This is a genomic window from Pseudomonas sp. NBRC 111131 (assembly GCF_001320525.1).
In the GTDB taxonomy this organism is placed as follows: domain Bacteria; phylum Pseudomonadota; class Gammaproteobacteria; order Pseudomonadales; family Pseudomonadaceae; genus Aquipseudomonas; species Aquipseudomonas ceruminis.
This window is the reverse complement of sequence record NZ_BCBH01000024.1, coordinates 1-84,281: the sequence shown is the minus strand read 5'-3', so window position 1 is coordinate 84,281 and position 84,281 is coordinate 1. Positions and strand designations below refer to the sequence as shown.

The 84,281-nt window shown below is 61.1% G+C and carries 90 protein-coding genes, 5 tRNA genes and 2 pseudogenes; 68 read left to right on the top strand and 29 right to left on the bottom strand.

Annotated elements, in window-relative coordinates; translation table 11 throughout:
- Positions 1-47 precede the first annotated feature (47 nt).
- The gene (gene rimO / locus APH34_RS20230) at positions 48-1,379 is read right to left on the bottom strand and encodes a 30S ribosomal protein S12 methylthiotransferase RimO (RefSeq protein WP_054902655.1); all 1,332 of its coding nucleotides are present in this window, start codon (positions 1,377-1,379) and stop codon (positions 48-50) included.
- Between the two features lie 267 nt (positions 1,380-1,646).
- Here rimO and APH34_RS20225 point away from each other — a divergent pair, with 267 nt between their 5' ends.
- Complete coding sequence (locus APH34_RS20225; RefSeq protein ID WP_054902654.1) at positions 1,647-3,545, top strand: potassium transporter Kup; 1,899 nt, start codon at positions 1,647-1,649, stop codon at positions 3,543-3,545.
- A 35-nt stretch (positions 3,546-3,580) separates the two neighbouring features.
- On the opposite strand, the gene APH34_RS20220 is transcribed toward APH34_RS20225, so the two are convergent.
- The 5 genes from APH34_RS20220 to APH34_RS20200 form a co-directional block, all read right to left on the bottom strand.
- Positions 3,581-4,873: a virulence factor family protein gene (locus tag APH34_RS20220; protein WP_054902653.1), complete on the bottom strand. Its 1,293-nt coding sequence runs from the start codon at positions 4,871-4,873 to the stop codon at positions 3,581-3,583.
- The gene (gene mprF, locus APH34_RS20215; RefSeq protein ID WP_054902652.1) at positions 4,873-7,515 is read right to left on the bottom strand and encodes a bifunctional lysylphosphatidylglycerol flippase/synthetase MprF; all 2,643 of its coding nucleotides are present in this window, start codon (positions 7,513-7,515) and stop codon (positions 4,873-4,875) included. The genes APH34_RS20220 and mprF overlap by 1 nt, the downstream gene beginning before the upstream one ends.
- A gap of 258 nt (positions 7,516-7,773) precedes the next feature.
- Positions 7,774-7,850, bottom strand: a tRNA-Met gene (locus tag APH34_RS20210).
- Positions 7,851-7,983: 133 nt separating this feature from the next.
- A tRNA-Met gene (locus tag APH34_RS20205) sits at positions 7,984-8,060 on the bottom strand.
- Between the two features lie 136 nt (positions 8,061-8,196).
- Positions 8,197-8,273 (bottom strand) — tRNA-Met (locus APH34_RS20200).
- Between the two features lie 209 nt (positions 8,274-8,482).
- On the opposite strand from APH34_RS20200, the gene dinB reads away from it, so the two are divergent.
- On the top strand, positions 8,483-9,541 hold the full coding sequence (dinB, locus tag APH34_RS20195) for a DNA polymerase IV (protein ID WP_176515760.1): 1,059 nt from the start codon (positions 8,483-8,485) through the stop codon (positions 9,539-9,541).
- 28 nt (positions 9,542-9,569) lie between these two features.
- Here the strand turns inward: dinB and APH34_RS20190 are convergent, their stop codons facing one another.
- The 3 genes from APH34_RS20190 to APH34_RS20180 all read right to left on the bottom strand — a co-directional run bounded on the left by APH34_RS20190 (position 9,570) and on the right by APH34_RS20180 (position 13,687).
- Positions 9,570-10,523, bottom strand: a complete 954-nt coding sequence (locus APH34_RS20190; protein WP_054902650.1) for a hypothetical protein — start codon at positions 10,521-10,523, stop codon at positions 9,570-9,572.
- 20 nt (positions 10,524-10,543) lie between these two features.
- Positions 10,544-12,259, bottom strand: coding sequence for a proline--tRNA ligase (locus APH34_RS20185; protein WP_054902649.1), 1,716 nt, complete (start codon positions 12,257-12,259; stop codon positions 10,544-10,546).
- A gap of 159 nt (positions 12,260-12,418) precedes the next feature.
- A complete protein-coding gene (locus tag APH34_RS20180) occupies positions 12,419-13,687 on the bottom strand; it encodes an OprD family porin (RefSeq protein ID WP_054902648.1) in 1,269 nt (422 codons plus the stop codon).
- A gap of 753 nt (positions 13,688-14,440) precedes the next feature.
- On the opposite strand from APH34_RS20180, the gene APH34_RS20175 reads away from it, so the two are divergent.
- Entirely contained in the window at positions 14,441-14,860 is a 420-nt protein-coding gene (locus APH34_RS20175; RefSeq protein ID WP_054902647.1) for an HIT domain-containing protein, read from the top strand.
- 1 nt (position 14,861) lies between these two features.
- Complete coding sequence (locus APH34_RS20170) at positions 14,862-15,068, top strand: SlyX family protein (RefSeq protein ID WP_054902646.1); 207 nt, start codon at positions 14,862-14,864, stop codon at positions 15,066-15,068.
- A gap of 37 nt (positions 15,069-15,105) precedes the next feature.
- Here APH34_RS20170 and APH34_RS30215 read toward each other — a convergent pair whose 3' ends face one another.
- On the bottom strand, positions 15,106-15,699 hold the full coding sequence (locus APH34_RS30215; protein WP_054902645.1) for a cold-shock protein: 594 nt from the start codon (positions 15,697-15,699) through the stop codon (positions 15,106-15,108).
- Between the two features lie 278 nt (positions 15,700-15,977).
- Between APH34_RS30215 and APH34_RS20160 the strand changes: the two genes are divergently transcribed.
- The 23 genes from APH34_RS20160 to APH34_RS20050 all read left to right on the top strand — a co-directional run bounded on the left by APH34_RS20160 (position 15,978) and on the right by APH34_RS20050 (position 37,865).
- Positions 15,978-16,451, top strand: coding sequence for a Dps family protein (locus APH34_RS20160; protein ID WP_023381917.1), 474 nt, complete (start codon positions 15,978-15,980; stop codon positions 16,449-16,451).
- A 244-nt stretch (positions 16,452-16,695) separates the two neighbouring features.
- Complete coding sequence (locus APH34_RS20155) at positions 16,696-16,941, top strand: ribbon-helix-helix domain-containing protein (protein WP_256215769.1); 246 nt, start codon at positions 16,696-16,698, stop codon at positions 16,939-16,941.
- A gap of 92 nt (positions 16,942-17,033) precedes the next feature.
- Positions 17,034-17,255, top strand: coding sequence for an FmdB family zinc ribbon protein (locus tag APH34_RS20150; RefSeq protein WP_054902643.1), 222 nt, complete (start codon positions 17,034-17,036; stop codon positions 17,253-17,255).
- A gap of 96 nt (positions 17,256-17,351) precedes the next feature.
- Positions 17,352-19,127, top strand: coding sequence for an aspartate--tRNA ligase (gene aspS, locus APH34_RS20145; protein ID WP_054902660.1), 1,776 nt, complete (start codon positions 17,352-17,354; stop codon positions 19,125-19,127).
- Positions 19,128-19,240: 113 nt separating this feature from the next.
- The gene (locus tag APH34_RS20140; protein ID WP_054902642.1) at positions 19,241-19,987 is read left to right on the top strand and encodes a YebC/PmpR family DNA-binding transcriptional regulator; all 747 of its coding nucleotides are present in this window, start codon (positions 19,241-19,243) and stop codon (positions 19,985-19,987) included.
- 179 nt (positions 19,988-20,166) lie between these two features.
- On the top strand, positions 20,167-20,691 hold the full coding sequence (gene ruvC, locus APH34_RS20135; protein ID WP_054902641.1) for a crossover junction endodeoxyribonuclease RuvC: 525 nt from the start codon (positions 20,167-20,169) through the stop codon (positions 20,689-20,691).
- Positions 20,692-20,800: 109 nt separating this feature from the next.
- Positions 20,801-21,418 carry a Holliday junction branch migration protein RuvA gene (gene ruvA / locus APH34_RS20130; protein ID WP_054902640.1) on the top strand — a complete coding sequence of 206 codons (618 nt, stop codon included), beginning with the start codon at positions 20,801-20,803 and terminating at the stop codon, positions 21,416-21,418.
- Entirely contained in the window at positions 21,415-22,461 is a 1,047-nt protein-coding gene (gene ruvB / locus APH34_RS20125; RefSeq protein ID WP_054902639.1) for a Holliday junction branch migration DNA helicase RuvB, read from the top strand. The genes ruvA and ruvB overlap by 4 nt, the downstream gene beginning before the upstream one ends.
- Positions 22,462-22,586: 125 nt before the next feature.
- Positions 22,587-23,039, top strand: coding sequence for a tol-pal system-associated acyl-CoA thioesterase (ybgC, locus tag APH34_RS20120; protein ID WP_054902638.1), 453 nt, complete (start codon positions 22,587-22,589; stop codon positions 23,037-23,039).
- 2 nt (positions 23,040-23,041) lie between these two features.
- Positions 23,042-23,737 carry a protein TolQ gene (gene tolQ / locus APH34_RS20115; protein ID WP_054902637.1) on the top strand — a complete coding sequence of 232 codons (696 nt, stop codon included), beginning with the start codon at positions 23,042-23,044 and terminating at the stop codon, positions 23,735-23,737.
- Positions 23,738-23,751: 14 nt separating this feature from the next.
- Positions 23,752-24,204: a protein TolR gene (tolR, locus tag APH34_RS20110; RefSeq protein WP_054890995.1), complete on the top strand. Its 453-nt coding sequence runs from the start codon at positions 23,752-23,754 to the stop codon at positions 24,202-24,204.
- A complete protein-coding gene (gene tolA / locus APH34_RS20105; protein ID WP_054902636.1) occupies positions 24,204-25,280 on the top strand; it encodes a cell envelope integrity protein TolA in 1,077 nt (358 codons plus the stop codon). Before tolR ends, tolA begins: the two co-directional genes overlap by 1 nt.
- 26 nt (positions 25,281-25,306) lie before the next feature.
- Positions 25,307-26,578, top strand: coding sequence for a Tol-Pal system beta propeller repeat protein TolB (gene tolB / locus APH34_RS20100; RefSeq protein WP_054902635.1), 1,272 nt, complete (start codon positions 25,307-25,309; stop codon positions 26,576-26,578).
- Positions 26,579-26,631: 53 nt separating this feature from the next.
- A complete protein-coding gene (pal, locus tag APH34_RS20095; protein ID WP_023381906.1) occupies positions 26,632-27,129 on the top strand; it encodes a peptidoglycan-associated lipoprotein Pal in 498 nt (165 codons plus the stop codon).
- Positions 27,130-27,135: 6 nt separating this feature from the next.
- Entirely contained in the window at positions 27,136-27,951 is an 816-nt protein-coding gene (gene ybgF, locus APH34_RS20090; RefSeq protein WP_054902634.1) for a tol-pal system protein YbgF, read from the top strand.
- Positions 27,952-28,111: 160 nt separating this feature from the next.
- A complete protein-coding gene (gene queE / locus APH34_RS20085; RefSeq protein WP_054902659.1) occupies positions 28,112-28,759 on the top strand; it encodes a 7-carboxy-7-deazaguanine synthase QueE in 648 nt (215 codons plus the stop codon).
- A gap of 16 nt (positions 28,760-28,775) precedes the next feature.
- Positions 28,776-29,450 carry a 7-cyano-7-deazaguanine synthase QueC gene (gene queC, locus APH34_RS20080; RefSeq protein ID WP_054902633.1) on the top strand — a complete coding sequence of 225 codons (675 nt, stop codon included), beginning with the start codon at positions 28,776-28,778 and terminating at the stop codon, positions 29,448-29,450.
- 61 nt (positions 29,451-29,511) lie between these two features.
- Positions 29,512-29,587, top strand: a tRNA-Lys gene (locus tag APH34_RS20075).
- Between the two features lie 618 nt (positions 29,588-30,205).
- Positions 30,206-31,243, top strand: coding sequence for an AraC family transcriptional regulator (locus APH34_RS20070; protein WP_054902632.1), 1,038 nt, complete (start codon positions 30,206-30,208; stop codon positions 31,241-31,243).
- Positions 31,244-31,456: 213 nt separating this feature from the next.
- Complete coding sequence (locus APH34_RS20065) at positions 31,457-32,785, top strand: LLM class flavin-dependent oxidoreductase (RefSeq protein ID WP_054902631.1); 1,329 nt, start codon at positions 31,457-31,459, stop codon at positions 32,783-32,785.
- Positions 32,786-32,904: 119 nt separating this feature from the next.
- The gene (locus tag APH34_RS20060) at positions 32,905-34,032 is read left to right on the top strand and encodes a dipeptidase (protein ID WP_082422851.1); all 1,128 of its coding nucleotides are present in this window, start codon (positions 32,905-32,907) and stop codon (positions 34,030-34,032) included.
- A 69-nt stretch (positions 34,033-34,101) separates the two neighbouring features.
- Positions 34,102-35,442 (top strand): MFS transporter, encoded by a 1,341-nt coding sequence (locus APH34_RS20055; protein WP_082422850.1) that lies wholly within the window; start codon positions 34,102-34,104, stop codon positions 35,440-35,442.
- A gap of 236 nt (positions 35,443-35,678) precedes the next feature.
- Positions 35,679-37,865, top strand: coding sequence for a TonB-dependent receptor (locus APH34_RS20050; protein ID WP_082422849.1), 2,187 nt, complete (start codon positions 35,679-35,681; stop codon positions 37,863-37,865).
- Between the two features lie 170 nt (positions 37,866-38,035).
- Here APH34_RS20050 and APH34_RS20045 read toward each other — a convergent pair whose 3' ends face one another.
- Positions 38,036-39,043 (bottom strand): NAD(P)-dependent alcohol dehydrogenase, encoded by a 1,008-nt coding sequence (locus tag APH34_RS20045; protein WP_054902627.1) that lies wholly within the window; start codon positions 39,041-39,043, stop codon positions 38,036-38,038.
- A gap of 261 nt (positions 39,044-39,304) precedes the next feature.
- Here APH34_RS20045 and APH34_RS20040 point away from each other — a divergent pair, with 261 nt between their 5' ends.
- From APH34_RS20040 to APH34_RS20025, 5 genes are all read left to right on the top strand, one after another.
- On the top strand, positions 39,305-39,940 hold the full coding sequence (locus APH34_RS20040; protein WP_054902626.1) for an isochorismatase family cysteine hydrolase: 636 nt from the start codon (positions 39,305-39,307) through the stop codon (positions 39,938-39,940).
- An 18-nt stretch (positions 39,941-39,958) separates the two neighbouring features.
- Positions 39,959-41,536, top strand: coding sequence for an aldehyde dehydrogenase (NADP(+)) (locus APH34_RS20035; protein ID WP_054902625.1), 1,578 nt, complete (start codon positions 39,959-39,961; stop codon positions 41,534-41,536).
- 129 nt (positions 41,537-41,665) lie between these two features.
- Entirely contained in the window at positions 41,666-41,953 is a 288-nt protein-coding gene (locus APH34_RS20030) for a hypothetical protein (protein WP_054902624.1), read from the top strand.
- Positions 41,953-42,135: a hypothetical protein gene (locus APH34_RS29775; protein WP_218187074.1), complete on the top strand. Its 183-nt coding sequence runs from the start codon at positions 41,953-41,955 to the stop codon at positions 42,133-42,135. Before APH34_RS20030 ends, APH34_RS29775 begins: the two co-directional genes overlap by 1 nt.
- Positions 42,136-42,189: 54 nt before the next feature.
- Positions 42,190-42,879, top strand: coding sequence for a hypothetical protein (locus tag APH34_RS20025; protein WP_218187073.1), 690 nt, complete (start codon positions 42,190-42,192; stop codon positions 42,877-42,879).
- Positions 42,880-42,952: 73 nt separating this feature from the next.
- Here APH34_RS20025 and APH34_RS20020 read toward each other — a convergent pair whose 3' ends face one another.
- Positions 42,953-43,144: a hypothetical protein gene (locus tag APH34_RS20020; protein WP_054902623.1), complete on the bottom strand. Its 192-nt coding sequence runs from the start codon at positions 43,142-43,144 to the stop codon at positions 42,953-42,955.
- A 281-nt stretch (positions 43,145-43,425) separates the two neighbouring features.
- Between APH34_RS20020 and APH34_RS20015 the strand changes: the two genes are divergently transcribed.
- From APH34_RS20015 to APH34_RS20005, 3 genes are read left to right on the top strand one after another with little or no spacing between them, the layout of a single operon-like run.
- Positions 43,426-44,682, top strand: a complete 1,257-nt coding sequence (locus APH34_RS20015; protein WP_054902622.1) for an HlyD family secretion protein — start codon at positions 43,426-43,428, stop codon at positions 44,680-44,682.
- Entirely contained in the window at positions 44,679-46,805 is a 2,127-nt protein-coding gene (locus APH34_RS20010) for a peptidase domain-containing ABC transporter (RefSeq protein WP_054902621.1), read from the top strand. The genes APH34_RS20015 and APH34_RS20010 overlap by 4 nt, the downstream gene beginning before the upstream one ends.
- Complete coding sequence (locus APH34_RS20005) at positions 46,802-48,148, top strand: TolC family protein (protein ID WP_054902620.1); 1,347 nt, start codon at positions 46,802-46,804, stop codon at positions 48,146-48,148. Before APH34_RS20010 ends, APH34_RS20005 begins: the two co-directional genes overlap by 4 nt.
- A 1-nt stretch (position 48,149) precedes the next feature.
- Here the strand turns inward: APH34_RS20005 and APH34_RS20000 are convergent, their stop codons facing one another.
- The 4 genes and pseudogenes from APH34_RS20000 to APH34_RS19990 all read right to left on the bottom strand — a co-directional run bounded on the left by APH34_RS20000 (position 48,150) and on the right by APH34_RS19990 (position 52,669).
- On the bottom strand, positions 48,150-49,109 hold the full coding sequence (locus APH34_RS20000) for a cation diffusion facilitator family transporter (RefSeq protein WP_054902619.1): 960 nt from the start codon (positions 49,107-49,109) through the stop codon (positions 48,150-48,152).
- A 76-nt stretch (positions 49,110-49,185) separates the two neighbouring features.
- Entirely contained in the window at positions 49,186-49,941 is a 756-nt protein-coding gene (locus APH34_RS30395) for a methyl-accepting chemotaxis protein (protein WP_371263316.1), read from the bottom strand.
- Positions 49,942-50,043: 102 nt separating this feature from the next.
- Positions 50,044-51,108 (bottom strand): annotated as a pseudogene (locus APH34_RS30390) (HAMP domain-containing protein); the annotation flags it as partial.
- Positions 51,109-51,316: 208 nt separating this feature from the next.
- Positions 51,317-52,669: an APC family permease gene (locus APH34_RS19990; RefSeq protein ID WP_054902617.1), complete on the bottom strand. Its 1,353-nt coding sequence runs from the start codon at positions 52,667-52,669 to the stop codon at positions 51,317-51,319.
- Between the two features lie 545 nt (positions 52,670-53,214).
- Here APH34_RS19990 and APH34_RS19985 point away from each other — a divergent pair.
- Complete coding sequence (locus APH34_RS19985) at positions 53,215-54,723, top strand: YdgA family protein (protein ID WP_054902616.1); 1,509 nt, start codon at positions 53,215-53,217, stop codon at positions 54,721-54,723.
- A 258-nt stretch (positions 54,724-54,981) separates the two neighbouring features.
- Positions 54,982-56,040, top strand: coding sequence for a quinolinate synthase NadA (gene nadA, locus APH34_RS19980; protein WP_054902615.1), 1,059 nt, complete (start codon positions 54,982-54,984; stop codon positions 56,038-56,040).
- Positions 56,041-56,149: 109 nt separating this feature from the next.
- Here the strand turns inward: nadA and APH34_RS19975 are convergent, their stop codons facing one another.
- Positions 56,150-57,586 carry a M48 family metalloprotease gene (locus APH34_RS19975; RefSeq protein ID WP_054902614.1) on the bottom strand — a complete coding sequence of 479 codons (1,437 nt, stop codon included), beginning with the start codon at positions 57,584-57,586 and terminating at the stop codon, positions 56,150-56,152.
- A gap of 109 nt (positions 57,587-57,695) precedes the next feature.
- On the opposite strand from APH34_RS19975, the gene APH34_RS19970 reads away from it, so the two are divergent.
- The gene (locus tag APH34_RS19970) at positions 57,696-57,935 is read left to right on the top strand and encodes a sulfurtransferase TusA family protein (protein ID WP_054902613.1); all 240 of its coding nucleotides are present in this window, start codon (positions 57,696-57,698) and stop codon (positions 57,933-57,935) included.
- A 20-nt stretch (positions 57,936-57,955) separates the two neighbouring features.
- Positions 57,956-59,026: an AI-2E family transporter gene (locus APH34_RS19965; RefSeq protein ID WP_054902612.1), complete on the top strand. Its 1,071-nt coding sequence runs from the start codon at positions 57,956-57,958 to the stop codon at positions 59,024-59,026.
- 103 nt (positions 59,027-59,129) lie between these two features.
- Here APH34_RS19965 and APH34_RS19960 read toward each other — a convergent pair whose 3' ends face one another.
- Together APH34_RS19960 and APH34_RS19955 are read right to left on the bottom strand one after the other, a co-directional pair.
- Positions 59,130-59,603 carry a peroxiredoxin gene (locus tag APH34_RS19960; protein ID WP_054902611.1) on the bottom strand — a complete coding sequence of 158 codons (474 nt, stop codon included), beginning with the start codon at positions 59,601-59,603 and terminating at the stop codon, positions 59,130-59,132.
- Between the two features lie 11 nt (positions 59,604-59,614).
- On the bottom strand, positions 59,615-60,175 hold the full coding sequence (locus tag APH34_RS19955) for a glycine cleavage system protein R (protein WP_003254741.1): 561 nt from the start codon (positions 60,173-60,175) through the stop codon (positions 59,615-59,617).
- A 260-nt stretch (positions 60,176-60,435) separates the two neighbouring features.
- On the opposite strand from APH34_RS19955, the gene dapA reads away from it, so the two are divergent.
- The 6 genes from dapA (at position 60,436) to APH34_RS19925 (ending at position 65,228) form a co-directional block, all read left to right on the top strand.
- A complete protein-coding gene (dapA, locus tag APH34_RS19950; RefSeq protein ID WP_054902610.1) occupies positions 60,436-61,323 on the top strand; it encodes a 4-hydroxy-tetrahydrodipicolinate synthase in 888 nt (295 codons plus the stop codon).
- A 17-nt stretch (positions 61,324-61,340) separates the two neighbouring features.
- The gene (gene bamC / locus APH34_RS19945) at positions 61,341-62,459 is read left to right on the top strand and encodes an outer membrane protein assembly factor BamC (RefSeq protein WP_054902609.1); all 1,119 of its coding nucleotides are present in this window, start codon (positions 61,341-61,343) and stop codon (positions 62,457-62,459) included.
- Positions 62,460-63,218 (top strand): MBL fold metallo-hydrolase, encoded by a 759-nt coding sequence (locus tag APH34_RS19940; RefSeq protein ID WP_054902608.1) that lies wholly within the window; start codon positions 62,460-62,462, stop codon positions 63,216-63,218. It abuts the gene before it with no gap.
- Positions 63,219-63,248: 30 nt separating this feature from the next.
- Complete coding sequence (gene purC, locus APH34_RS19935) at positions 63,249-63,959, top strand: phosphoribosylaminoimidazolesuccinocarboxamide synthase (protein WP_003254733.1); 711 nt, start codon at positions 63,249-63,251, stop codon at positions 63,957-63,959.
- Positions 63,960-64,051: 92 nt separating this feature from the next.
- Positions 64,052-64,141 (top strand) — tRNA-Ser (locus APH34_RS19930).
- A 109-nt stretch (positions 64,142-64,250) separates the two neighbouring features.
- Entirely contained in the window at positions 64,251-65,228 is a 978-nt protein-coding gene (locus tag APH34_RS19925; protein WP_054902607.1) for a site-specific integrase, read from the top strand.
- A gap of 2 nt (positions 65,229-65,230) precedes the next feature.
- Here the strand turns inward: APH34_RS19925 and APH34_RS19920 are convergent, their stop codons facing one another.
- From APH34_RS19920 to APH34_RS19875, 10 genes are all read right to left on the bottom strand, one after another.
- Positions 65,231-65,479 (bottom strand): AlpA family transcriptional regulator, encoded by a 249-nt coding sequence (locus APH34_RS19920; protein ID WP_054902606.1) that lies wholly within the window; start codon positions 65,477-65,479, stop codon positions 65,231-65,233.
- Positions 65,479-65,847 carry a hypothetical protein gene (locus tag APH34_RS19915; RefSeq protein WP_256215764.1) on the bottom strand — a complete coding sequence of 123 codons (369 nt, stop codon included), beginning with the start codon at positions 65,845-65,847 and terminating at the stop codon, positions 65,479-65,481. Before APH34_RS19915 ends, APH34_RS19920 begins: the two co-directional genes overlap by 1 nt.
- Positions 65,844-66,164, bottom strand: coding sequence for a hypothetical protein (locus tag APH34_RS19910; RefSeq protein WP_054902605.1), 321 nt, complete (start codon positions 66,162-66,164; stop codon positions 65,844-65,846). The genes APH34_RS19915 and APH34_RS19910 overlap by 4 nt, the downstream gene beginning before the upstream one ends.
- Positions 66,161-66,895 carry a hypothetical protein gene (locus tag APH34_RS19905; RefSeq protein WP_054902604.1) on the bottom strand — a complete coding sequence of 245 codons (735 nt, stop codon included), beginning with the start codon at positions 66,893-66,895 and terminating at the stop codon, positions 66,161-66,163. The genes APH34_RS19910 and APH34_RS19905 overlap by 4 nt, the downstream gene beginning before the upstream one ends.
- The gene (locus tag APH34_RS19900) at positions 66,892-67,086 is read right to left on the bottom strand and encodes a hypothetical protein (RefSeq protein ID WP_054902603.1); all 195 of its coding nucleotides are present in this window, start codon (positions 67,084-67,086) and stop codon (positions 66,892-66,894) included. The genes APH34_RS19905 and APH34_RS19900 overlap by 4 nt, the downstream gene beginning before the upstream one ends.
- Complete coding sequence (locus tag APH34_RS30040; RefSeq protein ID WP_256215763.1) at positions 67,083-67,646, bottom strand: hypothetical protein; 564 nt, start codon at positions 67,644-67,646, stop codon at positions 67,083-67,085. Before APH34_RS30040 ends, APH34_RS19900 begins: the two co-directional genes overlap by 4 nt.
- Complete coding sequence (locus tag APH34_RS19890) at positions 67,633-67,854, bottom strand: Arc family DNA-binding protein (RefSeq protein ID WP_054902602.1); 222 nt, start codon at positions 67,852-67,854, stop codon at positions 67,633-67,635. Before APH34_RS19890 ends, APH34_RS30040 begins: the two co-directional genes overlap by 14 nt.
- A gap of 72 nt (positions 67,855-67,926) precedes the next feature.
- Positions 67,927-68,511: a DUF1566 domain-containing protein gene (locus tag APH34_RS19885; protein ID WP_256215762.1), complete on the bottom strand. Its 585-nt coding sequence runs from the start codon at positions 68,509-68,511 to the stop codon at positions 67,927-67,929.
- Positions 68,512-68,602: 91 nt separating this feature from the next.
- Positions 68,603-69,004, bottom strand: a complete 402-nt coding sequence (locus tag APH34_RS19880) for a LuxR C-terminal-related transcriptional regulator (protein ID WP_054902601.1) — start codon at positions 69,002-69,004, stop codon at positions 68,603-68,605.
- 157 nt (positions 69,005-69,161) lie between these two features.
- On the bottom strand, positions 69,162-69,905 hold the full coding sequence (locus APH34_RS19875) for a helix-turn-helix transcriptional regulator (protein ID WP_082422848.1): 744 nt from the start codon (positions 69,903-69,905) through the stop codon (positions 69,162-69,164).
- A gap of 88 nt (positions 69,906-69,993) precedes the next feature.
- Here APH34_RS19875 and APH34_RS28830 point away from each other — a divergent pair, with 88 nt between their 5' ends.
- The 23 genes and pseudogenes from APH34_RS28830 to APH34_RS30005 form a co-directional block, all read left to right on the top strand.
- Positions 69,994-70,290 (top strand): Cro/CI family transcriptional regulator, encoded by a 297-nt coding sequence (locus tag APH34_RS28830; RefSeq protein WP_082422847.1) that lies wholly within the window; start codon positions 69,994-69,996, stop codon positions 70,288-70,290.
- Positions 70,287-70,892, top strand: coding sequence for a KilA-N domain-containing protein (locus APH34_RS19870; protein WP_054902599.1), 606 nt, complete (start codon positions 70,287-70,289; stop codon positions 70,890-70,892). The genes APH34_RS28830 and APH34_RS19870 overlap by 4 nt, the downstream gene beginning before the upstream one ends.
- Positions 70,893-71,020: 128 nt before the next feature.
- Positions 71,021-71,299 (top strand): hypothetical protein, encoded by a 279-nt coding sequence (locus APH34_RS19865; RefSeq protein WP_054902598.1) that lies wholly within the window; start codon positions 71,021-71,023, stop codon positions 71,297-71,299.
- Positions 71,296-71,601 (top strand): hypothetical protein, encoded by a 306-nt coding sequence (locus APH34_RS19860; RefSeq protein ID WP_054902597.1) that lies wholly within the window; start codon positions 71,296-71,298, stop codon positions 71,599-71,601. Before APH34_RS19865 ends, APH34_RS19860 begins: the two co-directional genes overlap by 4 nt.
- Positions 71,598-71,843 carry a hypothetical protein gene (locus tag APH34_RS19855; protein ID WP_054902596.1) on the top strand — a complete coding sequence of 82 codons (246 nt, stop codon included), beginning with the start codon at positions 71,598-71,600 and terminating at the stop codon, positions 71,841-71,843. Before APH34_RS19860 ends, APH34_RS19855 begins: the two co-directional genes overlap by 4 nt.
- Positions 71,840-72,130 carry a hypothetical protein gene (locus APH34_RS19850; RefSeq protein WP_054902595.1) on the top strand — a complete coding sequence of 97 codons (291 nt, stop codon included), beginning with the start codon at positions 71,840-71,842 and terminating at the stop codon, positions 72,128-72,130. The genes APH34_RS19855 and APH34_RS19850 overlap by 4 nt, the downstream gene beginning before the upstream one ends.
- Positions 72,120-72,344: a hypothetical protein gene (locus APH34_RS19845; RefSeq protein ID WP_054902594.1), complete on the top strand. Its 225-nt coding sequence runs from the start codon at positions 72,120-72,122 to the stop codon at positions 72,342-72,344. Before APH34_RS19850 ends, APH34_RS19845 begins: the two co-directional genes overlap by 11 nt.
- Positions 72,341-72,571, top strand: coding sequence for a hypothetical protein (locus APH34_RS19840; RefSeq protein WP_054902593.1), 231 nt, complete (start codon positions 72,341-72,343; stop codon positions 72,569-72,571). The genes APH34_RS19845 and APH34_RS19840 overlap by 4 nt, the downstream gene beginning before the upstream one ends.
- A complete protein-coding gene (locus APH34_RS30035; RefSeq protein WP_256215761.1) occupies positions 72,568-72,852 on the top strand; it encodes a helix-turn-helix domain-containing protein in 285 nt (94 codons plus the stop codon). The genes APH34_RS19840 and APH34_RS30035 overlap by 4 nt, the downstream gene beginning before the upstream one ends.
- 166 nt (positions 72,853-73,018) lie before the next feature.
- Positions 73,019-73,366: a hypothetical protein gene (locus APH34_RS30030; RefSeq protein ID WP_256215760.1), complete on the top strand. Its 348-nt coding sequence runs from the start codon at positions 73,019-73,021 to the stop codon at positions 73,364-73,366.
- Positions 73,363-74,136 (top strand): ATP-binding protein, encoded by a 774-nt coding sequence (locus APH34_RS19830; protein ID WP_054902592.1) that lies wholly within the window; start codon positions 73,363-73,365, stop codon positions 74,134-74,136. The genes APH34_RS30030 and APH34_RS19830 overlap by 4 nt, the downstream gene beginning before the upstream one ends.
- A pseudogene (locus APH34_RS30025) lies at positions 74,133-74,450 on the top strand (DnaB-like helicase N-terminal domain-containing protein); the annotation flags it as partial. The gene APH34_RS19830 and the pseudogene APH34_RS30025, both read left to right, overlap by 4 nt.
- The gene (locus APH34_RS30020) at positions 74,436-75,563 is read left to right on the top strand and encodes an HK97 family phage prohead protease (protein WP_371263315.1); all 1,128 of its coding nucleotides are present in this window, start codon (positions 74,436-74,438) and stop codon (positions 75,561-75,563) included. The pseudogene APH34_RS30025 and the gene APH34_RS30020, both read left to right, overlap by 15 nt.
- On the top strand, positions 75,560-76,759 hold the full coding sequence (locus tag APH34_RS19815; protein WP_054902591.1) for a phage major capsid protein: 1,200 nt from the start codon (positions 75,560-75,562) through the stop codon (positions 76,757-76,759). The genes APH34_RS30020 and APH34_RS19815 overlap by 4 nt, the downstream gene beginning before the upstream one ends.
- 49 nt (positions 76,760-76,808) lie before the next feature.
- Positions 76,809-77,150: a hypothetical protein gene (locus tag APH34_RS19810; RefSeq protein ID WP_054902590.1), complete on the top strand. Its 342-nt coding sequence runs from the start codon at positions 76,809-76,811 to the stop codon at positions 77,148-77,150.
- Complete coding sequence (locus APH34_RS19805) at positions 77,151-77,450, top strand: head-tail connector protein (protein ID WP_054902589.1); 300 nt, start codon at positions 77,151-77,153, stop codon at positions 77,448-77,450.
- Positions 77,450-77,980, top strand: a complete 531-nt coding sequence (locus tag APH34_RS30015) for a head-tail adaptor protein (RefSeq protein WP_082422845.1) — start codon at positions 77,450-77,452, stop codon at positions 77,978-77,980. The genes APH34_RS19805 and APH34_RS30015 overlap by 1 nt, the downstream gene beginning before the upstream one ends.
- Positions 77,981-77,992: 12 nt before the next feature.
- On the top strand, positions 77,993-78,331 hold the full coding sequence (locus APH34_RS19795) for a hypothetical protein (protein ID WP_054902588.1): 339 nt from the start codon (positions 77,993-77,995) through the stop codon (positions 78,329-78,331).
- Positions 78,332-78,354: 23 nt separating this feature from the next.
- The gene (locus APH34_RS19790) at positions 78,355-79,509 is read left to right on the top strand and encodes a phage tail tape measure protein (RefSeq protein ID WP_082422844.1); all 1,155 of its coding nucleotides are present in this window, start codon (positions 78,355-78,357) and stop codon (positions 79,507-79,509) included.
- Positions 79,510-79,564: 55 nt separating this feature from the next.
- A complete protein-coding gene (locus APH34_RS19785) occupies positions 79,565-80,149 on the top strand; it encodes a hypothetical protein (protein WP_054902586.1) in 585 nt (194 codons plus the stop codon).
- Entirely contained in the window at positions 80,149-80,751 is a 603-nt protein-coding gene (locus APH34_RS19780) for a hypothetical protein (protein WP_054902585.1), read from the top strand. The genes APH34_RS19785 and APH34_RS19780 overlap by 1 nt, the downstream gene beginning before the upstream one ends.
- 2 nt (positions 80,752-80,753) lie before the next feature.
- Positions 80,754-81,152, top strand: a complete 399-nt coding sequence (locus APH34_RS30010) for a hypothetical protein (protein WP_054902584.1) — start codon at positions 80,754-80,756, stop codon at positions 81,150-81,152.
- Positions 81,153-84,281, top strand: a 3,129-nt coding sequence (locus APH34_RS30005) for a hypothetical protein (RefSeq protein WP_054902583.1), incomplete at its 3' end; no start/stop codon positions are given. It abuts the gene before it with no gap.

The following is an 84,281-nucleotide window of genomic DNA, read 5'->3' as shown; positions in this document are numbered from 1 at the left end:
ACAAAAAAAAAGCCCCGCCAGTGGCGGGGCTACATCGTGCGCAAGCCTCAGACAGGCTCTGCCCACATGTCGTACTCGTCGGCATCGACCACTCGGCAACGGACCTTGTCGCCTGGCTTGAAACCATGGTCGCCATCGATGAACACGCTGCCATCGATCTCTGGAGCATCGAAGAAGCTGCGGCCCACCGAGCCTTGCTCCTCGACTTCGTCGATGAGCACTTCGATTTCCTTGCCGATGCGCAATTGCAGGCGTGCCGCGCTGATGGCCTGCTGATGGGCCATGAAGCGGTCCCAGCGCGCCTGCTTGACGTCGTCTGGTACCTCCTCCAGGCCCAGATCATTGGCTGGGGCGCCTTCGACAGGGGAGTACTGGAAGCAGCCGACGCGGTCGAGCTGGGCTTCGGTCAGCCAGTCCAGCAGGTACTGGAAGTCCTCTTCGGTCTCGCCAGGGAAGCCGACGATGAAGGTGGAGCGAATCACCAATTCAGGGCACTGCTCGCGCCAGTGCTTGATGCGCGCCAGGGTGCGGTCTTCGAAAGCGGGGCGTTTCATCGACTTGAGCACTTTGGGGCTGGCGTGCTGGAACGGGATGTCCAGGTACGGCAGGATCTTGCCAGCGGCCATCAGTGGGATCACATCGTCGACGTTCGGGTAGGGGTAGACGTAGTGCAGACGTACCCAGGCGCCCAGGCTGCTGAGCGCCTCGCACAACTCGAGCATGCGCGTCTTGACCGGACGGCCGTTCCAGAAGTCGGTCTTGTACTTGACGTCGACACCATAGGCGCTGGTGTCCTGGGAGATCACCAGGATCTCCTTGACGCCCGCCTTGACCAGGCGCTCGGCCTCGCTCAGTACTTCGCCCACCGGGCGACTGACCAGCTTGCCACGCATGGAGGGGATGATGCAGAAGCTGCAGCTGTGGTTACAGCCTTCGGAAATCTTCAGGTACGCGTAATGGCGTGGGGTCAGCTTCACGCCCTGCGGTGGCACCAGGTCGATCAGCGGGTTGTGGTCCTGGCGCGGCGGCACCACCTCGTGCACGGCGTTGACCACCTGTTCGTACTGCTGCGGGCCGCTGACCGACAGCACGCTGGGGTGTACGTCACGGATATTGCCTTCTTCGACACCCATGCAACCGGTGACGATGACCTTGCCGTTTTCCTTGATCGCTTCACCGATCACTTCCAGCGACTCTGCCTTGGCACTGTCGATGAAGCCGCAGGTGTTGACCACCACCACGTCGGCGTCTTCGTACGTGGGCACGACTTCGTAGCCTTCCATGCGCAGCTGGGTCAGGATGCGCTCGGAATCGACCAAAGCCTTAGGGCAGCCCAGGCTGACGAATCCGACCTTCGGGGTGGCGGGGGTGGTGGACATGACTAACCTCGGTATTGAATGCAGCTCGTCCGGCCGGTAACGGCGACGATCCTGGCGGGCGCTTTCGGCGCCTCTGATCAAAAAGTGCGCAATTCTAGCGAGCACGCGGTCACTTGACCAGCAGAAATACGACGAACGCTGCGCTATGCTTCGCCGCGTTGCATCTGTGTGTTTAGCTGATCCGTTTTATGAAGGCGATGCGTACGTTCAGCTACGTGTTCGATGCGAACTTTTTGGGTCCAGAGAGGCCGTTTGCGGGAGTGGTCGATGGTTCAGGCAAGCAGTCACGCCGAAGGCGGGCAAGGGGCGGCAAAGTCGCTGAGCCTGCTGGTGGCAGCTGTTGGGGTGGTTTATGGCGACATCGGTACCAGCCCGTTGTACACCCTCAAGGAAGTCTTTACCGGCGGTTATGGGGTGCCGGTCAATCATGATGGCGTACTGGGAATCCTGTCACTGATTCTCTGGTCGCTGTTGTGGGTGGTGTCGTTCAAGTACGTGATGTTCATTCTGCGTGCCGACAACCAGGGCGAGGGCGGCACCATGGCGCTCACGGCGTTGGCGCGACGGGCTACGGCAGCTTATCCGCGGTTGCGCACGCTGATGGTCATCTGCGGCCTGATCGGCGCCTCGCTGTTCTACGGCGACAGCATGATTACCCCTGCGGTGTCGGTGCTGTCGGCGGTGGAAGGCATGGGCCTGGCGTTCGACGGCATCGACCACTGGGTAGTGCCGATTTCGCTGGTTGTGCTGGTGGCGCTGTTTCTGGTGCAAAAGCACGGTACGGAAAAGATCGGCAAGTTGTTCGGGCCGATCATGGTCACCTGGTTCCTAGTGCTGGCGGCGCTGGGGGTGCACGGCATCTCGCAGAGTCCAGAGGTGCTCAAGGCCTTCAACCCGGGCTGGGCGGTGAACTTCTTCGTGGTTCACCCCGGCATGGGGGTCGCCATTCTGGGGGCTGTGGTACTGGCATTGACCGGTGCCGAGGCGCTGTACGCCGACATGGGGCACTTTGGGCGCAAGCCGATTGCCCGCGCCTGGTTCGCCCTGGTGCTGCCGGCGCTGGTGCTCAACTACTTCGGCCAGGGCGCAATCCTGCTGCAAAACCCTGACGCTGCGCGCAACCCGTTCTATCTGCTGGCGCCGAGCTGGGCGCTGTTGCCGCTGGTCGGCCTGGCGACCATGGCCACGGTGATTGCTTCACAGGCGGTGATTTCGGGGGCGTTTTCCCTTACCCGCCAGGCCATCCAGCTTGGTTACATTCCCCGCATGCAGATCCAGCACACGTCCAGCGACGAGCAGGGGCAGATCTATATCGCCGCGGTGAATTGGACGCTGATGGTCGGTGTCGTGCTGCTGGTAATCGGTTTCGAGTCGTCCGGTGCTCTGGCGGCGGCCTACGGCGTGGCGGTGACCGGTACCATGCTGATGACCACCATCCTGGTGTCGGCGGTCATGCTGCTGTTGTGGAAGTGGCCGCCGGTATTGGCGGTACCGATCCTGCTGGGCTTTCTGTTTGTCGACGGGCTGTTCTTTGCCGCCAACGTGCCGAAGATCGTCCAGGGCGGTGCGTTCCCGGTCCTGGCCGGTGGTGTGCTGTTCCTGCTGATGAGCACGTGGAAGCGCGGTAAACAGATCCTGGTGGAGCGGATCGATGAAGGCGGGCTGCCGTTGCCGGTGTTCATCAGCAGCATTCGTGTGCAGCCGCCGCACAGGGTCGAAGGCACTGCAGTGTTCCTCACCGCGCGGCCGGATGCGGTGCCCCATGCGTTGTTGCACAACATGCTGCACAACCAGGTGTTGCACAGCCAGGTGGTGTTGTTGACGGTAGTCAGTGAAGATCGTCCGCGGGTGCCGGAAACAGAACGCTTCGAGGTGGAGGCTTACGGTGACGGGTTCTTCCGGGTGCTGCTGCACTTTGGCTTCATGGATGAGCCGGACGTGCCTGCGGCGTTGAAGCTGTGCCACTTGCAAGAGCTGGATTTCAGCCCGATGCGCACGACCTACTTCCTGAGCCGTGAAACGGTGATTGCATCGCGTCTGGAAGGGATGTCGCGCTGGCGCGGGAACCTGTTTGCGTTCTTGCTGAAGAACGCAAACGGTAACCTGCGCTTCTTCAACCTGCCGCTCAACCGAGTGATCGAGCTGGGGACGCAGGTCGAGATCTGAGTGTTTCGGGGCCGCAATGCGGCCCCTGATGCTGCTTAGTTCTGCTCCGCCACGTTGGACTTGCCCTGGCGCGTTTCAATCTCGCCAATCAGGCGTTTGGCCAGCGCCGGGTAGTTCTCGTCGAAGTGGTGGCCGCCTGGCAGTTTCAGGCGCTCGCCCACTGCCGTCTTGTCGGTGCACCCGCTCTCGTCGGTCTCTTCCACGCCGTAGACGCATACCACCTTGGATGCCGGCAGTTTGGCCATTTCCGGCCCGGTAGGTGCTTCCTGGCCTTCCTTGCCCAACCAACCCTCGACTTCGATCTCGAAGCTGCCGCTGCGGGCGAAGGCCAGCAGCATCACGGCGTCGATACGCTGCTGGTCTTCGACCGGCAGGCGGTTGTAGATGGCGGGCAGCACGTCGGCACCGAACGAATAGCCAGTGAGCACGAAACGCTTGGTGCCCCACTTCTGACGGTAATGTTGCATCAGCTCCGACAGGTCGGCAGCACTTTGCTCCGGGGTCTTGTGTTGCCAGTAGTAACGCAGGGTGTCGATGCCGACCACGGGGTAACCCAGCTTGGCCATCTCGCCGGCAACGTCACGGTCCAGGTCACGCCAGCCGCCGTCCCCAGAGAGGAACAGGGTGACGGTATCGGTGGTCTGCCCAGCCGGTACTTCAACGACCGGAATGGCCAGGGCGTTGCCGTCGCGGCCTACCAGGGCCTGGGTCAGCTGCGCCTTGAGCACCTGTGGCAGATGGATGTCGTAGTCGCTGATGCTGGTTTCGGCATTGCTCTGGTCGCGCACGAAGGCGGCGCTTGCGTCATCCGGGTTGTCGTTCCAGGCCACGTTCCAGTGGCCATGTGCGGCGGATTTCGGCAGTGCAGCAGTGCAGCCGGGCTGTTCCACGTTGAAATCCACGGAGATGGCCCGGGCCTTGTCATCGGTCTGTGCAGCCAGCCAGCGCCAGGCCTGGGCGGCGCCTGGGCCGATACCCGCCACCAGGGTAGGCTTGTCCGACAGTTGGGTCAGCGCCTGGTCGAGCGCTTGCTGCTGCTTGCTGCAGTCGCCCGGAGGCAGGATCACCTGCACCAGTTGCGCTTCCCCTGCCTGGCTCAGGTCCAGCAATTGCTTGTCGGTAAGGGCCTGGTCCTGAGGCACGCCAATCGCGACTCTGGCCTTGGCATGCACACCGGGTGTGACGCGGGTGATGCTGGTGTCATTGAGGGTCAACTGTTCAAGGCGCGCTTCGGGGGCAGGGCGAGTCCACAGCCAGAAAGCGCCAGCGCCGGCCAGTGCAGCCAGAAGCACGGGTATCAGTATGTACAGCCAATAGCGTCGGATCATCAACGTTTCACCAATCCAGTCAGGCCGCCAGCGATGAGGGCGGCAGTGTCAGCCAGTGCAACCAGCGGGTCCAGCCCGGCGGGCACGGCCATGTAACGAGGTTCCCAGTCCGGCTGGAACTTGTCCTTGAAGCGTCGCAAGCCCTGGAAGTTGTAAAGCTGCTCGCCGCGGCGGAACACCATCGAGCCCAGGCGTTGGGTCAACGGTGCACCGCGTCGTGGCTGCAGGCCGGACAGCGGCACCATCCCTAAGCTGAACCGGCCGTAGTCATGGTTTTTGTAATGCAGTATCAGGCCGATCATCATGAATTCCATGGTCAGCTTCGGCGCCTCGGGGTGAGCGCGCATCAGGTCCAGGCTGGCCAATTCGTTGCTGTGGGTTTCCAACAGGTTCGCAAATGCCACCGGCCTGCCCTGGAAGCGGATCAGGGCAATACGAAAATGCTTCAGGTAGTCGGCGCTGAAGCGTCCCAGCGAGAAGCCCTTCTCGCGCACATTCTTGCCGCCGAGCCATGCGTCGGAGATTTCCTTCAGCTCGGCCAGCGGTGCCTGGCCAGGCTCGTGAATTTCCAGGCTCAGGCCATCGCGCGCACCACGGTTCCAGGTGTAGCGCAGGTCCTTCATCTCTTTGCCCTTGGCTTCGATGTCGAAGCGGCGCAGGTCGACCCGCGCTTCCTCGCCGAGCTTGAGGGCCGTAAGACCTATGTCCATGTAGAAGGGCAGGTTCTCCGCACGTACCTGGTAGAACACCGGACGGGCATGGTGCAAGTCGCACAGGTCGCGGAATTGCCAGATCATCTCGGCCCGTTCCTGGGCAGGCCCGATCGGATCGTACAGGGCGACCAGGCTGCGGCCACGGCGGGCATACATAAGGAATGCATTGTCGCTTGGGTGGAACAACAAGGCCTTGTCGCCGGTCAGCGCCAGGCCGCCATCGGGTTGATCGGATGCCAGCAGGATACGGTTGGCGCGCTGCAATTCGCCGTCGTCGGGTAGATGGATGACCGGGCGGGCGGTGCGCAGCAGCCAGGTCAGGGCCACGATCACCAGCAGCACGGCACTGCCCATGGCTGCGCGCAGGCCGCGGGGGGCGTCGGCGTCAAGGGTGAACTGCCACCACAACTGATGGCTATACGGTACATCCTGATAGGCGAACAGCAGCAACCATACCGAGGCGCCTACCACGCAGGCGCTGGCCACCAGGTACACCGGCGAGAAGGGCAGTTCCAGCAGGCGGCTGGGGCGGTAGAACGAACGACGGAACAGGGCAAGCAGGGCAGCGGTGAGGGTCAGCAGGCAAGCCTCTTCCCAGTCGAAGCCCTTGAGCAGCGACAGCAGTGCGCCGACCAGCAGCAGTACGGTGGTCAGCAGCCACGCTGCGGACAGGCGACGGCGCAACCCCTGGGCGAGCAACAGGCAGAGCACCCCGATCAGGCTGGCGCCGAAGTGCGAGGCATCAATCAGACGATGGGGTACCAGAAAGCCCATGTGCTCAAGGCGGGTGTCGATTTCCGGGGTGGCGCCCGAGAACAGCAGCACCACGCCTGAGAGAAACACCAGTATTGCCAGAATCGGCGCGGCCAGCCCGGACGCAGCCTTGATTGCCTGTTGGGCGAACAGCAGGCGGCGCGCCTCGTTGGCCAGCAGCAGTACGCAAGCCAGCAGCAATGGCAGCACGACATAGATGAGGCGGTACAGCAGCAGAGCGGCAGCCAAGGGTGCGGCACCCAGCTGGTCGGCGAAGGCCGCAAGCAGGATCGCTTCGAAAACCCCTACGCCACCTGGTACATGGCTGAGCACGCCTGCGGCCAATGCCAGCAGGTAGACCAGCACGAACGCACCGAATGGTGGAGCGTCCGGCAATAGCAGGTAGAGCACGGTGGCGGCAGCTGCAACGTCAAGGGCGGTAATCAGCAGTTGCAGCACTGCCAGGCGCGCACCCGGCAGCCGCAACGTGCGCCGCCCGACTTGCACCAGCAGGCTGTCGGCCAGCGGCTGTTCGGCGAGGCGTCGACGGTAGAGCCCAACCACCAGAACGGCAGTCAGGGCCAGCACGGCTATGGCGATGCCTGCCAGCAGGCTGGCCGGCAGGCGCAAGGCGGCGGCCGCGGCTGGCAGGTTGCTCAAGGTCGCCAGTGCGGCGAGTGGCGGTAGCGCGCAGCCCAGGGAGAGGCTGGCAAACACGGTCATCCGCGCTACTTCAGCGGCACCCAGGCCTTGGCGCGCATACAGGCGATAACGTACCGAACCACCCGAGAGCATCGACAGGCCGATGGCGTTACCGATAGCGAAGGCGCTGAAACCGCCCATCAGCAAGGTGCGCGCAGGCAGTTGCACGGCCGCATAGCGGCTGGCCGACCACTCGTACCCCAGCAGGATCACAAATCCGACCACCGTCGCGAGCAACGCCCCCAGCAGAGACTGTGCCGGCACGCTGAGCATGGCATCGTGCAACGCATAGATATCCAGTTCGCTCAGCAGGTGCCGGCAGGCAATCAATGCCATGGCAAACAACAGCAAGGTGACGCCAAGGCCAATGGGCTGGCGATAGCGGCTCAACCGTTCGAGCCAGGGAAGGCGCTGGGCAGCGACAGGCAATGCCGAAGCAAGTGGTGCTTGCGGATCTGGGGTGTGGGAGGTCATGAGTTGCCTCGTGCAAACCGCGCGAGGAGGGGAGAAGGTACGGCCAAGTGAAAGTCCCTTAGGAATACGTGTCCAGATATTACTCCGGGCAACGTTACTTTCAGTCGTCCGGCACGGTTAAAGATAGTTCATCCAGAAGGTGATATCTCAAAACAGCGGGTTTGCCGATAGCAAAAAAGCAGGGGTGAAGATTTCAGGCGACGAAACGCAACAAACCCCGCGCTGCTGTATCACAGGCGGGGTCTGTTCTGACGAATATGGTTGCGGGAGCCGGATTTGAACCGACGACCTTCGGGTTATGAGCCCGACGAGCTACCAGGCTGCTCCATCCCGCGTCAGAGGGGCGCATTCTACAGCTTTGGTCATTGGGGTCAAGCACTATCTACAGGTTCAGCACAACTTTTCAGTCTTGCTTTTCCGTGGGCAAAGAAAAAGGCCACTGTGTAAACAGTGGCCTTATCTTGAATATGGTTGCGGGAGCCGGATTTGAACCGACGACCTTCGGGTTATGAGCCCGACGAGCTACCAGACTGCTCCATCCCGCGTCAGTGGGGCGGATTCTACAGTCTTGGCGTTGGTTGTCAAGCGCTAACCATTGATTTCACTTCATTTTTTTGCCTTCGCCCGATTTTCAGGCAAAGAAAAAGGCCACTGCTATTAACAGTGGCCTTTTCTCGAATCTGGTTGCGGGAGCCGGATTTGAACCGACGACCTTCGGGTTATGAGCCCGACGAGCTACCAGGCTGCTCCATCCCGCGCCTGTGAGATCGAATTCTACGGATTTCTTTGCGTGTGTCAAGCATTTCTCTGAAAAAACCTTGTTTGTTCAAACCCTTAGCGTGCCGATATGGCATGCGGCTCAGCGGGGGCGGGGTTTGCAGGCCAATTATCGTGCCGAACTGTTGTGGGTCTAAGGGACTACGGTAATATCTGTATGAATTTACAGTGCTGACGGTCATCCATGTCCTTGCGCAAGATCATCCACATCGACTGCGATTGCTTCTACGCCGCGATCGAGATGCGTGACGACCCGCGCCTGGCCGGCCGCCCCATGGCGGTGGGGGGCTCGCCCGACCATCGTGGGGTGATCGCGACCTGTAATTATGAAGCGCGGGCCTACGGTGTGCGTTCGGCCATGTCGTCGCGGCATGCGCTCAAGCTCTGTCCCGACCTGCTGATCGTCAAGCCACGCTTTGAGGCCTACCGCGAGGCCTCACGGGAAATCCACGCGATCTTTCGGGACTACACCGAGCTGATTGAGCCTCTGTCGCTGGATGAGGCCTACCTGGACGTCAGCGACAGCCAATGGTTCGCCGGCAGCGCCACGCGCATCGCCGAGGATATTCGCCGGCGCGTTGCCCGCACCTTGCATATCACCGTCTCCGCCGGAGTGGCGCCAAATAAGTTTCTGGCAAAGATTGCCAGTGACTGGCGCAAGCCAAACGGGATTTTCGTGGTGACCCCAGACCAGGTGGAGGCCTTTGTTGCGGCCTTGCCTGTTGCAAGGCTCCATGGCGTGGGCAAGGTGACAGCAGACAAGCTTGCTCGGCTGGGTATCGATACCTGCCTGGACCTGCGCGAGTGGACGCGGTTGGCGCTGGTGCGCGAATTTGGCAGTTTTGGCGAGCGCCTGTGGGGGCTGGCGCGGGGCATCGACGAACGGGCCGTGCACAACGATAGCCGCAGGCAGTCGGTCAGTGTTGAAAACACCTATGACACAGACCTGCCTGATCTGGCCAGTTGCCTGGAGCGCTTGCCGGAGCTGCTGGCCAGCCTTGATCAGCGCATTGCGCGCATGGACAGCAGCTATCGGCCGGAGAAGCCCTTCGTTAAGGTCAAGTTCCATGACTTCAGCCAGACTACTCTGGAGCAGGCAGGGGCCGGCAGAGACCTGGAAAGCTACCGGCAGCTGTTGCGGCAGGCGTTTGCCCGCGGCGGCAAGCCGGTGCGGCTGTTAGGGGTGGGGGTGAGGTTGCGGGATTTGCGCGGGGCGCATGAGCAACTGGAGCTGTTCTCGGATAAATGAAAAGGGGCCGCTGTGCGGCCCCTTTTCATTATTGTGCGCCTGGATCGGCTACCAGCCGCCCCGTAGCCTTGGTCAGGGCCTTCAAAAACTCCTGCTGCAGCTCCGGGTCATTGCGGGTCAGCTCGATCAGGCTCTGCTCCATCTCGCTGGCTTCTTCTTCCAGCCCCAGCTCCGACAGGCGCTGGACCCGGTGCACCCATTGGCCGACATCGTCATCCTCGAGGTCATCGAAGATCAGCTCATGGGCTTCGAGCAGCTTGTTGCGCAGGCTGGCGCTGACCAGCAGGCTGGCATCGCCGCGCACCGCATTGTCCTCGTCGACCACCTGCAAGTGCAGGGTGCCCACATGGTTGAGGTTCTGCTCCGAGAACGGGCTGTCGAGCAGGTTCAGGCGCAATACGCCGTTCCTGTCAGTGGTCAGCTCGTGGCTCATCTTGCCAGCCTTGACCTCGACCAGACGCTCGCTCCAGGGCAGGCTGGTATATTCCTCGCGCTTGTCCTTTTGCACTTCGCTGATCCCGGCCAGGTTCTGCTGGGCGCGACCGTTGGATTGCACGTTCATGAACGGGTTCAGCCCGGCCACGCCATAGCTGAGCCAATCGTGGGTCACGCTTTCTGGCAGGTTGCCCAGCGCGAAAATGTTCACCACGTTGGCGCCGACCCCTGCCACCACGGCCACAGCACCCAGCGGGATCTCATAGATCTCCCGCCAGGGCTGGTACGGGGTATAGCGATCGTAGCGACGGGTCACTTCGTACTCGGTGACTTCGAAGCGTTTCTGTTCATGAACGCGCACACGCCGCTGCGGAAGCTCCATCACCTTCGGCTCGCCGACATCGATCTGCAGGGTGTGCTCGAGCAGCTTGCGCTCGACGCGCTCCTCATGCTCGCTGCGCTGGGACATCTGGTTGGCGCAGCCGCTGACGAGCAGGGCGCCGCACAATGCGGCGCCCCCCAGGGTAAAGGTACTTCGCTTGGACATGATCACTCGTGCATTGATTATCAGCGGCGAACGCGGGCCTGCAGGAAGGTCAGCACTTCATTGAGTGGCAGCGCTTGAGCATCCTGTTCGGTGCGGTGCTTGTATTCCAGGTTGCCTTCGGCCAGGCCGCGATCGCTGACGACGATACGGTGCGGGATGCCGATCAGTTCCATGTCGGCAAACTTGATGCCTGGGCTGGTCTTCTTGTCGCGGTCGTCCAGCAGCACTTCGAAGCCGGCCGCGGTCAGTTCGGCGTACAGCTTGTCGGTGGCGTCGCGTACTACGTCGGTTTCGTAGCGCAGCGGTACCAGGGCGATCTGGAAAGGCGCCAGGGCGTCGTTCCAGATAATGCCCTTGTCGTCATGGCTCTGCTCGATGGCGGCGGCCACCACGCGGGACACGCCGATACCATAGCAGCCCATGGACAGGGTCACCGGCTTGCCGTTCTCGCCCAGCACCTGGCACTTGAGGGCTTCGCTGTACTTGGTGCCGAGCTGGAAGATGTGGCCCACTTCGATGCCGCGCTTGATCACCAGGGTGCCCTGGCCGTCCGGGCTTGGGTCGCCCTCGACAACGTTGCGCAGGTCGGCAACTTGTGGCACAGGCAAATCGCGCTCCCAGTTGACGCCGAAGTAGTGTTTGTCGTCGATGTTGGCACCGATGCCAAAGTCGCTCATCAGGGCGACCGAGCGGTCGATCACGCACTCCAACGGCAGGTTCAGCGGGCCGAGCGAGCCGGCACCGGCACCGATGGCCTCGCGCAGTTCAGCGTCGGTGGCCATGACCAGTGGGTCGGCAACCTGCTCCAGTTTGGCAGCCTTGACTTCATTGAGTTCGTGGTCGCCACGGACCACCAGCGCCACCAGCTTCCCTTCTTCGGCGCCACGCACGATCAGCGTCTTGACGGTCTTCTCGATTGGCAGGCCGAAGTTCTCGACCAGTTGGGCAATGGTCTTGGCATCCGGGGTGTCGACCAGGCGCAGCTCTTCGGTAGGAGCAGGGCGCACGGTTTCACGCGGGATGGCCTCGGCCTTCTCGATGTTGGCTGCGTAATCGGAGCTGTCGCTGAAGATCACGTCGTCCTCACCGGAGTCGGCCAGCACGTGGAATTCATGCGAGTAGCTGCCGCCGATGGAACCGGTGTCGGCCTGCACCGGACGGAAGTCCAGGCCCAGGCGGGTAAAGACATTGGAGTACGCCTGGTGCATGCGATCGTAGGTTTCCTGCAGGGAAGCCTGGTCGGCATGGAAGGAGTAGGCATCCTTCATGATGAACTCGCGACCGCGCATCAGACCGAAGCGTGGGCGGATCTCGTCACGGAACTTGGTCTGGATCTGGTACAGGTTGAGCGGCAACTGCTTGTAGCTGGACAGCTCGTTGCGCGCCATGTCTGTGATGACCTCTTCGTGGGTCGGCCCGACGCAGAAGTCGCGCTGATGGCGGTCCTTCAGGCGCAGCAGCTCGGGGCCGTACTGCTCCCAGCGGCCAGATTCCTGCCACAGTTCGGCGGGCTGGATGCTTGGCATCAGCACTTCCAGGGCGCCGGCGGCGTTCATTTCCTCGCGGACCACAGCTTCGACCTTGCGCATTACCCGCAGGCCCATCGGCAGCCAGGTGTAAAGGCCGGAGGCCAGCTTGCGGATCATGCCGGCACGTAGCATGAGCTGATGGCTGATGACCACTGCGTCAGCAGGGGTTTCTTTCTGGGTGGCGAGCAAATATTGACTGGTGCGCATGGTTAGCCGTGTCGATTGCCTAAGACATTGAAATGACCCGCATTGTACGGGGGCGAAACGAAGGCGTACAGAATGCCCCAGGGCGTGACGCTTGTCAGCCAAGAAAAAGCCCGGCGGTTGGGCCGGGCTTTTTCAGGTGCGGAGCACTATAAGCCAGGCTTACAGGATGCTCAGCGGGTACTCGACGATCAGACGCAGTTCGTCCAGCGATGGGGAGCCGTAGTAGACGCCATCGGCGGAGCGATAGGTGGCTTGGCGCACGCGGAAGCTGAGGTCCTTGGCCGGGCCTTCCTGCAGCACGTACTTGATGTCGATGTCGCGTTCCCATTCCTTGCCGTTGCTGGTGCCAGCGACGTTGGCGTCGGTACCGCGCACGTAACGGGTCATGAAGGTCAGGCCTGGTACGCCGAATTCGGCGAAGTTCAGGTCGTAGCGTGCCTGCCAGGACTTCTCGTCTTCGGCGTTGAAGTCGGAACGGGCCACGGAGTTGCCAAGGAAGACGGTACCACCGCCATCGACGCCGTAAGCGTAGTCGCCGTCACCGTGTACACGCTGGTGCACGATGGTGAAGGTGTGGGCGCCGATGTTCCATGCTGCCGACAGGCTGAACGCGGTGTTGTCCAGGGAAGCGCCGTCATACGCCTTGACGAACTCGGCGCCGTCGCCCTTGGTGTTATAGATGTTGAAGTCGAACACCAGGCCTTGTTTGTCGGAGATCGGCACTGCCCAGTTGATGTTGCCGTAGTACTTGCGCCAGTAGTCTTCGACCTTGGAGTAGTACAGGCTGGTGCTCAGGCTGTCGGTAAAGGCATAGGTACCACCGACGATGTTGGCTTCGGTCAGGTGCAGGCTGTCGCGGAACGTCTGAGCCTGGGCATTCATCGCGGTAAAGTGACCGGCGTGCAGGGTCAGGCCTTTGATCTCGTTGCTGGTGATCAGGGCACCTTCGGCAACTTCCGGCAGCAGTCGGCTGTCGTCGGTGGCGAAGACCGGCAGGGCGGTGAACTGGTTACCGAACTTCAGCACGGTGTTGGAGATGCGCAGTTTTACCGCTGCGCCGCCTTCGGAGTAGTCGTCCTGCGAGCGGCCGTCGGAGCCTTCGGGGAACAGGCCGGTGCCGGCACGGCCGCGGCCGCTGTCCAGTTTCAGGCCAAGCATGCCGATGGCGTCTACGCCAAAGCCTACGGTGCCTTGGGTGAAGCCCGATTCGTAAGTGCCCAGGAAGCCGAGGCCGGTTTCCTCGACGCGGCTCTGAGTGCCGGCAGGGTTGTTACGGAAGTCGCGGCTGAAGTACAGCATGCGAGTTTTGACATTCAGCTGGCTGTCTTCAATGAAACCCTTGGATTCGTCCTGGGCAGAAGCCAGGGCCAATTGCGAGGTCCCTGCCGAAACGGCCAGGGCGATCATGCTCCACTTCATCACGCGCATCGTGATTTGCTCCTTTGGTTTTTTTGGAAGAGTACTGCTGCGCCCTTTTTTAGTTATATGGGGCAGCTCTTTCTTGTTATGTCGGCGGAAATGTATAGCACGCTGACTGTTGTTGGCGATATGGGCATAAACAACCTTTCGGTAAGTTTATGGCTATGTCGCTTGTAGGTATTTCCATGTCGCAAATCACGTCCTGGTATTCCGGGGCGTACAACGCCAGCGCTGTTTCTGTCGCCGTCAAGAATCTGTAATAACAGACGCCGGTTCGGAAACTCCCTGGTGTAACCCATGCCGCTGTTGTTATTGGGTGCGTACATCGCCTGATGCAGATGTCGTGCCGACTTGGCGTGAAGGGAATGCAACAAGCGTGCTCAAAATTTACAACGCTTCATGAAATTTTCACAAATGCCCCTGCCGAAGGTCGGAAAGTGCCGAAAATACGGGCTGGGCGGGCACTGGAGGGAGGGGCGGGGAAATGCCTGTTGAAAACGTAAAAGCTGCCATAAAAGTCAAGGTGTTACCGGCAACTGTTCATCCTCAGTCGTCAATGTGAGTAAAAGCGTAGTGGTGCGCTCGTTTGCGGCCTCATTTTGGTGCGAAAAGTAGCGGTGTGTTACCGCCCCTGTGCATGCCTGGTATTCAGCAACTTAAGTGTGAGACTGGGCAGCGGTTGATGCCGGCACTGACGAAGAACGGTATCCTTGGGCAATGTTTCCGCGTGCGGCGGGACCGTTTTGATGTTGGAGGTTTGCATTGTTTGAGATGGATTCGCGTTTGCAGCAGGATTGCCAGGTCCTTGGGGATTTTCCGCTGTGCCGCCTGTTGTTGAGCAAGGATGCCAATTACCCGTGGTTCATCCTGGTGCCCAAGCGTGCAGGTGTGAGCGAGGTATTCGACTTGAGCCCCCAAGACCAGGCGCAACTGTGGAAGGAAACCACTAGCCTGGCCGAAGCGCTCAAAGATGAGTTTGCAGCAGACAAGATGAACATTGCCACGCTGGGTAATGTGGTCAGCCAACTGCACATGCATGTCATCGTTCGTCGGCGTGATGATGCCGCGTGGCCGGCGCCGGTCTGGGGCAAGGTGGCTGCACTCGAATATACGCAGGAACAGGTCGAGGCTATTGGCCGGCGTTTGCGTGCGCTAGGCCTCGATGGTTATCAGGAGGTCTGAGATGTCTGCCGAGTCGCGCATTGTCGAGTTGGAAACCCGCCAGGCATTCCAGGATGACGCCCTGCAGGCGCTGAATGATGTGGTGGTCGAGCAGGGGCGGGTCATCGAGCGTCTGCAGCTGCAGATGGCTGAATTGATCAAGCGTTATGAAGAGATGGTCGGCCAATATGGCAGCGAGGGGGAGGAGGCGCCGCCGCCTCATTACTGAGCAGAAGCAGCCCCGGGGTGCCCCGGGGCCGGGTGGATCAACGGCGGGTGACCGCGACCACGTCTTCGGCCTGCAGGCCTTTGTCACGATGCATTACCGAGAACTCCACACGCTGGCCTTCGACGAGGATGCGGTGGCCTTCGCCGCGTATGGCACGGAAATGGACAAAGATATCGTCGCCCGAATCACGGGAGATGAAACCAAAGCCCTTGGACGTATTGAACCACTTGACGGTACCGGTATCCCGCTTGCCGGCGTCCAGGGATGCGCTCTGGTTGGCTCGGGCTTTACGGCCGGTGCGGGCAAAGCCGACGGCCAGGTGCAGGACCACAGCGAGCGCTGCGCAGACCAGCGCAGCCAGGTTGCCCATTTCTGGGCGGGCCAGCAGGGTCAGCGTTTGCAGGACCACCGCCACCACCAGTAGCGCGCAGGCCAGGTGTTGTAGCTGTTGGCGGGTGCCTCTGTAATACAGTGGCACAACCGGGGCGAGCAGCAGGTTGAGCAGGCCGAGCAGGGCCAGGTAGACCGCGTCGGGTTGCTGCAGGAAGGGTGTTGCATCGGTTTTCAGGCTGGGTATGAGCGATAGCAGCAATGCCGCAGCGCCCGTCACCAGGTGGACGATCTTGAACATGGGTTGGCTCACAGTTGATAAGGCCGGTCACAGGAAGAGCTGGCAGCACGGTGCGCATGAGGTGTAAAGCGCGAACACGTGTGGGCCAGCCTATGCACCCGGCAATAACAGTCCGCACGGGTGGCACGGTGCCTATTTAACAGCAAAGGCGGGGCCTTCTCAAACCGAAGGCGCTTGGCGGTGATGTGTTGCCTTGGGTCATAGGCGCGTTGCACAAAGAGTTGATACAGTGTGTCAGGCCCGCTTGATCATCAAGCCATATGGAAAAGGGGAACTTCATGGCAATCGATATCGGTATCAGTGAGGAAGATCGCAAGTCCATCGTCGAAGGGCTTTCCCGCCTGTTGTCGGATACCTACGTGCTGTATCTGAAAACCCACAACTTTCATTGGAACGTGACCGGCCCGTCGTTCCGTACCCTGCACCTGATGTTCGAGGAGCAGTACAACGAGCTGGCGCTCGCGGTCGACTCGATTGCCGAGCGAATTCGCGCGCTGGGCTTTCCTGCACCGGGCTCCTACGCCTTTTATGCGCGCCACTCTTCGATCAAGGAGGAGGAGGGTGTGCCTGCAGCGGACGAAATGATTCGCCAGTTGGTGCAGGGGCAGGAGGCGGTGGTGCGGACTGCGCGCAGCATTTTCCCGGTAGTGGACAAAGTCAGTGACGAGCCGACTGCCGACCTGCTGACCCAGCGCATGCAGGTGCATGAAAAGACCGCCTGGATGTTGCGCGTGCTGTTGGACGGCAAATAGCGGCCTGTTGTGTCAGATCGTTGCAAAAGCCCGGTCGCGTCCAGCGCGACCGGGCTTTTTGGTTTCTGCGGGAAGGCTTTGCCGCTGTTGCGCGCCGCCATGCACAGGCTTTATGGGGGCATCGGGAGGCCCTTGGCGGTGGAGGCGACGGGTGGAAGGCAAGGTGCAGGCGAACAAGCGAGAGTGCGGTCACGGGCGCTGGCCGGGCAAACAATGGATCGATCCGTTCAAGGCGGATTTCGACATGCTGCAGATTCAGCCAGTGTCGCGTTCGGTCCGGCTCAACGGTTTTTCCACCTGTCTGCGCCTGGAGGCAGTGTATTGGGGTATCCTCGAGCGCATCGCTCGGGCCAACCAGTGCTCAGTGAGTGCAGTGCTGTCCTATGTGGACCGTGAAGTGCATCTGCGCCAGGGCGGTGTACGCAACTTTAGCGGGCTGATTCGGGTAATCTGTGTGGCCTGGCTGCTTGATCCGCCAAGTATACGCTGATCGCCGGGCGGGCTGCGCAGTGCTTGTTAACCATATATAATCCCGCTTTTTGCTGCCCTGGCAGCCAGCGTTGTGGTTGACGAGAGACGTCCATGCCCCTTTATGACTATCAATGTGCTTCCTGCAATCATCAGATGGAGGTGCTGCAAAAGATCAGCGCCGCCCCACTGACCGACTGTCCGGCTTGCCAAGCGCCGGCATTGAAGAAACTGCTGTCGGTGCCCGGCTTTCGCTTGAGCGGCAACGGCTGGTACGAAACCGACTTCAAGACCGGGGCGAAAAAGAATCTGGCCGGCGGCGACAAGGCCGACTGAGTTGAATTGCAGTAGCCGGGTCTTGCAGTATTAACCCCTCCCGGGGTGGCCAAGGCCTCCACCGAATACACGAATCACGAGAAGCGAACCACCATCATGATGCGCAGCCATTATTGCGGCCAACTGAACGAGAGCCTGGACGGCCAGGAAGTCACCCTTTGCGGCTGGGTCCATCGTCGCCGCGACCACGGCGGGGTGATCTTCCTCGACATCCGTGACCGCGAAGGCATGGCCCAGGTCGTGTTCGACCCGGATCGCGCCGAAACTTTCGCCGCTGCCGACCGCGTGCGCAGCGAATACGTTGTGCAGATTACCGGCAAGGTGCGCAAGCGCCCTGATGGCGCTGTAAATGCCAACATGGCCTCCGGTGCCATCGAAATCCTCGGTTACCAGCTGAACGTGCTTAACGAAGCTGAAACCCCACCGTTCCCCCTGAACGAATACTCCGACGTGGGCGAAGAAACGCGCCTGCGTTATCGCTTCATCGACCTGCGTCGCCCGGAAATGGCCGACAAGCTGCGCCTGCGTTCGCGCATCACCAGCAGCATCCGTCGCTTCCTGGACGAGAACGGCTTCCTCGACGTCGAAACGCCGATCCTCACCCGTGCCACCCCGGAGGGCGCACGCGACTACCTGGTGCCTAGCCGCACCCACGCAGGCAGCTTCTTCGCCCTGCCGCAGTCGCCCCAGTTGTTCAAGCAGCTGCTGATGGTGGCCGGCTTCGATCGCTACTACCAGATCGCCAAGTGCTTCCGTGACGAAGACCTGCGTGCCGACCGCCAGCCGGAATTCACCCAGATCGACATCGAGACCAGTTTCCTCGATGAATCAGAGATCATGGGCCTGACCGAAAGCATGATCCGCAAGCTGTTCAAGGAAGTGCTGGACCTGGAGTTCGGCGAATTCCCGCACATGACCTTCGAAGAGGCCATGCGCCGTTACGGTTCCGACAAGCCAGACCTGCGTATCCCGCTGGAACTGGTCGACGTGGCCGATCAGCTCAAGGATGTCGATTTCAAGGTCTTCGCCGGCCCGGCCAACGACCCGAAATGCCGTGTCACCGCACTGCGTTTGCCAGGCGGCGCTAGCATGCCGCGCAGCAAGATTGACGAGTACACCAAGTTCGTCGGCATCTACGGTGCCAAGGGCCTGGCGTACATCAAGGTCAATGAGCGCGCCAAGGGCGTCGAGGGCCTGCAGTCGCCGATCGTCAAGAACATCCCGGAGGCCAACCTCAATGTGATCCTTGATCGCGTGGGTGCGGTCGACGGTGACATCGTGTTCTTCGGTGCCGACAAAGCCAAGATCGTCAGTGAAGCCCTGGGCGCGCTGCGTATTCGCCTGGGCCACGACTTCGAGCTGCTGACCTGCGAGTGGGCACCGATGTGGGTCGTCGACTTCCCGATGTTCGAAGAAAACGACGACGGCAGCTTCACGGCGCTGCACCACCCGTTCACCGCACCGAAGTGCACCCCGGAAGAACTCGAGGCCAACCCGGCGGGTGCGTTGTCGCGCGCCTACGACATGGTCCTGAACGGCACCGAGCTGGGTGGCGGTTCGATCCGTATCCACCGCAAGGAGATGCAACAGGCGGTGTTCCGCCTGTTGGGTATCGAGGCGGCGGAACAGGAAGAGAAGTTCGGCTTCCTGCTGGATGCCTTGAAGTTCGGCGCACCACCCCACGGTGGCCTGGCCTTCGGCCTGGACCGTCTGGTCATGCTGATGACCGGCGCCCAGTCGATTCGTGAAGTTATCGCCTTCCCGAAAACCCAGAGTGCCGCGTGCGTCATGACCCAGGCCCCAGGCCTGGTCGATGCCAAGGCCCTGCGCGAGCTGCACATCCGTCTGCGCGAACAGACCAAGGTCGAGTAAGCGGACCCCGGGCGCATCCACATGGATGCGCCTTCGCGTTTCGGCGCAGGATTTTTTGTCGTTGCGCCCCGTTTGGGGCGTAACTGTTTGTGTTTCAAGGATTTGGAGTCGTTATGGCTGGTCATTCCAAGTGGGCGAACATCAAGCACCGCAAAGAGCGCCAGGATGCCAAGAGAGGCAAGATCTTCACCAAGTGGATCCGTGAGCTGACGGTTGCCGCCAAGCAAGGGGGTGGCGATCCGGCCTCCAACCCGCGCTTGCGCCTGGCACTGGACAAGGCCCTGGGTGCCAACATGAGCCGCGATATCATCGATCGCGCCGTGGCCCGGGGGGCCGGCACCAATGAAAGCGACAACGTCGAAGAGCTCAGCTATGAGGGTTACGGCCCAGGCGGCGTGGCGATCATGGTCGAGGCCATGACCGATAACCGTAACCGTACAGCCGCTGCCGTGCGTCATGCCTTCACCAAGTGTGGTGGCAACCTCGGTACCGATGGCTCAGTGGCCTACCTGTTCGAGCGCAAGGGGCAGATCAGTTTCGCCCCGGGTGTCGATGAAGATGCGTTGATGGAAGCCGCCATGGAGGCCGATGCCGATGACGTGGTGAGCAATGACGACGGCTCGTTCGACGTCTTCACTTCGTTCAACAGCTTCTATGCCGTGCGTAATGCGCTGGAAGAGGCAGGCTTCAAGGCCGATGACGCGGAAATCGTCATGCAGCCCACCACCAGCGCCGAGCTGGACCAGGAGGGCGCAGAGAAGGTGCTCAAGCTGATTGACATGCTCGAGGACCTGGATGACGTGCAGAACGTCTATTCCAATGCGCAGATTTCCGACGAGATCATGGAAAAACTCGGCTAAGGTGTTCTGGCGGTTCCAGCCAGGCCTGTGAGTTGTTCAGCGTCTGTACCGGCCCTTTCGCGGGACAAGCCCGCTCCCGCCGCTCTCCTGCCAATGTCAGGGAGCTTGTGGGGGCGGGCTTGTCCCACGAAGGGGCCGGTACAGTTTGCAATCACGCATCCCTTTATACGACAGGCGTTATGACTCTGATTCTTGGTATCGACCCCGGCTCGCGAATCACCGGTTACGGTGTGGTTCGCCAGACCGCCCGTGGTTGCGAGTATGTGGCGTCGGGTTGTATCCGTACCGGCAGTGGCGAGTTGCATGAGCGCCTGCAGATTGTTTTTCGCGGTGTCAGTGAAGTCATTGCCCAGCATGGCCCCGTCACCATGGGCATCGAACGCGTGTTCATGGCGCGAAATGCCGATTCTGCGCTAAAGCTCGGCCAGGCCCGCGGCGCGGCGATCGTCGCTGCCGCCGAGGCTGGTCTGGAAATCGCCGAATACAGTGCCAGCCAGGTCAAGCAAGCGGTGGCTGGTACGGGTGGGGCCAACAAGGAGCAGGTGATGCTGATGGTCATGCACCTGCTCAAATTGACCCAGAAGCCGCAGATCGACGCCTCCGATGCCCTGGCCATCGCCCTGTGCCATGCCCATACCCGCTCCAGCCTGGTGCCCCATGGCCTGTCTACGGCACGGCGGCGCGGCGGGCGCTTGCGTCTGTAGGCGCTTCATGCGCTGATACACATTTTGTCCGGGTGAATCGTTCACCCGTTGCATTTGCTGATAGGGTTGAGCGGTCTTTGATCGGCTCCCCGAGAGGAAGGAACGGAACGTGATTGGACGTTTGCGCGGCACCCTGGCGGAAAAACAGCCGCCGCACCTGGTTATTGACGTCAACGGCGTAGGCTATGAGCTTGAAGTGCCCATGACGACCCTGTATCGCCTGCCCAAGGTCGGCGAAACGGTTACCGTGCATACCCACCTTGTGGTGCGCGAAGACGCCCACCTGCTTTACGGTTTCCATGAAAAGCGCGAGCGCGAGCTGTTCCGCGAGCTCATTCGTCTCAATGGCGTCGGGCCCAAGCTGGCGCTGGCCTTGATGTCGGGCCTGGAGGCCGACGAGCTGGTGCGTTGCGTGCAGGCCCAGGACACCTCGGCCCTGGTGCGCGTGCCGGGAGTTGGCAAGAAGACCGCCGAACGCTTGCTGGTCGAGCTCAAGGACCGCTTCAAGGCCTGGGAAACCTCGCCTGCGATGTTCACCTTGGTCTCCGACGGACCTGTACCGGTCAGCAGTACCTCCACGGCCGAAGCCGATGCCGTCAGCGCCCTGGTGTCCCTGGGCTACAAGCCGCAGGAGGCAAGCAAGGCGGTGTCCGCTATCAAGGACAAGGCCGGCTTGAGCAGTGAAGAGCTGATCCGCCGCAGCCTCAAAGGGATGATTACCAAGTGATCGAAGCCGACCGCCTGATCGCCGCCAGTGGCCGCGACCGTGAAGAAGTCCAGGACCGTGCGATCCGCCCGCTGCGCCTGGACGAATACATCGGCCAGCCGGTGGTGCGCGAGCAGATGGCGCTGTTCATTCAGGCCGCCCGCGGTCGCAACGAGTCGCTCGACCACACACTGATCTTTGGCCCACCTGGCTTGGGCAAGACCACCCTGGCCAACATCATCGCCCAGGAAATGGGCGTGTCGGTCAAGAGCACCTCGGGGCCTATCCTCGAGCGGCCGGGCGATCTGGCCGCCATGCTGACCAACCTTGAACCGCATGACGTGTTGTTCATCGACGAAATCCACCGGCTTTCCCCGGTCGTCGAAGAGGTGCTGTACCCAGCCATGGAGGACTTTCAGCTCGATATCATGATCGGCGAGGGGCCTGCAGCCCGTTCCATCAAGCTCGATCTGCCTCCTTTCACCCTGGTGGGGGCGACCACCCGCGCAGGCATGCTGACCAATCCGCTGCGTGACCGTTTCGGTATTGTCCAGCGCCTGGAGTTCTACAGCGACAAGGACCTGGCGACCATCGTCAGCCGTTCCGCTCATATTCTGGGGCTGGTCATCGAGGACCAGGGTGCCTACGAGATCGCCCGCCGTGCCCGTGGCACCCCGCGTATCGCCAATCGCCTGTTGCGGCGGGTACGTGACTACGCCGAGGTGCGTGGCAAGGGGCAGATCACCAAGGCTGTCGCCGACATGGCGCTCAACTTGCTGGACGTCGATGAGCGCGGTTTCGACCACTCTGACCGCCGCCTGCTGCTGACCATGATCGAGAAATTCGATGGCGGCCCGGTGGGGGTGGACAACCTGGCGGCGGCCATCAGCGAGGAACGTCACACCATCGAGGACGTGCTGGAACCCTACCTGATCCAGCAGGGCTACATCATGCGTACGCCACGTGGCCGAGTGGTAACCCGCCACGCCTACCTGCACTTTGGCCTGAATGTGCCAGGGCGCCTGGGCGAGGGGGCAGATTTTTCCGAGGCAGGCGATGAATGACAGATCGAAACCCGCTTTTCGTGGTCCTACCGCTGGCATGCCCCTGGTGCGCTGGCAATACGACATTAATGATTGAAAAACAGTTGCCGCCCCGGATTGGCAAGCTGAGGAGTAAGCACTAGAGTATGCGCGCGCAAAATGGCCTGGAACCGTTCGCACACCGTTGTCGCGTCTATTACGAAGATACCGATGCCGGTGGCGTGGTGTATTACGTCAATTACCTGAAATTCATGGAGCGTGCGCGTACCGAGCGCCTGCGGCACCTGGGGTTTTCCCAGCAGCAGTTGGCGGGGGAGAACCTGTTGTTCGTGGTCCACTCCAGCGAAGCGCGTTATCACGCGCCGGCGCGGCTGGACGATGAACTGCGGGTGACCGCGCAAGTACTTGAACTCAATCGCGCCAGCCTGCGTTTCGTACAGCAGGTCTGGCGGGAAAAGGATGAAACGCTGCTCTGCGAAGGGCAGTTCCTGGTGGCCGCCGTGCGCGCCGACACTTTCAAACCCCGAGCCATACCCCCGGAGCTGCGCGACGCCTTTGTGGCGGACGGCTCGGGTACTCAATCGAATGCAGGAGAATAAGCGTGGAAGCTAACGTCGTCGACCATACCTCCATGTGGAGTCTGGTCAGTAATGCCAGCGTGGTGGTACAGCTGGTAATGCTGACCCTGGTGGCCGCCTCGGTCACTTCATGGATCATGATCTTCCAGCGCAGCACCATGCTGCGCGCCGGTCGTCGTGCGCTGGATGCCTTCGAGGAGCGTTTCTGGTCGGGTATCGACCTGTCCAAACTGTATCGCCAGGCTGGCAGCAACCCTGATCCGGATTCCGGCGTGGAGCAGGTCTTCCGTGCCGGCTTCAAGGAATTCTCGCGCCTGCGCCAGCAGCCGGGGGTGGACCCGGATGCGGTCATGGAAGGCGTAGGCCGTGCCATGCGCGTAGCCATCTCGCGCGAAGAAGAAAAGCTCGAGCAGAGTCTGCCGTTCCTTGCCACCGTCGGTTCGACCAGCCCGTACATCGGCCTGTTCGGTACCGTCTGGGGCATCATGAACTCCTTCCGCGGCCTGGCCAGCGCTCAGCAGGCCACCTTGGCCACTGTGGCGCCGGGCATCGCCGAGGCACTGGTCGCCACTGCAATCGGCCTGTTCGCGGCAATCCCTGCGGTGATCGCCTACAACCGTTTCGCTGCGCGCAGCGAAGTGCTGATCGGTCGTTACTACACCTTCGCCGACGAGTTCCAGGCGATCCTGCACCGCAAAGTGCACACCAGCGAAGAGTAATCAGGTAGAAGCCCATGGCCCGAGTTCGCCACAAACGCAAGCCGGTCGCCGAGATGAACGTGGTGCCCTACATCGACGTGATGCTGGTGCTGCTGGTCATCTTCATGGTGACGGCCCCCATGCTCAACCAGGGCGTGAAGGTCGACCTGCCCAAGGTTTCCAGCGAGGCCTTGCCGCAGGACAACAACGTCCAGATCCTCACCATCTCCATCAAGGCCGACAAGACCTACTACTGGAACCTCGGCAGCGAAGTCGATACCGACAAGCAAATGGACAAGGCCATGACCTTGCCCGAGATGACCAACGCGGTGACCAAGATCATTGCCGCCGGTCGGGACCAGGGCAAGCAGACCCAGGTCTTCATTCGTGGCGACAAGGCCGTCGACTACGGCGCGGTCATGGGTGCCATGGGCGGGTTGCAGAAGGCCGGTGTCGGTAACGTTGGCCTGATTACCGAGGCGCCCTGATGCAACAGCGAGAGCCATCCGCCTCGGAAAGCTACTTCTGGCCCAGTGTCTGGGCCATCGGCCTGCATGTGCTGGTGTTCGCGCTGCTGTTCGTCAGTTTTGCCATGACGCCAGAGCTGCCGCCTTCCAAGCCGATCGTTCAGGCTACGCTGTATCAGCTCAAGTCCAAGAGCCAGGCGACTACCCAGACCAATCAGAAGATTGCCGGGGAAGCGAAGAAAACCGCCTCGCGCCAGACTGAAGTCGAGCAGCTGGAACAGAAGAAGGTCGAGCAGGAAGCCATCAAGGCCGCGGAACAAAAGAAAGCCGACGCCGCTCAAAAGGCCGAGGAAGCTCGCGAAGCCGCCGAGGCCAAGAAAGCCGAGGACGCCGCGAAGGCCGCCGAAGCCAAGAAAGCCGCTGAGGCCAAGAAGGCCGATGAGGCGAAGAAGGCCGCCGAGAAGCAGCAGGCCGACATCGCCAAGAAGAAGGCTGAGGAAGAGGCCAAGAAGCAGGCCGAGGAAGAAGCCAAGAAACAAGCCGCCGAGGACGCCAAGAAAAAGGCAGCCGAAGAGGCGAAGAAGAAAGCAGCCGAGGACGCCAAGAAGAAAGCGGCAGCCGAGGATGCGAAGAAGAAGGCAGCTGAAGAGGCCAAGAAAAAGGCTGCGGCAGACGCCCAGAAGAAGAAGGCACAGGAAGCGGCCCGCAAGTCGGCGGAAGACAAGAAAGCTCAGGCCCTGGCCGAGCTGCTGTCCGACACCACCGAGCGGCAGCAGGCCCTGGCCGACGAGCAGGGTGACCAGGTGGCCGGCGATTTCGACGACCTGATCCGTATGCGCGCGGCCGAAGGCTGGGCACGACCGCCTTCCGCGCGCAAGGGCATGACGGTAGTCCTGCAGATCAACATGCTGCCGGATGGCACCATTACCAACGTCAGTGTGTCGCGCTCCAGTGGCGACGGCCCGTTCGACAGTTCGGCGGTGGCAGCGGTGAAGAACATTGGTCGATTGACCGAAATGCAGGGCTTGAAGCCGAACGAGTTCAATCCGTACCGTTCGTTCAAGATGACATTTACACCTGAGGATCTAGCGTTGTGATTAAACTCCTTCGAGGACTGCTGGTCATGCTGTGCTGCGTGGCAGGCATGGCCATGGCAGAGGAAAAGAACATCCTGGTCACCAGCGGCAGCGATCGGGCCACACCCATCGCGGTAGTGCCGTTCGGTCTGCAGGGTGGCAGTGTGCTGCCGGAAGACATGGCCGACATCATCGGCAACGACCTGCGCAACTCCGGCTATTACTCGCCCATCCCACGGCAGAACATGATCAGCCAGCCAACCCAGGCCAGCGAAGTGATCTTCCGTGACTGGAAAGCCCTGGGCGCCCAGTACGTGATGGTAGGCAGCATCGTGCCTTCCGGCGGCCGCCTGCAGGTGCAGTACGCGCTGTTCAACGTCGCCACCGAGCAGCAAGTGCTGACCGGCAGCGTTGCCGGCAGCGTCGATCAACTGCGCGACATGTCGCACTACATCGCCGACCAATCGTTCGAGAAACTCACCGGCATCAAGGGGGCGTTTTCCACGCGCATGCTGTACGTGACCGCCGAGCGCTTCTCGACCAACAATACCCGTTACACCCTGCAGCGCTCGGACTACGACGGTGCGCGTGCAGTGACCCTGCTGCAATCGCGTGAGCCGATCCTGTCGCCACGCTTCGCGCCGGATGGCAAGCGTATCGCCTATGTATCGTTCGAGCAGAAGCGTCCACGCATCTTCATCCAGCACATCGACACCGGTCGCCGCGAGCAGGTCACCAACTTCGAGGGCCTGAACGGCGCACCAGCCTGGTCGCCGGACGGTTCGCGCCTGGCGTTCGTGTTGTCCAAAGACGGTAACCCGGACATTTACGTGATGAACGTGGCCTCGCGCCAGATCAGCCGCGTCACTGCCGGCCCCGGCATCAACACCGAGCCGTTCTGGGGCAAGGATGGCAACACCCTGTACTTCACCTCCGACCGTGGCGGCAAGCCGCAGATCTACAAACAGTCGGTCAGTGGTGGCAGTGCCGAGCGTGTAACGTTCGTGGGTAACTACAACGCCAACCCTAAACTGTCGGCTGACGAAAAGACGTTGGTGATGATTCATCGCCAGCAGGGCTTCACCAACTTCAAGGTGGCCGCTCAGGACTTGCAACGCGGAAGTGTAAAGATTCTCACGGAAACAAGTCTTGATGAGTCTCCCACTGTTGCGCCAAACGGCACCATGCTAATCTACGCCACCCGCCAGCAGGGCCGGGGAGTCTTGATGCTCGTGTCGCTTAATGGCCGCGTGAGGCTCCCACTTCCTACCGCTCAAGGCGAAGTCAGAGAACCGTCCTGGTCCCCTTACCTGAACTGATTGCGGCGTAATACTTTTGCTTAACACACTGGGGTTTCATTAGGAGTTTCACGATGGAAATGCTGAAGTTTGGTAAATTTGCTGCGCTGGCTCTGGCCATGGCCGTAGCTGTAGGTTGCTCCTCCAAGGGCGGTGACAACGCTGGTGAAGGCGCTGTTGATCCTAACGCTGGCTACGGTGCCAACACGGGTGCTGTCGACGGCTCCCTGAGCGAAGAAGCCGCCCTGCGCGCAATCACCACCTTCTACTTCGAATACGACAGCTCGGACCTGAAGCCAGAAGCCATGCGCGCTCTGGACGTTCACGCCAAGGACCTGAAAGCCAACGGCAACCGCGTTGTTCTGGAAGGTAACACCGACGAGCGCGGCACCCGCGAGTACAACATGGCTCTGGGTGAGCGTCGTGCCAAGGCTGTTCAACGTTACCTGGTTCTGCAGGGCGTTTCCCCTGCTCAGCTGGAACTGGTCTCCTACGGCGAAGAGCGTCCAGTTGCCACCGGCAACGACGAGCAGTCCTGGGCTCAGAACCGTCGCGTAGAACTGCGTAAGTAAGTTCTCATGCGTATGTGCCGTCGTGCTGTAACCGTCCTCGCACTCAGCCTTCCGCTTTCGGCGTGGGCTGCGGTTCCTGTAGTAGATGACAACGCAGGTGCTTACCCACCTTCGGGTTATGGCACGAGCGGCGCCTATGCCGGGGCAGGGGCTTCGGCCCCTGCCTCTGCACAGGGTCAGTTGTTCATGCAGTTGCAACAGATGCAGGACCAGATCTCCCGCCAGCAAGGCATCATCGAAGAGTTGCAGAACGATGTCGCCCGCATGAAGCAGGAAAACCTGGAGCGTTACCAGGATCTGGACCGTCGCATCAACAGTGGTGGCGCGCCCGCCGCGACCCCCGACAATTCCTCCACCGGTGGCGCACCCAGTGCCCCCGCCGGTGCAGCAGCAGGCGCCGCTGGCGCTGCTGCGCAACAACCCGCCGCCAACAGCGAGCCGGGTGATCCGGCGAAAGAGAAGCTCTATTACGATGCCGCTTTCGACCTGATCAAGCAGAAGGACTTCGACAAGGCCAGCCAGGCGTTCAACGCCTTCCTGCGCAAGTACCCCAACAGCCAGTACGCCGGCAACGCCCAGTACTGGCTGGGCGAGGTGAACCTGGCCAAGGGTGACCTGCAAGGCGCCAGCCAGGCCTTCGCACAGGTCAGCCAGAAGTACCCGAAACACAGCAAGGTGCCAGATTCGCTGTACAAGCTGGCTGACGTCGAGCGCCGCATGGGCCATACCGACAAGGTCAAGGGCATCCTGCAGCAGGTGATCACCCAGTATCCCGGCACCTCTGCCGCGCAACTGGCGCAACGCGACCTGCAGAAGCTCTAACGTACACCGTTCGAAAGAAACCCGCGCCAGTCGCGGGTTTTTTCGTTAGAATCACTGCCCTTTTTTCGTAAACACGCTGCTGCGGATAACGCCATGTCGAGTCCGCGACAGTGCCTGACGGAGGCGGACAGCCTGTTTAGCTGTCACGCCCGTGGCGATCATGCAAGACACATTACGCATCACCGAAGTCTTTTACTCGTTGCAGGGTGAAACGCGAACGGCTGGGCTGCCCACGGTATTCGTGCGCCTCACCGGTTGTCCCTTGCGCTGCCAGTACTGTGACAGTGCCTACGCCTTCAGTGGCGGCACCGTCCGTACCCTCGATTCGATCATGGAGCAGGTTGCCAGCTTCAAGCCGCGTTATGTCTGCGTCACCGGCGGCGAGCCGTTGGCCCAGCCTAATGCCTTGCCGCTGTTGCAGCGCCTGTGCGACGCCGGCTATGAGGTGTCGCTGGAAACCAGTGGCGCCCTGGACATTTCAGGCACGGATGTCCGCGTCAGCCGTGTGGTAGACCTCAAGACCCCTGGGTCCGAAGAGTCCCATCGTAATCTTTACGCAAACATCGAGCACCTGACTCGCAACGACCAGGTCAAGTTCGTCATCTGCTCTCGCGAAGACTATGACTGGGCAGTGTCCAAGCTGATCCAGTACAACCTGGCCGAGCGTGCCGGTGAGGTGTTGTTCTCGCCAAGCCACCACCAGGTGAGTGCCAGCGAGCTGGCCGACTGGATCGTTGCCGACAACCTGCCTGTGCGTTTCCAGTTGCAGCTACACAAGCTGCTATGGAACGACGAACCCGGACGATGATTGAGAGTGAAAGCACATGACTGAAAAACGCGCGGTAATCCTGCTGTCTGGCGGCCTTGACTCAGCCACCGTGGTAGCCATGGCCAAGGCCGAAGGCTACAGCTGCTACACCATGAGCTTCGACTACGGCCAGCGCCATCGGGCCGAGTTGAACGCAGCGGCGCGTGTCGCCCGCGACCTCGGTGCGGTTGAGCACAAGGTGATCGGCCTTAACCTCGATGGCATTGGCGGCTCTGCCCTGACCGACAGCAGCATCGATGTACCGCAAACCCCGGGCGAGGGCATCCCGGTGACCTATGTGCCCGCCCGCAATACCGTGTTCCTGTCCTTGGCCCTGGGCTGGGCAGAAGTGTTGGAAGCACGTGACATCTTTATTGGTGTCAACGCCGTGGACTATTCCGGCTACCCGGATTGCCGCCCTGAGTTCGTCGAAGCCTTCGAGCGTATGGCCAACCTGGCGACCAAGGCGGGTGTCGAAGGGCAGGGCTTTCGCATCCAGGCGCCATTGCAGAACATGAGCAAGGCGCAGATCGTGCAGGCGGGTATGGCCCGCGGCGTGGATTACAGCCTGACTGTTTCTTGCTACCAGGCCGATGATCAAGGCCGTGCCTGCGGCAAATGCGACAGCTGCCGCTTGCGCGCGGACGGCTTCAAAGCCGCCGGGGTCGATGACCCAACACGTTATTTTTGAAAAAAGTGTTGATGGGGTGTTGATTTCTCGTTAGAAATCAGTATTATACGCGCCATCCAACGGGTCGTTAGCTCAGTTGGTAGAGCAGTTGGCTTTTAACCAATTGGTCGTAGGTTCGAATCCTACACGACCCACCATACGCAGTAAGGCAAAGCCCGCAACCGGCAACGGTTGCGGGCTTTGTCGTTTATGCGCTTCCAGCAGCTATGAGCGGTCCATGTGCCCAGCGCACGTTGCCGTTGGGCATCATCGAAGGTGTCCGATTATGACTCTTTCTTATCCTCTGAAGACCTCGAATCCACCCCAGAAGCTTCGTAATAATCTGCGCAATGGGTTACCACAGCGCAGCTCAATGGCAGCCGATATCCAGGTTGGCCAGCCATGAAAATATTATTATCCCGATAAACTACACGGTAATTCCACGTTGCGCCAAAGTTAACGGGGCTCTTCCGTTCGAAAACAGCAGCCTGTCTACCGTGTAGTATTAATGCGTTAACTGCAGGCCCACACGGAAATAATAATATAAAACATCGATATAACCAGGTGACTGAAAAATCTTGAGTGCGCTTCGGGTCCCCGTTACTATCACTTTCCTACTAGCAAGTTCACGTAACGGTCCCTTTGAATAGTTAGTAGTCCCCGTGTCTCAAGCGCAAGCGTTTTCTATAACGACCACAACAAGGACTTATTCTCCGGCTTGCAATATTTATTGGGCAGTTTCAGTCCGTACGGGCTGCTCACAAGAGTAATTGGCAATGCCTCCAAAAATTCAAGTCTTCTGGAAGCAAAAATTATTTGCGCCCTATAAAATTGCAGCCCTGGTCGAGGCGGCCGCAGGACAAGGTATCACCCAGGATACCGTTTTGTTGGGCACGCAGCTTGATGCCAGTCAGATGCATGATTCGAGTACATTGACGTCCCTCAGTCAGTACATCGAGGCCTGCGATAATGTGCTTGGCGCCTGCGCACATATCTCAACCGCCTTCCAGATGGGCGGGCATCTGCCGCTGTCAGCTTACGGCGTCTATGGGCACGGCTTGATGTGCAGCGCAACACTGCGCGACTTTTTCAATTTCGCCGTGAAGTATCAAGCATTGGCAACGCCCGCCGTGCGGTTCTATTGGCGGGAAGAGGCGGAGGTGGCCGTTTGGGTATTTTTCGACACCTACGGCCACATGATCACCCAGCGGACGCGAGAGTTTCTGATTCGCCAGCAAATGGCTCAGCAGATGGCCCACCTCACGGAGACAGCGGGCGAAGGCTGTCGGCCGATCAAGGCCCTGTTCGCATTTTCTGACGCGGGTGATAAAGCCACGTATGAACAATGCTTAGGTTGCGAGTGTGTATTCGATTGCCCTGCCACCGAGCTTCATTACCCGCAATCGGTGCTGTCCCATGCCCCTCAGTTCGCGAATGGGCTCACGCACGTCTTATTACAGGAGGCGTGTGATCGTTTGATCCGTCAAACCAAGGCTTACTCGGGTGTAACAGGGGAGGTGCATCACATGCTCATGTTGACCCCCGGACACTTTCCGACCATGGAGCAGATTGCTTCCAGTATGCAAATTACCACGCGGACCCTTCGCAGAAAGTTGGAGGCCGAAGGTACGGACTACGGAACGATACTGGATAATGTTCGCGGGAGTCTGGCAATGGAATACCTGCAAACGACGAGGATGAGCACAGAGGATATTGCAGTAAAAGTAGGCTTCAGTGATGGCTCCAACTTCCGGCGGGCCTTCAAGCGCTGGACGGGCAAGACAACACGCCAAGTGCGCTATAGCGGGCTGTAGCTGAGCGATTGGCAAATGTCCGCTTATGACTCGTTTTATTCCATTGTGGATCTCGTGGGGGCGGCGGCGGGTTCGTACTATTGGCTAAAGCGTGCCGTGTATTTTAAAAAATAGTTTGGCCGGTTGAGCTTATATAGGTTTGTCATTGACGGAGGGGTGCATGCATTTCTCAGCGTTTCCATGTGGTCGGTTTAACGAAAGGAATCAGGCACTATGATGCATATCATGACGTTACTTACCAATGTGGGTATGCATCTTAATGGCTGGCGACACCCCGAGGCCTGGGATAATACGGTGCTTAACTTCGATCAACTGGTCGAGTGCGCACAAATGGCGGAACAGGCCAAGATCGACATGGTCTTTCTGCCCGATGGCAGTGGCGTCCGCGAGATGCAGAACCGTGAACTCTTCGAGGCCATGACGCCCAGTTCCAGGCCGGCCGTGTTCGAACCGGTCACATTGCTGTCTGCCCTGTCGTCGGTCACGACTCGCATAGGGTTGGTGGCGACGGCCTCCACTACCTACGATGCGCCGTTTCATGTCGCACGTCGCTACGCCTCGCTGGACCATCTGAGTAAAGGGCGGGCCGGCTGGAACGTCGTTACCGGCTCGAATGAAGGGGACGCCCCCAACTTTGGCAACGAACAGCACCTTGCCAAGAGCCTGCGGTATGAGAGGGCCCGCGAATTCGTCGACGTGGTGCTGGGGCTGTGGGATAGCTGGGCAGACGACGCCTTTGTGCATGACAAACAAAGTGGTCGTTATCTCAACGCTGACCGGGTACGCCCGCTCGACCATACCGGTGACTATTTCCAGGTGAAGGGGCCGCTGAACGTCGCCCGTTCGCCGCAGGGGCGACCGGTGGTGTTCCATGCCGGGCAGTCGGAGGCCGGGCTTGAACTGGCTGCGCACGCTGCAGATTGTGTCTTCGCCGTGGCCGGTACCCTGCAACAGGCACAGCGCATTACGGCCGATCTGAAGGCCCGTGCGGTTCGTAATGGCCGCTCGGCAGACAGCCTCAAGGTGCTGATGTCGGCGTCTATCTACCCAGGGGCGACGCCTGAGCAGGCGCAGCAGTTGTGCGACACCCTCGATGCGCTGACGTCTCCAGCGGTTGCACTGGGTAATCTGTCCAAACTGGTCTGCGCCGATCTTACCGGGTATGACGTCGACGGCCCGATGCCGGAGCTGCCGGAGGAAATGGAGGGCGCCAGTGCGCCACGGAAGATCATCAACGAATGGGTCCGCACCGGCCATCCAAGTATTCGTGATGTCTACCTGCGCTACTCACGCACCCTCGGCAGCCCGATCTTCCAAGGGTCTGCGCTGCAGATCGCTGACCAGATGCAGGCGTGGTACAGCGCAGGGGCTTGCGACGGTTTTCTGATCGGTCCGGCCGTCATGCCCACCAGCCTTCAATTGTTCACGAGCCAGGTAATTCCAGAACTCCAACGCCGCGGCCTGTTCCGTACCGAATACCCGGGAAGTACCTTGCGCGACATTATCGATCTACCGGCCCCCGCTAATAAGTTCTTCAGCTGAGCCCTGTACAACCCGCCATCGCAAACGGCCGCTTTTTAGCGGTGCCCTGTTGTAGGCGGGTGACCAGCGAACGGTCCAGGGACGCTCAGCCACACGCGTGTTCGCAATAAAGGCAGCGAATGAATATGACTCTTGGTAACTATCGCGACACTTCTCTATTCATCATCGATGGACACGCTGATGTACCCAACCCGCTGGTGGTCGATACGCAAGGAAGCATCGATGAAGGGACTGCAATAGACGTGGACTTGCTTCGCGCGGGCACTGTTGCCGCGGTGATACTCGCTGCGAACGTGGTGCCCGGGGAAGGCGGCGCAGGCGTGGCGTCCGACCTGGCAATAATTGATGCGAAAATCGGCGCAATCAAACAGATCTGTGCCACCAAGCCCGACAAAGTAGCGTTGGCCCTGTCCTCTGACGAACTTGTCCGGATCGCAGGCGAAGGCAAGACGGCGATCATGATCGAGCTGCTGGGCACACATGCCCTCGGCACGGATCTGGCCGCGATCGAGCGGTTCTACCGCGACGGCGTTCGCGTGCTGGGCCTCGCCCACCTTGGCAACAATGCGTTCGCCGACTCGTCCCGGCCGCTTTTCAGCCAGCGCTCCAATCAGCATGGCGGTTTGTCGCCGCTGGGCCAGGCCGCGGTTGCGCAGGCCAATGACCTGGGCTTGTTGCTCGATGTATCGCACCTGTCCAGTGACGCGCTTTTTCAGGTGCTCAAGGCCAGCCGCGTACCGGTGATAGCGTCCCACTCCGGGGTGCGCGCGCTGGTTGATAACCCACGCAACCTGTCGGACGAGGAGCTGACTGCCATTGCCCAAGCGGGGGGCGTCGTCGGCATGGTTGCGTTCGGCCCCTATCTGCGCAACCTGAGCCCGGATGAGGTACGGGCCCGCGAGGCTATCACGCAGGCCTACGGAGGGCTGAAGGAAGGTTATACGGGGCTGACCACGGAACAACGCAACGCCTACTACCGGGAGATTCTCGCCGTCACCCAACCTGCCACGTTGGAGGATCTCATCCGGGCAGTCGATCATGCGGTGCGGCTCATCGGCATCGACCACGTGAGCCTGGCCTCGGATTTCAACCAGGGCGGAGGCATCGAAGGCTGGGCGCGTGCAGACCAGGCGCCGCAAGTCAGCGTGGCGCTGCGTGAGCACGGCTACAGCGAAGCGGACATCGCCAAGCTGTGGGGTGCGAACGTCCTGCGTGTGTTGCGCACTGCCGAAGCCGGTGCGCGATGAAAGCACCGGCCACCATCCTTGATCTTCCCTTCTGCGATCACCAGTAAGGATCGCCTTGCGAGCGCACTCATGACCACAGTTCCCCTAGATCCGGGAAGCTCCGCTTCCAATGCCCCTCTTTCAGTGATCGACCGTGCGCCAGTCAATAGCCGTCATCGGTTGTTCGTGATGCTGATCGCGTTGGCAGTCTTTTTCGATTTCTTCGATCTCATGCTTTCTGGAAGCGTGACGGCAGCGTTGTTATCCAGCGGTTGGTCGACGCGCGAACTCAACGTTGTGTTTTTATCGGCCACCGGGCTTGGCGGCGTCATCAGTAATCTGGTTGCAGGCGCGCTCGCCGATCGATTCGGGCGCCTCAGGGTCTTGCGCGGCGCGTTGCTCTTGTTGGGGCTTGGTACGCTGGCGTGCGCCGCAGCGCCGACGATGGAGCTGCTGATCGTCGCCCGCTTCGTCGCCAGCCTGGGGATGGCGGCAGTTCCGGCGGTCGGCTTGACGCTGATGGTCGAGCTGCTGCCGGTGGCAGTGCGTGGACGCTGGACGGGTATCAGCGGCGTGATCAGCACGTCCTCTCTGTTCGCCGCGGCGCTGGCCGGTTACCTGTTGCTGCCGTGGGGAGGTTGGCATTGGATGTTTATCATTCCCGGTACTGGCTGCATCGTTTTGTACTTCTTGACGGCAGTGCTGCCGGAATCACCCCGATGGCTGGCTACCCGTGGCCGGCATGAGGCCGCTCGGCAGGCGCTATCACAGATGCGCGTCGAACAGGATGGACCGATTCTGGCATCGGACACGTCTGCGCGGCCCAGTGGTGCTCCGGTCGAACGCTTGTTCACCCGCGCCTTGGCCAGGCCCCTCGTGCTGGGGGTGCTGTTAGCGGTTTGTTTCAATGTCGCGACAACGGGCTTCCTCACCTGGTTGCCAACACTGTTACTTGAGCGTCATCTCTCGATCTCGAACACCTTGGCCTACAACCTGATGATGTCCTTGGGTATTCCTATAGGCGGGTTGGCCCGCACACTCTTTGCCGATCGCATAAGCAGGAAGGCAGGCATCATCGGGGCTGCCATTGTTGCCTTGCTGCTGGCGGCAGTATTTCCCTTTACCGATGGCCATACCTTGATCGGCGTCGGGTTCCTGCTTCAGGTAGCCCTGGGTGTACTGAGCAGCATGATCATGGGGCTCTACCTGCCAGAGTTGTACCCGACGAACGTCAGAGCGCGTGCCACGGCGCTTTCGATGGCAACCGTTCGCCTATTGCTGGTGTTTCTGCCGTTCCTGCTACTGACGCTACTCAACGCCGCCGGGGTGGTCGGCGTGATGGCGGTGGTTGGCATCTGCTTGTTGGTGATTGTGTTCGCCATGCTCACGCTGGGTATCGAGACGTCGGGGAAATCCCTTGACCGTTCGTAATCGCTGAGCGCACTGCCCAGAACCTCTCGAGAAGGCGGGTGTGGAGTGCCATGCCAATGGCCTGTCTACGCCAGTTCACGACTGGCGATACGCCCTACCTCTCTCGCAGCTTCGGCTCTATCGACGGATCGCTCCAGACGCCCTTGGTGGCGCCTGGCGTCTGTTGGCCTTTGCCCAGCACAGGCTGGATCGAGGGCATGTATTTCAAAAACAGTTAAGGCATTTTTGGGGGCATCATGAGTTATTCAGTTGATCGAGGTATTTTGCTCTGTAGCTTGCTCACGGCGTTGTCCGTCGTGTCATCACACACGCTGGCAGCCGACGCCAAGGACCATGACGAGCAGCCAGACCGCGCGAAAAAAGCAGCACAGTCGGCAGGGGCGCTTGAGACGGTGACGGTGACTGCCCAACGGCGTAGTGAGGATTTGCAGAAGGTTCCAATCACTGTGCAATCCTTTGATGCCGAGCGGCTGCAAAATGCGGGTGTTTCCAGCACGGTTGACCTTGGCCGCCTGACGCCAGGGCTGGTCTACGGGCGCGGGGTGGGGTTGGGCTCACCATTCTTGCGGGGGGTGGGAACGTCCAGTAATGGTCCAGGGGTAGAGAACTCGGTGGCTGTTTATGTGGACGGCGTCTATCAAGCCACCAAGTCATCGGCGATCTCTGATATCACCGATGTGGAAAGAGTCGAGGTACTCAAAGGACCTCAGGGCACGCTCTTCGGGCGCAATGCTTCCGGTGGCCTGATTCATATCATGACCAAGGACCCGACCTATGAACCTGAAGGCAGGATCAAGGTGGGTTACGCCAATTACGATACCCGCACCACAAGCGGTTATGGCAGCCTGGGCCTGAGCGAGAATGTCGCCGCCAATCTGTCTTTTTCGGTGTCCGATCAAGGCAAAGGGTGGGGCAAGAACGAATTTAACGGCAAGGACGTCAACGCTACCGACAAAGGTAATGTGCGCAGCAAACTCCTGTGGGATATCAATGATTCCACCAGCTTGCTGCTATCGGCGGATTACGCCAAGTTCGACAGTTCGGTGGGCCTGTCTATCCGGCCATTCAAAGGGCTTAAACCGAGGTGGGGCAGTGTCTACACCGGTGGCGATTACGACATCAACTCAGACGCCCAGCCCTCGCTCAAGTCAAACGCAGGCGGCGTGAGTGCGAAGCTCCAGCACTATTTTGATTCCGCGGTTCTCACCAGCACCACGGCCTGGCGCGACAGCAACTATGAGTTCGTGGCGGAAGGTGACGTTACGCCGACCCCTTTCCTCGAAACGAACATCAAGGTGAACGAGAAACAGTTCTCTCAGGAGTTTCAGCTCAGTGGGGGGGATGCCACATCGTTGCAGTGGACGACTGGGGTGTACTACTTCAATTACAAAGGGGACCAATTATCTGTAAGGAGCGGGCTGAATTTCCCGACGCTTCGTAGCAGTGTCACTCATGGCTGGCAAGATGCAGAGTCATTCGCCGTTTACGGCCAGGCGACGCAAGCTCTTTCCAGTCGCGACCGGCTCACCTTCGGCACGCGTTACACATGGGAATGGCGGGACCTTTCTGGTTATAACCAGAGCAACTTCCCTGATGGGCGGGCAATCCGGTCTCGTGTACCCGGCCAAGAGGAAACCTTCAAAGAACCCAGCTGGCGTGTCGCCTACGAACACGACTTCTCTGACGATGTGCTTGGCTATATCAGTTATAACAGGGGGTTCAAGAGCGGTACCTTCAACGTACTGAGCCTCACCGCTGCAGCAGTAGAGCCGGAAATTGTCGACGCTTACGAAACGGGTCTCAAGACGCAATGGGCTGACAATAAGGTCAGGCTCAACGCCTCGATGTTCTATTACGATTTCAAGGACATCCAACTGAGCTCATTCACCCCAAGTGGGCAGACGCTGCGCAACGCTGCCGCTGCGGACATCTATGGCGTCGACGTCGATCTTGAGGTTGCGCCAACGCCGCAACTGCGCCTGACGCTGTCCGGTGAATGGCTGCATGCGCGCTACACGTCGTTCCCCGATGCGCCGGGGGCTCGGCCGCTGCCCGGCGGTGGCAACGCAGTGACACCCACCGATGCGTCCGGTAACGATATGGTCCGCGCTCCGCGCTGGAGTGCCAATGCCGGGGTTCATTACAGCATCCCAGTGGCGCTCGGTGTGGTCGATCTGAGTGCAAACTACAGTTACACCGCCAAGGTCTATCACGAAGCGGATAACTACCTGTATCAACCTTCGCTGGGTTTGGTGGGCGCGGATATTTCATGGTCGCCGGACGACAAGTTCAAGGTTTCGCTGTGGGGGCAGAACCTGACGAACGAACTCTACTATAACCTCATCTCCGCCAACCCATCGGCCTCGCTCGCTGCGGTGGGCGAACCCAGGACCTTTGGCGTTTCTGTGGAGCAAAAATTCTAGAGGATGGCGCAATCTTCTGGTCAGGTTGCCGGCCACCATCAGGGTAATCAAGCCGCCTTGCTCCATAGCGATGGGCAACGGGTAAGTTGTTGTAGCTATGGAGCCTGAGCGCTCGGCAGGCACCCATTCTGATTTGAGGGGCACCGAACAAGCGCTCTGTACAGGCCTGGTCAGATAGACAAACACACCTTGCCGAAGTGCTTGCCGGCTGCCTGGTGGCGGAATGCGTCGGCAATCTCGTCAAGTGCAAACGTGCGATCGATTACAGGCTTGATGCCGTTTGCGTCGATCGCACGAATCATGTCGATCTGGTGCCTGCGGCTGCCAACGATCAGCCCTTGCAGTGTCTGCTGACGGCGCATCAGTTCAGCCGTCGGCACCTGCCCGGCGAAGCCGGTCAATACGCCGATCAGTGCGATGTGACCACCAATGCGGCACGCGCGGATCGACTGGCCAAGCGTGTCCGGGCCGCCCACTTCGATAATGTTGTCGACACCCCGACCACTGGTGATCTCGAGTACCTTTGCGGCCCAGTCGGCATCGCGTTTGTAGTTGATGAGGTGATCGGCACCGAGCGCCCGGGCCTTTTCCAGTTTCTCGTCGGAAGATGACGTGGCGATCACCTTTGCCCCCATCTGCTTTGCAAACTGCAGTGCAAAGATCGAGACGCCACCTGTGCCTTGAACGAGCACGGTGTCGCCTGCTTTCAGCGAGTAGTCGACAGCCAGCCCACGCCACGCGGTCAGCCCGGCAGTGGTCAACGTCGCAGCCTCTGCATGGCTGTAGCCTTGCGGCGCATGCGTGAACCACTGCGCGGGCCGAACGACGATTTCGCGAGCGTATCCGTCGGCACCATCACCCGGTGTCGTCGAAAAATCCGCCAGCGTCGGGCCACCGTCGAGCCAAGTCGGAAAGAAGGTCGATACAACGGCATCACCAACTGCGAACGCTGTTACGCCCTCACCAATGGCTTCGACGATACCCGCGCCATCCGACATCGGGATGCGGCCTTCGGCGGTGCGCAAGCGGCCAGTGACAACCCCCAGGTCATGGGCGTTTAGCGAACTTGCGTGGATGCGCACGCGGATTTCACCCGCGGCCGGGGCGCCGGGATCGGCAAGATTCGTCAGTATGAGATTGGCCAGGCCGGCGGGCTGGCGCAAGGTAATGGCTTTCATGAAAACAAACTCCTGACGGTCGATTGATGTGATCGCATGTGCAGGGGGCGATCCCCGCCGCTCACGATGGCTAGACTTAAATCGGTGCAAGCGGCGGTGTATCGGGAAATCCCCGCATCTGTTGACTCTATGATTTTCATAGTGATAGATTTTGCTCGCTGCATTCGATTTGTGCAATACCACGAGCGCCCGTCCAAAGCGGTCCCGGGTCGAATGTCTAACACGCCACTGTTCGCAACTATCGCCTGACTGGAGAACGAGATGACCAACCCCGTATATCGCGCGGAACGTACTGGTCTGCTGCTGGTTGACCCGTACAACGATTTTCTCTCGGACGGCGGCAAGCTGTTCCCGATGCTCAAGGACGTCGCTGATGAGGTCCGTTTGCTGGAGAACCTGCGCAACATCGTCGCAACCGCCCGAGCGAGCGATATCCAGGTGTTCTACGTGCCGCATCGTCGCTGGCAGCCGGGCGATTACGACAACTGGGACCATCCAAACCCCACCCAGCGTCTCGTGCAGCAACGCCACACCTTTGCCAAGGGCACGTGGGGTGGTGAATGGCACCCCGATTTCGTTCCGCAGGACGGCGACATCATCGTTCAGGAACACTGGGGCCAAAGCGGCTTCGCCAATACCGATCTCGACTTCCAGTTGAAGCAGCAAGGCATCACGCACGTGATCGTCATCGGCCTGCTTGCCAACACCTGCATTGAGTCGACGAGCCGCTTTGCGATGGAACTCGGCTACCACGTCACGCTGGTGCGCGACGCAACCGCCGCGTTCAAGAAGGAAATGATGCATGCCGCACATGAACTGAACGGCCCCACCTTCGCTCACGAAATCCTGACGACAGCCAATCTCATCGCTGCCCTCAACACTGGCACCGACGCCTGACTTTTGAAGAGAACCACTATGAAGCTCACTGGCAACCTGCTCATTGGCGCCCAGGAAGTGTCCGCAACCGCCGGCACGATGAAGGCGCTGAACCCTGCAACCAACACCGAGATTGAACCGACGTTCGCGTTTGGCGGCAGGGCGCAAGTCGAGCGTGCCGCTCAACTCGCCGACGACGCCTTCGACAGCTACAACGCTACGACTCTGGCCGCACGCGCCGCCTTCCTGGAGCGCATCGCCGACGGCCTTGATGCGATCGCGCCTGAACTGGCGCAACGCATCTCACTTGAAAGCGGCCTGCCGGTTGCGCAACTCGAGGGCGAAGCGGCGAAATCTGCGCTTCAGTTTCGCCAGTTCGCGACGGTCGTCCGCCAAGGACGCTTTCGCCAGGCGACCGTGGATCCCGCTCAACCCGACCGTCAACCGCGCGCACGGATGGACCATCGCTTACAGAAGATTGCGTTGGGCCCGGTTGCCATCTTCGGCGCGAGCAACTTCCCTATCTCCTATTCGGTGGCAGGCGGTGATACAGCTTCGGCGCTGGCGGCTGGCTGCCCGGTCATCCTCAAGGCACACAATGCTCATCCTGGTGGCTCGGAAATGATGGGGCGCGTGATCCAGCAGGCTGTCAAAGATTCAGGTTTGCACGAGGGCGTGTTCTCGCTCGTTCGCGGTGGTGGTAATGCAATCGGCGAGGCGCTGGTTGATCACCCGCTCATCAAGGGGGTGACCTTCACAGGGTCTGAAATTGGCGGTATGGCGTTGTACCGGCGCGCCCAACTGCGCCCTGATCCAATTCCCGTTTTCACCGAAATGACCAGCGTTAACCCGACATTCGTGCTGCCATCGGCGCTGGCTGCACGCGGTGCTGTGATTGGCGACGGGTTCGCCGAGCGCATGTTGGTCACCGTTGGCCAGGCGTGCCTGAAGCCTGCGATTCTGCTGGCTATCGATGGCCCCGGCTATGTCGAACTGAAGAACGCCATGATTGCCCGCGTCGAAGCCATGCAAGCGCGCACCATGCTGACGCCCGGCATCAATAGCGCGTACCGCAAGAACGTCGAGCGGCAGGCCGCAGCAGGTGCCCAGCGCATCGCGGCGGGCGGTGAATCGCAAGGGGCGTGGGATGGGCAATCGGTGCTCTTTGAGGTTGACGGTGCACACATGCTCGATGATGCAACGCTGTCGGAAGAGGTGTTCGGTCCGGCTGCGTTGCTGGTGCGTGTGAAGGATGTCGAGCAATTGGTCGCGATCGCCAAGCAGTTCCGTGGGCAGCTGTCTGCGACGATGCAGATCGACCAACCCGACCATGCGCTTGCTGTGCGCCTGTTGCCAATTCTTGAGCGGCGCACCGGCCGCATTGTCGTCAATGCGTTTGCCCATCCGCAGGAAGTGTCCTATGCGTCGATCCACGGCGGGCCGTTTCCGGCAACGTCCGACAGCCGCTTCACCTCAGTCGGCATGAGTGCAATCGAGCGCTTCCTGCGGCCCGTTTGCTATCAGGGCTTTCCAGACGACCTGCTGCCAGAAGCATTGAAGCACGACAACCCGTGCGATCTCTGGCGTGTCGTCGATGGCGAGTTGTCGAAGGATTGACTCGAACCCCATAAAAACAAGCAACCCACGCATTGTGCAGGTCGCAAATCCGTGGGCTGCTTGGGTAATGCAGGCTGGATGACCAATGTCGGTGCGATGTAGGTCAGCAACCAGGTTAAAGGAGTTGTGATGCAGTTTCTGTTTGCCATGCGAGTCAAAGAAAACGCCGCGCCCGTCACCACCGATCAGCTTGAAACGGAGGTTGGGTATGTCCGGACGATTTACGCGAGCGATACGCTTCGACAGATCTGGTCTCGCACAGACGTGGCAGGTGCATGCCTGCTGATCGAGGCGGAAAACGAAAGCACGGCACGCGCTGCGATCGAAGCGTTACCGCTGATGAAGGCCGATAAACTCGAAATCCAGACGTTCATCCCGTTGCGTCCTTATCGTGGTTTTGCGCAGGGTAGTCGATGATGAACCCGGCGTATCAGGAAAACCACGGCGAGCCGGTAAGCGCATTGGATAATGTGCGTCTGTACTTCCTCGACCATGGCGGCAATCGCGTGCTTTCGGCCATGAGCGACGGCAGCAACATCAAGGTAGTGGTCGAGGAGGGCTGTTCAGGCCCCGACGGAATAGCCATTGATTCCGATTGAGGCCACCTCTACTGGACCAACATGGGAGAGCCCTCTCGCAACGACGGCTTCATCATGCGTTGCGACCTCGATGGCGGCAATGTCACGACCATCGTACCGCCCGGCAAGACGCACACGCCGAAGCAACTTGTCATCGAACCGAGTGGTTCGCATCTGTACTGGTGCGACCGCGAAGGTATGCGCGTGATGCGTTGCAGACTGGACGGATCATCGCTGGAAACGCTCGTGCAGGCGGGCTATGGCGCTCATGATCAGGCCGATGCACGAAACTGGTGTGTCGGAATTGCGCTTGACCTCGAGCGCCAGCACTTATACTGGACGCAAAAAGGCGCTGCGAAGTCAAACACCGGGCGGATCCTCCGTGCGCCACTGAATCCGATTCACAAAGGTGTATTGAGCGCCTCTCGCGATGATATCGAGACGTTGTTCAACGGCTTGCCCGAGCCGGTTGATCTCGAGCTGGACATGACGACCATGACCCTTTACTGGACCGATCGAGGTGCACTGCCTTTCGGCAATACACTGAATCGAAGTCGATTGCAGGAGTGTGGCGTGACTAAGTTGCACTCCGAGGTGCTCGCTGCGGGGTTCAACGAGGCCATCGGTCTGTCGGTGCATGCTGCTCAGAATGTCGCTTATGTAAGCGACCTGGGCGGAGCAATCCATCGGGTCGCGCTCGACGGGTCCCGTTCTTCAGTCATCCTGCGCAATGCGGGCAAACTGACAGGGATCGCTGCGATGTGAGCGTTGTACTGAAAGTTGGGCCACGTAGGTGGCCCTGGCTACACGCCCTACGAGGTGTGTCGTGCGTTGCCGTTCAGCAGCCCACGTCCACCTCTACGTAGTCGTGATAGCCCCCTTCTTTGCCCCAGCTCAGATGCGCTTTTTCACCCTGGCCGTAATCGACGAAGTCGAGATTTACATAGTATCCAAATGCCCCAAGCCCACCGCTGACTTGATCCAGTTCCTGCTCATTCAGCGTACGGACTACGTTCGATGCACTGTTCATGGCCTGCGTCCTCGTTTCAGTTTGTGTTGTTCCGTCATCGGCAAACCCGGTCGATCGGGTTTGTGGAATGATGAGAACTGAACGCGCGAGCGGGCAATAGAACGGGTGGCCTAATGTCCAGTTGCCACTTTGTGATCCCGTTCACGCCGCGCGGATGCCGTGCGGTGCCTTAGTGCATCTGTACTAGTGTGGGGCGGTGCTGGCCCGTATAGGCTGGCGAAGCCTCGCGGCCGGACCCGCGGCGGGGGTACTTCGCAACTGCCAGCAGCGTAGGCCAGGGAATGCTATTTCGTAAGGAAGCTCTGCAATCAGGCACGCAAAAAGACCTGGGCAGCGTGATCGTGGTGTCGCCGCCTTCGTTGCGCGTGGCCAGCGCCTGTGCATTGCTGTTCTGCATCGTGCTGGTGCTGTTCATGACCTTCGCCAGCTATACCCGCCGCGAAGCCGTGACCGGCGTGCTGGTGCCCGAGGGCGGGCTGATCAAGGTATTCGCACCTCAGGTGGGTGTGGTTCAGGACTTGTTGGTCACCGAGGGCCAGCAGGTACAGGCCGGGGCGACCTTGCTGACGTTGTTCAGCGATACCCAGAATGGCGAGGCCGGTGCAAACCAGGATGCCATCAGCCGCTTGATTGCCCGGCGCAATAACAGCCTCGCCGATGAGATGGCCGAAACCCGCGTGCTCCACCAGCAGGAGCGCGAGGGCAAGCAGCGCCGCCTAGCGATGCTGGAGGGCGAGCAGGAGAAGGTCGCCGCGCAAATAGCGCTGACCCGCCAGCGCCTGACACTGGCGCAGGGCATCGCCGAACGGTACGCCGACTTGCAACGCCAGGACTTCGTCTCACGCGATCTGCTGCAGGCCAAGCAGGACGCAGTGCTGGAGGTGCGCCTGCGGGCTGAAGAACTGAACCGTTCGCTATTGGCCCTGCGTAACGACAGCGCTGGCCTGCGCGCCGAGCTGGCGGAACTGCCTTTCAATCAGACCAAGCAACTGGCAGACCTACAGCGCCGCCTGCTGGAAAGCCAGAGCAGCCTGCTCGAAAGCGAGGTCAAGCGCCAGGTGATGATTACCGCACCCGCTGCCGGCGAGGTAACGGCCATGGGCGTGGTCAATGGCGCCCGCGCCGATGTCAGCCGGCCCTTGTTCAGCCTGGTGCCGCAAGACAGCCCACTGTATGCCGAGCTGTACGTCCCCAGCCGGTCGGCCGGCTTCGTACGCCCGGGGCATGAAGTCATGCTGCGGTACCAGGCCTACCCTTACCAGCATTTCGGCCTTGCTCGGGGCACCGTAGCTTCGGTGTCGCGCAGTGCCTTGCCGGCAGACGAGATCATGACCGTGGGCGCGGCCTCCGAAGCGCTGCGCGAGCAAGGGCCGCTGTACCGGGTCAAGGTCGCCCTCGATCGGCAAAGCCTGTTCGCCAGGGGCAGGGAAGAGCGCCTGCGTTCCGGCATGCAGCTCGACGCCGACATCATGCTGGAAAACCTGCCGCTTTATGAATGGCTACTTGAACCCCTGCGCGGTATAGGAAAGCGCCTTTGACCCTCTCCCAGTCCCTGAGCTTCGGCATCGGCCGCAAGCTCCCTGTGATGCTTCAGGTCGAGGCGGCCGAGTGTGGCCAGGCCTGCCTGGCAATGATTGCCGCCTACCATGGCCAGGTGCACGACATGCACTCCCTGCGGCAAAAACTGTCCCCGTCGATGAAAGGCGTAACGCTCAAGCAACTGATAGCCATGGCCGGTCAGTTGGGGCTGGCCACGCGCCCGCTGCGCCTGGAGCTCGAAGCGCTGGAGCAGCTTCGCTTGCCGTGCATCCTGCACTGGGAGTTCAACCACTTTGTGGTGCTTAAGGAGGTTGGCCCGCGGGGTGTGGTGCTGCATGACCCGGCCCGCGGTGTGCGCAAACTGAGCCTGGACGAGGTGTCCGCCGCATTTACCGGGATTGCCCTGGAACTGTGGCCGCAAAGCGATTTTCAGCCGGGCGAGGCGAAAAGTCAGGTTTCCTTGCGCCGCCTGCTGGGCAGGGTGCAGGGCTTTGGCGGGGTGCTAGGCCATGTGCTGGCCCTGGGCCTTGCGCTGGAACTGTGCATGATTCTTACGCCGTTCTTTTTACAGACGGTGATCGACAAGGTGCTGGTCAGCGCCGACCTGGACCTGCTGGCGGTGCTGGCGCTGGGCTTCGGGCTGTTGCTCGTGGCGCAGCAGGTGCTGTCGCTGGGCCGCTCATGGGCGCTGATGTACCTGGGCACACTGCTGGGCAGCCAGTGGCAGATCAATGTCTTCAACCACCTGGTGCGTTTGCCGGTGGCGTATTTCGAGCGGCGTCACCTGGGCGATATCATTTCCCGTTTCGGCTCTCTGAAGGCCATCCAGCGCACCCTCACCACCTCGTTCATCGAAGCGTTGCTCGACGGGCTGATGACCGTGGTCACGCTGGCCCTGATGTTCATCTACAGCCCCCCGTTGGCCATGATCGCGGTGCTGGCCATGCTGTTGTACGCCCTGGCGCGCTGGGCCTGGTTCGGCCCTCTGCGGCGGGCCAGCGAGGACGAACTGGTGCGCGCCGCCAAGCAGCAGAGCTACTTCCTGGAAACCATGCGCGGGGTGCGTACCCTGAAGCTGTTTGCCCACCAGGAGCAGCGCGCCACCGCCTGGAGCGGCCTGCTGGTGGATGAAATCAATGCCGGCCTGCAGCCGCAGAAGCTGCAGCTGTTGTATCGCGCCTTCAACGGCCTGCTGTTTGGCAGCGTGACCTTGCTGGTGATCTGGCTGGGGGCCAAGCAGGTGATCGACGGGGTGTTCAGTGCAGGCATGCTGATCGCGTTCAATGCCTATAAGGACCAGTTCAACAGCCGCGTGGCCGGGCTGATCGACAAGCTGGTCGATGTGATCATGTTGCGCCTGCACGGTGAGCGGCTGGCAGACATCGTGCTGGAAACGCCAGAGCCACGGCCTGCCGCGATACTGGCACCTGCGCCTGATCGCGTGCCACGCCTTGAAGTGCGGCACCTGAAGTTTCGCTATTCGGATCACGAGCCCTGGGTGCTCGATGGGGTTTCGCTGGTGATCGAGCCGGGCGAGTCGGTGGCCATTGTCGGGCCTTCGGGGTGCGGCAAGACCACGCTGCTCAATGTCATGCTCGGGATCCTGCCGCCGGTCGAGGGGCAGGTGTTGCTGGACAACGAGCCTATCGATGCCAGCACGGTCGACCGCTTGCGGCAGATCAGCGCAACGGTGTTGCAGGATGATGTGCTGTTCGCGGGCTCGATCGGCGAGAACATCAGCTTCTTTGCCAGCGAACCCGATCAGGGCTGGATCGAGCAATGCGCGCGGCTGGCGGCGGTGCATGACGATATCGCGCGGATGCCGATGGGGTACAACACCCTGGTGGGCGACATGGGCACCGTGCTGTCGGGCGGGCAGAAGCAGCGCATTCTGCTGGCCCGGGCCCTGTACCGGCGGCCACGCCTGCTGTTTCTCGACGAAGCCACCAGCCACCTGGACATTCAGCGCGAAGCAGCGGTAAACCAGGCCCTGCAAACGCTGAACATCACCCGTGTGATTGTCGCCCATCGGCCAGACACTATTCGCACGGCGCAACGGGTGCTGGTGCTGGTTGACGGGCGCATCGCGAGTGACCGCCGCGAGCCGGGCATTGCACCATGATCATGCGTTGGGCACTGGCCGCAGGGCTGGTCCTGCTCAGCCTGCACTGTCCAGCTGAGGAACCGTTACAGGCCTGCCCGGGGCCATTGCACCCGAACGAGGCCTTGGCATTGTCCAAGGCCGTGGCCATGGCCCTGTGCGCCGACCCGGAGGTGGCGGCGGCCTGGCGTACGCAATTGAGCAGCCAGGCCAGCATGGAGGCCGAGCGCTCCGCGTACCTGCCCACCGTGCAGGGGCTCGCCAACAGCGGCAGGGCCAACCGCAAGACCCGTTACGATGGCTTTCCTGAAGCCAACTCCAGCCTCGATGCGCGCACCAGCGGGTACGGCCTGAGCCTCAACTGGGTGCTGTACGACTTCGGTTTGCGTGAGGCCCGGGTGGAAAGCGCGCGACAACTGCTGAACGCGGCCAGCAGCAGCCGGGTGGAGAAGATTCAGGCGGTGGTGCTCAATACCAGTAAAGCGTTCTACCAGGTGCAGGCCAGCCGCGCCTTGCTGCAGGCTCGCCGCAGCATCGAAGCGCTCGCCGCCGACAGCCTGCGGGGGACCACGGCCAAGCACCAGGCCGGTGCCGGGGAGCAGGCCGACCGGCTGCAGGCGCAGACCACGTATGAACAGGCTCAGCTCGAACGCGTGTTGGCCGAAGGGGACCTGGCTAGCGCCGAAGGCGCGTTGGCCAGCGCCTTGAACCTGTCGCCTTCGGCCCCGCTGCGCCTGGCGGCGCTAGATGAGCCAGACGGTCAGGAACAGGGCTTCATGGCCAGCGTGGATGCCCTGATGGAGCAGGCCCGGCAAACCCATCCCTCGGTTGAAACGGCCCGCGCCCAGTGGTCATCCAGCCTGGCCCGGGCAGACGCGGAAAGGGCCCAGGGCCGCCCGACGATATCGCTGTACAGCAACTATCGGCACGATGACACGCCGGTCGAACAGGTTGCCTCGCGCCAGCAGATCGAAACCTGGACTGTGGGTGTGCAGGTGAGCGTGCCGATCTTCGATGGCTTTCTCGCCCGGCGCCGGGCACGCGCGGCAGACGAAGAAGCTGGGGCGCGCGAGCAGGACCTGTACAACGCCCAGCGCACCATTGCCTTGAGCGTGTGGCGCAGCCGTCAGGCCCTTGAGGCGCGGACCCAGGCACTGGCGATCAGCCGCCGCCTGGTGGCCAGCGCCAGCCAGTCCCACCGGGTGGCACTGGGGCGCTACAAGGCGGGGGTCGGCAGCATCATCGAGTTGCTGAACGCGCAGAATGACCTGGCCGCCGCGCAGCAGCGGCGGGTGGGTTCGGTGGTCGAGTGGTACACCGCGCGGTTGCAGTTGGCCGCCGACCTTGGGCAGTTGGGCAGGTAACCTACTGCGCCCAGGCTGGGTCGCCGGTGAAGACCACGGTGATCCAGCGATCCGGCCCTTCGCCACCCACCGCATCGCCCACTTCGTCGCGCAGGGCGTCCCATTGGGCAATGGTGCGCGCCGGCATGTCGGTCGGCACGATGAAATACAGCTCGATTTCCCGTGAACGCCCGACCTTGGCTACGTAAGCCCGGTACGACTGCAGCCCGTGCTTGGCGACGAACTGCTGGGCGACGTTGTCGACATGCTGCTTGAGGTCGTTGGGCGTCACCAGGAAGATCTCCGACATCGCTTGGCGTACCACCGACAGCGGCAGGGGGATGATCACCAGGCACACCAGCGCCAGCACTGCCGGGTCGATGTAGGGGGACACCCATTCCCACTGTGTGCCCTGTACCGCGTAGCCAAAGCAGAAGGCAATCAGCAAGGCGGCAGTGATGCTGGCCGACATCACCCAGCCTTTGACGTCCATGCGCACGAAGTCCGAGTTCAGCTTGCGGTTGGCGCGGGCCTCGACCAGGGCAATGGTGGCGCAGGCAATTACCGTCAGCACCGCATAGACCATGGCTATGCCGAACTCCAGGTGACGCCCGCCTTCGAGCAGGCTGCTGACGGCGTTGATCAGTGCGTACAGGGCAACGCCGCTGAGCAGTATGCCGTTGAGCGCCAGCACCATCGGCTCCAGGTGCCAGAAACCCATGGTGAAGCGTTCACGCAGCTTGCGCGACATGTGCAGGCTGGTGGCGTGCGAGGTGATCAGCTTGACCACCACCAGCGACAGCCCGCTCATGCTGGCGTCGACCAGCGAATAGACGCCATCGAAGACGATCGAGAACGAACCGGAGGCCAGGCCAAAGGCGATACCGATGGTGGCGATGAACAGGGTGACGGCGATCGAGGTGCGCAGCAGGCCCTGTTCGCTGGTGATGTCGAAGAAGGGCGATCGGGTTGGTGTTTCCATGGGTAGAACTCATTCAAAAGGTGGGTTGCCTGTGCCGGCCTTTTCGCAAGCGATCCCGCGAAAAGGCCGGCACAGGCTAGACGCGAAACTGCTCCATCAGCGCTTGCTGCTGGTTGGCCAAGCGGTTCAATGCCTGGCTGATTCGCGCCGATTCGTCTGCTTGGCCAGACAGGGATTCTGTTACATCGCGGATGCCCGCCACGTTACGGTTCACTTCCTCGGCCACCGCGCTCTGTTCTTCGGCGGCCGAGGCGATCTGCAGGTTCATGTCACTGATCACCGCCACGGCTTCGCCAATACGCTGCAAGGCTGGCAGCGCCTGTTCCATTCGCGTGGCGCTGGCCTGCGCCTGACGGTGGCCTTCATGCATGGCGCCCACCACATCCTGGGTGCCTTGTTGCAGGCCTTCGATCACCTGACGGATCTCTTCCACCGAGACCTGGGTGCGTTGGGCCAGGCTGCGCACCTCGTCGGCCACCACGGCAAAGCCACGGCCGGCTTCACCGGCGCGGGCCGCTTCGATGGCGGCATTGAGTGCCAGTAGGTTGGTCTGCTCGGCAATCGCGCGGATTACGTCCAGTACCGAACCGATCTGCTCACTGCGGTCCTCGAGGGCGCGGGCCTCGTCCATGGCGGAATTCATCCCGGCGGCCAACTGGTCGATTGCCTGACGGGTGCTGGCAATCAACTGCAAACCTTCGCGGCTGGCCTGATCGGCGCCACGGGCGGCCTGGGCGGCCTGTGCCGCGTTGTGCGCGACATCCTGGGCCGTCGCGCTCATTTCGTTGGCGGCCGTGGCCACCTGTTCGATCTCGCGCTGTTGCTGCTGCATACCGTTGCTGGTCTGGCTGGCGATGGCCGCCGATTGGTCCGCCGTGCCGCGGGCCTCGAGCAGTGAACCCTTGACCTGGGCAATCACCGGTTGCAGCTTGTCAAGGAAGCGGTTGAACCAACCGCTGAGCTGGCCTAGCTCATCCTGGCGGGCGTAGTCCAGGCGGCGGGTGAGGTCGCCTTCACCGCTGGCGATGTCTTCCAGGCGTGCGGCCACGGCGAGAATCGGACGGGTGACCCCGCGCGCGGTCAGCCAGACCAGCAGCAGGCCGACAACTGCGGCCGCCAGGCCAATCAGCAGGCTGGTGAGGTTGGCGCGCTGGTTGTGCTCGTCCAGGCGCTGGTTGAGCGCTACGGCCGGTGCCTGCAGCACCGCTTCAGGCAACTCAAGCAGCACCTGCCAGGGCGCAGCGTTGGGGATGGGGGCGAACGGCCTGGCAACACGCAGGATGCCGGGGGCCACGTCCTTCTCCAGCGGTTGGCCCAGCTTGCCGGCGTCGCGGCTGTGCCCGGCCAGCAAGCCAGCATTGCTGACGATGCTCACCTGGCCTTGGCCGTCGAACAGCTCCTGACGGCCATCCAGCGCCAGTTGCTGCAGGTTGTCCAGGCCGATGTCCAGGCCGACCACACCGACCACCTTGCCGTTCTCCAGCAGCGGCAGGGCGATGCTGGTCATCAGTACCTGGCGGCCGTTGACCTCGTCGAGGTACGGTTCGAGCATGCAGGCCTTGGCGGTTTCTTGCGGGCAGGTGAGCCAGCGGTTTTTCGGGGCACCATTGGTGCCGATGCTGCTGTCGTCCAGCATCGATTCAGGCATGGCCTCCCGTTCCAGGGTGCCGGGGCGCGGTTGTGACCAGTACAGGGAGAAGCGTCCACGTTCGTTGCTACCAACGGCATCCTGGGCGATGAACTGGCTGTCCTGCTGGTCCAGTGCGTCAGGCTGGAATACCACATAAAGGCCGATCACGTCCGGGTTGCCAGCCAGGGCGGTACGGGCCTGGTGGGTCAGCTCAGCACGCAGGTCGCTGGCACCGTGGGCCTTGAGTACCTGGACCAGGCGAGCAAACCCGTTGCCATATTGGTAGGCATCCACGAAGTAGCGCTGGATGCGCAGGGTTTGGGTTTCGGCATGAGCCTGCAGGCGCAGACGCGCACTGTGTTCGAGCATTTCGCTGTTGGCCTGGCTGACCAGGCCTGCGCTGCGCCGTGCCTGGGTCAGCGAGGTGACCACCAGCAAGGCAACGATTGCCAGCAGGCAGAGGCCGGCGAGCAAGGTGATCTTCCATTGGATGGAGAGGCGACGCAGCGACATGAGGGCTTTCCTTTTCAATCAAGTACAACGCCCGCGTTCGGGCGCGGGCGTTGTTGGCGGCGGGTTATTCAGCAACGTAGTTCGGCGGGGCGGCGGTGAACGCCTTGGTCAACCAGGCCAGGTACAGCAACCCCAATAGCGCCCAGATGCCACCGAACATCAGCGAGTGTTCGTTCAGGTCAAGCCACAGCGAGACGATGATGCAGAAGCCGATGGTTGGCAACACCAGGTACATGAGCTTGTTTACCACACCCTGGCGATTGCCTTCGCGCAGGTAACAGTGGTTGATCACCGACAGGTTGACGAAGCTGAACGCCACCAGCGCGCCGAAGTTGATGATCGAGGTGGCCGTGACCAGGTCGAAGAAGATCGCCGACAGCGAAATGAGCCCGACCACCGCAATGTTCAACACCGGGGTTTTGTAGCGCGCATGCAGGCGGGCAAAAATGCCGGCAGGGATCACGTTGTCGCGGCCCATCACATACAGCAGGCGCGACACGCTGGTTTGCGATGCCAGGCCCGAGGCGATGGTGTTGATCACCGTGCAGGCGATGAAGATCGACTGGAACAGCTTGCCACCCACGTACAGGGCGATTTCCGGCAGCGCGGCTTCTTGGTCGTGAAAGCGTGCCATGGTCGGGAAGTAGGCCTGGATGAAGTACGACACGGTGATGAACACCAGGCCGCCGATCAGCGCAGTCAGGAAGATCGCCCGCGGGATGGTCTTGGCCGGGTCACGGGTTTCTTCCGACAGGCAGGTCACCGCATCGAAGCCCAGGAACGAGAAGCACAGGATGGTCGCACCGGCGGCCAGGGCGCTGAACTGGGTCTGGCTGTCGGCAAACGGCAGCAGGCTCCACGCCGTGCCCAGGCCCTCACCCTGGTCCAGGCCACGCACGCAGAGGTAGATGAACACGGCGATGATCGCCACCTGCACGGCCACGAACAGCAGGTTGAAGTGCGCCACCAGGTTGACGCTGCGCATGTTGATCAGGCTGATCAATGTGACGAAGCCAACCACCCACAGCCACGCCGGTACCTCGGGGAACATGGCCGACAGGTAGAGCTTTGCCAGCAGGGCGTTGACCATTGGCAGCAGCAGGTAGTCCAGCAGCGACGACCAGCCGACCAGGAAGCCCACGTGCGGGTTGATCGCGCGCTGGGTGTAGGTATAGGCCGAGCCCGATTGCGGGAAGCGGCGCACCAGGGTGCCGTAGCTCACCGCAGTGAACAAAATCCCGGCCAGTGCCAGGATGTAGGCGCTGGGCACGTGACCGGCAGTAATGCCGGAGACGATGCCGAAGGTATCGAACACGGTCATCGGCGTCAGGTAGGCCAGGCCGATGATGATCACGTGCCAGAGGCGCAGGGTTTTACGGAGTTGGCCGTTGCCGGTGGCGCTGTGATCAGGCTGCATGCTGATGTGGCTCCTGCTGGGCGTGGACGGCGGACGAGCTGTACTGCGCATGCGGCAAGGGCGAGCGGGTGGGCTCCATGTTGTTCACCTTTATTGTTGGAGCAGAGGTAGGCGCGGGCGATGCGCCGGTGTCGAGCTGGCAGTGCCGGTGCTAGGAAGGTGGAGCGTGCGGGCAGGGGCGGTGAGGCATCATGACGGCGCGGCTATTCTTCTTCGTGGAGGGGCGCTGGGCAAGGTGGTGAAAATAAAAAACGATGGGTTAAGAGGTGTCAAGTTAAACATGACAAGATGTTGCCGAATTGAAATATTTATCGCCTAATAAGCGGCAATGTTCGGTTTTTGCGCGGTTTTTTGCGGTTTTGATCGATATAACTGTTCGTAAAATTTAACGAATAAGGTGTTTCCCAAGGCGGTGTCAGGCGCTTCTCAAATTCGCGATTTTGTCCAGGTGGCGGTCACCTGCTCAAGGTTCGGGTGATATCCTTTGCCACCTTCGCGGCCGCTTGGCCGAAAACACGCCATATGGACATCAATCGGTTTTATTCATGAAGAAATCAGTAGGCATCCTTTCCGGCCTGGCCATTGCCATCGCCGTCGTAACCACTGCTGGCGCCTGGTACACGGGCCAGCAATTGCCTGGGGTACTGGAGCAGTCCGTCGCCCGTGGCAACGCCCAGCTGGAGAAGGCTCTGACAGGGATTGGCGGCAGCATGACCCTCGAGGTGGTGTCGGTGGAGCGGCACTTCTTCAGCAGCACCGCGCACTATCGTCTCAAGGCCAGCGACATCCACTTGTCTGACGGCCAGACTGCCAGCTTCGAAGTGGGCGTCACCGATCAGATCGAGCATGGTCCGTTCCCCTGGTCGCGGGTCAAGGCATTCAAGCTGATGCCGGTGATGGCGGCCAGCAACAGCGCACTGGACAAGGACGCGTTCACCGCGCCTTGGTTCGCCGCTGCGGGCGACAAGGCGCCCATTACCTCGCAGACCAGCCTGGGCTATGGCGGCAGCATCGATGGCACCATCGACATCGCACCGGTCAAGCTGACCGAAGACAACGGCAGCACGCTCGACTTCTCGGGCATGCAGCTGGCGATCCGTGGCGACAACGAAGGCAAGGCATCGACCTTCCATGGCGCTGCGGACCGCTTTGAAATGAAGCTGGTAGCCGATGATCATCCGCCGGCCACGTTCGAGCTCAAGGGCCTGAAAATCGGCGGCAATTTGGCGGCCACCCAGCACGAGGCAATCTATGTCGGCAACGTCGATCTGTTGTTGGCCGAGGCCAAGGCAACCGTAGGGCCCAAGCAGCAGGTACTGCTGCTCAAAGGGCTGGAGCAGAACGTGTTGCAAACGCTTGACGGCCCCGACACCGTGGGTGGGCGCGTGGATTACAAGGTGGCGGACATCTCCTGGGACGGCCGTGCGGTCGGCAGCGGTCAGATGGCGGTGAGCATCAAGGCGATCAACGCACCGGCCTTGCAGTCGCTGTCCCAGTGGTACCAGGCGCACCTGCCAGAGTTTCAGGAGGCTGCCGCTGCCGGCCAGCCGTTGCCGCAAATCCAGATGGGCGAGGCAGAAAAGGCCAAGTTTCAGGGTGACCTGAAACAGCTTCTAGCGTCCAAGCCGCAGGTGGCCGTGGAAAACCTGTCGTTCAAGACGGCCAATGGCGAAAGCCGCTTCAACCTGACGATGGACTTTGCCAGCCCGACTTCCTTCGACCTGCCACCTGACCAGCTGAGCAAGCAGTTGATTACCCAGGTCAATAGCAAGCTCTCGCTGTCCAAGCCGATGATCGGTGACCTGGCGACCTTGCAGGCACTGCTGGAAGGCCAGACCGATGCTCAGGCGATTGCCATGCAGTCCAGCCAGGCCGGTGAAATGGTCGGTTTGATGGCGCTGCAGAGTGGCATGGCCACGGTGCAGGGTAATGATGTGGTATCGAGCCTGCACTACGCCGACGGCATGGTTGACTTCAACGGCAAGAAGATGACCGTCGACGCGTTCGCGATGATGTTGGCAGCACACTTCGCGGCGTTGCAGCCTCAGGATTGACAGCAGCCCCATCGCCGGCAAGCCTCATGGCCCGTGCGATACCCGTGGCAGCCGGCTTGCCGGCGATGGGGCCCGTGCAGCCACACAAAAACCGCTTTAGAAATCCCTTGATTGTCTGTAGCCTTCGGCGTCCGATAATAATCCGCGCCCGCAGAGGGCCGTGGCGGCTCGCCTGCCGTCCGGCGCCGTTAGCCGATCTGCCAGGGCCGGGTGATACACTCGATTTGACGCGCACACGCGCCTGCAGGTCCAGCGATCATGACCCAGATTTCCGAACGCCTGTTGGTTCAGGCTCACCTCGACGCCAAGCAGCCCAACCCGCTGACAGCCGAGCAGGAGGCCGAATACCGTGCGGCCATCGCTGCCGAGCTCAAGGCGCAGAACGCCGTGCTGGTCGCCCACTATTACTGCGACCCGGTCATCCAGGCGCTTGCCGAAGAGACCGGCGGCTGCGTGTCCGACTCGCTGGAAATGGCCCGCTTTGGCAAGAACCACCCCGCCGAGACCGTGATTGTCGCCGGTGTGCGCTTCATGGGCGAAACGGCCAAGATTCTCACGCCGGAAAAGCGCGTGCTCATGCCAACCCTGGAGGCCACCTGCTCACTCGACCTGGGGTGCCCGGTCGAAGCGTTCTCGGCCTTCTGCGATCAGCATCCCGAGCGTACCGTGGTGGTCTATGCCAACACGTCTGCGGCCGTAAAGGCGCGGGCCGATTGGGTGGTGACGTCGAGCTGCGCGCTGGAGATCGTCGAAAGCCTGATGGACAACGGCGAAACCATCATCTGGGGGCCGGACCAGCACCTGGGCCGTTATATTCAGAAGCAGACCGGTGCAGACATGTTGCTGTGGGACGGTGCCTGCATCGTTCACGAAGAATTCAAGTCGCGCCAGTTGGCAGACATGAAAGCGCTGTACCCGGATGCCGCGATTCTGGTCCACCCCGAGTCGCCCGAGTCGGTGATCGATCTGGCCGATGCAGTGGGCTCCACCAGCCAGTTGATCAAGGCTGCGCAAACGCTGCCGAACAAGACCTTCATCGTCGCCACTGACCGCGGCATCTTCTACAAGATGCAGCAGCTGTGCCCGGACAAGGAATTCGTCGAAGCGCCTACAGCCGGCAACGGCGCGGCATGCCGCAGCTGTGCCCATTGTCCGTGGATGGCGATGAATACCCTGGAGCGGGTGCTGGATTGCTTGCGTAAAGGCACCAACGAAATTTTCGTTGATCCGGCCCTGGTGCCCAAGGCGATCAAGCCCTTGAACCGTATGCTGGACTTTACCCAGGCTGCTCGGCTGAAGCTGTCGGGTAACGCCTGATCTGAAACCGCAGCGACGTGTTCGCGGGCGCGGGCTTGCCCCGCGAACACCGGCGAAGCCGGTGCCACAGCGCATTGGCTGACCCACGCTTGTACGCAAGGCCGCCTTTCTAGCGCCCCATCATTTCCCTGACCATCCGCCGCTGCTCCATGATCTCGCGCTGGCGCTGGTCGATCTGCGACGCCAGCGGGAAGTTGCCGCCTGCGCGGCGCTTGGCGTAATCCAGCTGCTGGATCGCCTGGTCGAAATCCCCCACCAGGGTGAAATACTCGGCACGTGCCCGGTGCAGCCCAATGGTGTTGCCCGACAAGCCCCGCACTTCGGCCATGTCGTACCAGACATCGGGATCATCCGGGCGGCTCTTGAGCAGGTCGTTCAACACCTTCTCGGCCTCGGCCGGCTTGTTCTGCTTGACCAGCAGGTCGGCACGCACCTGTTTCAGCGGATAGTTGCCCGGATACAAACCTTGCATGCGCTCGGCACGCTGCTGGGCATCGACCAGGCGGTTGTTGGTGATGTCCAGGTCGATCTGCGCCAGGTTGTAGGTGATGTCATTGGGTGCCTTGGCCAGCAACGGCTTGAGGTTTTCACGCGCTTCGTTGAGCTGCCCGCCTTTGATCTGCGCCAGGGCCAGGCCATAGCGGGCGGCATCCAATGTGGGGTCTTCGTCGAGCTGGGCACGGAAGCGTTTGGCTGCAAGGCCCGGTGTGCCTTCGTAAGTCAGGGCAACGCGTGCGCGGATCAGCTGGTAGCGCTGGCTGTCCTCGACGCCGCCCTTGGGGGCCTGCTCGGCGCGGTTGCGGGTATCGGCGATACGCGATTCGGTCACCGGGTGAGTCAAGAGAAATTCGGGTGGTTTGGCGTCGTAGCGGTACTGGCGCGCCAGGCGTTCGAACATGGTCGGCATGTTGCGCGGGTCATAACCGGCCTTTTCCAGGTTCTGAATGCCGATCCGGTCGGCTTCCTGTTCGTTCTGCCGCGAGAAGCGCCGTTGTTCCTGCAGGGCGGCGGCCTGGGTGCCGGCAATCACGCCGATACCGGCATCACCACCGCCACCTGCGGCCAGCACGATACCGGCCAGCAGCGCCGCCATCATCGGCAACTGCATGCGCTGCTGGGCCTCGACCCCACGAGCGAAGTGGCGTTGCGACAAGTGCGCCAGTTCGTGAGCCAGTACCGAGGCATACTCGCCTTCGGTCTGGGCATTGAGGAACAGGCCGCCGTTGACCCCGACGATGCCGCCCGGGGCGGCGAAGGCGTTGAGCTCACGGCTGTCGATGAGGATGAATTCCAGGCGCCGGTCCTGCAACTGGCTGGTTTCGGCCAGGCGGTACACCGTGGTTTCGACGTAATCCTTGAGCTGCGGGTCGTTGAGCTGGTTGACCTGGCCGCGCAACAGGCTGAGCCAGGCGCGGCCGAGCTGGTGTTCCTGCTGTGGCGAAACGATCGCAGAACTGGCGTCGCCCAGTGATGGCAGGTCGTCAGCATGGCCGGGAAGGGCCATCAGGCAGGCCAGCGACAACAGGGTAGGGCGCAGTAGGTTCATGCACGAAGCTCGCGTCGGATCAAAGCACCTACTGTAGCCCGCTCGCACGTTGGCGACCAGTGGCGGTATTCTAGCCAGCCTGTCTGCCCCGCCTGTGGAGAAACTGCTGATGAGTGACACCCCGACCTGCGACGCCGAGCTCGACGCCAGCGGGCTGAACTGCCCCCTGCCGTTGCTCAAGGCGAAGATGGCGCTCAATGGCCTGGCCAGTGGCGCAGTGCTCAAGGTGATCGCCACCGACGCCGGCTCCCAGCGCGACTTCCGCACTTTTGCCCAGCTGGCCGGTCATACGCTGCTGCGTGAAACGGCCGAAGCCGGCGTTTATACCTACTGGCTGCGCAAGGCCTGAGTCTCAATCAAGGAACGTCAATGTTCAAAGTGCTTCGCGACTGGATGCATCGCTACTTCTCCGACGAGGAGGCGGTGGTGCTGGCGGTCCTGCTGTTCCTGGCATTTACTGCAGTACTTACCCTCGGCGGCATGCTCGCGCCGGTGCTGGCGGGGATGGTGCTGGCATTTCTGATGCAAGGGCTGGTCAATGCCCTGGAGCGTATCCGGGTGCCGACGCGGGTGGCGGTCATGCTGGTGTTCGCCTTGTTCATGAGTGCACTGGCGGTGGTGCTGCTGGTGCTGGTGCCGTTGCTCTGGCATCAGTTGATCACCTTGTTCAACGAGCTGCCGGGCATGCTGGGCAAATGGCAGTCGTTGTTGCTGCTGTTGCCTGAGCGCTACCCGCACCTGGTATCAGATGAGCAGGTATTGCATGCCATCGAATCGGTGCGTGGCGAGATCGGCAAGTTCGGCCAGTGGGCACTGACCTTCTCGTTGTCGAGCCTGCCCCTGCTGGTCAACGCCATGATCTACCTGGTGCTGGTGCCAATCCTGGTATTTTTCTTCCTCAAGGACCGTGAACTGATCGGTCGCTGGGTCAGCGGTTACCTGCCACGCCAACGCAGTCTGCTCAACCGTGTGGGTAGCGAGATGAACCGGCAGATCGCCAACTATATCCGCGGCAAGGGTATCGAAATTCTGATCTGCGGGATTGCCACCTACATTGCCTTCATCAGCCTGGGGCTCAACTACGCCGCGTTGCTGGCACTGCTGGTAGGGTTGTCGGTGGTGGTGCCCTACGTGGGGGCGGTGGTGGTGACTGTGCCGGTCACGCTGATTGCGCTGTTCCAATGGGGCTGGGGTGACCAGTTCATTTACCTGATGACGGTGTACGCGATCATTCAGGCGCTCGATGGCAACGTGCTGGTGCCGCTGCTGTTCTCCGAGGCGGTGAGCTTGCACCCGGTGGCGATCATCTGCGCGGTGCTGTTGTTTGGCGGGCTGTGGGGCTTCTGGGGGATCTTCTTCGCGATCCCGCTGGCGACACTGATCAAGGCGGTGCTCGATGCCTGGCCGCGGCAGGAGCCAGCGGTGGCGCCGATACTCTAGCGCTCTGCTGTCTTCTTCGCGGGTAAGCCCGCCTCCCCAGGTACTGCACCACGTGCAGGTCGTGTGGGAGCGGGTCTACCGGCAAAGAAGCGTCAAGCCGATCTCAAGCCTTGTTCAGCGCCTGGGCTGCGGCAAGCACGGCATCCACATGGCCTGGCACCTTCACCCCGCGCCATTCCTGACGCAGCACACCCTCCTTGTCGATCAGGAAGGTGCTGCGGTCCACGCCCATGTACTCCTTGCCGTAGAGCTTCTTCAGCTTGATCACGTCGAACTGCTGGCACAGCGCTTCGTCCTTGTCGCTGATCAGCTCGAACGGAAAGCCCTGCTTGGCCTTGAAGTTCTCGTGCGACTTGATGCCGTCGCGCGACACGCCGAACACCACGGTGTTGGCCGCTTCGAACGCTGCATGCTGGTCACGGAAACCCTGGCCTTGGGTCGTGCAGCCGGGGGTGCTGTCCTTGGGGTAGAAGTACACCACCACCTGGCGGCCCTTGAGCTCGGCCAGGCTGACAGTCTGGCCGCTGGTGGCCTGGGCCTGGAAGTCGGCGACGGGTTGGTCGAGTGCTACTGCCATGGGTGCTTTCCTTACATGGGGTTCTGTGGGCGCCAGGGTTCGATCAGCGCGTCCAGGTTCAAGGCGTCGGCAAAGTCCAGGAACTGGTCGCGCAACCAGCTGATCTGGGTGCCGGCCGGCAGGATCACGGTGAACTGGGCGTTGAGCATGCTGCTACCGGTCTGCGGCGCCAGGTAGGTGTCGCAGGTCATGGCTTCGAGCTCGACGCGGTGGTCGAGGAAGAACTGGCACAGCTCGTTGATGATGTCCGGGCGGTAGGCGGCGCTGACATAGGCGACATACGGCAAGGCCTGCGGGCGTACCTCCTGGTCGGCACTGCGCACCACATCGAGGGTCAGGCCGTGCTTCTTGCCCAGGCCCGGCAGGGTGGACTCCAGGCGCGCCAGGGCGTCCCAGCTACCGCCTACCTGCAATACCAGGGCGCTGGTCTCGCCATGGCGGCTCAGGCGCGAGGTGACGACCGCGCAGCGGTTTTCGAAGGCAGCGCGGCTGAGGACGTTGGCCAGCTCCATGGGGTTGGGGCCCAGGGCACTGATGACAAGGAATTGTTCGCGGACGGTGGGGGTGGACATGCAGCATTCCTAAAGCGATGAGCGGTCGGCACAGGACGGGCGAAAGCCTCCTGTCGGCAGGGCCCGGGGCTCGCATGCGAGGACGTGGACGCTGGCCGGGGAGCAAGGTCGACGGCCCGGCGGGCCGCGCTGCACCGATCAAAGGATCAAGGGTAGCGAAATAAGGCGCCGAGGGGAATGCTCCGCCCGCCTGCTTCGCTTGTGCAAGGCCGATGCCCCCAGTACCATTACCGCTCTCTTTTTCCGGCAGGAGCAGTTACATGATTGCGGGCAGTATGGTGGCATTGGTCACACCCATGGATGCACAAGGGCGTCTTGATTGGGACAGCCTCGACAAACTTGTAGACTTCCACCTGGAAAATGGCACCCACGCGATCGTCGCTGTCGGCACCACCGGTGAGTCCGCCACGCTGGATGTCGAAGAACACATCCTGGTCATCAAGCACGTGGTCGAGCGCGTCAAGCGCAGCAACCACCGCGTGCCGGTGATCGCCGGTACCGGTGCAAACTCCACTGCCGAAGCCGTGCACCTGACCCAGAACGCCAAGAACGCTGGCGCCGATGCCTGCCTGCTGGTAGTGCCGTACTACAACAAGCCGACTCAGGAAGGCCTGTACCAGCATTTCAAGCACATTGCCGAAGCCGTCGATATCCCGCAGATCCTTTACAACGTACCCGGCCGCACCTCCTGCGACATGCAGGCCGAGACCGTCATCCGCCTGTCGAGCGTGCCTAACATCATCGGCATCAAGGAAGCCACCGGCGACCTGGCCCGTGCCAAGGCCATCCTCGACGGCGTGAGCAAGGACTTCATCGTCCTCTCCGGCGACGATCCGACGGCGGTCGAGCTGATCCTGTTGGGCGGCAAGGGCAACATCTCCGTCACCGCCAACGTCGCCCCGCGCGAAATGGCCGATCTGTGCGAGGCCGCCCTTGAGGGCAATGCCGAGAAGGCCCGCGCGATCAACGAAAAACTCATGCCCCTGCACAAAGACCTGTTCTGCGAAGCCAACCCGATCCCGGTGAAGTGGGCTCTGGTGGAAATGGGCCTGATGCATAAGGGTATTCGCCTGCCGCTGACCTGGCTGAGCGAAGGCTGTCACGAAAAAGTCCGTACTGCCCTGCGCACGTCCGGCGTACTGGTTTAATCGAGGAAGTACACCGCATGAAGCGACTGGCTGGTCTTTCCGCGCTCGCCCTGATCATCTCCAGCACCAGTGGGTGTGGCTGGCTGTGGGGCGAGGATGGCTATTTCCGCGACCGCGGCAGCGATTACCTGCAGGCGCATCCCACCGCGCCGATGCAGCTGCCGCCGGACGCCAGCAACGTCAAGCGCCTTGACCCGCTGCTGCCAATCCCCCGTAACGTCGCCGACGACCACGCCACCGGCGAATTCGAAGTGCCGCGCCCACAATCGCTGGCTTCTGGTGCGCAAGTCAGCGACTTCAGCCTGCAACGCAGCGGCAACAGCCGTTGGGTGCTGGCCCAGCGTTCGCCGGCCGAAGTCTGGCCGGTGGCCCGTCAGTTCTTCGAGGACAACGGCTTCCGCATCGCTGAAGAACGCCCGCAGACCGGCGAATTCAATACCTCCTGGCAGCGTTTCGATGAGCTGTCGGCATCGCTCGGCCAGCGCCTGGCCAGCACCTCCAGCAGCGGCGAGAGCGAAGTGCGTGTACGTGTGCGCATGGAGCCTGGCGTGCAGCGCAACACCTCCGAGGTGTACATCGTCAGCGTCGAACGCCCGGCTGGCAGCACAGCCGACCCGGCATTCCCGTCCACCTCCAGCAATACCGGGGCCGACGCGTTGCTGGTTGACGAGCTGCTCGCCAGCATGAACCGCAGCGCCGAGAAGGGCGGTTCGGTATCGTTGCTGGCCGCGCGTGACTTCGATGCTCCAAGCCGTGTCAGCCTGAGCGAGGACGGCAGCGGCAACCCGGTGCTGTTCCTCGGCGCCGACCTGGACCGTGCCTGGTCCAGCGTGGGCCGCGCCCTCGAGCAGGGCGGCGAATGGCGCGTCGAGGACATCAACCGCAGCCTGGGCCTGTACTACATCAACCTGTCGGAAAAGCCTGAAGACAAGCAGAACGAGCCTGGCTTCTTCAGCCGCCTGTTCGGCAGCGCACCGACCAAGGAAGAGCGTGAAGCCCGCGCCGAGCGTTATCAGGTGCGCCTGAGCAAGGTCGGCGAAAGCGTGCAGGTCACCGTCGAGAAGAACATCAACACCGTGGCCCCGGCCGATGTCGCTCGCCGCGTGCTGAGCGCCATTCAGGACCACCTGGGCTAAGTGCGCTTCGCGGTACTCGGAAGCGGCAGCCAGGGAAATGGCACGCTGATCGCCAGTGATGACACCTTCATCCTGGTCGACTGCGGTTTTTCCCTGCGTGAAACCGAGCGGCGCCTGGCGCTGCTCGGTGTGTCGGCGGCTCAACTGAGCGCGGTGCTGGTCACCCATGAACATGCCGACCATGTGCATGGGGTGGGCCTGTTGTCGCGGCGCTACAATGTACCGGTCTACCTCAGCCAAGGCACGTTGCGCGGTATGCGCAAGCCGGTGGAAGCGGCCGGTTTTCTCGCTTGTGGCGACAGCCTGCACATTGGCAGCCTGCAAGTGCATGCAGCACGGGTCGAGCACGATGCCTACGAGCCGCTGCAGTATGTGATCAGCGATGGTCGCCGACGGTTTGGCATGCTCACCGACCTGGGCTCTTACGACACCTTGTTGCTGGAGCGCTACCAGGGCCTGGACGCCCTGCTGATCGAGGCCAACCATTGCCGCGACCTGCTGGCGCGTGGGCACTACCCGTATTTCCTCAAGCAGCGGGTCGGCGGCATGCAGGGGCATTTGAACAATCATCAGGCCGCACGCCTGGTGCAAGAGTTGGGCTGGAGCAACCTGCAACACCTGGTGCTGGCCCACCTCAGCAGCAAGAACAACCTGCCACATCTGGCCCGCCAGTGCTTCGTCGACACCCTAGGGTGCGACCCTGACTGGCTCCAGGTGGCGAATCAGGAACACGGGCTCGACTGGCGCGAAATCGCCTAGCCCAACACCTCAAGCAAGCGGAGCCCAATCATGGAAAAACGCGAAGAACTCTACCGCGGCAAGGCCAAATCGGTTTACAAGACCGACGACGCCGACCGCTTGATCCTGCTGTTCCGTAACGACACCTCAGCGTTCGACGGTAAGCGCATCGAACAACTGGACCGTAAAGGCATGGTGAACAACAAGTTCAACGCCTTCATCATGCAGAAGCTCGAAGAAGCCGGCGTGCCGACCCAGTTCGACAAGCTGCTGGGCGACAACGAGTGCCTGGTCAAGAAGCTGGACATGATCCCGGTCGAGTGCGTGGTGCGTAACTATGCCGCCGGTAGCCTGGTCAAGCGCCTGGGTGTGGAAGAGGGCATCAAGCTCGAGCCTTCCACCTTCGAGCTGTTCCTGAAGAACGACGAGAAGGGTGACCCCTTCATCAACGAATCCCACGTTGTCGCGTTCGGCTGGGGCACTGCCGAGCAGCTGGTCGAGATGAAGAAGCTGTCGCTGAAGGTCAATGAAGTGCTGAGCAAGCTGTTCGACGACGCAGGCCTGCTGCTGGTCGACTTCAAGCTGGAGTTCGGCGTGTTCCACGGCCAGATCGTCCTGGGTGACGAGTTCAGCCCTGACGGCTGCCGCCTGTGGGACAAAGAAACCCGTAAGAAGATGGACAAGGACCGTTTCCGCCAAGGTCTGGGCGACGTGATCGAAGCCTACGAAGAAGTTGCCAAGCGCCTGGGCGTGCCGCTGTAAGGCGCACGTTCACGCAAGCGCCTGATACCACGCGATTTTTTTGAAAATAAAGGTTTGCGTTTTCAGAATTCGCTGGTATGATGCGCGGCATTGGAGAGATGCCGGAGTGGTCGAACGGGACGGATTCGAAATCCGTTGTACTGGCAACAGTACCTAGGGTTCAAATCCCTATCTCTCCGCCATATTAAAGGCCCCGAGCGCTGTATAGCCCTCGGGGCCTTTTTCATTTGGGGGAATTTTGGGGGAATGGGGGAGCGTGTAATTCCCCCAAGCGTTCGCTATCATTCCGCCATGGCCTACTACGAGAAGCGCGGTGACGCCTGGCGTGCCCAGATCCGCCGCAAAGGATATCCAACACTTTCCGCCACCTTTGACACCAAGGCAGAAGCCCAACGCTGGGCGGCCGAGATCGAGGGGGATATGTCGCGCGCTCGCTTCGTCGACATGCGCGAGGCCGAGAGCACTACGCTGGCCGAGGCCCTGGACCGATACCTGTCCGAGGTTACCTCGACCAAGAAGGGCGCCAAGCAAGAACAGGTCCGCATCAAGAAGTGGAAAGAGCACAAGCTGGCCACCAAGGGCCTAGCTGCTATCCGCTCGAGCGACATGGCCGCGTATCGCGATGCTGAGCTGAAGGAAGGGAAATCGACGGCGACAGTTCGCCTCAACCTTGCGGTGATCAGCCACCTATTCACGGTGGCCACCAAGGAATGGGGTATCGAAGGATTGACCAACCCTTGTCGGGCGATCCGGATGCCGAAGGGCAGCAAAGAGAGGGATCGGCGCCCAACGCCGGCGGAGCTTACCGCCCTCTACAAGGCAGCTGGCCAGCTGAATGCCCAGCTCCCGGTGTTTATTGAGCTGGCGGTGGAGACGGCGATGCGCCGGTCTGAGCTGTTGATGCTGCGCCGCGACCAGGTGCGCGGCAAAGTGGCCTATCTGGAAGACACCAAGAACGGCGAGCGGCGCGCCGTACCATTGTCCTCCCGGGCGATCGCCCTGCTGGAGGGGCTACCCACGCCGATCGGTGGCGGACGGTACTTCAACCTGGCGCTCAACACGATCAGCAACTACTTCCCCCGGGCCTGCGTAGCCGCCGGGATTGAAGGCCTGCGACTGCACGACTTGCGCCATGAGGCGACCAGTCGTTTCTTCGAGCGCGGCTTCACGATGATGGAGGTCGCGAGTATCACTGGTCACAAGACCTTGGCGATGCTCAAGCGCTACACACACCTCAGCCCGCAGGACCTCGCCGAGAAGCTCGGCTGAGGTCAGGCAACCCGGAGCGAGGGCGGGTCTTTCCGCTTCCGCCCCGGCTTCGGCTTCTGGTGCTCCCCATCCCGATACTCGCGCAAGAACTTGCGCACGTCCTCTTTCAGCCAGCAGTGCCGGTTGCCCATCTTGAAGCTCTTGGGCAGCCATGGCACGCCGCGGCGAATCCCCTCTCTGATTGATGCCTCGGTGCGGCCCAGCAGCTTGGCCAGGCCCTCAACCGTCAGCACCTCGGTTTCTTCGCTCATTACTTCCTCCCGGCCTGACTCGTCAGGTTCTCGTCTTCAGCCTGACCTGTCGCGTCAGCTCTTTTCAATTCATCCACCACAGACTCGATGCCGGCCGCGTAGCTACCTGGTCGTCCCGCTGCGGCTCCGATCAAGCGTTCGATAACCAACTCGATAGGCGCAGCGCGAAGAGAGGCGACCATATCGATCGCCCAATTGCGCCCCTGAAGGAACATGTACCGGTTGATTGGCCCGGTGACGACTATCGGCTCGCTGAGCGCCCTCGGCGTTTCGGATTCGGCAGAAGACACCCGGGCAGCCGCACGCGACTGCACTGAGTTGCGTCGGCCAAGGGCTCTACGAAGCGCCATGGTTGCAATGATGTTCACGGCAGAACCCCCGTGGCCTTCGCCGCTGAAAGCACGATGAACAACGACACCAAGAAGCAGGACGCTGCCAGCATCGGGTGGCCTCTATAGATCAACGCATACAGCTGAAAGCAGCTGCTGAGCAGACTCAGCCAGAAGTAATGCATGATGCGCACGGCTGCATCCCCGGTAATCAAGCCACCCAGCACGCCAGCCCAGGCCATGACGTTGAATGCCACAGTGACATAGAAGGCGAACCGGTGAAGCTGTGAGCCGCCGAACAGCAGCGACAGGCTGATGATGGCGCTGATGGCCGTGGAGATAAGGGTCTGGATCATGCCCGACCTCCCGCCAGCGCAGCCAGCTCGGCCACCAGGGCCTCGGTGCGCCCGTAGAACTTACCGGCGTCCTCGTTCACGAACCGCTCGAGCACGGTGGCCACGGCTTGCTGGTTGGCCAGGCCTCGCAGGTCCACCTCTGTGAGTGGCGTGTCGGTCGATGGCGCGTGCACGAAAGCCTCTTGGCTGATCAGCAGGGTGCGCACCGGGCGAATGCCCTTGCACTTGCTCACCCAGTTGGTGTCGGGCACGCACCAGGGCAGCATGTGCAGGCACCAGGCTGTGGCGGCGTTCGACTTCTGGCTGCTGGTCCAGTACTCGCGCAAACCAAATGCCTGCGCGGCGTCGTGGTCTGGAATGGCCCCGGCGCGACCCCAGCCTTCAAGCTGGAGCAGGTTGCAGCGCAGCACCTGCAGTTCCTCGATTGACGGGATGTGCCAGCCCCAGGTGCCACGGATGTTCATGCCCAGCACCTTGCGGGCGATTTCGCTGCCCTCGGCGGCCATGGCCTGGGTGTTGGCCATCCCGTCGAAGCGCGACGTAGCCCCACGGATGCGCGGGCGTGGGCCTTGCTCCTGCCACCAGTGGGCGGCGACTTCGAACTCCCGGCCCGCATCGATCACCGCATGCTCGGCGCCGTCGAAGAAGATCCGGCCGGCGAAGAATCCACCGCCCAGGGGCTGGCCTACAGCGGGAAGGGCGGCGGGGTTGATTGCTCGACGCTTGATCATGGTTGCTCTCCCGATTCAGCAACGGCACGCATGTGCAGCTTGATGCCGCAGGACTTGGCCAGGTCGGCCAGCTTGCCCACGGTGGTGTTCGGGTCTTGCAAGGCCTCGCCGAAGCGGATCAGGCGTTCGCCCAGCTGGCCAAGGTCGTCTTGCAGGTGAAGGCGGGTACCCTGGTTCATCATGTGGGTCATGGCTGCCGCTCCTGCACCACCTGCTGCTGCATGGCCTGCACGCGCAGTGCGGTGTCAATCTCCTGATCCAGCTCTTCGCCGGATAGCCAGTTATCGCCACGCACCGCCAGCAGGTCTTCATCAGGGTCTTCGATGCGCTCACGGTCACGCAGCAAGCGGTACCGGCGGGCGTCGGATACCAGCTTGACGTCCTCATCGATGCTAAAAGCCTTGCAGAATGCCGGCTGCCCCTTCTCCGCCATGTAGCGCATCGCTTCGTTGATGTCGCTGTACTGCAGGTCTCCCTGGACCACGACGTTCCGCAGTGCTACCGACAGGAAGTCCAGCACCTGGACATCGGTCCATGGCGTGTACACCGCGACCATCTGCGGGGCGCCACCGGCACGAGCTAGGGCTTTCTCAAGTTCGCATTGAAGATCGCCAAGGCTGGCGCCGGCGATCACCGCCAGGCCGCGACCGATCGAAACATGCGCGCCGAGCTTGGCGAACGGCAGGATGTGTTCCAGGGTGCCGCCCTCGGCGGGGCGCAATACCAAGCTGATGCGGTCAGGCTGCGTCATGGCTGACCCCCTTGGCTTCTGCTGCCTGAGTGAGCGCATCGAGCAGCGCGTTTGCACGCTGGCCACGGTCCAGGTATTCGCGGATCGCGATAACGATCAGGCCGTTCATCGAGCGCTCATCGGCTGCCGCAGCTGCTGCCACCTGGTCGCGCATCCCGTCCGGCAGGCGGACAACAAATTTGTCGAGGCTGTGACTATCAAAGGCCATGGTGCGGCTCCTTCGAGATTGGCTGATTCTGGCCGCCGGGCGTGCGCCCAGCGGAAGAAATGAAGAACTGAATTACTGAAGAATTCTGCGGACGGGGCGGACGAGAAACTCGTAGGTCTCGTGGCTGTTGTAGAGCCAGCCACCCTCAAAGTCCAAGCTGTAGGCGTTGCTGGCGGAGCGCTGCGAGCTCGACACGTACCAGGCCTTTTCGAACGACTCAGGCAGGTACAGGTAGCCGTGGTACAACTCACCGGAAGCTGGTAGGTAGAAGTCTCTGTGCCCGTCGCAGGTGAAGGCGTAGGCCGCATCGGCCGCCGGGTGCGACCCGTCGCGGTTGACCAGGATTGCGGTGTTGGCGCGACCATCGATCTGGCTGGTGGCTTCGACCTCGGTGCCGTGATCGCCAAAGGCGTGCATGCCTACGTCCTGGGCGGCGAAGATGACGTGACACAGACCTTCGGGATAAAGGCGCAGGCCGCCGTAGATGCCGCCTTGGCCAGGCCAGTATTCTCCGACGGCGGGAGGGGTGAGCGCAGCCTCGGCGACCGGTTCGGAAAGGCTTTCCAGGAACTGGGCGACAGTTGGCTGTGACTCTGGTGAGAACAAGTTGAAGGTCAGGTGCAGGTTCTTTGCCTGGACCAGTGGGGCTTGCTTCATGGTGCATCTCCTTTTTCCAGGCAAGCCGAGGGCCTGCCGCGGTTGATGGCTTTCGCAAAAATCAGGGTTGGATCAGGTCAGGCGGGTATGTTTACACCACCGCCAGGGCGCACTCAGCGCGCCGGGTTGCTACGCGGGTTTCCACCCGGCGCTCGCCACCATTTCCGCCTCGGCGGATGCGCATTGCTTGGTCGTCGCCGAGCATTCCGTGGATGGCCATCAGCAGAGCCAGGGCGGTTGCGGCCGGGCTGATCACGCCACGGCGGAAGGCTTCGGCCACCAGCGCAGCGCGACGAGTGACGCCCCATTTGGTGCCGAGGGCGATCAGGCGCTTCTTGACGCCATCCTCGCTGATCCCCAAGGTCCGAGCAGCCTCTTTCCCCGAAGCACCGCCAGCAATCGCCAGCAGGCATTCAAGTTCGCGCGGGGCTGCGCCATAGCCGAGAAGGCCCTGCCAGTTGCCTACGGTGATTGAGGTTGCTGCTGCGGTCATGGTGGTCGCTCCGTGCTGTTGATGAATCAAATATGATTTAACTCATAAATCAAGTCAAGGAGTTTCCTCATATTTTGCTTTCTGCAGTACTGCCGCTTATTCAAGGGCAAAAAAAATCCGGCCATGAGCCGGATTTTTGTGGTGCGCAGCGATGTGGTCAGATGATAGCCGTGTACCAAAACACCTTGCCGAGCACCTTGAGTTTCCCATCCAGGGCTTCAGTCAAGGAGTAATCCTCATCGGGATGCTCATGCCGGTTATAGCTTCGTAGGCGAGTGCCATAATCAGGCAGGCTATGTAGGAGCTTGACCCGGAGTTGGCCTCGGTGCGCCACGGCATACATCCTGCCGTCATCTGCATCCAATATCTGCGTGTTGATAGCTACTACGCTGCCCGATGGAAGTACAGGCTCCATAGAGTTTCCCCTTACCTCGACGCAGAAAGCGCGGTCTGGCGTGATCCCCTGGCGCGCGAGCACCTCTGCGTCGAATCGCATTTTTCGTGTCTTCGACACTACAAACCCGGGAGGGAGAACCAACCCGCTTCGTAACACCTCGCCTGGTGCATCGCGGTCCTCCTCGATAAACCAGAGAAAGGCCTCCGACTCATCGAGGGGGGATTCCGTATCCCAGGTATTGAAGGGTTTCGTAGCCTTAAAACCTTCCGGTGGTGCGCCACGAAAGACAACATGATCTTCAACCATTGGTCCGGCTCCGGATTCGAGCCAAACAGGACTCACTCCACAGGCATGTGCGATCGACACGGTATGTGATGAGCCTTGGGACTTTCCTCTCTCTAGGTTCGAGATTGAGGTTTGATCGATACCCACCTGGCGCGCCAGCTCTGCCTGCGTGAGGCCTGCTTGCTTGCGAGCTGCTTTCAAACGTTCGCTGTAGTTCATGCCGATATCTTCAGGGGTTTACCCCTATGCTTGCAAATGAGTATTCTCATGTTATAGCCTAGGGGAAAGCTCATAAAAGGTGTTGATTATGGATCCTCGCATCCAGAGGCTCATAAGCCATTTCGGTACTCAACAGAAGGCCGCATTAGCTCTGGGTGTCGATCAGACAACAATCTCGGGCTGGTTGCGCGGCAAGCACTCTATCTCGCCAGCAAACGCACTCCGTGTTCAGGTCGCCACGCGCGGTGCTATCCAGGCGGCAGAGCTTTGTTCTGTTCTGGCACATCTGTCTCCGACCTTGGACCAAACGATACCGGCAACCTGCCACCAACATCAGTCCGCTGTCGGGGCTGTTCATCCATCCAGTACCGGAGGTGCGCAGTGAGTAACGTCATCCACCTCGACTTCGAAGGGCGGCAGGTAGACATCAGCGATGACGGCTGGTTGAACGCCACGAAAATCGCCAAGCAGTTCGGCAAGGAGCCTACCGCCTGGCTTCGCCAAATCGAAACCCTGGAATACCTCTGCATCATGGGAGATGCCCTCGGTGTCAATTCTGTCACCCTGACAGAATTCAATGAAATCAAAGAGTTAGACGCTACAAAGTCTTGGGTTCGCTCCAAGATCCTGGCTCTCACCAAAAGGACTGGCCTCGTGATGACCAAGGCTGGCGGCAGTGGCGGAACATGGCTGCACCCGAAAATCAGGGTTTATTTCGGTCGTTGGATCAGCACCAGGTTCGCTGTTTGGTGCGATACGCGAATTGAGGCTCTGTTGACCGGCGCTCCGTCGAAGCTGGATCGACTCAATCGCGCTTGCAAGATCTTCGACGACCGCGAATCTCTCGCCAGCATCTACGGGCGCGGCCTTTGTGAGTGGAAGCGCGACAAGCCGCTGCTGCTAGGCGACATCGAGCGTGAGCTTGATTCGCTGCAAATGGTGCTCGGTCTGAACAACCCAAATCAACCTCGCCTGAAGGCCTCCTAATGACGGCCTCGGCATCCCAGTTTTTGTTGTCCGGCTAAATCGCAGGCAACAAAAAACCCGCTTCGCAGGCGGGCTTTTTAACCGTCCCTTGCAGGGGACTTTTTGAATCTTCGTTCGAGGAGAACGATATGTCACGCCCAAAAAATAGCAAACCCCGTGTTGCTGTGCAACAACCAAAGGAGAGCCTGAGCGATCTGCGCCATCGCTTCCGCGCCGCCCAAGGCGCTTACGGCATTGCCCGCGTATTGCTGGAAGACCAGGCCCAGCTTGGCGAAATGCTGTTGTCACGCGACCGAGAGAGTTTACTCAGTGCTCTCGAGTTCTGCACCCAGGCGCTCTATGCCCACCACGAGTACGCCTATCACGACGCACTCCAGCATGCCTCAGAGCAAGGCGGTGCCCAATGACTGCTCTCTTGACCCGCACCCAAGGCTTCCTGGTCTCAGGGGTTGCACTACAGGTCAACCACGGCTCCAGCTGCTACGCAGCCATCGAGAGCGCAAGCTCAATGCTTTCGAGCGTGAATGCTTTGCTCGGGGTGCTTGTTGCTGAAGGCCCGGACAACGGAAACGAGATCTATGGCGTTCGGGTGCTGACTCAGCACTGCGAAGCGCTGCTGGATTCAGTGGCTATTTCCATTCGCGAAGCGGAAAACCGCGCCCCACAAAACCCAAACTCACCAGTTCGTGGCGCGGAGGTTACCCAATGACCACTTCAATCAGCGACCTGGGCGAGAAGGTCATGGCTCGCTTGCGCGTTATCGAGCAGCTCTCTGTCGTCCTCATGGAAAACCACTCGTTCAAAGACGACCAACAGCTCGGCTTCGAGCCTCAGTTGGACTTCCATGGCGAATCCGCCATCCATGAGGCCATCTTCATGCTGTCCGAGCAGAGCCGGTACCAGCTTCTGCAACTCGTCAATGAAGCACATGCTGCTGGGGGCGTCCAATGAAGACCCTTCAGAACATTGCCGACGAAGCCTTTGACGACCTGCTGGTGCTGAGAGAGAAGTTCAACGACCTCAAGTACATGCTCCGAGCAGTTCACCAGTTGCTTCCCGAGCACGATACGGCTGGACGGCTGGCGAAATTTGCTGCGATCCATGCGGAGGAGTGGGAAACCCACGTTGAGGAGTGGGGGCGTGCGATGGAGGCAAATCTCAGCGCCCTGGATTCTCAGACGTCCGCCGCGCCACAAAAACCTTCCTCACGGAATCGTGGCGCGGGAGGTGCTGCATGAACCTGATCACCACCACCGCGCTCACCATGCCTACGAACGCCTTGTTCAGGCCAAGCAGTCACGCCGTAGTGCCAAGCGCCGTCTGGATACGGCAGTCCGCCGCCTGTTGATCCTGATCGGCGCCAGCTTCTCCGCGCCGGATGTTGCGCCGAACAAGCGTCCACCGCTGAGAACGGTACGTCGCCACACGATCCACGGGGAGACCCTGCAATGAACAACCCGTCCACCCCCACCCAGGCGCTCCAGCAGCGCTCTGGCGCGTCGATCATCACCGGCCCCTGGCCTGCCTACAGCCAGTTCAAGGGCTTTCCAGAGCGCGAGCGCTGGGGGATTTACGAGCTGGCGAAGGTTGGACGCCAGGCCATGGAAGACCGTGGGGCGAAATTTTCCGAGGACTACGACGCCTTCGTGCGGCGTGTCACAGAGGAGCTTGATCTGTGAGCACAATCCTGATGACTGCCTGCTGGCCGCTCGAAATGAGTGCCGCGCAAAAGTCGGTCCTGATCTCCCTGGCCGACAATGCCAACGACGACGGCGTGTGCTGGCCTTCCATCGCTAGGATCTGCGAGCGCACCTGCCTGAAAGAGCGGGCTGTGCGCAACGCGATCCGTTGGCTGGAAAGTGTCAGCTTGTTGGTGGCAAAAGAGCGGGCTGGGCGGTCGACCTACTACGTCGTAACCCCGGCATCTTATGCCCCCGGCATCTTATGCCCCCGGCATTAAATGCCCCCCTGCACCAGATGCCGGGGACCCCGGCACCACGTGCCCCACACCCCGGCACCAGATGCCGGACACCCCGGCACCAGATGCCCCCAGAACCGTAATAGAACCCAAAGGTGAACCATCAAAGAACCGTAAGAGGGGAAGTGATGGGTTCACGGTTGAGCAGATGCTTGAGTTGGCACCGCCTGACCTGAGTGAGCAAACCGCCCGTGACTACTTCCAGTTCCGGAAGAAGAAGGGACCTCTGAACCTCACCATCTGGAACAACGTTCTGGCTGAGCTTGAGGGGTGCCGAGCAGCTGGGATCAGCCCGGACAAGGCGCTGGCCGAGGCAATGACTGCTGCATGGCAGGGGTTCAAGACCTCCTGGATCGTCGACCGATTGAAGAAGGAGGCTTGGACCTCCGGGACCAGGGGGGCAGGCCAATCGCACCACACCGACCTCGACAAGATTGACCACACCGAAGGGCTTGTACGCCAGCCCAACGGGACTTACCGGGTAGCAAGAAAATGACCACTCCACAGACTTTGGAATTCAAACCTGGCCAGTGCCGTGTGCACGGTGACTTCACTGACGAGCTGATTGAGTCGTTCTCGGGCGAACACTTCTGGCAGGGATGCAAGCGCTGCCAGTTCGACGCGCTGCATTCTGCTGACGAGGCCGTCCGTAGGGCGGCACAGGCTACCCGGCATGAACGGGCGTTGAACGTCGCCCTGATGGCGTCTGACATCCCACCTCGTTTCCGGGAGTCCACCCTGGACACCTACCGCACCGAAACCGAAGGGCAGGCCGTGGCGCTGACCGAGTGCAGCGATTACGTGCGCGAGTTCGAGCCCAATTGGGACGTTGGCCGTTCGATGATGCTGCTGGGGGACGTGGGCACCGGGAAGACACACCTGGGATGCTCCATCGCCCAGCAGGTGATCCGCGAATTCGGGGCTGCAGCCCGATACACCATGGCGATCGATATCATCCGCGACATCAAGATGACCTTCGACAAGAAGTCTGAGCAGACTGAGCGCGATGTCTACGCCGCACTGCTGAAGCCAGACTTGCTGGTGATCGATGAGGTTGGCGTTCAGCACGGCAGCGACTTCGAGCGGCAGGTGCTGTTCGAAGTGATCGATTTGCGGTACCGGAATCTCATGCCGACCATCGTGATCTCCAACCTGGCCCTGGCCGGCCTGCGCAAGTGCCTGGGAGATCGTGCTGTTGATCGACTGACCGATGCTGGCGGGAGCGCCGTCCTGTTCACCTGGTCCTCGGCGCGAGGTGACGCATGACTGATGAACTGGTAATGGGCTACCCAGAGGCCGAGCACGGCGTGCTGGGGGCAGTCATGCTCGCGTCGCTGGATGGCAATGCCTCGCTGGTGGATGACATCATGGGGCAGATGACCAGCGGCGACTTCCTCTACGACGACCACGCGGCCCTGTTCGACGTGATCCGTGATTGCCTTGAGCGTGGCCTACCTGTCGATCCTGTAACGGTGGGAGATACACAGCGCGCCCTGCCAAGCGGCAAGGCCACCCTGGGCTTCGCGGCGGACTTGTGCCGAAATGTGCCCTCGGTGGCGAACGTCATGGCCTACGCAAAGCAGGTCAAGCAGTGGGCGGTAATCCGCCAGGTGGTCGACCTTGGCCATTCTGCGAAGGCTGCCGTTGCAAGTGGCCTGGTGCCAGACGAGATCATTGCCCAGGCCCAGCAGTCCATCGCTGACTTGCGCGACCTTCAGGGCTCCGAGAAGGCCGGGTACAAGCGCATGGCCGAGGTGCTGCCGAAGGTGTTCGACGGGATGCAGGAGGTGCTGGACGACCGAGCGCCGCCGAAGCTTTCCACCGGACTGGCCGACCTGGATAAGCTGATCGGTTTCCTGCGCCCCAAGAGCATGGTGGTGATCGCCGGGCGACCAGGCAGTGGCAAGACCATGCTCGGCCTGCAGATCGTTAACCACATCGCCATCCGTGGCGCCGGGGTTGGCCTGATCTTCAGCTTGGAGATGGACGAGAAGGAACTGACCGTCCGCACCATCGCCTCACAGGGTGGTATCGACCTGCGCCGCATGGAGGAGGTCAAGAGCCTCGATGAGGACGAGTGGCAGAGGATCGGCACGGCCGGTAACTTCGAGGGCTACGCCGCGGTATTCAACAACGTGGACTTGGGCGACGACGTGATCGTGCCAGGGGCCTTCACCCGGGTGAAGGCAACCCGTAACGGCAAGCTCAAGCTGGCTCTGTATCACGACCTGACCCGCCTGGTGGGCGCCGCCGATTACAGCCAGGACGACCATGGCCTGCTGGTGAAGGGTCAGGTCAACCTCAACGTGAGCTACGCGCGCGACGCCTACGAGCTCATGAAAGCTGAAGTCCTCGACAGCATGTCGATCGGCTTCAACACCATCAAGGCAGATTTCGAGGAGCGCGCCGGCCGGCGGGTGCGCGTCATCAAGGAGGCCGAACTGTGGGAAGCCTCCTTTGTCCCTTTCGGCATGAACCCCGAGGCGCACGTCCTCAGCGTTAAATCGGACATCAGGCTTTTCGAGAAGGCCCTGCGCGAACGCATGGGCCTCTCGCAGAAGGAAGCGGCTGCGGTCGCTTCGCTCGGCTACACCGCGCTCCGCCGTGACGGCGGAAGCGAGGCCACGGCGATCGTGGATGAGCTGAAAGAAATTCCCAACTTGTTCACCCAATATTTCGGAGTATCGCCATGAGCGAAGTGAAAGAACTGAAGGATTCCATCGAGCTGCAACTGAAGAGTGGCTTCGGCGAGTTGCAGAAGAAGTACGATGCGGCCATGGATGAAATGCAGAAGGGTAACCAGGTAACTGGCGACCTGAAGAAGCAGATCGAAGACCAAAAGGGCGAGCTGCAGAAGGTCATCGACCAGGTCGTGGATCTGGAGCAGAAGGGCGTCAAGCTGCGTGGCCAGCCCAGCGAGGGCAAGAGCTTCATCGACCTGATCAAGGGCGACGACGGCTACAAAGCGCTCAGCCAGAAAAGCGCCGCGCTGGCACAGCTCGAAGTCACCAAGTCCGACATGGCCAGCATGAAGGAAATGAAGGTGACCAGCGCTGGTATCGTTGCTCCCGTCTACGATCCGGTGATTCAGCCTGGCATTCGCCAGGAGCTGCGTATCCGCGATCTTCTCACCTCCGTCCCGGTCGCTGGCCAGAACTACACCTACTTCCGCGAGAAGCTGCACACCCGTGGCGCTGCGCCGGTGGCGGAGGGCGGCCTGAAGCCAACCAGCAACGTCACCTTCGAGACTGTAACTGACCGCGTGAAGAAAATTGCGGTCTGGATGCCGGTGACCGACGAAGCACTGGACGACGTTCCGCAGATGTTCGCCTACCTGCAGCAGCTGCTGCGCTATGACCTGAAGCTTGAGGAGGAGGCGCAGATTCTCAAGGGTGACGGTACCGGCGAGAACCTGCCAGGCCTGATGACCCAGGCGACCACCTATGACGCAGCCCTCAGCAAAGCCGGCGATACCGCCATCGACTTGGTCCGCCGTGCCATCTACCAGGTGCGTAAGCAGTCGCAGATGTCCGCTGACGGCACCGTGATGACTGAACTGGACTGGATGAACATCGAACTGCAGAAGGACGGCGAGAACCGCTACCTGTTTGCCAACCTGCAGGGCCTGGTCACTCCTATCCTGTGGGGCCGTCCGGTAATCACCTCCGACAGCATGGACGAGGGCGACGGCACCACCGGTGGCGAGTTCTTGGTGGCGAACTTCGCTCGCTCCACCACGCTGTTCGACCGTATGTCGTTCATGTTCAAGATGGGCCTGATCAACGATCAGTTCATCAAGAACGAACGTGCGCTGCTGGTCGAGGAGCGCCTGGGCCTGGGCGTGCGCCGCAAGGAAGCCCTGGTGAAAGGTCGCTTCCTGACCGCCTAACCCCACCGAAGGCCGGCACATTGCCGGCCTCTTAATTTCTGGAGGCAGCATGAAAATCAAGATTCTGTGGGGCTTTGTCGGAAACGGCGCGCTACTGGGTGCCACCTCGAACAAGGTCAAGGCCGGCGAAACCTTCGATGATGCCGACGACGAGTACGCCTACACCCTGATCGGCAAAGGTTTGGCAGTAGAACTCGACGCCAACGGCAAGCCTCGCCTGGCAAAGCCGAAGGAAACTAAGCCCGCGGCGTCGAAGGAGGACAAGTCCGCTGCTGACAAGGCCGCAGCGGAGAAGGCAGCCGCCGAAAAAGCAGCTGCTGATAAGGCTGCAGCCGACAAAGCAGCCGCTGACAAGGCCGCTGCTGACAAAGCCGCTGCCGAGGCCAAGTAAATGCTGGACCTGGCCACCGTGAAGCTGCACCTGCGGGTCGATGGTGACGATGAAGACCTGCTGATCGGCGGTTATGTCGAAGCCGCCAAGGCGCACGTCGAGCAGCACTGCGACCGGAAGCTGGTCGACGGCGACCCCGTTGAACCGGAGCAAATGGGCCTGACCCGAGATGTCGAGCAGGCGATCCTGCTGCTGGTCGGGCACTGGTACGCCAACCGTGAGGCCGTGGCCGTTGGCACAATCGCCACGGCCATGCCGCTCGCAGTCGAAAGGCTGCTCTGGTACAGGAAGCGCTTCTGATGAGAGCCGGTCCTTTGCGGCACCGCTGCCGCCTGAGCAAGTACGAGCGCGTGCAGAACGACACCGGCGGCTATGACCAGGAATGGGTGCCGGCCGGTGAGCTCTGGACGGAGATCACCATTCCTACGGGTCGCACTCAGCCGGTGGCTGAGCGCCTGGAGGCGACCGTCAGTGCCGAAATCCGCATCAGACCGCGATCTGACATTGCTGGCCGCGTGCGCAAGTACAAGGGTACCGCCGACGCTGGCGACCTGACTCTGACCGTTGGCCTCGACAACGGCGATGCGGGCCAGAATGCGGTGAAGACCGCCCACAAGGACCGCAGCAAGGGCGACTACAACATCAAGATCACTCTCAACGATGGTGACCCTGGCGCTACCCCTGCGCTCAATCCGACCACTTTCTACATGCGCGGCAAGGTGATGAACAACACCGTCGCACCAGGTGCTGCCGACAACGTCGTGCGCCGCAACATCACCATCGGCATCAACTCCGACATTCTGGAGCTGGTGCCGGCGCCCGCAGCCTAATAGGGAATCGCCATGAGCAAGACGTTGCACGGTACCGTTGAGGTCAAGGTTGGTGAGCGCACCCTGGTGCTGAAGCCAACTCTCAAGGCCGTACGCTTCATCGAGAGCCGCTTCGGCGGCCTGCGTGCGGCCTCGCATGGCCTGCACGCGGTCAGCGTAGATGCAGTGACGCTCGTGATCGCAGCGGGAGCGGGGATAGAGGAGGAGGATATCGATCTGCTGACCGAAGAGGTTTGGCAGCATGGTGTTTCTCACCTCACGCTTGCCGCCACCAAGTTCCTGGGAGCGCTCTACAACCCACGGGGCGGTGAGCCGGGAAAGCCGCAAGAGCCGAAGGAGTCAGCGCCGTAGAGGATGGCAGCTACGTCGACCGGATGTATTCGGTCGCCGTAGGCTGGCTTGGCTGGGCTCCGGATGTGGCGTGGAGCACGCCGCTTCCTGAGCTGTTCCTGGCCATGGATGCGCGGGTGGAGTGGGCGCGGATGACCAACCCCTTCGGCTCAGGGAAGAAGCAGGGGGCGAAGGAGACCGGGCTCTCTCGAGCCATGAAGTACCAGGCCGACCTAGAGCGCCAGTTGGCGATTGCCCAGCAGCAGGGAGACGCCGCAGCGGCAGCGATCGGGATGGGCGACAAACGAGCAGGCCGTGCTCAGTCTCGCCTGGCGCTCGAGCAGGAGAACAACAACAAGATCCTGGCCCTGCGCGACGAGCTGGCCACCGCTTCGAACGAGAAGCAGCGTCAGGAACTCGAAAAGCAGATCGCCCTGAGGCAGGAGTACGGCGCCAAGCTTGTGCAGGTGCAGGAGGACACTTTCAACAAGATCGATGCTGCCCAATCTGACTGGAGCAATGGCGCATCGGCTGCCTTCGAGAACTACCTCGACGGCGCCTCCGATGTGGCTGGCCAGACGCAGGAGTTGTTCACCAATGCATTCGGCAACCTGGAGGATGGGGTTGTCCAGTTCGTGAAGACCGGTAAGTTCCAGTTCAAGGATTTCGCCGACGCGATCATCGAGGACTTGATCCGCATTCAGGTTCGCCAGGCGGCTGCAGGGTTCCTCAGTACGGCGTTCGGTTTCCTGGGTGGCGGTGGCTCGTCCTTGGGGCAGGGCACCATGACAGGATTCAGCGAGGGCTCGTTTGTAGCCAATGCCAAGGGCGGCGTCTATGACTCGCCGAGCCTCTCTTCCTTCTCGAACCAGGTGCACGATTCGCCGCAGATGTTCGCTTTCGCCAAGGGCGCGGGCATCTTCGCCGAGGCTGGGCCGGAGGCGATCATGCCGTTGGCGCGCGGCCCGGATGGCTCCCTTGGCGTTGTGGCGATGGGGGCGAGCGGAGACGGTGGCGATCAAGCCCCCATCACCATGGGTAACATCACCCAGCATTTCCACTTCAACGGCAGCCCTGATGGTGTAACCAAGGAAGATCTGGCCAGGACAGCGCGCCAGGGAGCGAATGATGCGTACCAAATGATGCTCCGAGACTTCAAAACTAACGGTGCCGGCCGGCAGTTGCTGAACAAGCGATAAGGCCGCACTCACAGCACGCAACCCGTTTCGGCGGGTTTTTTATTGGAGCTGCCAAATGGCGGAAGCATGGCCCGAAGACTTGGAGCCCACTGACATGACCTGGGGTGTGGTCTACAACAACCGGGCTTTCACCTCCTCACTTAGCAACGCGCAGCAGATTACGTCGCACCCCGGCGCGTACTGGACCTGCACTCTAAATTTCGGCGTGCTCTACGAGGAGGATGAGCGCGAGCTGACCTCGCTGTTGGGGCGGCTGCAGGGCATGTTCGGGACGGTGAACATACCTTCCATCACCAGGATTAGGACTGACAACATCGGGGCTCCGGTGGTGGCCTCTGCAGTTGCACAGTCAACGCAGATTCAGCTACGCAACATGACGCCGAGTGTCAGGGTGTTCAGTCGCGGTGATCACATCACCATTCTCGGCGAAATGTTCGAAGTGGTTGAGCACGTCAATACCGACACCTCTGGACTGGCAACTATCCAGGTCAACAAGCGTGTCCGCAAGGCCATTGCGGCCGGCACCGCCGTCGAGTACCGAAACCCCTACTGCGAGATGCGTCGGGTGGATGACACCAACGAGTGGAGCGTTCAGCCGGTGGTTTCTAATGGCAGCTATCAGTTCAGGGAGGCCTTCTGATGCCCTCATCGTTCCCTTTCAGCCAGAGTGTGGTGGATATCATCGCCCGCGGCCGCTTCATGACGGTGTACGCCTGTCAACTCGACTTCGCAGACGGACCTGTATACGCACACACAGGTACTGGTGATCTGGTTATCGACGGCATCACCTACTTGGGTGTGGGCCAGTTCGGCGAGGTTGGGCAGTCGCAGGAGAGCGACAACTCCAACTCGCCCATGTCTGTGGAGCTGAGCCTGAACGGCCTCGACGCTTACATCATCACCGAGACCAACATCCGGGGGTGCCGCGGCCGCACGGGCAAGCTGCTTTTCGTAGTCTTTGACGAGGCCGGCAACTATGCCGTCGACATCCTCTTTTCGGGCCGGATGGACGCAGCCACCTTTTCCTACGCCGGCAATGGCGAAGACGGCAACAAGATCACCGTGCCGATCGTCGATCGTATGGCTGAGTGGAGCCGCACCGGCACCGAGCGCTTCACTGACGAGAACCACCGAGCCCGGCACCAGGGCGATCGCTTCTTCTACGCGGTCGCCCAACTGTCCGAGTGGCCGATCTACTGGGGCTCCAGCAAGGACGCCCCGACCTTTGCTTATGAGAAATAACCATGCGCCACAGAGATTGGACGATACGTCTCAGTGAAGTGATCAAGGCCGCGAAAGAGCGGCCTTTTTCATGGGGTGAATTTGACTGCTGCCTGTTCGCTGCTGACTGCTCTGTAGCGGTTTGCGGCATAGACCCAGCCCAAGCATATCGGGGCACTTACAAGACTGAGGCAGGCGCTAAGCGAGCGTTAAAGAAGATCCACGGCAGCCTTGAGGCGGCCTGGGACGCCTGTTTTGTACGGGTCACCCCGGCATTTATACAGCGTGGCGATGTTGCCATGTACCAAGCCCCGGGTGGCAAGTCCATGGCGGTCTTCTGGGCAAACGAGTTCTGGGCAACGACTGAGGACGGCGTGCACCGCGTGGTGTGCGAGCCGCTAGCGGTTTGGAGGGTTGAATAGATGAGCGGTGGCGTAAAGAAACTGGCCCAGGTCGCCGTCGGCGCCGTAATTGGGTTTGTTCAGGGCGGCCCGGTAGGCGCTGTGATCGGTGCGGGCCTTGCATTCTATGCCGCTGAACAGCAGGAAAAGCTCAACACCAAGTCGCCGCTGCGGGACAATGAGCCCTCGGCACAGACCGTTCGTTCGTCCAAGGCCCCGGTACGGTTCATCTTGGGTCGAGTGAGCACTGGTGGCGTGCTGGTATGGGCTCAGGAAGAGCAAGGCTCACAGACGACCGGCGAATGGTTGCACCTGGTGTATGTACTCTGCGAAGGCGCCATTGATGAGCTTGAGTATATTTTTCTCGGTGAGGAGCTCATTGGCAGCTATGGGGAAGATGCTTCGTATGAACTGGTCGTCAATCCGACCCAGGTAAACGCCTTCCTTAAAGAAAACTGCCCAGACTGGAAAGACACACAGATTGGGTTGGGGCTTTCGTACGTCCGGATTTCGCTGCGTTACAGTGCGGAAAAATTCCCGTCCGGCATACCCGATGCCCGCTTCGTCGTGCGTGGGCGCAACGACATCTACGATCCTCGGACTGGCACATCCGGATGGACTGACAATACTGCGCTGCACTTGCTGTGGTTTCTTCGCGTCCGGTGCGGCGTGCCTGATGATGAGATCGTGTTCGAGACATTCGCCAGCGGGGCGAACGTCTGCAACGAGTCGGTGCGCAACCCCGACGGAACCTCCAGCCCTCGTTACCGGAGCGGCTGCGTTATCGGCGCCGATGAGCAGCGCACCAATGTCCTGCAAAAGCTCGAGGCGGCGTGTGCCGGCAAGTTGATCAGAGTAGGCGGTCGCTGGATGTTTCAGGCCGGAGCCTACTATGGGCCCTATGACTTCGAAATCACCGAAGACATGGTGATCGGTACCATCACCGGCAACACCGAGTCGACCAACGACGCTGCGATCAACACCGTTCGCGGCACCTTCATTGATCCATTGCAGTCTTGGACCGAAACCGACTATCCGGAAGTTTCGGTTGCGGAATGGGTTGCAGAAGACGGAGGAGAGGCAGCAGAGACACTGACCTTCCCCTACGTCAGCGACCCATACCAGGCTCAACGCTTGGCGAACATTGAGCTTCGCCGACGCCGGTCTGGTGGTGCGCTCAACATTCCTCTCAATTTGCTGGGCTATAACTGCAGGCCAGGTCGGGCTGTGCGCGTCAACCTTCCATCGTTGAATATCCTCGGGGAGTTCATGGTTACCAACTGGTCCATGGGCACCAGTGAGGGTTGCACTGCGTCACTACTGGCCTATGAGCCAGCCATCTTCGATGACGCCGTCGGCAAGCCCTACAATCCCATCGGCTTCATCAAATTACCCGCTGGTGGGCTCGGGAGCCCGACCAACCTGCGTTGGGACGTGGAGGACACGGCAGAGATCAGTCAGGGTGTGTTGAGCTGGGACCGACCCGCAGGCATCGTCTCAGGCTTTGCTGTGACTGTAAGGCAGGGAGGCACTGCGGTGCAGGCTCTGCAAGTACCAGAAGCGACAACTCGTATTCCGGTCTCCGGGCTGACTTCTGGCAGCTACACCATGGGCGTGGCTGCGCTGGGGCCTTTGGCCCGTTCAGGCGAGGCAACCATCACCGTTGATGTCAATGGCCCGCCCATGCCGGAAACTTGCGCTGTACAGGCTACGATCGACACGATCACGTTGATTCCCGGGAACACGCTGCACGGCCTAAACGGCGGTACCTACGAGTATTTTTGGTCGCCTGATCCAGCTGCTTCGCAGGGCGAGTTCCTTGGGCGTGGGCTGACCATCACCCACACCGGGCTGTCGTTCGCCAAGAGCTATGCCTATTTCATCCGATCGAAAAATGCCTACGGCGTGAGCGCCTTCCTCAAGGTAGTAGCGGCTACCTCGATGGACGTAGGGGCTATCCTGGAAGGAATAAAGGAGAAGATCACCGAGAGCGAGTTGGGCAAGGAACTGACCAGCCGTATCGACCTGATCGACATGAACGGCCCTGGCTCGGTGAACGAGCGCCTGGGCGAGGTGCGCAGCGAGCTGAACGAGCAGATTGTCGAGGTCAACAACTCGGTCAATCAGGTGCAGAGCGATCTGCAGGAACAGATCGACAACATCGCCGACCTGGCCGACTCGATGCCCTACAAGCCAGACCAGGCCTACACCGCTGGTCAAAGCGTGCTGGGCGAGAACGGCAAGCTGTACCAGGCGAAGGTCGCTGTGCCCACCGCCAATCCGCCGCCGAACGACAACTACTGGACCGACATCGGCCAGGCGGTGCAAACGGCAAATGGCATGGCCGCCCGCGTGCAGACCGTGGAAACCAAGGTGCAGACCCTTGAAGGCACCTCGACGGCCCAGGCCCAGCAGATCACCGGCCTGCAGTCGGGCCTGACCACCACCAATGGAAATGTCGCTGCAGCACAGCAGGCCGCCCAGGACGCGGCAACGCTGGCCGGCGGCAAGGGCAAGGTCATGGTGCAGTCGGCTGCGCCGGCAGTGGCGGATCGCCTGCCACAGAACCTGTGGATCGACACCACGGGCAACGCGAACACGCCCAAGCGCTGGAGCGGTACCGCCTGGGTCGCCGTGACCGACAAGGTGGCCACCGATGCAGCTGCTGCTGCGGCCAACGCCCTTTCGGTAGCCCAGACCAAGGCCGATGCCACCGTGGTGCAGAGCCTGACCACCCGGGTAACGGATGCCGAGGGCAAACTGACCAGCCAGGGCCAGTCCATCACTGGCCTACAGGGCAGCCTGACCACGACCAATCAGAACGTCACCGCAGCACAGCAGGCGGCCCAGGCTGCTGCTGACGCCGCCGGCGCCAAGGGCAAGGTGCTGTACCAGTCGACCGCGCCGGCAGTGGCTGACCGGTTGAGCCAGAACCTTTGGATCGACACGACCAGCAATGCCAACACGCCAAAGCGCTGGAACGGTAGCGCCTGGGTGGCTGTGACGGACAAGGTGGCAACGGACGCCGCTGCAGCTGCTCAGTCCGCTCTGAACCAGGTTGCAATGAAGGCGGACGCGTCGACGGTCCAGGCGCTGACCAACGAGGTTACCCGGCAAGGCCAGGACATCACGGCGGCCGGCCAGGCCATC

Excerpts from the sequence above, each read along its gene's own strand:
- APH34_RS19850 (WP_054902595.1), top strand. The coding sequence starts at position 71,840 with ATGAAGACCCTTCAGAACATTGCCGACGAAGCCTTTGACGACCTGCTG.
- APH34_RS20190 (WP_054902650.1), bottom strand. The coding sequence starts at position 10,523 with ATGTCCAAGCGAAGTACCTTTACCCTGGGGGGCGCCGCATTGTGCGGC.
- APH34_RS19855 (WP_054902596.1), top strand. The coding sequence starts at position 71,598 with ATGACCACTTCAATCAGCGACCTGGGCGAGAAGGTCATGGCTCGCTTG.
- APH34_RS20025 (WP_218187073.1), top strand. The coding sequence starts at position 42,190 with ATGCGTTGCGACCTCGATGGCGGCAATGTCACGACCATCGTACCGCCC.
- queE (WP_054902659.1), top strand. The coding sequence starts at position 28,112 with ATGCAAGACACATTACGCATCACCGAAGTCTTTTACTCGTTGCAGGGT.
- APH34_RS20170 (WP_054902646.1), top strand. The coding sequence starts at position 14,862 with ATGTCTGCCGAGTCGCGCATTGTCGAGTTGGAAACCCGCCAGGCATTC.
- APH34_RS19965 (WP_054902612.1), top strand. The coding sequence starts at position 57,956 with ATGTTCAAAGTGCTTCGCGACTGGATGCATCGCTACTTCTCCGACGAG.
- tolB (WP_054902635.1), top strand. The coding sequence starts at position 25,307 with ATGCTGTGCTGCGTGGCAGGCATGGCCATGGCAGAGGAAAAGAACATC.
- APH34_RS19795 (WP_054902588.1), top strand. The coding sequence starts at position 77,993 with ATGAGCAAGACGTTGCACGGTACCGTTGAGGTCAAGGTTGGTGAGCGC.
- APH34_RS20030 (WP_054902624.1), top strand. The coding sequence starts at position 41,666 with ATGCAGTTTCTGTTTGCCATGCGAGTCAAAGAAAACGCCGCGCCCGTC.
- APH34_RS19905 (WP_054902604.1), bottom strand. The coding sequence starts at position 66,895 with ATGATCAAGCGTCGAGCAATCAACCCCGCCGCCCTTCCCGCTGTAGGC.
- APH34_RS20015 (WP_054902622.1), top strand. The coding sequence starts at position 43,426 with ATGCTATTTCGTAAGGAAGCTCTGCAATCAGGCACGCAAAAAGACCTG.
- APH34_RS30015 (WP_082422845.1), top strand. The coding sequence starts at position 77,450 with ATGAGAGCCGGTCCTTTGCGGCACCGCTGCCGCCTGAGCAAGTACGAG.
- tolA (WP_054902636.1), top strand. The coding sequence starts at position 24,204 with ATGCAACAGCGAGAGCCATCCGCCTCGGAAAGCTACTTCTGGCCCAGT.
- APH34_RS20155 (WP_256215769.1), top strand. The coding sequence starts at position 16,696 with ATGCTGCAGATTCAGCCAGTGTCGCGTTCGGTCCGGCTCAACGGTTTT.
- ybgC (WP_054902638.1), top strand. The coding sequence starts at position 22,587 with ATGCGCGCGCAAAATGGCCTGGAACCGTTCGCACACCGTTGTCGCGTC.
- APH34_RS19970 (WP_054902613.1), top strand. The coding sequence starts at position 57,696 with ATGAGTGACACCCCGACCTGCGACGCCGAGCTCGACGCCAGCGGGCTG.
- APH34_RS20140 (WP_054902642.1), top strand. The coding sequence starts at position 19,241 with ATGGCTGGTCATTCCAAGTGGGCGAACATCAAGCACCGCAAAGAGCGC.
- APH34_RS30040 (WP_256215763.1), bottom strand. The coding sequence starts at position 67,646 with ATGACGCAGCCTGACCGCATCAGCTTGGTATTGCGCCCCGCCGAGGGC.
- rimO (WP_054902655.1), bottom strand. The coding sequence starts at position 1,379 with ATGTCCACCACCCCCGCCACCCCGAAGGTCGGATTCGTCAGCCTGGGC.
- queC (WP_054902633.1), top strand. The coding sequence starts at position 28,776 with ATGACTGAAAAACGCGCGGTAATCCTGCTGTCTGGCGGCCTTGACTCA.
- APH34_RS19890 (WP_054902602.1), bottom strand. The coding sequence starts at position 67,854 with ATGGCCTTTGATAGTCACAGCCTCGACAAATTTGTTGTCCGCCTGCCG.
- APH34_RS19960 (WP_054902611.1), bottom strand. The coding sequence starts at position 59,603 with ATGGCAGTAGCACTCGACCAACCCGTCGCCGACTTCCAGGCCCAGGCC.
- APH34_RS19875 (WP_082422848.1), bottom strand. The coding sequence starts at position 69,905 with ATGAACTACAGCGAACGTTTGAAAGCAGCTCGCAAGCAAGCAGGCCTC.
- APH34_RS20160 (WP_023381917.1), top strand. The coding sequence starts at position 15,978 with ATGGCAATCGATATCGGTATCAGTGAGGAAGATCGCAAGTCCATCGTC.
- APH34_RS30020 (WP_371263315.1), top strand. The coding sequence starts at position 74,436 with ATGGCCTACGCAAAGCAGGTCAAGCAGTGGGCGGTAATCCGCCAGGTG.
- APH34_RS19955 (WP_003254741.1), bottom strand. The coding sequence starts at position 60,175 with ATGTCCACCCCCACCGTCCGCGAACAATTCCTTGTCATCAGTGCCCTG.
- mprF (WP_054902652.1), bottom strand. The coding sequence starts at position 7,515 with ATGACCTCCCACACCCCAGATCCGCAAGCACCACTTGCTTCGGCATTG.
- APH34_RS30030 (WP_256215760.1), top strand. The coding sequence starts at position 73,019 with ATGCTTGAGTTGGCACCGCCTGACCTGAGTGAGCAAACCGCCCGTGAC.
- ruvC (WP_054902641.1), top strand. The coding sequence starts at position 20,167 with ATGACTCTGATTCTTGGTATCGACCCCGGCTCGCGAATCACCGGTTAC.
- APH34_RS19910 (WP_054902605.1), bottom strand. The coding sequence starts at position 66,164 with ATGATCCAGACCCTTATCTCCACGGCCATCAGCGCCATCATCAGCCTG.
- APH34_RS19785 (WP_054902586.1), top strand. The coding sequence starts at position 79,565 with ATGGCGGAAGCATGGCCCGAAGACTTGGAGCCCACTGACATGACCTGG.
- APH34_RS20185 (WP_054902649.1), bottom strand. The coding sequence starts at position 12,259 with ATGCGCACCAGTCAATATTTGCTCGCCACCCAGAAAGAAACCCCTGCT.
- ybgF (WP_054902634.1), top strand. The coding sequence starts at position 27,136 with ATGCGTATGTGCCGTCGTGCTGTAACCGTCCTCGCACTCAGCCTTCCG.
- pal (WP_023381906.1), top strand. The coding sequence starts at position 26,632 with ATGGAAATGCTGAAGTTTGGTAAATTTGCTGCGCTGGCTCTGGCCATG.
- APH34_RS30215 (WP_054902645.1), bottom strand. The coding sequence starts at position 15,699 with ATGTTCAAGATCGTCCACCTGGTGACGGGCGCTGCGGCATTGCTGCTA.
- APH34_RS20045 (WP_054902627.1), bottom strand. The coding sequence starts at position 39,043 with ATGAAAGCCATTACCTTGCGCCAGCCCGCCGGCCTGGCCAATCTCATA.
- APH34_RS19865 (WP_054902598.1), top strand. The coding sequence starts at position 71,021 with ATGTCACGCCCAAAAAATAGCAAACCCCGTGTTGCTGTGCAACAACCA.
- tolR (WP_054890995.1), top strand. The coding sequence starts at position 23,752 with ATGGCCCGAGTTCGCCACAAACGCAAGCCGGTCGCCGAGATGAACGTG.
- aspS (WP_054902660.1), top strand. The coding sequence starts at position 17,352 with ATGATGCGCAGCCATTATTGCGGCCAACTGAACGAGAGCCTGGACGGC.
- APH34_RS20065 (WP_054902631.1), top strand. The coding sequence starts at position 31,457 with ATGATGCATATCATGACGTTACTTACCAATGTGGGTATGCATCTTAAT.
- APH34_RS19900 (WP_054902603.1), bottom strand. The coding sequence starts at position 67,086 with ATGACCCACATGATGAACCAGGGTACCCGCCTTCACCTGCAAGACGAC.
- APH34_RS19925 (WP_054902607.1), top strand. The coding sequence starts at position 64,251 with ATGGCCTACTACGAGAAGCGCGGTGACGCCTGGCGTGCCCAGATCCGC.
- APH34_RS20050 (WP_082422849.1), top strand. The coding sequence starts at position 35,679 with ATGAGTTATTCAGTTGATCGAGGTATTTTGCTCTGTAGCTTGCTCACG.
- APH34_RS19880 (WP_054902601.1), bottom strand. The coding sequence starts at position 69,004 with ATGACCGCAGCAGCAACCTCAATCACCGTAGGCAACTGGCAGGGCCTT.
- APH34_RS20000 (WP_054902619.1), bottom strand. The coding sequence starts at position 49,109 with ATGGAAACACCAACCCGATCGCCCTTCTTCGACATCACCAGCGAACAG.
- APH34_RS19805 (WP_054902589.1), top strand. The coding sequence starts at position 77,151 with ATGCTGGACCTGGCCACCGTGAAGCTGCACCTGCGGGTCGATGGTGAC.
- purC (WP_003254733.1), top strand. The coding sequence starts at position 63,249 with ATGGAAAAACGCGAAGAACTCTACCGCGGCAAGGCCAAATCGGTTTAC.
- bamC (WP_054902609.1), top strand. The coding sequence starts at position 61,341 with ATGAAGCGACTGGCTGGTCTTTCCGCGCTCGCCCTGATCATCTCCAGC.
- APH34_RS19860 (WP_054902597.1), top strand. The coding sequence starts at position 71,296 with ATGACTGCTCTCTTGACCCGCACCCAAGGCTTCCTGGTCTCAGGGGTT.
- APH34_RS19810 (WP_054902590.1), top strand. The coding sequence starts at position 76,809 with ATGAAAATCAAGATTCTGTGGGGCTTTGTCGGAAACGGCGCGCTACTG.
- dapA (WP_054902610.1), top strand. The coding sequence starts at position 60,436 with ATGATTGCGGGCAGTATGGTGGCATTGGTCACACCCATGGATGCACAA.
- APH34_RS20225 (WP_054902654.1), top strand. The coding sequence starts at position 1,647 with ATGGTTCAGGCAAGCAGTCACGCCGAAGGCGGGCAAGGGGCGGCAAAG.
- APH34_RS19985 (WP_054902616.1), top strand. The coding sequence starts at position 53,215 with ATGAAGAAATCAGTAGGCATCCTTTCCGGCCTGGCCATTGCCATCGCC.
- APH34_RS19990 (WP_054902617.1), bottom strand. The coding sequence starts at position 52,669 with ATGCAGCCTGATCACAGCGCCACCGGCAACGGCCAACTCCGTAAAACC.
- nadA (WP_054902615.1), top strand. The coding sequence starts at position 54,982 with ATGACCCAGATTTCCGAACGCCTGTTGGTTCAGGCTCACCTCGACGCC.
- APH34_RS20180 (WP_054902648.1), bottom strand. The coding sequence starts at position 13,687 with ATGCGCGTGATGAAGTGGAGCATGATCGCCCTGGCCGTTTCGGCAGGG.
- APH34_RS20060 (WP_082422851.1), top strand. The coding sequence starts at position 32,905 with ATGAATATGACTCTTGGTAACTATCGCGACACTTCTCTATTCATCATC.
- APH34_RS20040 (WP_054902626.1), top strand. The coding sequence starts at position 39,305 with ATGACCAACCCCGTATATCGCGCGGAACGTACTGGTCTGCTGCTGGTT.
- APH34_RS20150 (WP_054902643.1), top strand. The coding sequence starts at position 17,034 with ATGCCCCTTTATGACTATCAATGTGCTTCCTGCAATCATCAGATGGAG.
- APH34_RS19920 (WP_054902606.1), bottom strand. The coding sequence starts at position 65,479 with ATGAGCGAAGAAACCGAGGTGCTGACGGTTGAGGGCCTGGCCAAGCTG.
- APH34_RS28830 (WP_082422847.1), top strand. The coding sequence starts at position 69,994 with ATGGATCCTCGCATCCAGAGGCTCATAAGCCATTTCGGTACTCAACAG.
- APH34_RS19790 (WP_082422844.1), top strand. The coding sequence starts at position 78,355 with ATGTATTCGGTCGCCGTAGGCTGGCTTGGCTGGGCTCCGGATGTGGCG.
- APH34_RS20055 (WP_082422850.1), top strand. The coding sequence starts at position 34,102 with ATGACCACAGTTCCCCTAGATCCGGGAAGCTCCGCTTCCAATGCCCCT.
- APH34_RS30395 (WP_371263316.1), bottom strand. The coding sequence starts at position 49,941 with ATGCAGCAGCAACAGCGCGAGATCGAACAGGTGGCCACGGCCGCCAAC.
- APH34_RS30010 (WP_054902584.1), top strand. The coding sequence starts at position 80,754 with ATGCGCCACAGAGATTGGACGATACGTCTCAGTGAAGTGATCAAGGCC.
- APH34_RS19815 (WP_054902591.1), top strand. The coding sequence starts at position 75,560 with ATGAGCGAAGTGAAAGAACTGAAGGATTCCATCGAGCTGCAACTGAAG.
- APH34_RS19780 (WP_054902585.1), top strand. The coding sequence starts at position 80,149 with ATGCCCTCATCGTTCCCTTTCAGCCAGAGTGTGGTGGATATCATCGCC.
- APH34_RS19885 (WP_256215762.1), bottom strand. The coding sequence starts at position 68,511 with ATGAAGCAAGCCCCACTGGTCCAGGCAAAGAACCTGCACCTGACCTTC.
- APH34_RS19975 (WP_054902614.1), bottom strand. The coding sequence starts at position 57,586 with ATGAACCTACTGCGCCCTACCCTGTTGTCGCTGGCCTGCCTGATGGCC.
- APH34_RS20035 (WP_054902625.1), top strand. The coding sequence starts at position 39,959 with ATGAAGCTCACTGGCAACCTGCTCATTGGCGCCCAGGAAGTGTCCGCA.
- APH34_RS20020 (WP_054902623.1), bottom strand. The coding sequence starts at position 43,144 with ATGAACAGTGCATCGAACGTAGTCCGTACGCTGAATGAGCAGGAACTG.
- APH34_RS20005 (WP_054902620.1), top strand. The coding sequence starts at position 46,802 with ATGATCATGCGTTGGGCACTGGCCGCAGGGCTGGTCCTGCTCAGCCTG.
- APH34_RS19830 (WP_054902592.1), top strand. The coding sequence starts at position 73,363 with ATGACCACTCCACAGACTTTGGAATTCAAACCTGGCCAGTGCCGTGTG.
- APH34_RS20220 (WP_054902653.1), bottom strand. The coding sequence starts at position 4,873 with ATGATCCGACGCTATTGGCTGTACATACTGATACCCGTGCTTCTGGCT.
- APH34_RS20070 (WP_054902632.1), top strand. The coding sequence starts at position 30,206 with ATGCCTCCAAAAATTCAAGTCTTCTGGAAGCAAAAATTATTTGCGCCC.
- APH34_RS29775 (WP_218187074.1), top strand. The coding sequence starts at position 41,953 with ATGAACCCGGCGTATCAGGAAAACCACGGCGAGCCGGTAAGCGCATTG.
- APH34_RS19840 (WP_054902593.1), top strand. The coding sequence starts at position 72,341 with ATGAACAACCCGTCCACCCCCACCCAGGCGCTCCAGCAGCGCTCTGGC.